This is a genomic window from Nocardioides sp. (genome assembly GCF_050246775.1).
Classification (GTDB): domain Bacteria; phylum Actinomycetota; class Actinomycetes; order Propionibacteriales; family Nocardioidaceae; genus Nocardioides.
Window position 1 is genome coordinate 283,035 of record NZ_JBFWVK010000003.1, and the last position, 115,343, is coordinate 398,377.

General features: G+C 69.0%; 98 protein-coding genes, 1 tRNA gene and 1 other RNA gene (2 of these 100 cut by a window edge). 44 read left to right on the forward strand and 56 right to left on the reverse strand.

Translation table 11 applies throughout. The features are described from left to right. Window positions 1–107 carry the 5' end (the start) of a hypothetical protein gene (locus tag AB7I40_RS16330; RefSeq protein ID WP_428347003.1) on the reverse strand. Its footprint begins 280 nt before the window's first position, so the window shows 107 of its 387 coding nt (coding positions 1–107); its start codon is at window positions 105–107; its stop codon lies off the left edge, out of view. Window positions 108–147: 40 nt separating this feature from the next. After that, the gene (locus AB7I40_RS16335) at window positions 148–609 is read right to left on the reverse strand and encodes a carboxymuconolactone decarboxylase family protein (RefSeq protein WP_428347002.1); all 462 of its coding nucleotides are present in this window, start codon (window positions 607–609) and stop codon (window positions 148–150) included. Window positions 610–872: 263 nt separating this feature from the next. Between AB7I40_RS16335 and AB7I40_RS16340 the strand changes: the two genes are divergently transcribed. The 7 genes from AB7I40_RS16340 to AB7I40_RS16370 all read left to right on the forward strand — a co-directional run bounded on the left by AB7I40_RS16340 (window position 873) and on the right by AB7I40_RS16370 (window position 6,366). Continuing rightward, a complete protein-coding gene (locus AB7I40_RS16340; RefSeq protein ID WP_428347001.1) occupies window positions 873–1,562 on the forward strand; it encodes a GntR family transcriptional regulator in 690 nt (229 codons plus the stop codon). 154 nt (window positions 1,563–1,716) lie between these two features. Next, window positions 1,717–2,604 carry an SDR family NAD(P)-dependent oxidoreductase gene (locus tag AB7I40_RS16345; RefSeq protein ID WP_428347000.1) on the forward strand — a complete coding sequence of 296 codons (888 nt, stop codon included), beginning with the start codon at window positions 1,717–1,719 and terminating at the stop codon, window positions 2,602–2,604. After that, entirely contained in the window at window positions 2,601–3,515 is a 915-nt protein-coding gene (locus AB7I40_RS16350; RefSeq protein ID WP_428346999.1) for an NAD(P)-dependent oxidoreductase, read from the forward strand. Before AB7I40_RS16345 ends, AB7I40_RS16350 begins: the two co-directional genes overlap by 4 nt. Then, entirely contained in the window at window positions 3,512–3,931 is a 420-nt protein-coding gene (locus tag AB7I40_RS16355; RefSeq protein WP_428346998.1) for a cupin domain-containing protein, read from the forward strand. The genes AB7I40_RS16350 and AB7I40_RS16355 overlap by 4 nt, the downstream gene beginning before the upstream one ends. Beyond that, window positions 3,924–4,865, forward strand: a complete 942-nt coding sequence (locus tag AB7I40_RS16360) for an NAD(P)-dependent oxidoreductase (protein WP_428346997.1) — start codon at window positions 3,924–3,926, stop codon at window positions 4,863–4,865. Before AB7I40_RS16355 ends, AB7I40_RS16360 begins: the two co-directional genes overlap by 8 nt. Next, the gene (locus AB7I40_RS16365; protein WP_428346996.1) at window positions 4,862–5,596 is read left to right on the forward strand and encodes a carboxymuconolactone decarboxylase family protein; all 735 of its coding nucleotides are present in this window, start codon (window positions 4,862–4,864) and stop codon (window positions 5,594–5,596) included. Before AB7I40_RS16360 ends, AB7I40_RS16365 begins: the two co-directional genes overlap by 4 nt. After that, window positions 5,593–6,366 (forward strand): carboxymuconolactone decarboxylase family protein, encoded by a 774-nt coding sequence (locus AB7I40_RS16370; RefSeq protein ID WP_428346995.1) that lies wholly within the window; start codon window positions 5,593–5,595, stop codon window positions 6,364–6,366. The genes AB7I40_RS16365 and AB7I40_RS16370 overlap by 4 nt, the downstream gene beginning before the upstream one ends. A 534-nt stretch (window positions 6,367–6,900) precedes the next feature. On the opposite strand, the gene AB7I40_RS16375 is transcribed toward AB7I40_RS16370, so the two are convergent. The 6 genes from AB7I40_RS16375 to AB7I40_RS16400 form a co-directional block, all read right to left on the reverse strand. Beyond that, the gene (locus tag AB7I40_RS16375) at window positions 6,901–7,245 is read right to left on the reverse strand and encodes a cupin domain-containing protein (RefSeq protein WP_428346994.1); all 345 of its coding nucleotides are present in this window, start codon (window positions 7,243–7,245) and stop codon (window positions 6,901–6,903) included. Window positions 7,246–7,373: 128 nt separating this feature from the next. Beyond that, window positions 7,374–8,102 (reverse strand): respiratory nitrate reductase subunit gamma, encoded by a 729-nt coding sequence (gene narI, locus AB7I40_RS16380; RefSeq protein WP_428346993.1) that lies wholly within the window; start codon window positions 8,100–8,102, stop codon window positions 7,374–7,376. Further along, on the reverse strand, window positions 8,099–8,806 hold the full coding sequence (gene narJ / locus AB7I40_RS16385; protein WP_428346992.1) for a nitrate reductase molybdenum cofactor assembly chaperone: 708 nt from the start codon (window positions 8,804–8,806) through the stop codon (window positions 8,099–8,101). Before narJ ends, narI begins: the two co-directional genes overlap by 4 nt. Beyond that, a complete protein-coding gene (gene narH, locus AB7I40_RS16390) occupies window positions 8,803–10,473 on the reverse strand; it encodes a nitrate reductase subunit beta (RefSeq protein ID WP_428346991.1) in 1,671 nt (556 codons plus the stop codon). Before narH ends, narJ begins: the two co-directional genes overlap by 4 nt. 1 nt (window position 10,474) lies before the next feature. Next, a complete protein-coding gene (locus AB7I40_RS16395) occupies window positions 10,475–14,158 on the reverse strand; it encodes a nitrate reductase subunit alpha (protein ID WP_428346990.1) in 3,684 nt (1,227 codons plus the stop codon). After that, a complete protein-coding gene (locus AB7I40_RS16400) occupies window positions 14,043–14,900 on the reverse strand; it encodes a helix-turn-helix transcriptional regulator (RefSeq protein WP_428346989.1) in 858 nt (285 codons plus the stop codon). Before AB7I40_RS16400 ends, AB7I40_RS16395 begins: the two co-directional genes overlap by 116 nt. A 162-nt stretch (window positions 14,901–15,062) precedes the next feature. On the opposite strand from AB7I40_RS16400, the gene AB7I40_RS16405 reads away from it, so the two are divergent. The 11 genes from AB7I40_RS16405 (at window position 15,063) to AB7I40_RS16455 (ending at window position 31,167) form a co-directional block, all read left to right on the forward strand. Next, window positions 15,063–16,448 (forward strand): MFS transporter, encoded by a 1,386-nt coding sequence (locus AB7I40_RS16405; protein WP_428346988.1) that lies wholly within the window; start codon window positions 15,063–15,065, stop codon window positions 16,446–16,448. After that, window positions 16,445–17,839, forward strand: coding sequence for an MFS transporter (locus tag AB7I40_RS16410; protein ID WP_428346987.1), 1,395 nt, complete (start codon window positions 16,445–16,447; stop codon window positions 17,837–17,839). The genes AB7I40_RS16405 and AB7I40_RS16410 overlap by 4 nt, the downstream gene beginning before the upstream one ends. Window positions 17,840–18,595: 756 nt before the next feature. Then, window positions 18,596–18,919, forward strand: a complete 324-nt coding sequence (locus tag AB7I40_RS16415) for a DUF6092 family protein (protein ID WP_428346986.1) — start codon at window positions 18,596–18,598, stop codon at window positions 18,917–18,919. After that, the gene (locus AB7I40_RS16420; RefSeq protein ID WP_428346985.1) at window positions 18,916–19,422 is read left to right on the forward strand and encodes a nitroreductase family protein; all 507 of its coding nucleotides are present in this window, start codon (window positions 18,916–18,918) and stop codon (window positions 19,420–19,422) included. Before AB7I40_RS16415 ends, AB7I40_RS16420 begins: the two co-directional genes overlap by 4 nt. Before the next feature lie 28 nt (window positions 19,423–19,450). Then, window positions 19,451–20,272 (forward strand): alpha/beta fold hydrolase, encoded by an 822-nt coding sequence (locus AB7I40_RS16425; RefSeq protein WP_428346984.1) that lies wholly within the window; start codon window positions 19,451–19,453, stop codon window positions 20,270–20,272. Between the two features lie 81 nt (window positions 20,273–20,353). Continuing rightward, complete coding sequence (locus AB7I40_RS16430; RefSeq protein WP_428346983.1) at window positions 20,354–20,899, forward strand: DUF1269 domain-containing protein; 546 nt, start codon at window positions 20,354–20,356, stop codon at window positions 20,897–20,899. Window positions 20,900–20,938: 39 nt separating this feature from the next. Continuing rightward, entirely contained in the window at window positions 20,939–23,761 is a 2,823-nt protein-coding gene (locus tag AB7I40_RS16435) for an AfsR/SARP family transcriptional regulator (protein ID WP_428346982.1), read from the forward strand. 165 nt (window positions 23,762–23,926) lie between these two features. Then, window positions 23,927–25,360, forward strand: a complete 1,434-nt coding sequence (locus AB7I40_RS16440; RefSeq protein ID WP_428346981.1) for a discoidin domain-containing protein — start codon at window positions 23,927–23,929, stop codon at window positions 25,358–25,360. Window positions 25,361–25,559: 199 nt separating this feature from the next. Then, window positions 25,560–26,582 (forward strand): hypothetical protein, encoded by a 1,023-nt coding sequence (locus AB7I40_RS16445; protein ID WP_428346980.1) that lies wholly within the window; start codon window positions 25,560–25,562, stop codon window positions 26,580–26,582. Window positions 26,583–26,928: 346 nt separating this feature from the next. Next, complete coding sequence (locus AB7I40_RS16450) at window positions 26,929–29,709, forward strand: discoidin domain-containing protein (RefSeq protein WP_428346979.1); 2,781 nt, start codon at window positions 26,929–26,931, stop codon at window positions 29,707–29,709. A 69-nt stretch (window positions 29,710–29,778) separates the two neighbouring features. Further along, a complete protein-coding gene (locus AB7I40_RS16455; protein WP_428346978.1) occupies window positions 29,779–31,167 on the forward strand; it encodes an FAD-binding oxidoreductase in 1,389 nt (462 codons plus the stop codon). 42 nt (window positions 31,168–31,209) lie between these two features. On the opposite strand, the gene AB7I40_RS16460 is transcribed toward AB7I40_RS16455, so the two are convergent. The 8 genes from AB7I40_RS16460 to AB7I40_RS16495 form a co-directional block, all read right to left on the reverse strand. Next, on the reverse strand, window positions 31,210–32,862 hold the full coding sequence (locus AB7I40_RS16460) for an NAD-dependent malic enzyme (protein WP_428346977.1): 1,653 nt from the start codon (window positions 32,860–32,862) through the stop codon (window positions 31,210–31,212). After that, window positions 32,859–34,607, reverse strand: a complete 1,749-nt coding sequence (locus tag AB7I40_RS16465; protein ID WP_428346976.1) for a CocE/NonD family hydrolase — start codon at window positions 34,605–34,607, stop codon at window positions 32,859–32,861. The genes AB7I40_RS16460 and AB7I40_RS16465 overlap by 4 nt, the downstream gene beginning before the upstream one ends. A gap of 9 nt (window positions 34,608–34,616) precedes the next feature. After that, window positions 34,617–35,033 carry a nuclear transport factor 2 family protein gene (locus AB7I40_RS16470; protein ID WP_428346975.1) on the reverse strand — a complete coding sequence of 139 codons (417 nt, stop codon included), beginning with the start codon at window positions 35,031–35,033 and terminating at the stop codon, window positions 34,617–34,619. A gap of 90 nt (window positions 35,034–35,123) precedes the next feature. Beyond that, complete coding sequence (locus AB7I40_RS16475; protein ID WP_428346974.1) at window positions 35,124–36,650, reverse strand: MFS transporter; 1,527 nt, start codon at window positions 36,648–36,650, stop codon at window positions 35,124–35,126. A 50-nt stretch (window positions 36,651–36,700) separates the two neighbouring features. Continuing rightward, a complete protein-coding gene (locus AB7I40_RS16480) occupies window positions 36,701–38,254 on the reverse strand; it encodes a peptide MFS transporter (protein ID WP_428346973.1) in 1,554 nt (517 codons plus the stop codon). Window positions 38,255–38,602: 348 nt separating this feature from the next. Then, on the reverse strand, window positions 38,603–39,370 hold the full coding sequence (locus tag AB7I40_RS16485) for a PrsW family intramembrane metalloprotease (protein ID WP_428346972.1): 768 nt from the start codon (window positions 39,368–39,370) through the stop codon (window positions 38,603–38,605). A 53-nt stretch (window positions 39,371–39,423) separates the two neighbouring features. Beyond that, the gene (locus AB7I40_RS16490; RefSeq protein WP_428346971.1) at window positions 39,424–40,134 is read right to left on the reverse strand and encodes a hypothetical protein; all 711 of its coding nucleotides are present in this window, start codon (window positions 40,132–40,134) and stop codon (window positions 39,424–39,426) included. A gap of 152 nt (window positions 40,135–40,286) precedes the next feature. Further along, window positions 40,287–40,895: a hypothetical protein gene (locus AB7I40_RS16495; RefSeq protein WP_428346970.1), complete on the reverse strand. Its 609-nt coding sequence runs from the start codon at window positions 40,893–40,895 to the stop codon at window positions 40,287–40,289. A 203-nt stretch (window positions 40,896–41,098) separates the two neighbouring features. Here AB7I40_RS16495 and AB7I40_RS16500 point away from each other — a divergent pair, with 203 nt between their 5' ends. From AB7I40_RS16500 to AB7I40_RS16520, 5 genes are all read left to right on the forward strand, one after another. Beyond that, on the forward strand, window positions 41,099–42,589 hold the full coding sequence (locus AB7I40_RS16500) for a discoidin domain-containing protein (protein ID WP_428346969.1): 1,491 nt from the start codon (window positions 41,099–41,101) through the stop codon (window positions 42,587–42,589). Next, window positions 42,586–43,197, forward strand: a complete 612-nt coding sequence (locus AB7I40_RS16505; RefSeq protein ID WP_428346968.1) for a hypothetical protein — start codon at window positions 42,586–42,588, stop codon at window positions 43,195–43,197. The genes AB7I40_RS16500 and AB7I40_RS16505 overlap by 4 nt, the downstream gene beginning before the upstream one ends. A 74-nt stretch (window positions 43,198–43,271) precedes the next feature. Next, the gene (locus AB7I40_RS16510; protein WP_428346967.1) at window positions 43,272–46,034 is read left to right on the forward strand and encodes a LuxR C-terminal-related transcriptional regulator; all 2,763 of its coding nucleotides are present in this window, start codon (window positions 43,272–43,274) and stop codon (window positions 46,032–46,034) included. A gap of 518 nt (window positions 46,035–46,552) precedes the next feature. Then, window positions 46,553–47,119 carry a hypothetical protein gene (locus tag AB7I40_RS16515; RefSeq protein WP_428346966.1) on the forward strand — a complete coding sequence of 189 codons (567 nt, stop codon included), beginning with the start codon at window positions 46,553–46,555 and terminating at the stop codon, window positions 47,117–47,119. A gap of 233 nt (window positions 47,120–47,352) precedes the next feature. Beyond that, entirely contained in the window at window positions 47,353–48,426 is a 1,074-nt protein-coding gene (locus tag AB7I40_RS16520) for a hypothetical protein (protein ID WP_428346965.1), read from the forward strand. Between the two features lie 103 nt (window positions 48,427–48,529). Here the strand turns inward: AB7I40_RS16520 and AB7I40_RS16525 are convergent, their stop codons facing one another. The 4 genes from AB7I40_RS16525 to AB7I40_RS16540 all read right to left on the reverse strand — a co-directional run bounded on the left by AB7I40_RS16525 (window position 48,530) and on the right by AB7I40_RS16540 (window position 52,965). Next, entirely contained in the window at window positions 48,530–49,153 is a 624-nt protein-coding gene (locus AB7I40_RS16525; RefSeq protein WP_428346964.1) for an NADPH-dependent FMN reductase, read from the reverse strand. A gap of 282 nt (window positions 49,154–49,435) precedes the next feature. Beyond that, window positions 49,436–50,305, reverse strand: a complete 870-nt coding sequence (locus AB7I40_RS16530) for an MEDS domain-containing protein (protein WP_428346963.1) — start codon at window positions 50,303–50,305, stop codon at window positions 49,436–49,438. A gap of 84 nt (window positions 50,306–50,389) precedes the next feature. After that, window positions 50,390–51,028, reverse strand: a complete 639-nt coding sequence (locus tag AB7I40_RS16535) for a response regulator (RefSeq protein WP_428346962.1) — start codon at window positions 51,026–51,028, stop codon at window positions 50,390–50,392. Next, window positions 51,019–52,965: a sensor histidine kinase gene (locus AB7I40_RS16540; RefSeq protein WP_428346961.1), complete on the reverse strand. Its 1,947-nt coding sequence runs from the start codon at window positions 52,963–52,965 to the stop codon at window positions 51,019–51,021. The genes AB7I40_RS16535 and AB7I40_RS16540 overlap by 10 nt, the downstream gene beginning before the upstream one ends. A 133-nt stretch (window positions 52,966–53,098) precedes the next feature. Here AB7I40_RS16540 and AB7I40_RS16545 point away from each other — a divergent pair, with 133 nt between their 5' ends. Together AB7I40_RS16545 and AB7I40_RS16550 are read left to right on the forward strand one after the other, a co-directional pair. Beyond that, window positions 53,099–53,728 carry a hypothetical protein gene (locus AB7I40_RS16545; protein WP_428346960.1) on the forward strand — a complete coding sequence of 210 codons (630 nt, stop codon included), beginning with the start codon at window positions 53,099–53,101 and terminating at the stop codon, window positions 53,726–53,728. Window positions 53,729–54,094: 366 nt separating this feature from the next. Further along, window positions 54,095–55,114, forward strand: coding sequence for an AraC family transcriptional regulator (locus AB7I40_RS16550; RefSeq protein WP_428346959.1), 1,020 nt, complete (start codon window positions 54,095–54,097; stop codon window positions 55,112–55,114). Between the two features lie 12 nt (window positions 55,115–55,126). Here the strand turns inward: AB7I40_RS16550 and AB7I40_RS16555 are convergent, their stop codons facing one another. From AB7I40_RS16555 to AB7I40_RS16595, 9 genes are all read right to left on the reverse strand, one after another. Then, the gene (locus tag AB7I40_RS16555) at window positions 55,127–56,788 is read right to left on the reverse strand and encodes an FAD-dependent oxidoreductase (protein ID WP_428346958.1); all 1,662 of its coding nucleotides are present in this window, start codon (window positions 56,786–56,788) and stop codon (window positions 55,127–55,129) included. Beyond that, window positions 56,772–57,050 carry a UBP-type zinc finger domain-containing protein gene (locus AB7I40_RS16560; protein ID WP_428346957.1) on the reverse strand — a complete coding sequence of 93 codons (279 nt, stop codon included), beginning with the start codon at window positions 57,048–57,050 and terminating at the stop codon, window positions 56,772–56,774. Before AB7I40_RS16560 ends, AB7I40_RS16555 begins: the two co-directional genes overlap by 17 nt. Then, window positions 57,047–57,487, reverse strand: a complete 441-nt coding sequence (gene trxC, locus AB7I40_RS16565) for a thioredoxin TrxC (RefSeq protein ID WP_428346956.1) — start codon at window positions 57,485–57,487, stop codon at window positions 57,047–57,049. The genes AB7I40_RS16560 and trxC overlap by 4 nt, the downstream gene beginning before the upstream one ends. An 8-nt stretch (window positions 57,488–57,495) precedes the next feature. Further along, entirely contained in the window at window positions 57,496–60,132 is a 2,637-nt protein-coding gene (clpB, locus tag AB7I40_RS16570) for an ATP-dependent chaperone ClpB (RefSeq protein ID WP_428346955.1), read from the reverse strand. Then, on the reverse strand, window positions 60,123–60,443 hold the full coding sequence (locus AB7I40_RS16575; RefSeq protein WP_428346954.1) for a chaperone modulator CbpM: 321 nt from the start codon (window positions 60,441–60,443) through the stop codon (window positions 60,123–60,125). The genes clpB and AB7I40_RS16575 overlap by 10 nt, the downstream gene beginning before the upstream one ends. Further along, window positions 60,440–61,417 carry a DnaJ C-terminal domain-containing protein gene (locus AB7I40_RS16580; RefSeq protein WP_428346953.1) on the reverse strand — a complete coding sequence of 326 codons (978 nt, stop codon included), beginning with the start codon at window positions 61,415–61,417 and terminating at the stop codon, window positions 60,440–60,442. Before AB7I40_RS16580 ends, AB7I40_RS16575 begins: the two co-directional genes overlap by 4 nt. Then, window positions 61,417–61,944, reverse strand: a complete 528-nt coding sequence (locus tag AB7I40_RS16585; RefSeq protein WP_428346952.1) for a nucleotide exchange factor GrpE — start codon at window positions 61,942–61,944, stop codon at window positions 61,417–61,419. The genes AB7I40_RS16580 and AB7I40_RS16585 overlap by 1 nt, the downstream gene beginning before the upstream one ends. A gap of 5 nt (window positions 61,945–61,949) precedes the next feature. Continuing rightward, window positions 61,950–63,842: a molecular chaperone DnaK gene (gene dnaK, locus AB7I40_RS16590; protein WP_428346951.1), complete on the reverse strand. Its 1,893-nt coding sequence runs from the start codon at window positions 63,840–63,842 to the stop codon at window positions 61,950–61,952. 104 nt (window positions 63,843–63,946) lie between these two features. After that, window positions 63,947–64,822, reverse strand: coding sequence for an MEDS domain-containing protein (locus AB7I40_RS16595; RefSeq protein ID WP_428346949.1), 876 nt, complete (start codon window positions 64,820–64,822; stop codon window positions 63,947–63,949). Window positions 64,823–65,288: 466 nt separating this feature from the next. Here AB7I40_RS16595 and AB7I40_RS16600 point away from each other — a divergent pair, with 466 nt between their 5' ends. Then, window positions 65,289–66,011, forward strand: a complete 723-nt coding sequence (locus AB7I40_RS16600; RefSeq protein WP_428346948.1) for a hypothetical protein — start codon at window positions 65,289–65,291, stop codon at window positions 66,009–66,011. On the opposite strand, the gene AB7I40_RS16605 is transcribed toward AB7I40_RS16600, so the two are convergent. The 7 genes from AB7I40_RS16605 to AB7I40_RS16635 form a co-directional block, all read right to left on the reverse strand. Next, entirely contained in the window at window positions 66,004–66,786 is a 783-nt protein-coding gene (locus AB7I40_RS16605; protein WP_428346946.1) for an isocitrate lyase/PEP mutase family protein, read from the reverse strand. The genes AB7I40_RS16600 and AB7I40_RS16605 overlap by 8 nt on opposite strands. A 22-nt stretch (window positions 66,787–66,808) precedes the next feature. Then, window positions 66,809–67,606, reverse strand: a complete 798-nt coding sequence (locus AB7I40_RS16610; RefSeq protein WP_428346945.1) for a hypothetical protein — start codon at window positions 67,604–67,606, stop codon at window positions 66,809–66,811. An 87-nt stretch (window positions 67,607–67,693) separates the two neighbouring features. Then, window positions 67,694–68,473: a LamG domain-containing protein gene (locus AB7I40_RS16615; protein WP_428346944.1), complete on the reverse strand. Its 780-nt coding sequence runs from the start codon at window positions 68,471–68,473 to the stop codon at window positions 67,694–67,696. A gap of 50 nt (window positions 68,474–68,523) precedes the next feature. Further along, the gene (locus AB7I40_RS16620; RefSeq protein WP_428346943.1) at window positions 68,524–71,505 is read right to left on the reverse strand and encodes a bifunctional [glutamine synthetase] adenylyltransferase/[glutamine synthetase]-adenylyl-L-tyrosine phosphorylase; all 2,982 of its coding nucleotides are present in this window, start codon (window positions 71,503–71,505) and stop codon (window positions 68,524–68,526) included. 7 nt (window positions 71,506–71,512) lie between these two features. Beyond that, entirely contained in the window at window positions 71,513–72,238 is a 726-nt protein-coding gene (locus AB7I40_RS16625; protein ID WP_428346942.1) for a type 1 glutamine amidotransferase, read from the reverse strand. A 1-nt stretch (window position 72,239) separates the two neighbouring features. Continuing rightward, window positions 72,240–73,577: a glutamine synthetase family protein gene (locus tag AB7I40_RS16630; RefSeq protein WP_428346941.1), complete on the reverse strand. Its 1,338-nt coding sequence runs from the start codon at window positions 73,575–73,577 to the stop codon at window positions 72,240–72,242. 28 nt (window positions 73,578–73,605) lie between these two features. Then, window positions 73,606–74,049 carry a hypothetical protein gene (locus AB7I40_RS16635; RefSeq protein WP_428346940.1) on the reverse strand — a complete coding sequence of 148 codons (444 nt, stop codon included), beginning with the start codon at window positions 74,047–74,049 and terminating at the stop codon, window positions 73,606–73,608. Window positions 74,050–74,161: 112 nt separating this feature from the next. Here AB7I40_RS16635 and AB7I40_RS16640 point away from each other — a divergent pair, with 112 nt between their 5' ends. Both AB7I40_RS16640 and AB7I40_RS16645 read left to right on the forward strand, forming a co-directional pair. After that, entirely contained in the window at window positions 74,162–74,848 is a 687-nt protein-coding gene (locus AB7I40_RS16640; RefSeq protein WP_428346939.1) for a response regulator transcription factor, read from the forward strand. 1 nt (window position 74,849) lies between these two features. Next, window positions 74,850–76,160, forward strand: coding sequence for a sensor histidine kinase (locus tag AB7I40_RS16645; RefSeq protein WP_428346938.1), 1,311 nt, complete (start codon window positions 74,850–74,852; stop codon window positions 76,158–76,160). Here the strand turns inward: AB7I40_RS16645 and AB7I40_RS16650 are convergent. Further along, window positions 76,157–76,546 carry a hypothetical protein gene (locus AB7I40_RS16650; RefSeq protein ID WP_428346936.1) on the reverse strand — a complete coding sequence of 130 codons (390 nt, stop codon included), beginning with the start codon at window positions 76,544–76,546 and terminating at the stop codon, window positions 76,157–76,159. The two genes, AB7I40_RS16645 and AB7I40_RS16650, sit on opposite strands and share 4 nt — an antisense overlap. A gap of 131 nt (window positions 76,547–76,677) precedes the next feature. Here AB7I40_RS16650 and AB7I40_RS16655 point away from each other — a divergent pair, with 131 nt between their 5' ends. Further along, complete coding sequence (locus tag AB7I40_RS16655; protein WP_428346935.1) at window positions 76,678–76,998, forward strand: antibiotic biosynthesis monooxygenase family protein; 321 nt, start codon at window positions 76,678–76,680, stop codon at window positions 76,996–76,998. 2 nt (window positions 76,999–77,000) lie between these two features. Here AB7I40_RS16655 and AB7I40_RS16660 read toward each other — a convergent pair whose 3' ends face one another. The 5 genes from AB7I40_RS16660 to AB7I40_RS16680 all read right to left on the reverse strand — a co-directional run bounded on the left by AB7I40_RS16660 (window position 77,001) and on the right by AB7I40_RS16680 (window position 82,977). Next, complete coding sequence (locus AB7I40_RS16660; protein ID WP_428346934.1) at window positions 77,001–79,043, reverse strand: NAD(+) synthase; 2,043 nt, start codon at window positions 79,041–79,043, stop codon at window positions 77,001–77,003. 151 nt (window positions 79,044–79,194) lie between these two features. Further along, window positions 79,195–81,327 (reverse strand): DEAD/DEAH box helicase, encoded by a 2,133-nt coding sequence (locus AB7I40_RS16665; RefSeq protein ID WP_428346933.1) that lies wholly within the window; start codon window positions 81,325–81,327, stop codon window positions 79,195–79,197. A gap of 235 nt (window positions 81,328–81,562) precedes the next feature. Further along, window positions 81,563–82,057, reverse strand: coding sequence for an NUDIX hydrolase (locus tag AB7I40_RS16670; RefSeq protein ID WP_428346932.1), 495 nt, complete (start codon window positions 82,055–82,057; stop codon window positions 81,563–81,565). Next, window positions 82,054–82,422 (reverse strand): cupin domain-containing protein, encoded by a 369-nt coding sequence (locus tag AB7I40_RS16675; RefSeq protein ID WP_428346931.1) that lies wholly within the window; start codon window positions 82,420–82,422, stop codon window positions 82,054–82,056. Before AB7I40_RS16675 ends, AB7I40_RS16670 begins: the two co-directional genes overlap by 4 nt. 39 nt (window positions 82,423–82,461) lie before the next feature. Next, entirely contained in the window at window positions 82,462–82,977 is a 516-nt protein-coding gene (locus tag AB7I40_RS16680) for a winged helix-turn-helix domain-containing protein (protein WP_428346930.1), read from the reverse strand. Window positions 82,978–83,285: 308 nt separating this feature from the next. On the opposite strand from AB7I40_RS16680, the gene AB7I40_RS16685 reads away from it, so the two are divergent. The 4 genes from AB7I40_RS16685 to AB7I40_RS16700 all read left to right on the forward strand — a co-directional run bounded on the left by AB7I40_RS16685 (window position 83,286) and on the right by AB7I40_RS16700 (window position 90,525). Continuing rightward, the gene (locus AB7I40_RS16685) at window positions 83,286–87,668 is read left to right on the forward strand and encodes a S8 family serine peptidase (RefSeq protein ID WP_428346929.1); all 4,383 of its coding nucleotides are present in this window, start codon (window positions 83,286–83,288) and stop codon (window positions 87,666–87,668) included. 97 nt (window positions 87,669–87,765) lie between these two features. Next, window positions 87,766–88,638, forward strand: a complete 873-nt coding sequence (panB, locus tag AB7I40_RS16690; protein WP_428346928.1) for a 3-methyl-2-oxobutanoate hydroxymethyltransferase — start codon at window positions 87,766–87,768, stop codon at window positions 88,636–88,638. 27 nt (window positions 88,639–88,665) lie between these two features. Then, on the forward strand, window positions 88,666–89,844 hold the full coding sequence (locus AB7I40_RS16695) for a PQQ-dependent sugar dehydrogenase (protein WP_428346927.1): 1,179 nt from the start codon (window positions 88,666–88,668) through the stop codon (window positions 89,842–89,844). Window positions 89,845–90,000: 156 nt separating this feature from the next. Beyond that, entirely contained in the window at window positions 90,001–90,525 is a 525-nt protein-coding gene (locus AB7I40_RS16700) for an AMIN-like domain-containing (lipo)protein (RefSeq protein WP_428346926.1), read from the forward strand. Between the two features lie 20 nt (window positions 90,526–90,545). Here the strand turns inward: AB7I40_RS16700 and AB7I40_RS16705 are convergent, their stop codons facing one another. After that, on the reverse strand, window positions 90,546–90,734 hold the full coding sequence (locus AB7I40_RS16705) for a hypothetical protein (RefSeq protein WP_428346925.1): 189 nt from the start codon (window positions 90,732–90,734) through the stop codon (window positions 90,546–90,548). A gap of 24 nt (window positions 90,735–90,758) precedes the next feature. Between AB7I40_RS16705 and map the strand changes: the two genes are divergently transcribed. From map to rnpB, 5 genes are all read left to right on the forward strand, one after another. Beyond that, a complete protein-coding gene (gene map, locus AB7I40_RS16710) occupies window positions 90,759–91,607 on the forward strand; it encodes a type I methionyl aminopeptidase (RefSeq protein WP_428346924.1) in 849 nt (282 codons plus the stop codon). 67 nt (window positions 91,608–91,674) lie between these two features. Continuing rightward, on the forward strand, window positions 91,675–93,252 hold the full coding sequence (locus tag AB7I40_RS16715) for a circularly permuted type 2 ATP-grasp protein (RefSeq protein WP_428347026.1): 1,578 nt from the start codon (window positions 91,675–91,677) through the stop codon (window positions 93,250–93,252). After that, window positions 93,246–94,175 (forward strand): alpha-E domain-containing protein, encoded by a 930-nt coding sequence (locus tag AB7I40_RS16720; RefSeq protein ID WP_428346923.1) that lies wholly within the window; start codon window positions 93,246–93,248, stop codon window positions 94,173–94,175. Before AB7I40_RS16715 ends, AB7I40_RS16720 begins: the two co-directional genes overlap by 7 nt. Further along, the gene (locus AB7I40_RS16725; RefSeq protein WP_428346922.1) at window positions 94,172–95,038 is read left to right on the forward strand and encodes a transglutaminase family protein; all 867 of its coding nucleotides are present in this window, start codon (window positions 94,172–94,174) and stop codon (window positions 95,036–95,038) included. Before AB7I40_RS16720 ends, AB7I40_RS16725 begins: the two co-directional genes overlap by 4 nt. A gap of 28 nt (window positions 95,039–95,066) precedes the next feature. Beyond that, window positions 95,067–95,475, forward strand: an RNA gene (gene rnpB / locus AB7I40_RS16730) — RNase P RNA component class A. A 63-nt stretch (window positions 95,476–95,538) separates the two neighbouring features. Here rnpB and AB7I40_RS16735 read toward each other — a convergent pair. Both AB7I40_RS16735 and AB7I40_RS16740 read right to left on the reverse strand, forming a co-directional pair. Next, a complete protein-coding gene (locus tag AB7I40_RS16735; RefSeq protein WP_428346921.1) occupies window positions 95,539–97,098 on the reverse strand; it encodes a peroxidase family protein in 1,560 nt (519 codons plus the stop codon). 46 nt (window positions 97,099–97,144) lie between these two features. After that, window positions 97,145–98,611, reverse strand: coding sequence for an RNB domain-containing ribonuclease (locus AB7I40_RS16740; RefSeq protein ID WP_428346920.1), 1,467 nt, complete (start codon window positions 98,609–98,611; stop codon window positions 97,145–97,147). Between the two features lie 59 nt (window positions 98,612–98,670). Here AB7I40_RS16740 and AB7I40_RS16745 point away from each other — a divergent pair, with 59 nt between their 5' ends. Next, window positions 98,671–99,444: a YaaA family protein gene (locus AB7I40_RS16745; protein ID WP_428346919.1), complete on the forward strand. Its 774-nt coding sequence runs from the start codon at window positions 98,671–98,673 to the stop codon at window positions 99,442–99,444. On the opposite strand, the gene AB7I40_RS16750 is transcribed toward AB7I40_RS16745, so the two are convergent. From AB7I40_RS16750 to AB7I40_RS16765, 4 genes are read right to left on the reverse strand one after another with little or no spacing between them, the layout of a single operon-like run. After that, entirely contained in the window at window positions 99,441–100,589 is a 1,149-nt protein-coding gene (locus AB7I40_RS16750) for a bifunctional RNase H/acid phosphatase (protein WP_428346918.1), read from the reverse strand. The two genes, AB7I40_RS16745 and AB7I40_RS16750, sit on opposite strands and share 4 nt — an antisense overlap. Beyond that, window positions 100,586–101,296 (reverse strand): zinc ribbon domain-containing protein, encoded by a 711-nt coding sequence (locus AB7I40_RS16755; protein WP_428346917.1) that lies wholly within the window; start codon window positions 101,294–101,296, stop codon window positions 100,586–100,588. The genes AB7I40_RS16750 and AB7I40_RS16755 overlap by 4 nt, the downstream gene beginning before the upstream one ends. A 57-nt stretch (window positions 101,297–101,353) precedes the next feature. Next, entirely contained in the window at window positions 101,354–102,472 is a 1,119-nt protein-coding gene (locus AB7I40_RS16760) for a Nif3-like dinuclear metal center hexameric protein (protein ID WP_428346916.1), read from the reverse strand. Between the two features lie 21 nt (window positions 102,473–102,493). Then, entirely contained in the window at window positions 102,494–104,026 is a 1,533-nt protein-coding gene (locus tag AB7I40_RS16765; protein WP_428346915.1) for an AMP-binding protein, read from the reverse strand. A 175-nt stretch (window positions 104,027–104,201) separates the two neighbouring features. Here AB7I40_RS16765 and AB7I40_RS16770 point away from each other — a divergent pair, with 175 nt between their 5' ends. From AB7I40_RS16770 to AB7I40_RS16780, 3 genes are all read left to right on the forward strand, one after another. Beyond that, window positions 104,202–104,582 (forward strand): hypothetical protein, encoded by a 381-nt coding sequence (locus tag AB7I40_RS16770; RefSeq protein ID WP_428346914.1) that lies wholly within the window; start codon window positions 104,202–104,204, stop codon window positions 104,580–104,582. Window positions 104,583–104,646: 64 nt separating this feature from the next. Then, window positions 104,647–106,032, forward strand: a complete 1,386-nt coding sequence (locus AB7I40_RS16775; protein WP_428346913.1) for an ATP-binding protein — start codon at window positions 104,647–104,649, stop codon at window positions 106,030–106,032. Beyond that, window positions 106,017–106,691, forward strand: a complete 675-nt coding sequence (locus AB7I40_RS16780) for a response regulator transcription factor (RefSeq protein WP_428346912.1) — start codon at window positions 106,017–106,019, stop codon at window positions 106,689–106,691. Before AB7I40_RS16775 ends, AB7I40_RS16780 begins: the two co-directional genes overlap by 16 nt. Here AB7I40_RS16780 and AB7I40_RS16785 read toward each other — a convergent pair. The 6 genes from AB7I40_RS16785 to AB7I40_RS16810 form a co-directional block, all read right to left on the reverse strand. Next, window positions 106,675–107,556 carry a serine/threonine-protein kinase gene (locus AB7I40_RS16785; RefSeq protein WP_428346911.1) on the reverse strand — a complete coding sequence of 294 codons (882 nt, stop codon included), beginning with the start codon at window positions 107,554–107,556 and terminating at the stop codon, window positions 106,675–106,677. The two genes, AB7I40_RS16780 and AB7I40_RS16785, sit on opposite strands and share 17 nt — an antisense overlap. A 25-nt stretch (window positions 107,557–107,581) precedes the next feature. After that, window positions 107,582–107,965, reverse strand: a complete 384-nt coding sequence (locus tag AB7I40_RS16790; RefSeq protein WP_428346910.1) for a hypothetical protein — start codon at window positions 107,963–107,965, stop codon at window positions 107,582–107,584. A 120-nt stretch (window positions 107,966–108,085) separates the two neighbouring features. Then, a tRNA-Val gene (locus AB7I40_RS16795) sits at window positions 108,086–108,160 on the reverse strand. Between the two features lie 183 nt (window positions 108,161–108,343). Beyond that, window positions 108,344–108,847, reverse strand: a complete 504-nt coding sequence (locus AB7I40_RS16800; RefSeq protein WP_428346909.1) for a peroxiredoxin — start codon at window positions 108,845–108,847, stop codon at window positions 108,344–108,346. Between the two features lie 18 nt (window positions 108,848–108,865). Continuing rightward, a complete protein-coding gene (locus tag AB7I40_RS16805; protein ID WP_428346908.1) occupies window positions 108,866–110,368 on the reverse strand; it encodes an AMP-binding protein in 1,503 nt (500 codons plus the stop codon). 107 nt (window positions 110,369–110,475) lie between these two features. Beyond that, the gene (locus AB7I40_RS16810; protein WP_428346907.1) at window positions 110,476–110,919 is read right to left on the reverse strand and encodes a DUF3052 domain-containing protein; all 444 of its coding nucleotides are present in this window, start codon (window positions 110,917–110,919) and stop codon (window positions 110,476–110,478) included. 169 nt (window positions 110,920–111,088) lie between these two features. On the opposite strand from AB7I40_RS16810, the gene aceE reads away from it, so the two are divergent. After that, entirely contained in the window at window positions 111,089–113,869 is a 2,781-nt protein-coding gene (gene aceE / locus AB7I40_RS16815) for a pyruvate dehydrogenase (acetyl-transferring), homodimeric type (RefSeq protein ID WP_428346906.1), read from the forward strand. Between the two features lies 1 nt (window position 113,870). Here the strand turns inward: aceE and AB7I40_RS16820 are convergent, their stop codons facing one another. Then, window positions 113,871–114,842: an alpha/beta fold hydrolase gene (locus AB7I40_RS16820; protein WP_428346905.1), complete on the reverse strand. Its 972-nt coding sequence runs from the start codon at window positions 114,840–114,842 to the stop codon at window positions 113,871–113,873. Between the two features lie 157 nt (window positions 114,843–114,999). Between AB7I40_RS16820 and AB7I40_RS16825 the strand changes: the two genes are divergently transcribed. Further along, on the forward strand, window positions 115,000–115,343 hold the 5' portion of the coding sequence (locus tag AB7I40_RS16825; protein WP_428346904.1) for a PucR family transcriptional regulator. 814 nt of this gene lie beyond the right edge of the window; only the first 344 of its 1,158 coding nucleotides appear in the window; the start codon lies at window positions 115,000–115,002; the stop codon falls past the right edge of the window.

Here is a 115,343-nt window from a genome sequence, read left to right on the forward strand (position 1 = left end):
TCCTCACCGACTCCGATCATCAGCTCGATGGTCCAGCGACGTGCTGCGTGCCTGAACTGGCTGTCGGCGTTCACCGCCTCCAGCACCTGAACTGTGCGCATGTTCATGGACACCGAGTCGCCTCCTTTGCCGATACGGTTGTGAGGATCACGCGAGTCGACCACCTTCGGGATGCTGATCCGACGACCCCGTCCCCGTCGGCTCGCCGTTCGCGATCTCGTTCTTGTGCTCGCCCACCGCCTTCTCGGCGATGCGGAACGACTCCAGCGCCGCGGGTACGCCGACGTACACCGCCGACTGCATGAGCGCCTCTTGGATCTCGGGCACCGTCACTCCGTTGCGGAGTGCTCCGCGCACATGCACGGCGAGCTCGTGCGGCCGGTTGAGCGCGGTGAGCATCACCAGGTTGAGCAGGCTCCGGGTCCGCAGGTCGAGCCCGTCGCGACTCCACACCACACCCCAGCAGTACTCGGTCACCATGTCCTGGATCGGTCGGCCGAAGTCGCTGACATTGTCGAGTGAGCGACTCACGTGCGCCTCTCCGAGCACCTTGCGCCGCATCGTCAGGCCTAGCTCGTAGGTGTCTCGACGAGTCTGATCGGGCGTCACGTCAGTGCCCCCCAGCTGTCGTGCGGTGGGACAGGGCGATGACCTGCATAGCGCCTCCGTGTCAGGGATCCTCGACCGGGTGAGGTCCGGTGCGGATACGAACGTACGGTCATATCATCGTACAATCAGGCAACCGTCAACCCCTCTTTCATTCCCATGAAGGCGAGGCGAACGCCGCCAAGCGCGCGTTGCGTATACTGACGTACCGTCGGTCCGTCATACACGGACCTGACAGCGACTCACACGACGAGGGAATGGTGGCCATGACGGAAGCGCCGTCGCTGGGAGATTCGTGGCCCTCGGCCATCACAGGTCGCGTCGCGGCGCCGCTGCGCGAGCAGGTGGTCACCAGCCTGCGTCGAGCCATCCTCGACAACCACCTGAAGCCAGGACAGCGACTGGTGGAGCGTGAGCTCATCGAGCGCCTGGGGGTGTCCCGCACCACGGTGCGGGAAGCACTGCGGCAGCTGACGTCCGAGGGCCTGGTCACGGTCCTGCCCCAGCGAGGTGCCATCGTCACGATGCCCGACGCCGAGGTGGCCGGGGACCTTTACGAGGTGCGCGCATCCCTCGAGTCACTCGTGGTGCGCAAGTTCGTGGCCAAGGCATCCGACGCGCAGGTCCGGCGGCTCGGGGCCGCGGTCGATGCGTTCGCGGAGGTCGTTGACGAACCGGATGTGCTCCACGTCCTGACGGTCAAGGACCAGTTCTACTCCGTCCTCATCGAGGGTGCCGGGAGCTCGGTCCTACAACAGCTCCTCGAGACGATCCAGGCGCGTGTGCAGCTGCTGAGGATGACCTCCCTCACCCAGCCCGGGCGTCCGCAACAGGCGGTCGCCGAGCTGCGGAGACTCCTGGCGGCGATCGAGGCCCGCGACGCAGACGCTGCGGCGCAGGCGTGCGTGGAGCACGTCCGGATCGCGGCTGTGCACGGCTCCGCCGTCCACCAGTGATCTGACCCGACACCTCCGCGGGGTGCCCGAGCACTGCGGCGACCCTTCTTGGGCAAGCAGATAGACAGACGGTATGTTCGTCATACAGAATCCTCATGCGCCGAGACGGTGGCCGATCCTGGCTTGATCGCGCGGCGCAGGAGCAGGAGGACGAGTGACAGGCTTGGTGTCCGGGCGCGTCGCCATCGTGACTGGCGCGGCTCACGGTCTCGGTGCGGCCTCCGCCCGACGTCTCGCTGAAGAGGGCGCGTCCGTGGTGGTCGTCGACGTCGACGGCCCCGGGGCACGCACGTTGGCAGCCTCGCTGCCCACCCCCTCGATCGGGGTCGAGGCGGACGTCTCGGTCGAGACCGAGGTCGAGGCCTACCTCGAGGCCGCCCTCACAGCCTTCGGGCGAGTCGACCTCCACCACCTCAACGCAGGGATCTTCGGCACCTTCGACAGGTTGCCAGACATCAGCCTCGAGGACTTCCGTCGCGTCCTGGACGTCAACGTGACCGGCCAGTTCCTGGGACTGCGTGCCGCGTTCAAGCAGTACGAACGCCAAGACTCAGGCGGGGCCATCGTGCTCACCGCCTCGATCGCCAGCCTGATGGGCAGCGCCGATCTCCTGCCCTATCAGACGTCCAAGCACGCCACGCTCGGCCTGCTCCACGGCGCCGCGATGTATGGCGGGCCCATCGGTGTGCGCGTCAACGCGATCGCCCCCGGGATCGTGCCCACGAATCTCTTCGGCTCCGCCGCCGACACGGTCGGGGGCAAGAACGACATGGAGCAACGAGCATCGACCACGCCGCTCCGCAGGGCCGGCACGCCGCAGGAGATCGCCGACGTGGCGCTCTACCTGCTCTCGGACCTGTCGTCGTACGTCACCGGGCAGGCGCTGTCGGCCGACGGCGGCGCGAGCATCGTCAACACCGTCCGACCCTCCGGTGGGGCGGGGGCGTGGGAGACCGGGTCCGTCGACCAGGTCACCTACGGAGTGACCACGGAGTCGTCGCCCGGCACCACCAACGAGTCCCGCACAGAGAGGTCCCTATGAAGCCCGTCGGATTCATCGGCTTGGGAAATATGGGAGGCAGGATGACTGCATGCCTGACCCGGTCCGGCGCGAGCGTGGTCGGCTTCGACACCAGGCTGGAGCTCGCTGCCGCCCTGGGTGCCGAGCCCGCTGCCATGCCGCGAGAGGTCGCCGAGCGCGCGGACATCGTCCTCATGTCCCTGCCCGACAGCACGGTGGTGGAGGCCGTGATGAACGGAGACGCGGGTGTCCTCGCCGGTTGCCGCGCCGGCCAGGTCGTGGTGGACCTGAGCACGGCAGACCCGGCGTCCACGCGGCGGCTGCACGGGCTGCTGGCAGATCGGGGGGTCGACTACCTCGACGCCGGTATCAGCGGCGGCGCTGCCGCGGCCGAGAAGGGGGCTCTCACGCTCATGGTCGGTGGCACGGTGTCGGCGCTCGACGCGGTCCGGCCCACCCTCGAGGCGTTCTCCTCCAAGATCTTCCACGTCGGCGAGAGCGGCTCCGGCCACGCCACCAAGCTCCTCAACAACTTCCTGAACGCCGTGTCTCTCGCGGCGACGGCGGAGGTCATGGTCGCGGCCAAGAAGGCCGGACTCGACCTGGCAACCGTCCTGGAGGTCCTCAATGCGAGCTCCGGCGTCAACTTCGCGACGCTCAACCGCTTCCCCCGCATCATCGAGGGCGACTATCTCGAAGGCGGCCTCACCAACACGCTCATGATGAAGGACGTCACTCTGTACGCCGGCTACGTCAGCCAGCTCGGCGTCGCGAGTCTCAACTCAGCAGGCCCGCTGGCCTCGTTCGGCCTCGCGCGGGGCCTCGGCTACGCCGACCGAATCAGCAACACCGTGGTAGACGCGATCGGCGACATCTCTGGCGGGGTCCGCGTGGCAGACCAGTCGACCACCGAGGACGAGGAGCAGTCGTGATCCACATCCCGCCGTGTCAGCAGCCTGGACCGATCTCCAAGACCGGTTCTCAATTCACCGGCCAGGCCTTCCCGTATCTCACGCTGCCGGCAACCGACGGGGTGACCATCAACACCGTGTCATTCACGCCTGGCGCGAGGACGTACTGGCACAGCCACGACCAGGGGCAGATCCTGCAGGTCGTGGCAGGCCGTGGGTGCGTGCAGTCCGAGGGAGGTGACTGCCACGAGCTCCGCGTCGGGGACACCGTGTGGACCCCACCTGGGGAGCGGCACTGGCACGGTGCCGCCCCGGACTCCTACCTCACTCATGTCGCGATCTCCCTCGGCACCACGCACTGGGCCGAGGAGCTCGACGAGCTCGGCTACCAGGCGGCCGTCGACGCGCTTCGCGACGCCGGGGTGCTCGATGCCTGACCCGCAGGCCGCCGAGAGCCCCAAGCCTCGCTCCATCGGTTTCGTAGGGCTCGGGAACATGGGCATCCCCATGGCACGACGCCTCGCTGCTGCCGGCTACGCCGTGCACGGGTACGACGTGTCGAGCGACGCCCGTCGGCGAGCGAGCGATGCCGGCGTGGCGGTCGTCTCCTCCCTGGGCGAGGCAGCGGCGTCGGACCTGGTGATCCTGATGCTCCCCAGCTCCGCGATCGTGAGTCTGGTCCTGGACGACGCCGAGTTCATCGCCTCGATCCGGCCCGGGACGCTGGTCGTGGACATGGGATCGAGCGAGCCCGGCGCGACCCGGACCGCATCCGACCAGTTGGCGCGGCGTTCGGGACGCCTCCTGGATGCGCCTGTCTCCGGGGGCGTCGGCGGAGCTGAAGCCGGCCGGCTCACCATCATGGTCGGCGGATCAGCCGACGACCTGAATGAGGCCCGGCCCCTGCTCGAGTGCCTGGGGAGGACCGTCCACGCCGGGCCGATCGGAGCCGGCGATGCGGTGAAGGCCCTCAACAACCTGCTCTCCGCTGCGCATCTGTGGGTCACCTCGGAGGCGATGCTGGTCGGGCAGCGCTTCGGGATCGAGCCCCAGGTGCTCCTCGACGTCTTCAACTCCTCCAGCGGTCGGAGCGGCTCGACAGAGAACAAGTGGCCGAACTTCATCCTTCCCGGCACCTTCGACTCCGGTTTCGCGCTGCAGCTCATGCTGAAGGACATGCGGATAGCGACGCAGCTGGCCCGTGATTGCGGTGTGCCGAGTCGGCTGGGTGAGGCAGCGGTCAGCCTGTGGAGCGAGGCGTCCTCCAGCCTCGATGCTGGCGCCGACCACACCGAGGTCGCGCTCTATCTCCAGGAGGCTGCCGGGCCGCCTGCGGACCAGGCAGACCACCAGGCAGGAGGGTCGACATGACGACGGCGAGCGACCGGTGCCGGGGAGGGGCCTGGGACGTCGTGCGCGAGCTGCACCCGGAGTTCCTCGACGCCTACGTCAAGATGGCCGAGGTGCCCGAGCGCTCAGGTCACCTTGATCCCAAGGTCCGAGCATTCGTCGCGCTCGCCATCGACGCCAACGTGACGCACCTCGACCCGGACGGCATGCGCTCCCGGCTGCGAGAGGCCCGCGCCGCCGGCGCCTCGCCGGAAGAGATCCTCGAAGTCCTCGAGTGCTCTGCCACCGTGAGCGTCCATGCGATGAACGTCGGCGTCGAGGTGCTCCTCGACGTTCTTCAGGAGCGCGGGGAGCGGACCGGCGCAGCGCCGTTGACGTCGTACCAAGATGAGCTGAAGTCCAACTTCGCCACGAGACGTGGCTACTGGAACCCCACGTGGGACGACATCCTTAAGGTCGCCCCCGAGATGTTCGAGGCCTACACCGCCTTCTCCTCGGTGCCGTGGACGACAGGGCACCTGAGCCCCCTGGTCAAGGAACTGATCTACATCGCATTCGACACGTCGGTCACCCATCTCTACCGCGTCGGTCTCAAGCTGCACATCGAGAACGCCCTAGGCTACGGCGCCAGCGCCGAACAGGTCCTCGAGGTGATGGAGCTGGCCACTCTCATCGGGATGAAGTCGGTGCTGGTTGGGGCTCCGCTGCTCCAGGCCGAGCTGAGCGCCGAAGCCGGATCGCCGACCTCGTGAGCAACCAACGGTCCGAGCCCGCCGAGGTGCAGGCCGAGTTCGCAGCCGCCGGGCTGGAGTGGAGCGAGACCTGGGATGCGGTCGTGCGGCTCGATCCTGGGTTCGCCCGCGCTTACTGCCGCATGCATGCCGTGCCATGGAAGAAGGCCCACCTCAGCACCAAGTTCAAACGGCTGGTCGAGCTGACGGTGAATGCCGCTGCCACCCACCTGCATCTTCCGGAGCTGCAGCCCGCCGTACGGCGTGCACTGGATGCCGGCGCGACTCCTCAGGAGATCCTCGAGGTTCTCGAGCTGAGTGCCACCGTCGGCATCCACGCGATGAACGTCGGGGTCCCTCTCTTGGTCGAGGTCCTCGAGGAGCGGGGGCGAGCCGGCCCGGAGCCACTCGGTGCAGACCAGGAGCGCCTCAAGGAGCGGTTCGTGCGGGAGCGCGGCTACTGGCACGAGTTCTGGGACGAGATGCTCGAGCTGGATCCCGAGATGTTCGAGGCATACACGCAGTTCTCGACCGTGCCTTGGCGCACCGGCACGCTCAGTCCCGCCGAGAAGGAGCTGATCTATGTCTCCTACGACATAGCGGCGACCCACCTCTATGTGAAGGGGACCAAGCTTCACATCCGCAACGCCCTCGAGCACGGAGCCACCGTGGGCCAAGTGCTGGAAGTGATGGAGATCGCGAGCATGATCGGGATCCAGGGGATCACCAGCACCATGCCGGTGCTCATCGACGAGCTGCGTCTGCGCGGTACGGAGCTCGACGACCTCTGACCGCAAGGATCGACTTCGAATTCAGTTCCCTTAACCCCTCATCGAACTCGCGATGCTCAACCTCGGCGGCCGCCGACCAGCACTCCCCGACCGGAGATGACCCACGGAAGGCTAACGAGAACCCATGGTGAAACTGTCCTCGGCGAACGCGGAAGGGCGGTTGCCGGACTATTGGGGACGGCCGCCGAGCTCGACCAGTTCGGGACAGTAGCCCGGAGCGGGTGTCAGGCCAGCGTTCGTTACAAGCGTGGTACAAATGGTCGAACATCCTCGACGTTTGCGCAGGTCAGCATGGGTCAGTCAGTCAGTACTACGACATATAGTCACTTGTGCACGTAAAGCTCGAACTCACCGGTTCGAGAACGAGGGCTCCGGCACTGCCGGAGCCCTCGTTGCGTCTCTCGAGTTTTCGACGTCGCAGAGGGCGACCCGCGCAAGCTGTCCTCGCGAGCCACCGGACACCTCGCGAGGCGCGTCGTAGCTCGTCGCCGTGTCGATCTGTATCGGGTGAACCATGACTTGCTCCGGATCCACTCAGGTTCCCGGCACTCCGTGCAGGGCTACGGTCAGCAGGACCGCTGCATCCTCGACGGCCTCCAGGTCGTGCCGGGAGGGCGGAATCACGAGGTGGTCGCCCGCGCTTGCTTCCCACGTGTCTTCACCTGCGTGAAGCGTGACCGACCCACGAAGTACCTGCAGCGTGGCCTCTCCAGGACTTTGGTGCTCGCCGAGGCGGCGCCCAGCGACGAGCGCAATCAGGGTCTGGCGCAACGCGTGGCCTTGCCCCCCGTACACGGTGTGCGCACTGCGACCGGCGCTGTGCTGGTGCGCGGCAGACAGGTGTTCATCAGCGAGAGCGGACAGGGAGGTGCTGTTCATGTGGATCTCCATCTTGGGTTCGCAGGGACTGCTCTTGCTCGTGCAGCGACGTCGGCGTCGGCGTCGGCGTCTTGCGAAGCCGAAGAACGCCGTCGCTGACGTCCACGCTTGACGGTTTCTGCCTCGGCTCAGGAGCCCACGCGGTCCCAGCCGCGACGCGTGCGCCGGCTACCGAGCTGGTCGTCGCGTGACCGGTAGACGATGTAGGGGCGGGTGAGGTAGCCGATGGGGGCGGAGAAGACGTGCACGAGCCGGGTGAAGGGCCAGAGGGCGAAGAGGCCAAACGCGACGAGGGCGTGCAGCTGGAAGCCGATGGGTGCGTCGCCCATGAGGTCGGGCTGGGGCTGGAAGGCGAGGAACGAGCGGTACCAGACAGAGACGCCCTCGCGGTAGTTGTACTCGCCGCCGAGGGAGAAGATCGATCCGGCGATGGTGTTCCACATTCCGAGCACGATGGCGGCGCCGAGGAAGGCGTACATGACCTTGTCCATGGGAGTTGTCGCGCTGAAGACCGGGCCGACCGTGCGGCGTCGGTAGATCAGGATGGTCATTCCGACCAGGGCCATGACGCCCGCGACTAGTCCGCCGGCGACGGCGACGAGGTGGTAGAGGTGGTCGTCGATGCCCACGGCCTCGGTCCACGACCGTGGCACGAGCAGTCCGATGACATGGCCCCCGACGACGCCGAGCATCCCGAAGTGGAACAGCGGGGAGCCCAGACGCAATAGTCGGTCCTCGTAGAGCTGGGAGGAGCGGGTGGTCCATCCGAACTTGTCGTAGCGGTAGCGCCAGGCATGTCCGACCACGAACGTGGCCAGGCAGAGGTAGGGCACGATGACCCAGAGGAAGGTGTTCACCGTGGGGCTCCTACGGGGATGGTCGATCCGGAGATGAGCGCGGGACCGGCGAGCGAACTGATGGCGGGGTCGGCGCCGTAACCGCCGAGACCGACCTGCTCCGCTGGTGGGCCTTGGGCAATGAGACGGCGTACGGCGTCCACCTCGTCGCCGGCGAGCTCTGGGAGCGTGTCGAGGACTGCGCGCACCGCGCCGTGCCAGGGCGAGCCGACGGTGCCGTCATGATTGCGCCATCCGGCTAGGGCGATGCGCAGCATTTCGAGGCCGGCGCGGTGGTCGATGAGCAGCTTCCTTGCGGCGTCAACGTCGATGGTCGCGCCGAATTGGAGCACGGCGCACAGGTGGTCCGGGAGCTCGCCGCTGCTTTCGTCCCACTCGGCGCCTGCGTCGCGATAGGCCTGCTTGAACTGCACGAGCGCAACACCGCGGCGACGCGTATCACCGTAGGCGTAGTAGGTGAGGTAGAGCGCGCACTTGCGGGCGTGGTCGAAGGTCTCGACGTACTCCTGCTGCACGGTGCGCAGCTCGTGCGAGCGCAGGTGGGCCACCAGGTCGGCCACGGCTTCGTTGCCGGGCACGAGCGAGGTGATGGCGTCGAGGCTGCCGATCAGTTCGCTCGTGGGGTAGTCCAGCAGTGCGGAGCAGGCCGCCCAGGTCTCGCGTGAGCCCGCAGTTGTGTGCTTGCGTGCGAACGGGCGCTTCACTGCGAGTCGCCGTCGTCCGGCGTGCGGGGCGGGAACATCCCTTGGGGTGTGCCGCGGCCATCCCAGTTGAGCAGGTTGACGCGTCCCGCCTTGGAGCCTCCGCCCGCGAGCTCGTCGCTGGTCTCGGCGGTCTGCCGGTCCTGGAGCATCCGGAAGTTCTCGACCGCGACCGGTGTCGGGTAGCCCGAGCCTTCCCCGAACAGGTCCTGCTGGCCGCCGCCGTAGTCGCTGACCGCGCACTCCGTGGCGAGCTCCTCGAGGGCGTGTGCCTGCTCCGCATGCGCTGGGGGGATCACGTAGCGCTCGGCGTACTTGGCGATGGCGAGCAGCCGGAACATGTCGTACATCTGCTCCCCCGTCATCCCGACTGCTGCGGGGATGGACTCGTCGGGGTCGCGACCGAGGTTGATGTCACGCATGTAGGAGCGCATCGCGGCTAGCTTGCGCAACACCCGGTCAACCGGCACGGTGTCGCCGGCCGTGAACAGGTTGGCGAGGTACTCGACGGGGATGCGGAGCGCCTCGATCGCGGCGAAGAGGTTCCCGCGGTCCTCCGCGTCCACGCCGGTCTCGCGCACCACGTCGACGACAGGAGAGAGGGGCGGGATGTACCAGACCATCGGCATCGTGCGGTACTCCGGGTGCAGCGGCAGGGCCACCTCGAACTTATTGATCAGCGCCCATACCGGTGACTTCTTCGCGGCCTCGATCCAGTCAGCGGGGATGTCTGCTGCCAGCGCGGCTTGCTGCACCTCGGGGTTCTCGGGGTCGAGGAAGCAGCCGCGTTGCGCCTCGTACAACGCGTGCTCATCCTCGATGGAGGCGGCCTCGAGGACCTTGTCGGCGTCGTAGAGCACGAGCCCGATGTAGCGCAGCCGGCCGACGCAGGTCTCCGAGCACACCGTGGGGATGCCGACCTCGATGCGCGGGTAGCAGAAGGTGCACTTCTCGGCCTTGCCGGTCTTGTGGTTGAAGTAGATCTTCTTGTAGGGGCAGCCGGACACGCACATCCGCCAGCCACGGCAGCGGTCCTGGTCGACGAGCACGATGCCGTCCTCGGCGCGCTTGTAGATCGCGCCCGAGGGGCAGGACGCCGCACAGGAGGGGTTCAGGCAGTGCTCGCAGATGCGGGGAAGGTAGAACATGAAGGTCTGCTCGAACTCCAGCTTGACCTTGTCCTCGATGCCCTTGAGCATCACGTCCCTGGCGGCGTGCTCCTGGGATCCTCCGAGGTCGTCGTCCCAGTTAGCCGACCACTTCACGTCCATGTCCTTGCCCGTCAGCAGCGACTTGGGCCGCGCCACAGGGAAGGTGTCTGTCTGCGGGGAGTTGAGCAGGGTCTCGTAGTCGTAGGTCCAGGGTTCGTAGTAGTCGTGGATTGAGGGCAGCTTGGGGTTGGAGAAGATGGTCGCGAGCTTCTTCCACCGTCCTCCCGCCCTCAGGGCGAGCCGGCCGTTGGCCTTGCGGATCCAGCCTCCTTGCCAGACGTCCTGGTCCTCGTACGTGCGGGGGTAGCCGAGGCCGGGACGGGTCTCCACGTTGTTGAACCAGACGTACTCGGTCCCGGAGCGGTTGGTCCATGCCTGCTTGCAGGTCACCGAGCAGGTGTGGCACCCGATGCACTTGTCGAGGTTCATCACCATGGCCATCTGCGCCATCACCCGCATGTCAGTACTCCACCTTCGTCGTCCGCTTGCGGATCATCGTGACTTCGTCTCGGTTGTTGCCGATCGGGCCGATGTAGTTGAAGAAGTAGGCGAGCTGGGCGTAGCCGCCGACGATGTGGTTGGGCTTGAGCAGAATCCGAGTGAGGCTGTTGTGGATGCCGCCGCGCTTGCGGTCGCGTTCGGTGAGAGGGACGTCGATGAGCCGGTCCTGGGCGTGGTGCATGTAGACGGTGCCCTCCGGCATCCGATGGCTGACGATCGCCCGTGCGGCCACGACTCCGTTGCGGTTGACCATCTCGATCCAGTCGTTGTCCTTGATGCCGATCTTCGCCGCGTCGCGGTCGGAGACCCAGACTGACTGGCCGCCCCGCGAGAGCGAGAGCATGAAGAGGTTGTCCTGGTACTCGGAGTGGATGGACCACTTGTTGTGCGGGGTCAGGTAGCGGACCGATACTCCGAGCTCGTTCTGCTCGCCGAGGGGTGTCTCCCCGAACAGCGTGGTCATGTTCAGCGGGGGTCGGTAGACCGGCAGCATCTCCCCCATTCCGATGAACCAGTCGTGGTCGACGTAGAACTGCTGACGGCCGGTGAGGGTGTGGAACGGTTTGAGCCGCTCGATGTTGATCGTGAACGGCGAGTAGCGACGTCCGCCCGATTCGGAGCCGGACCACTCGGGCGAGGTGATCACCGGCACCGGAGCCACCTGGGTGTCGGCGAAGGTGATCTGCTTGCCTTCGTGCTCGCTGGCCAGGTCGTGCAGCTGGGTCCCGGTGCGCTTCTCGAGGAATTTGAAGCCCTGGGTGGCGAGGTGCCCGTTGGAGACGCCGGCGAGGTGCAGGATCGCGTCGGCCATCTGGACGTCGGTCTCGAGATTGGGTTGGCCGTCACCGGCGCCCCCGTGGACGACCCCGTTGCGCTCGCGCAGGATGTCGACCTCGCGCTTGACGTCGTAGGCCACGCCCTTGGTGAGCATGCCGACCTTCTCCAGCAGCGGGCCGATGGAGGTCATCTTCTCGTAGATCGCGGTGTAGTCGCGCTCGGCGACCACGATCACCGGCATTGTCTTGCCGGGGATTGGCTCACACTCGCCGAGGCGCCAGTCCTTCACGACGCCGTGCTCGGCGGCCATGGCCTCGGGGGTGTCGTGCCACAGCGGTTTGGCGATGACGTCCTTGCGGGTGCCGAGGTGGTCGACGGCGAGCTCGCTGAAACGCTTGGCGATCACCTTCCAGGCGTCCCAGTCCGACTTGGTCTGCCATGGCGGGGCGATGGCGGGGTTGAAGGAGTGCACGAAGGGGTGCATGTCGGTGGTGGACAGGTCGTGCTTCTCGTACCAAGTGGCGGCTGGCAGGATGACGTCGCTGAAGATGGTGCTGCTGGTCATCCGGAAGTCGATCGTCATCAGCAGGTCGAGCTTGCCCTCGGGCGCCTTGTCGGCCCAGGTCACGGTGCTGGGCCGGTGCTCGGGCCCGGCCTCTTGTGCCGTGGCGGCACTGTCGGTGCCGAGCAGGTGGCGTAGGAAGTACTCGTTGCCCTTGGCGGAGCTGCCGAAGAGGTTGGAACGCCACAGCGACAGGATTCGCGGGTGGTTGTCCTCCGCCTCGGGGTCCTCAACAGCGAACTTGAGCCTGCCCTCCTTGAGCTCGGAGGCGACGTAGTCGGGCGCTGCCATGCCTGACGCCTCGGCGTCGTCGGCGAGCTGGAGCGAGCTCCGGTCGAAAGTGGGGTAGCTGGGGCTCCACCCCAGCCGGACCGACTGCGCCAGGAGGTCCATCACGGTCTTGCCAGCGAAGATGCCGGTCCCGGAGTCCAGGTCGTCGGCGCTGAACGTGTCGTAGCGGTACTGCGACGAGTTCACGTACCAGTAGGCGGTCTGGTTCATGTGCCGCGGCGGGCGCTGCCAGTCCAGTGCGAACGCCAGGTGCTGGAACCCCATGATCGGGCGGATCTTCTCCTGCCCGACGTAGTGCGCCCAGCCGCCGCCGTTGCGGCCCTGGGTGCCGGTGATCGTGGTGAGCAGCAGGATCGCGCGGTAGATCTGGTCGGAGTGGAACCAGTGGTTGACGCCGGCGCCGAGCAGGATCATCCCGCGTCCTTCGGTGTCGATCGCGTTCTGGGCCCACTCCCGGGCAAGTCGTGTGACTTGCGCGGCAGGCACGCCGGTGTGCTGCTCCTGCCAAGCTGGGGTGGCCGGGACTGTGGCGTCGTCAAACGACTCGGGCCATACCCCCGGCAGACCGTCGCGGCGAACGCCGTACTGGGCGAGCAGCAGATCGAGGACCGTGGTGACCAGCCGGTCACCGACCCGCACGACCGGTACACCTCGGCGCTCGTAGGCAACTTTCCCGTCGGCCGCGTCGAAGCGCGGTAGCTCGATCTCGGCGGTCTCGGCGGTGGCGCCGTCCGGGGTCCGGTAGAGGGTCAGTGCCGGGTCGATGTCAGCGAGATCGAGGTTCCACTTGCCGAGACCCTCGTCGCCAAAGCGATGTCCGATCGAACCGCGCGGGATGCGCACCCGTCCGCTGGTGTCGATCATGGCCGGCTTCCACATCTGGTTCTCGGTGCCACCGTCCGGGTGGTCGATGTCGCCGGCGACGAGGTACTTGCTGGGGCGGTAGCACCCATCGGCCGTGGGTTCCAACGTGACCAGGTAGGGCAGGTCGGTGAACTGCTTGTTGTAGCCCTCGAAGAACGAGGGCAGGGAGTCGACGAAGTACTCCTTCAGGATCACGTGGCCCATAGCCATGGCGAGCGCGCCATCGGTGCCGGGTGCGGGGCTGACCCACTCATCGGCGAACTTGACGTTCTCGGCGTAGTCGGGGGCGACCGCGACGACCTTCTGGCCGCGATAGCGGGCCTCGGTCATCCAGTGAGCGTCGGGGGTGCGTGTCATCGGGACATTCGAGCCCCACATGAACAGGTAGCCGGCGTCCCACCAGTCTCCGGACTCCGGGACGTCGGTCTGGTCCCCGAACATCTGGGGCGAGGCGTTAGGCAGGTCGGCGTACCAGTCGTAGAAGGACAGCATGGGGGCGCCGATGAGCTCCAGGAAGCGAGAACCCGAGGCGTATGAGACCGGTGACATCGCTGGGATGGGGCTGAAGCCCGCGATCCGATCGGGACCCCAGCGTTTGACTGTGTAGACGTGGGCGGCGGCGATGATTTCCGCGACCTCTTCCCAGCTGGCCCGGACGAGTCCACCCTTGCCTCGGGCCTGCTTGTAGGCCCTCGACTGGTCCTCGTCCTGGACGATGGAGCCCCAGGCGACGACCGGGTCGCCGTAGGTCTGCTTGGCGGCCCGGTACATGTCGAGCAGCACACCGCGGACGTAGGGGTAGCGGACCCGGGTGGGGCTGTAGGTGTACCAAGAGAACGCCGCGCCGCGGGGGCAGCCGCGGGGCTCGTACTCGGGTCGGTCCGGGCCGGCGCTGGGATAGTCGGTCTGCTGCGCCTCCCAGGTGATGATCCCGTCCTTGACGTAGACCTTCCATGAGCATGACCCGGTGCAGTTCACTCCATGCGTGGAGCGCACCACCTTGTCGTGGCTCCACCGGTCGCGGTAGAAGACGTCACCCTCGCGGCCGCCCTTCTTGTGCAGGCTGCGCTGGTCGTCGCTGACCTCCGTCTTGGTGAAGAACCGGCGACCCGAGATCAGGGCCTGTTGGATCGGGCTGTCGAGACTCATCCAGCGACTCCTCGTGGTGTTTGTCGAACGGTTGGTGGGTCTTGATCTGGACGTCACACTGGTTCGGTCGGGCGAACGGCGTCACAGACACGGCGACGTCGTCCTCTCCCAGCTGATGGAGAGCTCCGCGCACGAGCCCCTCGTGGATTCCGCAGACCACCGCAGGGTTGTCACGCGCCAGGTCGATGAAGGGGCAGTCGGTCAAGGTGATGAGACACGTTCGCCCGCCCTCGGTCGTGGTCAGCTCCGGGAGATAGCCCCAGTCCTGGAGCACGTCGACGAGCGGGCCGAGCTTGCTCAGCCAAGATCCTGGAGACGCCGCCGGGCTCGTAGCGGTCAAGATCAGGTGGTGCCGCGCCCAGCGTTCACCGGCTTCTTCGGGAGTAGCGCCGGTATTAAAGGACTCGGTCATCAGCTGCAGCAGCCGCACCAGATAGGTCGTCCGGTCGTCCTCAGGCTCGTCGTCAGCGACTGCGTAGACCTTGCGGGGTCGACCGACCCCGAACATGGTGGTGAGGTGTGACCGGATGATCCCGGCCGCCTCGAGCCGGTCAGTATGGAATCGCACCGTCGTGGGATGTAGTCCCAGCGCGTCAGCAAGCTGACCCGCGGTCATCCCGCCTACGTCGACCTCGCCCTCGCCGATGCCGTGACACCGCAGGGCATCGACGATGGCGCGCCTCGGCGCTGATGCGAGCAGATCGGCGCCGGTTCTGGCGCTGGAGGTCTGCTCGGAGTTCACATCCTCACAATCATCTGGATTCGACGGATCGGCAATAGGCCCAAAGCCCCTCATTGAAAGGACCACCGGACGTGGCTCAAGCCACGCGGGGGTGAGGAAATGCAGGAGTACACCAACTTCGCCGCTGGGAACTCCCCGCGCGGCAGTCCGAGAGGAGCGCGCATGGCCTCCCTGAGTCAGGCTGACAAGGCCGACGCCCTGCCAGTCCGCCAAGACGAAGGACGGCCCACCGCCGACCGCGGCGCGACCCGGGTACTACTGCTGTCCACCACTGGCTTCACCCTGATGTTCGCGGTGTGGCTGATGTTCGGCATCCTCGGCAAGCCCATCAGCGCTGAGTTCGGCCTCTCAGAGGTCCAGCTCTCCTGGATCATCGCGGCTGCGGTCCTCAACGGTTCGTTGTGGCGGCTGCCCGCCGGGATGATCACCGATCGCATCGGCGGTCGGAAAGTGATGACATTCCTGCTCCTCGGATCCGCCGTGCCGGCGTACCTGGTCTCGAAGGCCGATTCCTACGTCATGCTCCTGGTGCTCGCCTTCTTTGTCGGCTTCGCCGGCAACTCATTCAGCTCCGGAATCGCCTGGAACTCAGCCTGGCAGCCGCGCCAGCGACAGGGCTTCGCGCTCGGGGTCTTCGGTGCCGGCAACGTCGGGGCATCGGTCACCAAGTTCGTCGGCCCACCCCTGATCGCGGGCACAACCGTCGGGGCCACCTACCTCGGCATCTTCCCGGGAGGATGGCGCTTCGTGCCTGTCCTGTACGCCGTGCTCCTGGTGCTGATGGCCGCCGCGACGTGGTTCCTGGCCCCCCGCACGGATCGGACCCCGCGTGCTTCCCAGCCAATCGCCCAACAACTCGCGCCCCTCAAGCAGATCCGCGTGTGGCGATTCGCGCTGTACTACGTTGCCTTCTTCGGCGCCTACGTTGCACTCGCAGCCTGGCTGCCCACGTACTACATGGACAACTTCGACGTCTCCCTGCAGACCGCGGCGTACCTGACCGCGACATACATCTTCCCGGCGTCCCTGCTCCGTCCCTACGGCGGTTGGCTCTCAGACCGGTTCGGCGCCCGGCGGGTCATGTACTGGTCCCTGGGGACAATGCTGGTCATCACCGCACTGCTGATGATGCCCAACGGCCACCTCGTGATCGACCACGCCGACGGCGGGCAGACCGAGCACCTCGCCTACTCGATCAGCCTGGTCCCCTTCGCGGCGCTGGTCTTCCTCCTGGGCTGCGCCATGGGCGTGGGCAAGGCAGCGGTCTTCAAGCACATCCCGGAGTACTTCCCCGACAACGTCGGAGCGGTCGGCGGGCTCGTCGGGATGCTCGGTGGCCTCGGCGGCTTCTTCCTGCCACCCCTCTTCGCGTACACCAAGGTCTGGTCCGGCTTCCCGTCCAGCACCTTCTTCGTCCTGTTCGTCCTGACCGTCATCTGCCTCCTGTGGATGCACTGGACGGTCATCCACATGTTGCAGACGGAGTCGCCCGAACTGGCGCGACACATCGAGCGGCCCAGCGAGGCCCGTGAGGAGACCTTCGTATGAGTTCCACGACATCAACTAAGTCCGGAGAGTGGCTGGAGTCCTGGGACCCAGAGAACGAGGCCACCTGGGACTCCAAGCTCGCTTGGCGGACCCTGTGGATCACCACGTTCTGCCTCACCCTGGCGTTCGTCGCCTGGTTCCTGCCCAGCGCCATCATCCCGAAGCTCAACGCCCTCGGCTACACCTTCAGCGACTCCCAGCTCTACTGGATGGCCGCCATGCCCGGCCTGTCGGCCGGACTGTTCCGACTGGGATGGATGACGCTGCCGCCGATCCTCGGCACCCGCAAGATGGTCACGTTCACGAGCCTTCTACTCATCGCGTCAACCCTTGGTTGGGGGGTGCGCGTCCAGTCCCCCACCGCGCCCTACTGGGAGCTCATGGTCCTGGCGCTCCTCGCGGGAATCGGCGGGGGCGCCTTTTCCGGCTTCATGCCCAGCACGTCGTACTTCTTCCCGAAGAGCAAGCAGGGCACTGCATTGGGGCTGCAGGCCGGACTCGGAAACTTCGGCGTCTCGCTGGTCCAGCTGCTCACGCCCTACCTGATCGCGGTCTCCTTCTTCGCGTTCCTCGGCGGCAGCCAGGAACTCACTGTCGCAGGGAAGCCTCCGGAGGAGGTCTGGTACCAGAACGCCGCGTTCGTGTGGATCCCCCTGATGGTGATCGGTGCTGTGCTCGCGTGGACGATGCTCAAGTCTGTGCCGATCAAGGCCAACTTCAGGCAGCAGTTCGACATCTTCAACAACACCGACACCTGGCTGATGACGCTGCTCTACATCATGACCTTCGGCACCTTCTCCGGCCTGGCCGCGCAGTTCGGGCTCCTCATGTCGAACCTCTACGGCTCCGGCAATGACGACATCGTCAGCGGTGCCGGCGCCACCGCGACCCTCCTGATCGATGGCTATTCCGTGCCCGACCCGGTCAAATTCGTTTTCCTCGGCCCGCTCATCGGTGCCGGCGCCCGCGTCGCCTTCGCACCGCTGACCGACCGAATGGGCGGAGCCATCTGGACGCTGATCTCCGGCGTCGGCCTGATCGCCTCCATCGCCTATACGATCCCGGCACTCACCCCGGACCTGAGCTCAGCCGCGAGCCTCAACGCCGACTTCGACCAGTTCCTGTGGGGCATGCTCGCGGTGTTCCTGTTCGCCGGCATCGGCAACGCCTCGACCTTCAAGCAAATGCCCATGATCTTCGAGCGGCGACAGGCAGGCGGGGTGATCGGCTGGACAGCCGCGATCGCGGCCTTCGGCCCGTTCTTCTTCGGAGTCGGCATTACCACGATCGGCGCCACCGCCTTCTTCTCTGTAGGCATCGCGTGGGCCGCGATGTGCGTGGCCATCACGTGGGTCCGCTACGCCCGCAAGGGCGCGCCTAGACCAAGCTAGAACCTGCTCGCACCCGGTCGGCGCTGCCACAGGATCTACTACGTCGACGATCGTGCCCCGGTGGAAGGCCCCTCGATTCACCCGCTGCGACGCCAGCCGAACGCGTCTAGAGAGTGGCTAGTTTCTAGACGAATCTAGTCGCGCTGAGCCGGCCGACGACGCTCTCAGCACGAGGTAGCCTGTTACACATCCGGTACAAACGGCCGGCCATTCTCGACGTTTGCGCAGGTCAGCATGGGTCAGTCAGTCAGTACTACGACATCTGATCGTCCTCGCTGATCGAGCTTGTCGAGATCCGGCCCCTGACCTGCGGAAACGTGGGATCGGGGGCCGGTTTCGTGTGGCTTGGGGCCCGGACTCCGCAGGGATTCCGCCGGAGACACGGGCGCCGGGCCGAGCTCGGTTCATTCATCCCGACTGCGCCCTCTTCGCGTTAGCATGCCGCCCACTTCTGAGCCGTTCGCCAGAAGCGGTTGGAGAACGCCGCAGCCCGCGCGGGTGGCCAGCTATCCCCAAACGGCCACGCTGCCTTCCCCCGAAACCGACTCTCCACCTGGCTCTGTCACCTTGACCTGCCCTACCGACTCCTCTTGTGTTCGCGCGGCCCTCTGCTTCTTCACGACTGGTCCCTTCCTCGACGGTGTCAGCACGCCCCCGCGGCGTCGGTGTCACCGTGTTGGTCCGGCCGCAAAATCCCCTCCAACGAGGTGAGGCGGGGCCTTGGCTGCGGCCGGAGTCGTCTGCCAGGCTGCTCGCATGAGCGCCGAGACCTCAGACTCCGTCCTTTCGAAGGGGTCCGCCCTCGAGGTCCTCGCGTTCCTGGTCACCGCAGCCCGGACCCAGACCGAGGAGGCGGCCGAGTACGGGCCGATGCGGCTACTGATGGCCGCGCGCCTGCTGGCCGAGCGCATGGCCGACGGCGTCCAGGACGACGACACCCTCGCTCCGCTGGTCGCCGAGGTCGCGGCTCTCGAACCGGTGCGGACTCCGACGAGAGACCGGGAGGCTTACCTCGCCACGCTCGACGCACTCTGCCTGCGCGTCGCCGACGCTCTGGTGGCACAGGCGGGGCGAGCATGAGCCGGGGCGTCGAGAACCCTGTGTACGACGCCCTCCGCGCTCGGCGCGTCACCCGGCGGATGAGCGAGGTGCCCGTCGACCCCGCGGCACTCGACCTCGTGGTGCAGGCGAGCCGGTGGGCGCCGAACGCCGGGAACCGGCGCCTCCAACCAGTCCTGGCCGTGACCGACCGCGTGACGATCAGGTTGCTCAAGGCGGTCTCGCCCGGCATGGTTCCGACGCCGCAGGCAGTCGTCGTGATCAGTGTCGACACCGCTCGGGCGGAGGAGTTCGGATTCCCCCGGGGCCATCGCGGTCTCTACATCGACGTCGGCACCACTGCCGCCACCCTCCTCCTCGCGGCGTACAGCGTGGGACTCGGCGCCTGCCCGGTGACGTCGTTCAGCCGGGCGGCGGTCGCGCGCATCCTGACGCTGCCCGACGGGACGTCTCCGGAGATGCTCGTCTGCCTCGGACATCCCACCGAGGAGCAGCCGGCCACCATGTCTGCGTTGCAGTCCTGACCGAGACCGACAGAGGAGAGCACCCGAGATGTCGCTGGTCACCACGTCGGACGGTCCCGTCGAGCTGCTGGAGTCGGGCCGAGGCACGCCTGTCCTCATCCTGCACGGCACCCCGGGAGGGTCGGACCAGGCACTGGCAGCGGCTCACGTCCTCGGCCTCACTGCCACCGCTCGCGTCCTCGCCCCGTCCCGGCCGGGCTACCTCGGTACCCCGTTGTCGACCGGGCGCACCCCAGCCGAGCAGGCCGACGCCATGGTCGCCGTGCTCGACGAGCTCGGGGTCGAGTCTGCGGCAGTGCTCGGCGCGTCTGGCGGCGGCATGGCAGCCGTCGCGCTCGCGGCCCGTCACCCAGCACGTGTCAGAGGCCTCGTGTTGTGGTCGGCTGTCACGGCACCGATGCGGATTCCGGTCGGGCCGCTGCTGCACGGCCCCCTCGCCTGGGAGTCGACCGGCGCGGCGATGGTGCGGCTGGTCCGGCGGTTCCCCAGGCTGCTGGTGGGACGGGCGACCCACGACCCGCGGTCGGTGGAGGCCGCGATGGCGATCGCCGAGACGGTGTTCCCCATCGGTCCACGCCGCGACGGCCTCTCCAACGACAGCCGTCAGGCGCGCGCCTTCGACCCGCGACTCGCCGCCCGGATCACGGCGCCCACGCTCATCGTCCACGGGACCAAGGACCGCAACGTCGCCTACACCCAGGCGACTCGGGCCGCTCAATCGATCCCGCACGCGGAACTGTTCACCGTGCACGGGGCCAACCACTGGACGACCATGGCCGACCAGGACGCCCAGGACGCACTGCACAGGTTCCTCGCCACCGTCGCCGCCGCGGAGCCGCACGACAGGTGACGCTGCTCCGTCCCTCGACGTTGGAGGCTCCTTGGAGCCTCTTCGGGCACGGTCTTCCTCGTGCAACAGGAGGAGGCAGCCATGACCAGTTCGACCGGCCCGGGAGACGACGCCGAGACCACGCTCAGCGTCTGGACCTATCCGTACGCCGATGGTGCTCGTCGCCTCGAGCAACGACTCTCCGACGGCTCCGCTGGGGATGTCGTCGTGTTGGACGGCGCGCTCGTGACATGGCTGCCCGGGCGAGCCACGCCACAGGTCCGTGAGCTCCAGGGGGCCGCACGCACCCGCAGCCTCGGGGTCGGCTTCTGGGGTCTCCTGTTCGGGATCGTGACGGCGGGCCCCGACCTGGCGGCCCTCCGGGGTGACCTGCACGCCACCCTCGACAGCACCCTCTCGGGGGTCGGGATCGGCCGTGAGGTTCTCTCCGACCTGAGGCGTGGCCTGCGACCAGGGTGCTCCGCAGTGGCCGTCATCTGCGCCGAGCCGGTTCTCGTCGAGATCGAGAGCGTCAGCACGCTCCAGCCGAGGGGCTCCCGCCCGCACGAGACCGGTCCCGTGCGCACCACACGGCAACCGTTGACCACGGACCAGGAGGCGGCCCTGCGCCGAGTCTTCTCGGCGTGACCGACTCCGCCGAAGCGTCGGTTGCGCTTTACTAGGCGCATGCGGATACGCGACCTGGGTCTGCTCATGGTCGAGGTCGACGGGGCCGAGCAGCCCCTGCCCGGTCGCCGACCGCAGGCGATCCTCGCCAGACTGCTCCTCGACGTCAACCACCGGGTCTCGGCAGCGGAGATCATCGACGCCGTCTGGGGTGACGACACCACGGATCGGACCTCGACCCTGGAGTCGCACATCTGGCGTCTGCGGCGCGTGCTCGAGCCCGGCCGCGCCGCCCACCAACCGGCACAGGTCCTGGTCACCGACACCGAGGGCTACCGACTTCTGGCGCGCACGGAGGACGTGGACTCACTCCTCGTCGAGCGCCAGGCCGGCGAGATCCGGGAGTTGGTTGCCGCCGGGGATCCCGACCGCATCCTGCAGCGCTGTGACGAGGCCCTCGCGCTGTGGCGAGGGCGTCCCTTCGAGCCCCTGTCGGACGAGCTGTGGGCTGCACCGGCCGTGGCCCGCCTGGTTGAGGTCCGCTCCGGTATCGCAGCGAGCCGGATCGATGCGCTCCTCGACCTGGGGCAGCACCAGCAGGTCATCGCCGACCTCGAGCCCCTGCTGGCCGAGGCCCCGCTGCACGAGCGTTTCTGGGCGCAGCGGATGTTGGCGCTGCACCGGGCGGGACGTACCGACCAGGCTTTGGAGGCGTACCGACGGGTTCGCCGGCTTCTCGACGACGAGTTGGGCCTCGAGCCCGGCGTCGAGCTCGAGCAGATGCAGCGACGCATCCTGGAGCAGGACCCGGACCTCGTGGCCGTGCCGGCAGCCGCCCCACGGGGCGCCGCGCCTGTCCCACGCGTCTCGCTTCCCCCTCGCGGCACACTGCTCGTAGGCCGCGCCGGCGACGTCGGACAGATCGGACGCCTCGTCGCGCGCAGCCGCCTCGTCAGCATCACCGGGGTCGCGGGCTGCGGGAAGACCCGGCTCGCCGTCGAGGTCGCCCACGCGATGACGTCGGCCTTCCCCGACGGCGTCTGCTTCGTCGACCTCGCCACCATCGATGACAGCGCCCAGGTCACGGAACTCGTCGCCTCGACCCTGCGGATCGCACCGACGGTCGTCGGCACCGCCCGCGACACCACCGTCGAGTACCTCAAGCGCCGCCAGGTCCTCCTCGTCCTCGACAACTGCGAGCACGTCCTGTCCGGTGTGGCCGAGCTCGTCGACGAGCTATCCGACTCCGACGCCGAGTGCTCGGCCCTGCTCACCAGCCGCGAGGCCGTCGGCTTTCCCGGGGAGGTGATCTGGACCCTCGGACCGCTGCCCGTGGAGGCCACCTCACCCGAGGAGCAGTCCCCCGCCGCCGAACTGCTGTTGGCCCGGCTGGCTGAGGTCGTGCCGTCGCTCGAGGTCGACGACACCATCCGCGCTCAGGCCGACGAGATCTGTGCCGCTGTCGATGGTCTACCGCTCGCCATCGAGCTCGCCGCCGCTCGGGTGCGCACCGACGGGATCGGCGCGGTCGTCGCGCAGGTCGCGCTGGACCCGGCCCGGCTGCGGCGGCTCGGGCAGGCTCGTGGTGGCCACCACCACAGCCTCGGCGAGGCCATCGACTGGAGCTACCGACTGCTGTCCGAGGACGAACGGCTCCTCCACCGTCGGTTGTCGGTGCTGCCCGGTCCGTTCACAGCAGACGTTGCCGCGGCCCTGACGGCGCGCTCCGGCGACTCCGGTTCACCAGGGCCGGACGCCGACGCGGTCCAGGACCTGCTGGCATTCCTGGCGCACCGTTCACTGCTCGCGACGGTCCCGTCGGCGACCGTCGCCGGTGGGCCTCGCTACCGGCAACTGGCCACGGTGCGGGCGCACGCCAGGAGGGCGCTGGTGGTCGACGGCGAGGCCGCGGATGCCGCCGGCGCGCTGGACACCTGGGTGCGGGACCTCATCGCCCGTCGACCGCGGACCTTCGGCGTCGACCGGAGCGGATGGTACGACCTTGTCGACGACAACTACGATGCCGTCCGCGGGTCACTGCACCATCTCCTCATCGAGGACCCGCACCCGTCCGGCGTCGCCGTCGTCACGGGCCTGACCGGCTATTGGTACCTCAGGCGCCGTCTGATCGAGGGTCTCAGCTGGCTCGAGGCGGCGAGTGCAGTCCGAGCTGCGGACCCGGTCGACGCCGCCGAGGTGCAGTGCGCGCTGGCGGTCCGGCTCGTCCTCCAAGGACGACTCGACCTGGCGCTCGCCCACGTCGAGAAGGCGCAGGCCGGGCTGGCGCTCCCGGTGCCCGCCGAGCGGCTCGTCAATCTCGCCTGGGCGCTCGCCGGGCTCGCCTACGCCCTGCTGACCGGCTCCGAGCGCGACCTGGTCCATGCGCTCAACGTCGAGGTGCGCGGTGTCGCGGAGGCGACCGGGGACGCCGACCTGGCGCTCGTCGCCGACGCACTGTCGGCCACGGCCACGTTCCCCCCCGATACCGGTGAGATCCAGGCCGTCTACGCCAGCGCCGTCGAGGGCGACAACACCTTCGCCGCGCTGATCTGCACTTCGTTCTTCAGCCTGTACGCCCTGTTCGTCTCCGACCACGACCTCGGTCGGCTGTGGGTCGAACGTGGCCGTGAGCTGCACCAGCAGATCGGCGGCCGCGCGTTCAGTGGCTTCGACGAGAACCGCGCCGACTTCGCCGCCATGGCAGGTGACTACGCAGCTGCCGCAACGCTGTACGGCGCATCGAGCTCAGCGGCGTACCGCGACGGCACCGTGTGGCCACGGCAGGGCCCGAGCCGTGAACTCCTGCAGCGCACCGAGAAGGCGCTGACCCGCGAGGAGTTCCTCGAGGCGTGGCGGGCCGGCGAGGAGTCCCTCGAAGCGTAGCCCTGCGCGGCTCACCGGCGCCTGTCGACGACTGGGCCGAGGAGCCGAACTCGACCTGGCCGAAACTAGGGAGTTTGCCTGGGGCGGGCGCGGAGGTTCCTCGACACGATGGAGGAGCAGTGGCCGAACGGCGGCCGCGCTCCACGTCTCGAAAGGACTCCACCCATGTCACGCCCTACCCCCCGCGCTGGTGCCCGGGGTTCGTCCCGATCGGTCTCCAGCCCGCACAGGTTCGCCCGCGCCTTCTCCCTCACCGGTGCAGCACTGGCCCTCGGCGCCCTCACGGTGCTCTCGCTCCCCGACCCGGCCCGGGCCGCGGAAGGCTCCCCGCTCCGCGTGGTCGAGGAGAACGTCTCCTACACCGTGCCCGGCGCCTCACTGAGCTTCGCCGCACCTTCGTGGGCGACACACGCCACGATCACCATCGCCGGCGCCGCCGGTGCCTCCACCTGTGCAGCGGGTGGCCGCGGCACCGAGGTGACGGCCACGACCGAGGTCCAGGGCGGTGAGACCTTCTCGATCTCCCTGGGCGAGAACGGGAAGAAGGCCACGGGCAACGCTCGGCTCGGTTGGGGAGGCGGCCATGAGTATGTCGCCGCGGGTGGCTGGGGTCCGGCCGCGATGCACGGAGGGTCAGCGACCTGGCGGGACGTCGAAGGAGCGACCGACTGGGGCGTCGTGGCCGGCGGGGGCGGAGGCTCCGAGCTCCGCCTCGACGGCAAGACCGCCGCGCTGGTGGGCGGAGGGGGCGGCGCCGGGACCTGTACCGACGGCACAGGCGGCGCCGGTGGGTCAGCGTGGGCCGGGCACCCGGGCGCCTCGGTCGGCAAGCTGGACGGGGGGAAGGGCGGCGGGTTCGCGACCTCGACCCACCGTGCGGGCGACCCGGCGGTCAACGCGGGCGGCGGTGGCGGCGGCTCCAATGGCGGCGGCTACGGCTCGGCCGGCGAGGCGTCGCCGAACGGTGCGGTCGCCGGTGCGGGCGGCGGTGGCGCGGGAGGCAGCTGGGTCGCTCCCGAACTGCGCTGGGACACCACCAGATCCGCCGACGCTTCGAAGACCGGCTCCTACGCCACGATCGTCTTCGCCAACCGCGACCTGCACGCCACCGGCAACCTCGCCACCGACCGACCGGTCAACGCGAGCAGCTCACTCGAGCACGACAGCTTCTCCTCCACCCTGCTCACCGACGGCTTCACCAAGTCCATGACCGGCCACAACGCCTTCTCCACCACCGACCCACGACCGACCCCCGGCGACGGCACGACCGTCCAGGAGTGGGTCGAGGTCGACCTCGGCCAGGCCCAGTCCATCAGCTCACTACGGCTCTACCCACGCACGACCGCACCCGACGACACCACCGAGGTCACCGGCGCGGGCTTCCCCGAGGCCTTCACCATCGACGTCAGCACCGACGGCAAGACCTGGAAGCGCGTCGGCACCTACACCGGCCAAACCGGCGTCACCCAGGCACGCACCTATGCCGTCACCCCCACGGAGGCACGGTGGGTGCGACTCAACGCCACCACGCTCGGCCCCGTCGCCGCCGGCGACCACGGCCACCGTCTCCAGCTCGCCGAACTCGAGATCTACCGATGAGACGCCGACCGACCCGCACGTTGGAGCGGCGTTGGAGCCGCCCCTGACACGGTCACCTCACGACGTCGAGCTCCGACGTCCCCGGCGACGAGATGACGCCGGCACACGCGACGAAAGGTGCAGTGCGATGTCTAGTTCGACAGGTCCGCAGGTGACGAGAGGCGACACCCACCGAGGACGGCAGGGAGGGCGAGGCCGGATGGACCTCCGGGCACTGGTCGTCGTGGTGGCGGGGGCGGCGATCGCCCTGAGTGCGTGTGGGTCGTCTGACTCCGGGAAGGACCCGGCCGACCTGGCCGCACCCGTCAACGACTCGTCGTGCACCCAGAACAACAGCAAGCAGGCTCCGGTCCAGTACACCTACACCGGCGCGGTGCAGAGCGTGACGGTGCCGGACGGGGTGTGTGGGGTCATCATCACCGCGATCGGCGGCGGAGGCGGTTTCGGCTATGAGGACGACACGTTGGGTGGGAATCCGACCCATGGTGCTTCCGGGGCGGCGATCACCAACGCGTTGACGCAGGTGTCACCGGGCGACACGCTGCTCGTCTCGGTCGGCGGGGGCGGCCAGGAGTCCCAGACCTCGCGTCCCGGAGGTGCCGGTGGTTGGGGCGGCATCGGCGGCACCGGGGGTGTGGGCGGCACTGGGAGCAAGGGCACCGTGGGCGGCTTCTACGCCTATGGCGGAGGAGCCGGTGGCGGCGGCGCGACCGTCGTCCAGACCCAGCACGGGAGCGGCGACCCCCAGATCGTGGTCGTGGCCGGCGGTGCCGGCGGCGGCAGCACCGGGGGCGCCCAGGACGAGGTGGGATTCAACGGCAACACCCAGGGCGGCAACGCCGGCACCCACGGCCCCACCTCGAACGGCACGTTCATGATCTGGCAAGGAGACCGAGGGTCGAACGGCACGGGCACTGGCGGGGGCGGCGGCGGCCTGCCCGGTGTCCCCACCGACCCGCCCGCTGGTGGCAGAGGTGGCGACGCCGAGTGCTGGTCCTGCGGCGCAGGTGGCGGCGGCGGCGGCGGGTACCAGGGCGGGTACGGAGGCAACGGCTCCGACAGCACCAAGATGTCGAACAGTGGCGGAGGCGGTGGCGCCGGCTCGACGGCGGTCCTGACGTCGGCCTGGGTCAACGGCTTCACCACGGTGAATCACGCCACCGACGCCCAGGGTGGCAAGAACGGCTACGTGACCATCACCTTCCTCCTGGCCAGCAGCTGAGCCGCTGCGAACGTCCACCGGTCGGCCAGCAGGACGAGGCGGGACACGCTCCTGCCAGGTCACTCCGGCTAAGACAGCAAACGGCCTCTGGCCCCGCATCCCCGCGGGGCCAGAGGCCGTTTTTGCTACTGACGACCGGACGCCTTTCTCATGGGCGACAGCACCTCAGGCGCCGCGGAGTTCCTCCGCGCGTGGCGGGCCGGCGAGGAGTCCTCCGAGGCGCAGCCCCGGTCGGCTCACAGGCGCGCTCCCGATCGTTGGAGCAGCGTTGGAGGCTGCCCTGGCACCGTCGCCGTACGACGTCGAACCGCGACGTCCCAGACGACAGAGAGTGGCAGGTGCGACCGTGTACACAGACGTGAAGCGCGATGTGAAGGGCGCCCCAGGGCGCCGACGCTGGGCTGGGTCCGTGACGGCCGCCCTGGTCCTGGTCGGTGCGGCCGTCGTCGCGCCTGCTGGGACGGCGCAAGCCGACCCCGGCATCGGGACCAACCTTGGACAGTTCAACGCCACCGCGGACCCATACGTGCAGGACGCGCTGCCGCCCGCCGGGACCCAGTTCGCCCGGATCGTGGCCCAGGGCGGAGCAGGCGGGGGCGGCTTCGGCGCGACCGGAGCAAGCACGCCTCCCGGGCTGGGGATGAACACCACCGGCTACCTCCCGATCTCCGGCGACTCGCCACTGGAGGTGGCCGTCGGTCAGCAGGGCCAGTTCACGCCCGCCAACAACTCCATCGGCGGCTGGGGCAACGGCATGGACGGCGGCAACGGCGAGATGAGCACCTGCACCCCGCAGCCGGACTACATGACCTACAGCGGTGGCGGCGGAGGAGCCACCTCCGTCAAGTACGACGACACGCTCGTCCTCGTGGCCGGCGGTGGTGGCGGTGGCGGCGGAGGCAACGTGGGGTGCTCCGCCGGGGCGAACAACGCAGGGAAGGGTGGCGACGCCGGGCCGACTGCGCAGGACGGGGAGCGTGGCGTCGCCCAAGACCAGGATCCCACCATCGTGCTCGGCGGCAAGGCGGGCGCCGCTCCGACGGGGGCAGGCGTGTCCGCCGATCCGACCAAGGACGGCAACGGCCCGGGAGGTGCCGGCGGCGGTGGGGTTCTCGGCGGCGGGGCAGGAGGGGGGTCCCCGAGCATCGAAGCCGGGCTGAAGGGGGGTGGCGGCGGCGGGGCCGGCACCTCGATGACCGCGTCCATGGCAGGGGTGATCAACGCGGCCGGGCGCGATCCGGTCGACGGTTTCGTGTCGATCACGTGGTACTCCGACGTGTCCCTCGCGTTCACCGACGCCCCGTCGACGGTCCCGGCCGGCGTCGCGACCGCGCTCGCGGTGACGCTGACCGATCCCGACGGCAACCAGGCCGATGTCGCCGACGGCGCCACCATCTCCACCGGCGACCCGAGCGACACGGTCGCAGACGGGGCCATCACCTTCGGCAAGGCCGGTCCGCGCACCGTGACGGCGACCTTCGGCACGGAGTCCACGACCACGAACCTGGTCGTCGACCCGGGTGCCGCGGCCGGGATCCAGATCGGTCTGCCCGCGTATGCCTACGCCGGCGACACGATCACTCCCACCGCGACCCTCGTCGACTCGCAGGGCAACGACATCGGCCCGGCCTCGGCGCCGGTGTTCTCCTCCGACAGCAGCGGCGACACGGTGAACACCAACGGCTCCATCACCCTGCAGCCAGGCGTCGCACGCACCGCGACGATCTCGGCCCAGTCGGTGCAGGGAACCGACGTCCTCCGCGGCGAGGTCCAGCTGCTCGTCACCACCGACTACGCGTACAAGACGACGGTCACGGCCAGCAGCTCACTCGAGGCGTTCGGGTTCGGCGCGCAGCAGCTCACCGACGGCGACACCTCGAGCTCGGCGAACCACCACGGTTTCACCACCGACCCGCCCGTCTCCACCCAAGCCTCCGACGCGTGGGTCGCGGTCGACCTCGGCACCAGCCGCACGATCGGCGGCGTCGTGGTCTCGCCCCGGACGGCGGTGGCACCCGAACCGGCGAACGGTACCGACGGTGCGGGCTTCCCGCAGGACTTCACCATCGACGTCTCCGGCGACGGCACCACGTGGACCACGGTCGCGACCTACACCGGCCAGACCGGCATGTCCGGTCCCCACACCTACCGGTTCGCGCAGGCCGCGACCGGGCGCTACCTGCGGCTGAACGCCACGCTGCTCGGCCCGTTCGCCGAGGGTGACGACGGCTTCCGGCTCCAGCTCGCCGGCCTCCAGGTGTATGCCGACCCGGCAATCCCGGCCCCGCATTCGCTCGACGTCTCCGTCAGCAGTGGCGGGAGCGGTGTGTTCGTCCATGGTCTCGACGCCTACGGCGCCCCGACCGGGCAGAACCTCAACTGCGACGTCACGGTGACGAGCAGCGACCCGAGCGACGAGATCCTCCCCCCGGTCCAGGGGTGCTCGAACGCCTTCGGGTACGTCGCCGGCTCCGACGGCCCGCGGACCCTGACCGCGACACTCGACGCGGACCCGTCGGTCACTGGCTCGGTCGCGTACGACTCCGGCATCTACGCGGTGCAGCTGCACGTGGCTGCTGACCCGATGGAGTACGGCAAGAAGTCCGTGGTGCACGTGGCCGGCGAGGCCCGGAGCGTGCCCCAGGGCAAGGTCGAGGTCCGCGAGGGCTCGAAGCTGCTCGCGTCCAGCCAACTGGTCGGCGGCAAGATCGACGTCGCCCTGGACGGCAAGGCCCTCAAGCCGGGCCGTCACCACCTGACGGTGCACTACATCGCGAGCGACACGCACCGACCGACGACCGCGCGGCTGTCCGTCGTCGTCGCCAAGGCCACCACGAACCTGCGGGCGCGGGTGACCACTCCGCGGCTGACCGTCGGATCGACGAGGGCTCACCTCCGGGTCAGGGCGACCTCGCTCGTGGGAGCGCCGACCGGACGGGTGCGGGCGGTGGTCGCGGGCCATGTCGTCGGCAGCGGCATCCTGTCGAAGGGGCGGGTCGTCCTCACCCTCGACCGGTTCGCCCGGGTCGGGAGGCAGACGGTCACGGTCCGCTACCTCGGGACCAGCACGCACGGCCCGGCGGTCGTGCGGATCCCGGTCGTCGTCCACGCCACGGCGAAGCACTGATCGATCTCTGACGGCCCGGTCCTCGCGACCGGGCCGTCAGGTGTCACACCTACTCCGAGGAGCACCCCTATGCACGACATGAACGCGGATCCGGCGGCCACGGCCGAACCGTCGACAACCGAACTCGCCGCCCTGACGACGGGCCACGTGTGGCTGCCGACCGACGCCGGGCGTGCGGGCTACGACCGGGAACGAGCGGGCTTCAACACCGCACTGGACCACCAGCCCGCGGTCCTGCTAGCCGCGACGACCCCGGCCGACATCACCGAGGGAGTCCGGTTCGCGGCTGATCACCGCCTCCCCGTTGACGTGCAGGCCACAGGTCACGGTGCACATCAGTCCGTCCACGGGGGTCTCCTGATCACCACCCGTGGCCTGACCGGGGTCGAGGTCGACCCCGTGCAGCGGGTCGCGCGGATCTCCGCCGGGGCCACCGCAGCTGACGTGCTGGCGGCGACCTGCCCCCTCGGCCTGACCGCGCCGGTCGGTGCCTCCCCCGGAGTCGGCTACGTCTCCTACAGCCTCGGGGGTGGCATCGGGCCGGTCGGCCGAACTCTCGGGTTCGGTGCGGACCACGTGCGACGGCTCGATGTCATCACGGCCGACGGCGTCGAACGCACCGTCACCGCCGACCAGGACCCCGACCTGTTCTGGGCCCTGCGCGGTGGCGGGGGCAACCTGGCCGTTGTGACCGGCATCGAGGTCGACCTCGCGCCCGTCGCCGACATCTACGGCGGAGCCCTCTTCTTCGCGGGTGAGGACGCACCGGAGGTGCTGGAGGCCTTCAGCCGCTGCACCGACTCCGCCCCCAGCGAACTCAACCTCTCGGTCGCGTTCCTCACCTATCCCGACCTTCCGGCGCTCCCGGAAGCGATCCGCGGCAGATCCTGCTGCCACGTCCGAATCGCCTACGTGGGCTCCACCGAGGCCGCCCGACCGCATGTGGTGCACCTCGACCGGCTGGCGCCGCTCCTCGACACCCGCCGCCGGCTTCCGATGAGCGAGATCGGGACCATCCATGCCGACCCGACCGGTCCGACGCGCGTGAACAGCAACAGCCTGACGCTCGGCGACAGCTTCTCCCCCGAGCACGTCGCGCCGTTCGTGGCGCCCGATGTGCCGTACGTCCTCGAGCTGCGTCATCTCGGCGGAACCCTGGCGCGCGAGCCCGAGACCCCGAACGCGGTCGGCCACCGCACCGCCAGCTTCAACCTGTTCACCTCGGCATACCCAGACGTCGACCCGGTTACCAGCGCCCGTGCCCAACAACGCGTCGTCGATGCTCTGCTGCCGGTCAGCGACGGCGGCCCGCTGCGGACGTTCCTCCCACCCGGCCTGCACGACGCGACGACCTGCTACTCCCCCGGCATGGCGGCGGAGCTGGCCCGCCTCAAGTCGGTCTGGGATCCCGCCGACACCTTCGGCTACGCCCCCGCGATCACGCCTCCGGCTTCCTGAAGGCTCCCGCCGGCCGAGAGAGCGCTGCGGTCGGCTCCGTCCTCAGCGGGTCGGCGCCTGGTAGGCGGGGTGCCAGCGCACCTCGTCGATCCGAGTTCGGAGCTCCTCCCTGCTGCGCCGGGGCGCCAGGCCCTCGGCCACGGCCCGCTCGGCGACGGCGAGCGCGATCTCCGGCGCGATCGCTGCCAACCGATCGACAGGTGGCAGGAGGCCTCCGCCGGAAACCCTGGCGGCGTCCCCGGCGATGTCGGCGAGTGCGCCGGCGGCCGCGACGAACATGGTGTCGCTGACTCGGCTCGCTCGCGCGGCCACGACACCCAGACCCATCGCAGGGAAGATGAACGCGTTGTTGCATTGCGAGATCGGGACGGTGCTGTGCTCGAAGCCGACGGGCGGGTACGGGGACCCGGTGGCGACCAGGGCCCGGCCCTCGGTCCAGGCCATCAGGTCGTGGGGATCGGCTTCGGACCGACTCGACGGGTTCGACAGCGGCAGGATCACCGGCCGCTCCACGTGGCCGGCCATCGCTCGCACGATCGGCTCGGTGAAGGCACCGCCAGCTGTCGACAGTCCGATGAGGACGGTGGGCCGGAACCCCTCCACCACCGAGGCCAGGTCCGCCCGGCGTCCCGACGTCGGCTGCCACTCCTGAGCATCGGCTGCGGAGCGGGCGAATCGCCGCTGGGTGGGGCTCAGGTCGGTACGGCCGGAGTGGAGCAACCCGTCGACATCGACCAGGGCGATCCGCGCGGCGGCTTGCTCTGGACTCAGACCGTCCTCCTCCATGGCGGCGTGCAGGTAGCCGGCCACCCCGATCGCAGCCGACCCAGCCCCCAGGAGAGTGACCCGCTGGTCGCCGATGCCGGTCCCGGTGGCTCGGCACGCGCTCAGGACCGTGGCGAGGACGACGGCGGCCGTCCCCTGGATGTCGTCGTTGAAGGTGAGCATCCGGTCGCGGAACGCAGCGAGGATCGGCTGGGCGTGGTCGATGGCGAAGTCCTCCCACTGCAGCAGGACTCCGGGCAGTTCGGCCTGCACGGCCCTGACGACGTCGTCGATGAACCGGTGGTAGTCCTCACCCGTGATCCGCCGGTGGCGCCATCCGAGATAGGCGGGATCGGCAAGACGTGCCTCGTCGTTCGTGCCGACGTCGAGCACGATCGGGAGCGTGCGAGCAGGGTCGATGCCACCGACGGCGGTGTAGAGGGAGAGCTTCCCGATCGGGATGCCCATGCCCCCGATCCCCTGGTCCCCGATGCCGAGGATGCGCTCGCCGTCGGTCACGACGACCACGTCGACGTCGGCGCGCGGGCGGTTGCCCAGCGCTTCGCGCAGCCGGTCGCGGGCGGGATAGGACAGGAACAGACCGCGCGTGCGTTGGTAGGTGTGGCTGAACTCCCGGCATGCGTCCGCGACGGTGGGCGTGTAGATGATGGGCAGCATCTCGGCGAGGTGGTCGGCGACCAGCCGGTAGAAGAGCACCTCGTTGCGGTCTTGCAGGCCGCGCAGCATCAGGTGCTGGTCCAGGGCGGACGCCCGGCTGCGGAACGCGTGGTACTCGCGCTCGACCTGTTGGTCGAGGGTCTCCACAGCCTCGGGGAGCACGCCGACCAGACCGAGTGCCGCTCTCTCCTCGGGTGTGAACGCGGTCCCCTTGTTGCGCAAGGGGTCGGACAGCACCGGATGATCGGTCATGGTGTCGGCCCTTCATCGATCGGGAGCAGCAACCTCGAGGACGAGTGGATCGAGTTGAGGCTGCTCGTGCCGACGGGTGCGTGCCGGAACCCCATGATGGCCGGGGTGGCGGGATCGTGGTCGTCGCCGGTGATCACGAGCCGGAGTCGGTTGCCGGCTGAGAACCGGCGTGCGGTCGACACGAGCGGGATGCGGTAGATGGTCATCCTGCCGGTGACGACGGCGGCGGCGCGACGACAGGGCAGCTCGGGAGCGCCGGGGCGACTGCGCTCGGGGTCGACCTCACGGAGGCTGGCGCGTAGCCAGCCGGCGGTGACGTCGACCGTGGCGCCGTCCGGGGCGACGTCCTGCAGCGTGATGATCCAGGCCGTGTCGATCGCGGTGGCGGTGGCACGGAGCTCCACCTCGATCTCGCCGACGACGTCGAGGTCGTGCTCGAGCGGGACGCTCGTCCACTCAAGCTGGGCGGTCTCGCCGACGCTGCCGGTGGAGCGCCCCAGACCCTCCCCGAGCACCAGGAACGACCGCTCTCCGGGGGGTCCGGCGTCCTCGCCGAGCTCGCCATCAGCCCGCAGTGCAAGGGCCCGATGCGCGACGGTCTGCGGGGGCCAGACGTCGCTGGCCCGCCATTCCTCCGCTCCCGGCAGCCAGTACCGGATGGCCGGCCCGTCCAGGATGCCCGTGTCGTGCCCCTTCAGCCAGTGGTCGTACCACGCGAGTGCCTCGACGTGGAGGCTCTCCCACGGCCAGGTGAGACCGAACTCGCCGAGCATGCCCACCCGTGTCACGGGAGCGCCAGTCAGGTCGCGAAACGCCGCGAAGGTCGACGGGAGGTGCAACGGCACGTTGTCCCAGTCGCAGCCCAGGTACGTCGGCACCTCCACCCGATCGAGAAGCGGGCGCAGGTCGCGTTCGTCCCACCAGGCGTCACGCAGCGGGTGCTCCACGGCCATCGCCTGCCACAGGTCGTCCCACGGGTGCGGGTCGTGATGGAGCTTGAGCGCCGCGTGGAGGACGGCCACCGACGACTCGCCGTTCATGGTCGCGAACCTGTGATGCAGGGGCTTCGTGTGCAGGACGGCTCGGGCCGCCTCCAGGAGGTCGCTGCGCCAGAACCGATCGCTCCGACCCGAGGTGAGTCCGACCATCGCCAGGAACGGGGTCACGAAGCCGGAGCTGAAGAGCCCGTGGTGGACCGCCGCCTCGTAGAGGTCCGTGGTCACCGCGACCGGGAAGATCGCGCGCAGGTGCGGCGGCCGCTCGACGGCCGCCTCGAGCTGGGCCATCGCGAAGTAGCTGATCCCGATCATCCCGACGTTCCCGTCGCACCAGGGCTGCTCGGCCGCCCACTCGACGAGGTCATAGAGGTCCCGGCGTTCTTGGGCGTCGAAGAAGCCGAATGTCCCGCCCGACCCACCGGTCCCGCGCAGGTTCGCGATGACGTGGACGTAGCCTCGGGGCACCCAGAAGTCGGTCGCACCGGCCTCGATGAAGCCCATCGGGGCGCCGAGGTTCTGGATCTGACGTGGGTACGGCGACGCAGCGATCAGAGCCGGAAACCGGCCGTCGCCGGCCGGTCGGTGGACGTCGGCCATCAGCTCGACGCCGTCGCGCACGGTGATGGCGACGTCCTCGTCACACCGCACGCCATGGATCGGCGCCGACAGGTTGCGGTAGTCCCGACCCGTGGTCTGTGGTCCGTTCAGCTGCCGCTGGCCGGGATCGATGCCTGCTGCTTTCGCCATCGCCTCAGGTCACCTCGGCTGCGCCGCGGAGTCGAACAGGGCGTCGACCGTGCTGGTGTCGTAGTAGCCGATGACCTCGGTGACGAGTTCGTCCTCGACGTGGATGATCCAGCAGTAGCGCATGTTGTAGTCGATGCCGTTCTTGCCGCGGCCACCCGTCGAGCTGAACTCGACGACCCCCCAGTCACCTTCGCCGATGATCCGCTCAACCGTGGGCCGTGGCCACGACTCGAGCCGCTCGTCGAGGCGGCGGTAGATGCCGTCCGTGTAGGCCTGCAGGCCGCGGTACGTGCCCGAGATGGGACAGGTCCCCGTCGCGGTCCACACCAGGTTCTCCGAGAGCGCCCCGAGGAACACCTCGGTCGTCCAGCCGGACTCGGCCAACCGGTCGAACCAGCTGCGCAGGAACGTGCTTGTGTCATTCATCTTCTCGTTCTCCTATCTGTTGTGCCCCGGAGGTGAGGTCGAGCTGGGATCAGCGCGGAATATCCGGGGTGGCTTGTTGGGGGATCTCGATCAGGCGCGGCTTATCTCCGGAGAGTCGTGGCGCGGCAGCAGGACCGCGACCGCCACGGCCGCGACGACAGCAACGGCTGCTGCGACGTGGAGGGCGAGGTGGACGCCGTCGACGAACGCCAGGTCCGCGCTGTCGGCCACGGGGCCGCCGAGGTGTGCGGCGGCTGCGAAGGAGTCGAGGACTCGGCTGGCCTCCCCCGCCGGCAATGAGCCGACGTCGAGGTGGGTCCGGTAGGTGGCGGCCACGATGCTGCCGAGCACCGCGATGCCCAGTGCGCCGCCGACCTCGCGGGCGAGGTCGTTCATGGCGGAGGCCACCCCCTGCTGGGCCCGGGGCAGAGCGGCCGTGATCGCGCTGGTTGCCGGTGTCATCGCCGCACCCATCCCCGCACCGAGCACGAGCAGCCCGACGGCGAGGACCCAGTAGTCGGTCTCGCGACCGACCTGGGCGATGACCACGAAGGCGACCGCGATCAGGAGTAGGCCGGCCACGCACACCCGGCGTGCGCTGAACCTGTCGGCGAGCCGAGGCGCCAGTCGGGAGGTCGGCATCATCGCGACCGCCATCGGCAGCATGCTCACCGCCGCGATCAGGGCGGAGTCACGGCGCACGATCTGCAGGTACTGGAGGATGAGGAAGATGAACCCGTAGAAGCCGAAGAACTGCACGAAGATCGACAGTGTCCCGGCGCTCAGCCGCCGCCGACGGAAGATCCGCGGGTCGAGCATCGGCCGCTGCCGGTGGAGCTCGACGACCACGAAGAGAACCAGCACCGCCAGCCCGAGGGCGATGCCGCCGAGGGTGGGCATGCTGATCCACCCGGCGGTCGGGGCCTCGATGATCGAGTACACCAGCACCACCAGCCCGGCGATGGACAGGCACGCGCCCGCGATGTCCAGGCGGGGGGCATCGGGGTCGGCCGACTCGGGCACGATCCGGACCGTGCCGACCAGGGCGGCGACGGCCAGGACGATGTTGACCGCGAACACCGATCGCCAGGAGAAGAACTCGAGCAGCGTGCCGGAGACCAGGACGCCGACGACCGCGGCCGCGCCGGCGACGCCGGCCCAGATGCTCACCGCCTTCACCCGTTGCGCCGACGGGAACGTCCCCGTGATGGTGGACAGCGTCGCCGGCATGATCAGAGCCGCGCCGAGACCGATGACGGCGCGCAGCGCGATCAACGTGTGCGCTGAGGACGCCGTCATCGCAGCGATCGAACCGATGGCGAAGATGCTCAGGCCGACGAGCAGCATCCGGCGACGTCCGAAGCGGTCGCCCAGCGCGCCACCGGGAAGCAGCAGCGCGGCGAACACGAGCGAGTACGCGTCGATGATCCACGACAGCTGGGTCTGCGTGGCATGGGTGGACCGCGCGATGTCCGGGATCGCCACGTTGAGGGACGACATGGCGGCGGTCACGGCGCCGAGCGCGACGCAGACGACCGCGGTGACCGCGCCGTGGCGGACAGGCCGGTCCGTCACCGGCGCGCTGTCGAGATTGGTCGAGGTGGAGATGAAGGACATGGTGTGCTCCTGGGGGATCGACGGGTCGGCCACAGCCTCGCGCCGCCACCTCACACGCGGCTCCAACTGCCCGCTTCGACGTTGGATCGACCGACGGACGGCTCGTCGGCCACGGTCTGCTGGTCGACGGCATGCAGAGCGGCGGCGAGCCGTCTGGACGCAGCGAGCAGCATCAGGCCGACGAGCATGCAGGTGATGCCGACCGCGGCGAAGTAGGTGACCTGGTGGGCGGTGGTGTACCAGCCGGCGAGCTCGCTCGCGCCGGAGGTTCCGAGCGCGATCGAGAGGTAGAACAACGCGACCAGCTGGGAGGAGTACGCGCGCGGCGCGGCCGCGGCGGCGAGTGAGAGTCCGATGGGGGCCAGGCACAGCTCCGCAACGCTGAACAGTGCCAGGATGCCGATGACGGGCAGCAGCGGCACGCTGTTCGGGGCCGTGGTGGCCAGCGGGATGAACAGCAGGAACGCGGCGCCCATGACGATGTTGCTGAACCCGAGCTTCGCCGGCTCCGACGGCTGCCGCGACCCCAGCCGGCTCCACACGACCGCGAACACACCGGACAGGATGACGATGAAGACGGGGTTGATGGTCTGCACCCAGGTGACGGGCATCTCCCACCCGAGCAGGTGCCGGTTCAGCTGCTGGTCGGCGTAGACGGTGAGAACGGTGAACTGCTGCTGGGAGAGCGCCCAGAACGCCGCGCTGGCCAGGAACATCGGGATGAACGCACGGACCCGCCGGCGCTCGACCACGGTGACCTGCGGGCTGCGGAGCATGACGGTGAACATCGCGACGGTCGCGGCCACGACGGCCCCCAGGACGACCTCGTTCACACGCGCCGAGGTCAAGACACCCGTCGCGACGAGGGCTCCGGCCCCGGCCACGAACGCGACGCCGCCGACGGCCAGGACCCCGCGGAACCGAGTCGTCAGCGGGTGCGGTGGCCGGGCGAACTGCGCGGCGAAGCAGTGACGTCCGGCGACGTACTGGACCAGCCCGCACGCCATGCCGGCTGCGGCGGCCGCGAACGCCGCCCGGAACCCCCAGCTCACCTGCAGCAGACCGGTCAGCACCGGCCCGAGGAGTGACCCGACGTTCACGCCGAGGTAGAACAGCGCGAAGCCGGAGTCGCGTCGGGCCTCGTCCTCGCCGTAGACCCGGCCGAGGATGGCGGTGGTGTTGGCCTTCAACCCGCCGCTGCCGAGCGCGACCGCACTCAGGCCGACCGCGACACCGGTGGCACCGGGGAGGACGGCGAGGCTGGCGTGGCCGAGCATGATGAGCACCGCGCTGCCGAACAGCACCCGTTCGGCGCCGGCGACCCGGTCGGCAAGCCAGCCGCCGGCGATCGTGGACAGGTACACCGTGCTGCCGTAGGCGCCGACGATGCCGATCGCCGTGGCCTGGGTCAGGCCGAGCCCGCCCTGGGCGGCCGAGTGGAACAGGTAGAGCAGCAGGACACCCTGCATGCCGTAGAAGGAGAACCGCTCCCAGCTCTCGACCCCGACCAGCGTCCAGAGCGTTCGCCGGCGCGGGTCCGGGCGGCGTTGCCGACCCTCGCGAGCCCCATCAGCCCGAGACGGTCGGGGCCCGGTGATCGTCATGATGTGGACCGTCCGTTCGCCTCGAAGTAGGCAACCGTCGAGACTGCGCCGACGGCGAGGAGGAGACGACGTCGGGCGGCGATCTCACGCTCTCGCCGAAGCCGTCGCACCCGGAGCTGCCGACGGCGAGGGCCTTCGAGCACAACCCTCGTCCCGTCATTGATGGGCTCGCGAGCAATCCCGGGCGTATCGACGCGCCCCACGCTGACCTCTGTCATCTCGGCGTACCCCTTGCATCCGTTGCGGCCCGGCGCGCGGCGCGCACCAGCACTGACTCAGCGATCGTGCCGAGGTGTCCTCCAAGTCCGCTCCAACTCCTCACCACCGACTGCCCCGCACCACGGGTAATCACAGGGCACGCAAACGGTGCGCCACCGCTGTCAGCGAGCCGAGACCGATGCCGCCGATCACCAGGTAGGCCGGCGTCGTCCCGATGCTGTCCCAGGCCGTATGCAGGGCGACCGCGGCGCCGAAGGCGAGCACCAGCCGGACAACTGCGGTGTGCGACCAGTGTTCGACGATCGCAAGGCCGAAGGCGGCGGCCACCAGACCGGTCCAGGCCATGTGTGCTGCCGGGCTGAGGGTTCCTCGCAGTGCGAGCACACCATCGACCGTTGAGAGGTCGCCCTTGCTGGCGACCAGGGCGACATAGGCGAAGCCCATGGTCTCCAGCACGGCGAACCCGGCTCCACTGGCCACGCCGAGCAACAGCCCGTCAGCAGGGAGGCTGTAGCGACGGACGCCCAGGAGCACCGCCGCCGGGACGATCAGCTTCGCCGTCTCCTCGATCACGGCCACACCGAGCATCGAGAACAGTCCCAGGTCGCGCACGGTGTCGTACTCCAGCACGCTGGCGATCACGACGCCCACCACACCACCGGTGGCCGCCACCAGGGCGAGCACGCCCCCCGGGACGTCGAACGCCACCGGCCGTCCGTAGATGAACACGACGAAGGCTGTCGGGACGACGGCGGCCCCGACGAAGAGCAGGGCCGGCACGAGGTGCGGATTGTCAGTCGCGCTCAGGTCCCGGCGCAGCAGTTCGAAGAGTCCGAGTCCGACCGCGAGGACCGCGAGCCAGCTCCAGCGAGGAAGCGCTGTGCGAGTGCCCTCCATCGTTCTCCACCTCCTGCCTCGACGGACGGTGTTGGGGTTGGCTGACAACTGGCTCACGCCTTGCAGTACGACAGCAGGCTCGTGGGAAGTCCGGCGGACGCGGTGCCGCAGACGCTGTCGGCGGTCATGGCCTGCCAGGCGCTGCCGTCGCTCTTCAGGAAGAAGACCGTGTTGCCGGGGGCGACTCGGGCCGCGGCCCACTCGGTGTCGCCGACCTGGGCGCAGTCGTAGCTCTTCATCTCAGCACCTCCGGGAAGAGCGGCCAGGATCGCCTTCGAGCTGCAGGTGGTCCCGGCGGGCGACGCCGATGGTGACGAGGACGGAGTCGCGCAGTACGACAGCAGGCTCGTGGGAAGTCCGGCGGACGCGGTGCCGCAGACGCTGTCGGCGGTCATGGCCTGCCAGGCGCTGCCGTCGCTCTTCAGGAAGAAGACGGTGTTGCCGGGGGCGACTCGGGCCGCCGCCCACTCGGTGACGCCGACCTGGGCGCAGTCGTAGCTCTTCATCTCAGCACCCCCGGGAAGGGCGGCAAGGATCGCGGTCGAGGTGCAGGAGACATCTCCTGCCTGGCTCGTGGTCGACGGGCTGGGCTGTGCACCCGACGAGTCGGATCCCGATGAGGAGGCTGAGCAGGCCGAGATTCCGAGTGCGAGCGCCGCAACGGCCACGAAGGTCATGGCGGCGTTGGTCCGCTTCGCCATGAGGGCCGCGGTCGTCGCGAAGACCAACAGGGTCAAAGACGTGAGCAGGGTGACGTTCAACATGAGGGGTGGCTCCTGATCTGGGTTGGGTGTCACATCGGATGGTGTGACGACCACGCGCACGACTTGCTGCCGCTCGGCGCGGCCCGGGTTCGTGGTCTGGTGTTGGGTCGGGGCTGGCAGACGCCCGTGAGGGTTCCTGTGGCCCGAGACCCTCAAGAGAGGGTCAGGTTGAAGTGCGTGTGCAGCTGGCCGGCCTGACCGGAGGACGTGATCGTGTACCGCGAGTCGATGGACCCGCTCCAGTACTGGCCGCTCTCGTGGTACTGCGGCTCGCCGTCGAACACGTTGGGGTTGAAGGTCGGTGCGGTGCCGTTGGCGGTGCCGGAGAACGGGAAGTAGTCCCCCCAGGTGGTCGAGTAGACGACGTTGAGGTTGAAGATTTCGAGGTCGGCGCTCGCGTAGGCGTTGACCACCTCGCACTGGCCGGGCTCGAGGGTCTGAGCGGGCCGCTGGTGCCAGTGACCGGTGCTCGGGCCACTGAGGTCGCTCTCGAAGTTCAGCGTGAACGGGGTGTTGTTCGTGATCACCATGTCCACGCTGGTCCAGCCGTGGGTGTAGCTGCTCGAGCACGCACCGTCCATCGCCGTGGCGACCTTCGAGTCTCGCTGCAGGGCCGGGCTCGCAGCTTTCGTCGGCGTGGACGAGACGGTCGTGCTGCCGATGTCCTGTGGGTCGCTCGCGCCCGAGCAGCCGGCGAAGAGGAGAGCGACGGCAGCGAGGCTGCCGAGGCCACACGCGATGCGGGCAGTCTTGATGGTCATGTCAGATCCTTTGTCGTCTGTTTGTGTCCCTGATGACGACGAAGATCGCGTGACGTCCTCCACGATTGCTCCAACGCTGATCCAACCGGTCGGAGGGGTGGGACTAGGGAGTTTGCCTGGGGCGGGCGCGGAGGTTCCTCGACACGATGGAGGAGCAGTGGCCGAACGGCGGCCGCGCTCCAGGTCTCGAAAGGACTCCACACATGTCACGCCCCACCCGCCGCCCTGGTGCCCTGGGTTCGTCCCCATCGGTCTCCAGCTCGCCCAGGGTTGCCCGGGCCTTCTCCCTCACCGGTGCAGCACTGGCCCTCGGCGCCCTCACGGTGCTCTCGCTCCCCGACCCGGCCCGGGCAGCGGAAGGCTCCCCGCTCCGCGTGGTCGAGGAGAACGTCTCCTACACCGTGCCCGGCGCCTCACTGAGCTTCGCCGCACCTTCGTGGGCGACACACGCCACGATCACCATCGCCGGCGCCGCCGGTGCCTCCACCTGTGCAGCGGGTGGCCGCGGCACCGAGGTGACGGCCACGACCGAGGTCCAGGGCGGTGAGACCTTCTCGATCTCCCTGGGCGAGAACGGAAAGCACGCCAGAGGAAACGCGAGGGCCGGCAGCGGTGTGACCTCCGTCCCCGACAACGACGAGACCTCGGAGGCGGACGGCGAAATCAGCGCGAACGGCAAGGACGCAGTTGCCCCTGGCGGCTGGGGTCCGGCCAACATGCACGGGGGCTCGGCGACTTGGCGGGACCAGGCTGGCACCCCCAGCTACGCCGTGGTCGCCGGCGGGGGCGGAGGCTCGGAGCTCCGCCTCGACGGCAAGACCGCCGTGCTCGCGGGTGGGGGCGGTGGCGCCGGACTCTGCGCCGACGGAGCTGGCGGCGCCGGCGGGTCGACGTGGACCGGGTTCGACGGCTCCCGGGTCGGCATCCTGGACGGGGGGAAGGGCGGCGGGTTCGCGACCTCGACCCACCGTGCGGGCGATCCAGCGGTCAACGCGGGCGGCGGTGGCGGCGGCTCCAACGGCGGCGGCTACGGCTCCTCGGGACAGTCCTCGCCGTTGAACGAGTACGCCGGTGCCGGTGGCGGTGGCGCGGGAGGCAGCTGGGTCGCTCCCGAACTGCGCTGGGACACCACCACGTCCGCCGACGCCTCGAAGACCGGCTCCTACGCCACGATCGTCTTCGCCAACCGCGACCTGCACGCCACCGGCAACCTCGCCACCGACCGACCGGTCAACGCGAGCAGCTCACTCGAGCACGACAGCTTCTCCTCCACCCTGCTCACCGACGGCTTCACCAAGTCCATGACCGGCCACAACGCCTTCTCCACCACCGACCCACGACCGACCCCCGGCAACGGCGCCACCGTCCAGGAATGGGTCGAGATCGACCTCGGCCAGACCCAGTCCATCAGCTCACTACGGCTCTACCCACGCACGACCGCACCCGACGACACCACCGACGTCACCGGCGCGGGCTTCCCCGAGGCCTTCACCATCGACGTCAGCACCGACGGCAAGACCTGGAAGCGCGTGGGGTCCTACGCCGGCCAGACCGGCGTCACCCAGGCACGCACCTACGCCGTCACCCCGACCGACGCACGGTGGGTGCGACTCAACGCCACCACACTCGGCCCCGTCGCCGCCGGCGACCACGGCCACCGTCTCCAGCTCGCCGAACTCGAGATCTACCGATGAGACGCCGGTCGATCGGAACGGCCGTGGCGGGGTTCGCGGTCGTCCTCGCCACCCTGCTGGGGACACAGTCCCCTGCCGCGGCCGACGCCCCGGACGATCTCGTGGCGCTCGGTGAGATGGTGAGGCCCGCACCGGTCGGCACCCAGTGCTACGACCGGGTGCTGCCGGACGGAGCCGGCGTCACCTGCTGGGCCATCGACCCGGGAGTCCAGGTGCGGGTCTACCTCGACCTCGAGCTGGCGCTCGACGTCGCAAGCCCCTGGACCTCGGAGACCGGCGTCTTCCACACGATCACCACCGCCGCCACCGTGCGGGACTACCGCATCGAGTTCCGAGCCGACCCCACGGGGGCCGGCAGCGACTGCTCGGCATGGATCGTCAAGACGAAGGACCGCTCGGCCGGCTACGACGAGCACGCCGTGCGGGCCACCTGCTCGCAGATCGCCCGAGCAGTGAAGGTCCGCGGCGGCGCGGACTACACCGCCCAGTCGGACACCCACACCGCGTGGTTCACCACGCCGGGCGTCGAGCACCAGTCACCGGGACAGACCCGCACCGTCCCGGCAATGCCGGTGGCGTTCCTGGAGTACGCACTCACCGACTACTGACGACGGAGCACTGCGGTTCGCGTCCCGGCTAGCATGAGCGGCCAGGACGCGAACCGCGGTGATGAGGTGGGCTGGTGCCGGACGAGACGCCAGCCGCCGCACCGCCACCGAGCCGGACGTTCGTCGGGCGGCAGGATGCGCTCGCCCGACTACAGCAAACCGCCGAGGCCGCCCGCGCCGGCCGCGCGCAGACCGTGGTCGTCCACGGCCGAGAGGGGATCGGCAAGACCGCCCTCGTGAATCGCCTGGCCACGGACCTGACCGACTTCGCCGTGGTGCGGGTGGGCGGAGCGACGACGCGGACGCTGATGCCGTTCGGGCTCGCCGAGCGGCTTCTGGTCGGCCTGACCGGTGACTCCGCCGAGCAGCTCGGGACTTACAGCCCCGCCGCCGTCGGGGCGCGCATCATCGAGGCGATCGGCGATGTCAGGGACCCGAGGCCGCTCCTGATCCACCTCGACGACCTACAGCTGTGCGACCGCGAGTCGATGGAGGCCATCCTGTTCGCGCAGCGAAGGCTCCTGGCCGAGCCGGTGGTCTCCGTCTTCTCCGGACGGGCCGACGGGGCGGCCTGGGCGCCGGCCACCAGCTCGACGTGGCCGCCGGACACGCAGTTCATCCCACTCGCGGGCCTCAGCCCCGGCGAGATCGACGACCTGGTCCGCTCGCTCGGCCTGAACGAGCCGTGGACCACGTCCGGCAGCCTCGCCGAAGCGACGGGAGGCAACCCGCTCCACCTGCAGGCACTGCTGGCCGCCTCACCGCCCGCTCGGGCGCGGCACCTGCTCGGCGACGGCGGGTCGCCGACGCCGTTGCACCGATTGCTCGCGGAGCGCATCACGAGTTACGGCCCCGCAGCCTGGCGCATCGCCTCGACCCTGGCAGTCGCGGATGCGCCGCTCCCGCTCGACGCGATTCGGCGCGCCACCGACGTTCCCGAAGCCGACACCCCGATCGCCGCCCTGCGGCGGGACGAGATCATCGGGCCGCCCGCCGCGTCGCTCGAGGGTGTCTGGTTCAGCAGCCACGCGTACGGCGCCGCGGTGGCCGAGTCACTCGATCCCGCCGACCGCAACCGATGCCACCGGCAGCTCGCACTCGTCACGACGGGGTTCGAGCAGCTCCGGCATCGGGTCTCCGCGTCCGAGGACTACGACGACGAGCTGGCCGACGACCTCGTCGCGGCTGCGCTGGCCGAGTCATCCGCCGGGAGGTTGGAGACGGCAGCGCGCTGCCGATTGTGGGCATCGCAGCTCACCAGCCGAGCCGACGCCAGAGCCCAGCTCGCCTGCGAGGCGATCCGCTCCTTCGTGGTCGCCGCCGACGAGAGCCACGCCCTGGCCCTCGCGCCCGTGCTGTCCCGGCTCCCCGACACGGCGGCCACGATGGAGACCCGGGCAGCACTGTCGTTCGCCCAGGGCCGACTGGTCACCGCCCGCGACCAGCTGCTCCTCGCTGTCGACCGGGCCGACTCCGAAGGCGCCGTCGAGACCGGCATCCGGGTGCGACTCGGCCTGGCGTATGTCGACTGCGTACTCGCCCGGGGTAGCGAGGCCGCGGACGCGTCGCGCCATGTGCTCGAGCACCTCAACGAGCTCACCCGGCCGACGGCGCTGGCGTTCCTTGCTCTTGCTCGCGCCCTGGAGAACGGCCCGCGCGCCGGCCTCGACCAGCTCGCCCACCTCCCCGGCAACACCGCCGAGGTGGCGCCCCACGAGGTCACCGCGCTGGTCGTCCGAGGCCAGCTGCGCGCGTTGAGCGGCGACCTCGACGGCGCGATGGCCGACTTGGCGGCCGGTGTCCGGCGACGCGGCCCCGCCATCGGACGAGTGCTCGGTCTCGGTGCCTACGTCCACCTGACGTGGGCCCAGTACTTCGCCGGATCGTGGGAGGCCGCCCACCGCACGCTCGACGTCGTACGCGAGACCTCGTCAGACGGTGCACGACAGTTCGACCGGCCGATCCTGCACTCCCTGTCCGCGATCCTCGCGGCGGGCGCCGGCGACGATGCCGCGGCCCGCGAGGACGTGGATCGAGCACAGCACCTGGCGGCCGCTGCGGACTTCGACGGCCCGATGCTCCATGTGCGCCTGGCTCGCGCCGCCATCGCACAGGCGCTGGGCCGGCCGGCCGAGGTGATCGAGCACCTGGCCGGACTCCGCCCACCGCGCATCGAGCCGGACCGCCTCCGTCTGAACGCCGTGCTCTGGCTGCCTGCGCTGGTCGACGCCCGCGTCGCCGTCGGCGACCCGGACTCGGCGGCGGCCGACCTCGCCGACCTGACGGAGCTGATGGGAGCCGCAGCGGACCGGGCAGGCGAAGGCGGTCTAGCGGTACCGCTCGCGTGGGCGCGTGGACGCGTCCTCGAGGGGCGCGGCGAGAACGACGCCGCGCTGGCGGCTCTTGAGTTCGGCCTGTCGGTCGACTGCGCGCAGGGCGAGCCGGCGTGGTACCGAGCTCACGCCCGAGCCGCCCGCGGTCGACTGCTGCTAGCCATGGGCCAGGCGGCCGACGGGGCTGCTGACCTCGGACAGGCCCAGCGCTCTTTTCGGGCCATGGGGGCCTCGGCCTTCGCCGACCGGTGCGGGGACGAGCTGGCACGCACGCAGCCGTCGAGCCACACCATCCCCGACTGGCTGGGCGAGCTGACGCCACGCGAGCGTGAGACGGCCGAGCTCGTCGCCCGCGGCTGGACGAACAGGGAGATCGCCGAGCAGCAGTTCGTCTCACCCAAGACCGTCGAGTACCACCTGCGCAACACCTACATCAAGCTCGCCATCACCTCCCGGCGCGAGCTGAGGGACATGCTTCAGGCGCGCTCACCGTTGGGTGCGTAGCCAGCTTGAGACGGCTTGTCACCTCGTCGACGTAGGTGACGGCGTCCGCGTGCCGGGGCCTGCCTGTCAACGCCACCGGGAAGCTCGGCGCTCGGGCCCTCCAGACGTCATTCTCCGCGAAGTGCCGCATGGAGCTGGTCGGTGAGCAGCCTGGCGAGGGCCGCTGGATCGGCGAATGCCGACATGTGAGCCCACTCCGGCTCCACGTGGAAGTGCGCAGATCGAGACGGGCAGTCTCGTCGTGCCTGCGCGACTGCCGGCAGATCTGCGGCAATCTCGTCGGTTTTGAACCAGCGAGCGCCCGATCCGACCTCCACGCCGTGCGTCGTCAGAGGTGACACCTACGAAAGGTGACACCCGCCGCCAGACTGTCCGACCTGATGGCCGACGTCCGCCGCAGGTCCCTCGACTGTCGATGACGGGGTCGCTGCCTTTTGGAGGGCCGTTGGAGCGGACTACTGGATGGTTTCGCCACGACGCCGGATCCGGCGTGCCGAAACCACGGAAGGAATCCAGTCATGGACGAGCGTATGGACCAGCCAGTGGGTCGCCCTAGGGGCGGCCGCGAACTCCTGACCCTCACCGCCGGTCGGCGCAGCGGCTTGGCGCTGAAGCGGCTGGTGCTCATCTTCGGCGCGACCTACCTCGGCCTGGTCTGCCTGACAAACATCGTGAACCTCGTCAACGTCGTGGCGGGGACGCACTCGAGGTTCCTCAACTCCCAGAACGCCTCGTACATCGCCTCCGTGGTGAAGGTCTATGCGGTACCCGGCTGGTTCGACAACCTGGCTGTGCTCGGCGCCGCCCTTGTCGAAGGCCTCGGCGCCTGGCTCTTCATCCGGGCACTGCGGCGCTTCCGCGGGGACGGGAGCGGCTTGACCGAGGCGTACCAGGCCCTGGCGTGGAACATCGCGGTCTGGTTCGCCTTCATCGTCGGAACGGAGTTCTTCGTCGCCTACCCGTCCGAGAGCCCCTTCCGCGAGCTCCTGGGACTGGGCTTCCTCATGGCGCTGCTGATCACACTGGTCCCTGATGCCCCGTCCGGGAGCTCGCGGCCCGGCCTCCCCGAGGTTAGCGAAGGATGATCCCACCGGCTTGGAGCCATCCGTGGGTGCCTCTGGTGCGCCACCGCCTAGGTCCTCCCGCATCGTGCTGCGTAAGGAGTCAGCTGGTCCTCGGCGCTTGGGACGGGACCGCTGTGACGCGCCCAAGCGCCTCACAACGGACCGTGTCTCTTGCTTTCACCGGCGCGGTGATCCGACACTCGCACCATGACGTATGAAGGTCGAGATCATCAGCGCTGCCCGGCCGCCTCCCCATGAACACCGACGAGGTGGCGATCGGACTCATCTCGGCCCCAGGTTCGGCCACTGAGCTTGCATCGATCCTCGCCGGCGACCTGCTCGCCGAGCTCAGTTTGCACCTGCCCACGATCCAGTGGCGGGTGTCCACCGTGGTCGACGCCCTGGTGTCTCCACCTTCCGACGACGCCACCCTGGTCGCGGCGGGACGGGACCGGCTCTTGAAGGAAGGATGGGATCTGGTCGTCTGTCTCACCGATCTGCCCCTGAAGGCTCATCGGAAACCGGTGGTGGCTCACGCGAGTCCTCTGCACGGCGTGGCTGTCGTGTGTGTCCCGGCGCTCGGCGCCATCGGACTGCGCAGACGCACCCGTGACACGGTCGTCGGGCTCGTGCGCACCTTGCTGGGGGACACAGCGGACCACGCCCTCCCCGGCCGTATCCCTGGGCTCCGACGCCGCGCCACCGAGCTCGGAAGGAGCCACGAGCCAGAGAGGGACGGCAGCGTGATGTTCACCGCGAGAGTCCTCAGCGGGAACCTACGACTGCTGATCGGAATGATCCGAGCCAACCAGCCGTGGAGGCTTGCGAACGGACTCTCGAGGGCTCTGACCGCCGCTCTGGCAACGGGGGTGTTCGCCCTCGTCACCCCGGACATCTGGCAGCTGAGCGCCGCGCTCGGTTGGATCCGACTCTCGGCGATCGCGATGGGAAGTGTCGTGGGGATCACGGTCGCGCTCATCGCCGGGGCCGGTCTGTGGGAGCACGCGTCGCATCCGGTCGCTCGCAAGCAGGTAACGCTCTTCAATCTGGCGACCGCGGCAACGGTCGTTCTGGGGGTCCTCTTCCTCTACGCCGCACTGCTGCTGCTCGCAGTCGTGATCTCACCGGTTCTGGTGCCTGCACAACTGCTCGAGGAGGGCACCGGGCACGCTGTGCGAGTTGGCGACTACCTGAGGCTGGCGTGGCTCACCAGCTCCCTCGCAACACTGGGTGGCGCGCTCGGGGCGGGTCTGGAGAGCGACGACGTGGTCCGGGCCGCCGCTTACACGTACCGCCAGGAATCGCGTCAGAGCATGCCGAACGCGTGACCAGCGCTCGTCGGTGTCGTCCTCAACGGTCGTGGCGCGCGAGCCACCACGAAACGCCGACACCTCCTTGTCCCCGGAGTGGGCTCGATCCGCCGGTCGCTTCCTAGCGGCCGTCATCACTGCCAGATGGCCCGCCTTGCGCGTCGTTGCTCGGCTCCTGTTGGCGTGGCAGGACGGTGAGGACCATGCCGATGTAGGTGCGGAACTCGGCCATGAAGGCGCGGAGGAACTCCTGGGTGGAGTCGTTGGTGACCTCGCCGTCGTTGTGGAAGACATCTGGGGAGTACTGGATGTAGGCCTCGGGTGAGGTCATCTGGCGGGCGTTGCAGAAGCTGAGCACACCGCGCAGACTCTGTTGCCCCATGGCAGTCCCGATCTGTCCGACGGAGGCTCCGATCACCGCGGCCGGGATGTGGTCGAAGGAGTTCTGTCCCCATGGTCGGGACGCCCAGTCGATCGCGTTCTTCAACGCTCCGGGGATGGAACGGTTGTACTCGGGGGTGACGAAGAGTATTGCGTCGACGGCAGCGATCGAAGCCTTGAGCGCTCGGGCTTCCGGCGGGTAGTCATCGTCGAAGTCCGGGCTGTACAGCGGCAGGTTGCCGATGGGAATCTCGCTGAACTCCAAGTCGTCTGGGGCGACCCGGATGAGGGCCTTGGACAGGATGCGGTTGATGGACGTCGACGACAGGCTTCCGACGAAGTAGCCGACCTTGTGGGTGGTCATTTGTTCCTCCTGGTTTCGTGCTTTCCACTGCGTACGTCACCCCCTGCGAAGACGTCATCGTGGCTGGTCTCAAGCCCCTGCGCGTCCATCTCCTCCGGGTGGGACACGCCCCGCCGGAACGCGAGGGTAAGGCGACCACCGAGGGCGTCGTCCCACGTCGACGCCGACTGCTCTGCCCATGACCACTCCATTCGCCGCAAGCACCTGTTCCGCCATGCTCTCGGGCGGGCAGGCCACCTGCATCCCGTGAACGGGTGCACTTGACTGGCCGGATCGCCTTGGCTAGCCCATGTGCAGGCGGTGCTGCATGGCCAGCACGGTCAGCTCGACTCGGGAGTGGATGCCGAGCTTGGTGTAGATGTGCTTCAGGTGCGCATCGACGGTGTGCGGTGAGAGGAACAACTGCTGGGCGATGTCCTTGTTGATCAACCCCCTGGCGACGAACCCAGCGATGCGCAGCTCGCTCGGGGTGAGCGAAGGCCACGGATCCGGCCCGGGCTCGCCCGCAGATGCAGCACCCAAGGGGCGCCTGTCCCTGTGGTGCGTCACCTCAGCGTCGTACTCAGCTCGGGTCGTGAAGTGCGGGTTGTCGAGAACCGTCCGATCCAGGAGCACGACGGGATGGGTCTTGAGCACGGCAACGAGCATGTCGAGCCCGAAGCGCTGCAGGTCGTACATGCACATGAAGACCGCTGGCTTCCGGTCCACGATGTCGTTGAGGGCCGCCTCGTACACGAAGAAGTCATCGGCCCCATGAGGCTGCAACTGCACCCCGGGCCACGGCATCTCCCCGGTTGCCCGCAGAAGTCCGGAGCCCCCCGCGACCACCGCCTCGAGGATGTCGGAGAGCACCGAGGTCATGTGCTCGACCGAGAACTTCCCGGACTCCAGGTAGACCTCTGAAGCCGGGCGCACGTCGAACCGATCCGTCGTTGGGTCCGCGACGCCGGCCTCGCCGACCGCCCGGGCACGCACGACGCCGGGCTCGACGCCGTCGATGTAGCACAGGCAGGTGTCCCCGTGCCGAAGGCCCTCACGAAGGAACGGGAAGAGGAGGTCGTCCCGCTCCGCGGAGCCGGAGTAGAGAGCGCACAGGTGCGTTCCTGGCGCAAACTGGTCCACGCCCGGGATGCCCATCTCGATGACAGTCATAGTTGGCCCCTTGGTCATGCCGACGGTACGCCCAATGGTCGGTGAAAGCACGGGCAGCCAGGACGGCAGGTCAAGAGGCGGCGATCAGCCAGGAGCCCGTAGGTGCGTGAGCACAGCAAGCACGCGCCGATGGGCCTCATCGGTCTCGGGGATCTCGAGCTTGCCCAACAGGTGCCCGACGTGCGCCTCCACGGTGCGTGAGCTCAGGACCAGTCGAGCCGCGATGCCGGCGTTGTTGAGACCCTCGGCCATCAGCGCCAAGACCTCGCGCTCCCTCTCCGTCAGCCTGCCCACCGGGTCGGCGCGTGCGGCCATCAGAGCCGCGATGACCTTCGGGTCGAGTGCGGACCCTCCCGAGGCGACCCGTTGTGCGGTCTCCATGAACTCCGTGACGTCGAGCACCCGGTCCTTGAGGAGGTAGCCGAACCCCGGCAGGGCCATCAGGTCCGTGGCCTGTGCGGTCTCCACGTGCTGCGAGAGCAGTAGCACTCCCAGATCCGGCCAGGTGGCCTTGATCAGTCTCGCCGCCGTCGCCCCCTCGTCGGTGAAGGTCGGCGGCATCCTGATGTCAAGGACGACGAGGTCGGGCCGCCGCTCCTCGACGAGGGAGACCACGCGGTCCGCCGAGCCCTCCGACGCCACCACCTCGTGTCCCAGATCCGCGAAGAGGCGGACCAGGCCCTCGCGCAGCAACGCCTGGTCCTCCACGACGATCACGCGCACGGCAGCCGCACCTCCAGACGTGTTCCGCGTCCCAGGGAGGACTGCACGCTGAGCTCCCCCCGGTGGGCCCGCGCCCGATCCGCCATGCCGAGCAGGCCGGAGCCGCGCGACGCGTCGGCACCTCCCTGCCCGTCGTCGCTCACGGCGACGACCAGTGCCCCGCGCTCACGTGCGACGCTGACGTGGATTGCCGAGGCACCGGCGTGCTTGACCGCGTTCGTCACTCCTTCGCAGGCGATGAAGTACGCCGCACTCTCCAACTCGGCGGGGAACCGGTCGTCACCCGCCGAGACGTCGACCGGCACCGGTGTGCGGTCGGCGAGCTCGCGCAGGGCACCGCCGAGCCCGTCGTCCAGCGATCCCGGACGGAGCCCGCCGGCCAGCTCACGCAGCTCGTCGATCGAGCACGCCAGCTCTGCGACCGCCGCGTCGATCACCTCCGAGACCGCTGCCTGGCTCTGATGGCGCTGGGCGTGCCGCAGCATGAGCCCGATGGAGACGAGTCGCTGCTGTGCACCGTCGTGCAGGTCCCGGGCCAGTGCACGTCGCTCCTCGTCAGCGACTGACAGGATCCGGTTCCGTGACGCCTCGAGCTCGTGCATCTGCTGGCGCAGCTGGGTCTGCAGTGCCACGATTTCGACCGCCAGGCGGCCCGCGTCCGCGACGTCGGTCACCAGCCGGGCATCCTCGTCGCGGTGGCTGATCAGCACGGTCATGTGTGCCGACGTCGGCAGCGACGTCACGGTCCGCCCCGGTCCCGGTCGCGGTCTGCCCCCGCGAGTGCCGTCGGCGCCGAGCACCTCCCCGGCCGGCAGACCGAACCCGAGCTCGAGCCGGTCATCGCGCAGGGAGCGCCGGAACACCTCCTCGATGTCGGCGCTCGAGGCGCGACCATGGCGCAGCGCATCGACATAGTCCGTCATCTCCACGAGTGCTCGGTGCCGCGACGGGCGAAAGGCACGGTCGACGGCCTGCTGCACCCGGTCGCGCAGCGGCCTGAACACCACCGCCACCACGAGCGCCGCGGTGGCGGCAGCCACCGGGGAGGTCACGAACGCCCCGACGGCGAGCACGATCCCGGCGTACGCCGCGGCCAGCACCAACGACAGGGCGACGTAGGCCACGGTGCGCGCGATCACGAGGTCGACGTCGTAGAGCTGGTGTCGCAGGATCGCGACACAGGCCGACACCGGCAGCAGCATGAGCGCGGCGGCGCTAAGGATCTGGATCGGTGCCCAGACGGTCCAGAGCGCCGCCGACAGCGGGAGGACCACCGCGACCACGACGGCCGCTGAGGCGAACCACTTGAGCTGGTCCCGCTCGACGCCGTGGGCCTGCCGGAGCCTGACCACGAGCGCCACCACGGACAGCACCAACGCCAGGCTCACCAGTCCGGCACCGAGGCCGAACAACGGCTCGGCGGGGAACCCGTCCACAGCGAAGGGGTTCACCCCGTCGGCGAACTCCGACCCGAGCCGCGGGTTGAGGGTCCAGCCCGGCAGGGCGAGCACGGCTCCGGCACCCCAGATCCATACGGCGACGCGCCACCGCCGGCTCGGGAGGTGCCCGTCGGGGAACAGCAGGAACAGGAGCACGAGCCCACCCGCCGCGAAGATCCACGCGAGCATCCCGACCAGCTCGGCGTAGTGGCTCAGCGGCCGGTCACGTCCAGCCGCCCACTGCCCGTAGGCGAGGGCGAAGTCTGCGGTCGCGGCGCTCTGCAGCGCGAAGACCACCAGCAGCCAGCCGATGCGGTGACGTGGGTAGCGACCCAGGATCAGGGCGCCGGCAGCCGCCTGAGTGACGGCGTACACGAAGTAGAGGACGGGCTCGCCCAGGCTGGTCACCCCCACCGAGAGGACGACACTGGCAAGCTCCAGGACGAACACCACCACCACGACGACGCCGGCCGCGATCCGCAGGCACCGTTCTGACATGCGTCGATCCTCCCAGCGCGGGGCCTGGAAGGGCATACGTGCTGGCACTCGGTTTGGTCGCGGGTGCGCCCGGATGCGCGGTGCCAGGCGGATCCATAACGTCGAGTCACCTCGTCACGACAGGAGGAACACCATGTCCGTCTCCGCCGACTCACCCACCATCGCTCGCGACCGCCTCGCCCGCCTCGGGCGCTGGTGCACAGCCGCGGCCCTGGTGGGGCTGCTCCAGGGCCTGGCACTGCTGGTGTGGCCCCACCAGGTCCCGGAGGACCGCTTCAGCTTTCCGTTGACGGGGGTCGGGTTCGTCATCGCCCAGGCCACGTTCTTCCTGCAGCACCTCCCCCTGGCCCTCGCCGTGCTTGCCCTGGCCGGGGCCGTGACGGCGACGCCGGCCCGTTACGGGCTGATCGCGGCGTCGGTCGGGCTGGGATTGCTCGCGGTCGTGGAGCTGGCGGCGATGAGCGGCGCGACGACCGAGGAGGACTCGGCGCTCGCGTCGGCCATCTACTCGGCGTACGGGCCCCCGGTGCTCCTGGCCGGCGCCGGCCTGACGGTCGCCGGGATCACCGTCGTACGCCGCCACGAGCTCGACGCCCGCGTGGGGTGGCTGCTCGTCGCCCTCGGCGGTTGGGTATTCGTCGGCCTGACCCCGGCGCTGTCGAGCGGCTCGTTCGTCGGCGGTCGGGTGGCCATCATCGTATGGATGCTGTTGTTCGCCGGGCTGGGCCAGGCGATGTCGAACCTGGCCAGAGCACGAGGCTGAGCCGTGTGTGCGCCCGAGAAGGATGTCGGGCTGTATCGACAGACTGGTGGCGCCTTGCCGCCTGTGGGGTGGGGAGGGGGATGCCGGGGCAAGGCGCCACGAGGGTCTTGAAGGACCCTCGAACCAAGGATGACGCGGATACACACCTGAATGATCACTGTCGGCGGGACCCTGCGCGATCCGGCCACCAGTCGGCGCTGCGCGGATCATCAGACGCTCCCAGAGCCTGGCCAGTCTGCCTAGCATGACCTCTTGTACCGGACGGCTACCCTGAGGTGCCGAGTCCGGTGTGAGTTCGACCGCCGACCTCTTCGGCACGGCGCGGGGTTTCCGGCGCCGATCTCGGGACACTGCAGGAGAAGCACCATGAACGCCGCCAACTCGAGCCTCGGGCCAGGTTGGGACCAGGACCGGCCATCCCCGCCGTCCACGATGCGACGCGCGACCGATGACCGCGACGAGGCCGAGAGGATCGTCACCGAACTCTATCTCCCGAACCGGCTCGACCTCACCAAGGGTTCGGCGCGGCTGGGCATGGAGGTGACCGGCCTGCGCCTGGGCTCACTCATCGTCGGCCGGCTGAGCTACGGGCGCCGAGTCCGTTTGAGCACCGCTGACGCCGAGAACTTCCACGTGAACATCACCTTGCGCGGCCGGGCGAACTCAAGGAGCGGGGCCTGCGAGCCGGTGATGACAGGTCCGGGCGAGGGACTGGTGTTCTCACCGGAAGCGCCCGCCTCGATGTCCTGGTCGGCCGACTGTGAGCAGCTGTGCCTGATGATCGCGCGGGGTCGTCTGGAGGCCGAGCTGGAGCACCTCTTGGGCCGATCCGTTCGGGATCGGCTGTCCTTCGACTTCAGCGCCGATCTGCAAAGCCCCCTGGGGCGTCGCTGGCGCACGGTGCTGAGTCTGCTCGTGGACGAACTGGACGACCCGACCGATGTCGGCCGGGATCCACGCGTGGGCCGACACGTCGAGGCGCTGGTGCTCGACGGCCTCCTGCTCGGTCAGTCACACAGCCACACCGACGCCGTGACCCGCGAGCGCCCGGTCAGGTTGGGCGGGGCGATCAAGCAGGCGGTGGAGTTGATCGAGGAGCGACCTTCAGAGCCGTGGACGACGGTCCGGCTTGCCACTGCGGTGCACATGAGCGTCCGGGCGCTGCAGGAGGGTTTCCATCGGGACCTCGCCACGTCGCCGATGAGGTACCTGCGCCAAGTCCGGCTACGCAGGGCGCACGAGGCGCTCCAAGCGGCCGACGGCCATGCCACGACGGTCCGTGCCATCGCCGTCAGCCTCGGCATCCTGCATATGGGCCGCTTCGCCGCCGCCTACCGCAACGCCTTCGGCGAAGCTCCCTCGGCCACGCTCAACCGTCCGACCTGACCGAGGTGCCCATCATCGCCGTCCGGCTGTGATGAGGTGTTCGTACACCAGACGCACGACGATCGCGCCCTCACCGACGGCCGACGCCACTCGCTTCACCGAGCCACTGCGCACGTCCCCGACCGCGAAGACGCCCGCGCTCGCGGTCTGGGACAAGGCGGTTCCCTGGAAGCCGGTGCCCGTCTGCACGAACCCCTTGTCGTCGAGCGCGATCGCGCCCTCGAGCCACCGGGTGTGGGGCACGGAGCCGATCAGCACGAACAGAGCCGTGGAGCTGAGGGGTCGGCGCTCGCCCGTCCGCAGATCGTGGACGATGACCTCCTCGAGGCCGAGGTCGCCATGTAGTTCGCAGACCTCGCAGTTGCGCCACACGTGCACCCGGGGGGCCGAAGCAATCCGGTCTGCGAGGTAGCGTGACATGTCGCGGTTCAGGTCGTCATGGCGAATCACCAGATTGACCTCGGAGGTGTTCCGGGCCAGGAACAGAGCCGCCTGCCCCGCGGAGTTCCCGCCCCCGACAACAGTGACCGGGTCGCCGCGGCAGAGCCGCGCCTCGAACTCGGTGGCAGCGTAGTAGACGCTCGGCCCCTCGAGCCGTTCCATGCCGGGGACCTCGAGGCGGCGGTACCGCACGCCGGTAGCCAGCACCACGGTGCGCGCCTCCACGTGCGTCCCGTCAGTGAGGCGCACGATGAAGTGGCCATCGATGTCGTCGAGCGACTGGGCCTCGCCAGGGATCGTGAAGGTGGCCCCGAACTTGCGGGCCTGGACGACTGCGCGATCGGCGAGCTCAGCACCGGAGATGCCGGCCGGGAACCCGAGGTAGTTCTCGATCTGGGACGAGGTCCCCGCCTGCCCTCCCGTCGCGATCGAGTCGAGCACGACCGTGGAGAGTCCTTCAGAGGCCGCCGTCAACGCAGCGGCGAGACCGGCCGGACCGGCGCCCACCACCAGGACGTCGTGCGCATCGCGGGGCGGCGCTTGCTTGCGCAGCCCGACGAGCGCGGCCAGCTCCGTGGTGCTGGGGTTGCGCAGGACGTCCTGGCCCTTCCAGATCACAACCGGCGTCTGGTCAGGTGGCACATCGAGGGCTCGCAGGGTCGCCTCCGCCTCGGAGTCGTCCTCCAGGTCATCCCAGCGGTACGGGACGCGATTTCGGCTCGCGAAGTCCCTCAGCCGGCGCGCGTCGGGCGAGAAGCGGGAGCCGATGATCCGGAGCCCGGCGCCCAGGCTGGCGTGAAGGTTGCGTCGAAGGATGAAGGCCCGCAGGATCAGGTCACCCAGCGCCTGATCCTGGGTGACCGCCTCCTTGAGCCGGTCGAAGCGGATCTCCTCGACCTCAACGTCGGTCTGGGCGATGGCGGTGACGTAGACAGCCTGACCGGTCAGCATCGACAGGTCCCCCACAAAGCGACCCGGCCCGTGGACGGCGATCACCCGCGACCTCCCCTCGCTGTCGTCCTCCTGGACAACACGAACCCTGCCCTCCAGCACCACGAACAGGCCGCAGTCGCGGTCCCCCTCGCAGAAGAGCACGGTGCCCCTGTCCAGCCGCTTCCGCTCGCCGTACCGCGAGAGCAACATGACCTGGTCGGCGGTGAGCCGAGGGTAGGCGCCGGTGGTGTCCGGGCTCTCGGGCAGGTCTGAGAAGTCCGACTCAGACGAACTGCTCATCGACATAGCACCACCTCCAGCTCTCGCCCGGTTCGATCGAGCGCACGATGACGTGGCCCGCCGTGGCGGCGTGGGCGCGCGCGTGTCGCATCGGTGAGGAGTCGCAGCAGCCGACCTGCCCGCACGTCAGGCACTGGCGCAGGTGCACCCATGGGGTGGCCAGCTGCACGCACTCCACACACACCCGCCGGGCGGGCGGTGCGACGGGCTGGATGATGGCGAGGTGCGGGTCAGCGCCGACGCGCGTCGGGTTGGCGCTCATGACGCCCTCGTCGGGAGCTTGGACTCAAGCCATGAGCGCAGCTGGTGCTCCGGCAGTGCACCGATCTGCTTGTCGACCACCTGTCCGCCGTCGAGGATGACCAGCGTCGGGATCGACTGGACCCCGAACCGCCGGCTCACCTCCGGGTTGTCGTCGGCGTTGACCTTGACCAGCTTGAGCTTGCCGGCCAGCTCCCCGGCCAACTTCTCCAGGGCCGGGCTCACCATCCGGCACGGCCCGCACCACGGAGCCCACACATCGACCAGCACGGGCAGGCTCGACTCGTCGACGACGGCGTGGAACTCGTCGTCGGTCGCGTCGACCACCCAACGCAGCGGAGTGCTGCACTTCCCGCAGCGGGGCATGCCGTTGGCGACCGCCGGAACACGGTTCTTGGCTCCGCAGTTGCTGCACGCGATCTTCGTTGACTTCTGCATGTTCGCGGTCATGCCACTGCCCGCCCCTCTGACGGGCTGCCGGCCGCGGTCATCGTGATCTCCCCGTCGACGATGTCGATCGAGATCGTGCCCCCGTCAGCCGCGTCGCCGCGCAACAGTGCCCGGCCGACCTGGGTCTCCACCTCGCGGGAGATGTATCGCCGCAGCGGGCGGGCGCCGTACGCCGGGTCGAAGCCCTGGTCCGCGATGAAACGCCGCGCCTCGGCCGTGACCTCGAGGGTGATGCGCATGTTTGCCAACCGCTCGCGGAGCTCCTCGAGCTGGAGGTCGACGATGCGCTCGATCTCGGCGAGGGTCAGCGGCTTGAACATCACGATCTCGTCGACACGGTTCAGGAACTCCGGGCGGAAGTGCGACTGCAAGGTGCGCATCACCATCGAGCGCGCCTCATCCTTGACCTCGCCTCCTGCGGTGACGCCCTCCAGCAGGTACTCCGAACCGATGTTGGAGGTCATGATCAACACGGTGTTGCGGAAGTCGACGGTCCGGCCGTGGGAGTCGGTCAGGCGACCGTCGTCGAGCACCTGGAGCAGCGTGTTGAAGACATCGACATGGGCCTTCTCGATCTCGTCCAGCAGGACCACCGAATAGGGCCTGCGCCGTACGGCCTCGGTGAGCTGACCACCCTCCTCGTAGCCGACGTAACCCGGAGGTGCGCCGACCAACCGGCTGACGGTGTGCCGCTCCTGGTACTCGCTCATGTCGATCCGGATCATGTTCTCCTCGGTGTCGAACAGCGCGGCCGCCAGCGTCTTGGCCAGCTCCGTCTTGCCGACCCCGGTGGGGCCGAGGAAGATGAATGATCCGATCGGCCGCTGCGGGTTCTTGATGCCCGAGCGGGCGCGTACGACGGCGTCGGCCACCAGCTGCACCGCCTCGTCCTGGCCGATGACACGTTCGTGGAGAACCTCGTCGAGGCGGAGCAGCTTGTCACGCTCACCTTCCTGGAGTCGCGAGACCGGGATCCCGGTCCAGCGCGACACGATGTCGGCGATCTCGTCGGCGGTGACGACCTCACGCAACAGCCGCCGCCCGCCCTGCTTTCCCGCGAGCCGGGACTCGGCCGCCTCCAGTCGCCGATCGATCTCCGGCAACTTGCCGTGTCTGAGGGAGGCTGCCCGGTTGAGGTCGTACTCGCGCTCGGCCCGCTCGCTCTCGAGGCGCACCTGTTCGAGCTCCTGGCGAAGCGACTGCACCTCGCGCAGCGCCGACCGTTCCGCCTCCCACTGCGCGCGCAGGGCATCGGCCTCGGCCCGCGCGTCGGCCAGCTCCTTGCGCAGCTCCTCGAGGCGGGCCTTGCTCGCGGCGTCCTCCTCCTGCGAGAGAGCCGCCTCCTCGATCTCCATCCGGGTCACGCGTCTGGTGAGCTCGTCGAGAGCGGCCGGCATCGAGTCGATCTCGGTGCGCAGCATCGCGCAGGCCTCGTCGACGAGGTCGATGGCCTTGTCGGGCAGGAAGCGGTCGGAGATGTAGCGGTGGCTCAGCGTCACGGCGGCCACCAGGGCTCCGTCGTGGATCTTCACGCCGTGGAAGACCTCGAGCCGCTCGCGGAGCCCACGCAGGATCGAGAGGGCGTCCTCCTCGTTGGGCTCGTCGACAAGGACCGGCTGGAAGCGGCGCTCGAGGGCTGCGTCCTTCTCGATGTGGGTGCGGTACTCATCGAGGGTGGTGGCGCCGATCATGTGGAGCTCACCGCGGGCCAGCAACGGTTTGAGCATGTTGCCAGCATCCATCGCACCCTCCCCGGCCCCGGCCCCGACGACGGTGTGCAACTCGTCGACGAACAGCAGGATGTGGCCCTCGGCACTCTGCACCTCGTTGAGCACGGCCTTCAATCGCTCCTCGAACTCGCCGCGGTACTTCGCCCCGGCGATGAGGGACCCCATGTCGAGCGCGAAGACGGTCTTGTCACGCAGGCCCTCGGGCACGTCACCGTCGGCGATCCGCTGGGCCAGTCCCTCGATGATCGCCGTCTTGCCGACCCCGGGCTCGCCGATCAGTACGGGGTTGTTCTTGCTCTTGCGTGACAGGATCTGGATGGTCCGGCGGATCTCCGAATCCCGGCCGATCACCGGCTCGAGCTTGCCCGCCGCCGCCGCCGCGACGAGGTCGCGGCCGTACTTCTCAAGGGCCTCGTAGGTCCCCTCGGGAGTCGCCGACGTCACCCGCTGGTGACCGCGCACTTCGGTCAGCGCGGCCAGGAAGGTGTCGCCGGTCAACCCCTGGGCGTGAAGGAGCCGTCCCGCCGCCGAGCCCGACCCCTCCTCCACCAGAGCGACCACGAGATGCTCGACCGAGACGTACTCGTCCTTCAGCCTGCGGGCATGGCTGTCGGCGGTGTCGAGCAGCCGCGCCAGCCGCTGGGTGATGTGCACCTGCCCGGGCGTCGCCCCCGGACCGGTCACCCGCGGTCGGCGTCCCAGCTCGACCTCCAGGTCCTCGCGCAGCCGGTCCGGATCGGCTCCCGCCCGGGCCAGCAGTGGCGCGACCAGACCGTCGCCCTGGTCGAGCAGCGCCAGCAACAGGTGCTCCCCGTCCACCTCGACATGTCCGAAGCGCAGCGCTTTGGTCTGGGCCTCATGCAGAGCCTCCTGCGACTTCTGGGTCAGCCTGTTCAGGTCCATGGAGCTCCTCCTCGTCGTGACATTCGCCGTTGCGATCTCTCCAGCTCCGCGATCCGGTCGAGCAGCTCGACCACCAGCCCCAGTGCGGAGTAGCCGAGGTTCAGGCTCATCCTGAGCCGCTGGATCCTGGCCATCTCCCTCACCTGGGAGGGCTCGAACCACAAGCGCCCCTGTGCGTCGCGGGTGACTTCCAGCAGCCCGAGGGCCACCAGGCGACGTACCAGGTCGGGATGTACGCCCGTGGCCTGCGCATAGCTGTCGAGGCTGAGCCGGTAGGGCCGCGCGAGGGTGAAGTGAGTGACCGCGGTCATTGCCTGCTCCTGGCCTGGAAGCTGGACATCGTCGCGAGCTCCTCGAAGCGACGCTTCTCATCGTCGGTGAGGGTCCCGGGCACGCGGATCTGCAGCTCGGCGTAGAAGTCTCCCGGCTCGCCTCGCCTGTTGGGAAGCCCGCGGCCCTTGAGCCGCAACCGGCGGTGGCTGGACGAGCCGGCCGGAACCTTCACCGTCGTGGCGCCACCGGGGGTGTCCACCGAGACCGATGCGCCGAGAGCTGCCTCCCACGGGGCGATCGGCAGGAGTGCCTGCAGGTCGCGACCCTCGACCCGGTAGCGCGGGTGCTCCGCGATCCGGACCACCAGGTAGAGGTCTCCGGCTGCCGCCGAGCCACTGCCGGGGCCGCCCTGGCCGCGAAGGCGGATCCGCTGGCCGTCGACCACGCCCGCCGGGATGGTGACGTCGAGTGTTCGAGGGCCATCGGGGCCGCTGATCGCCACGCTGCGCTCGGTGCCGTGGTAGGCCTCCTCGACCGACACCTCCACCTCGGCCTCGTGGTCGGAGCCGGTAACAGGGCCTGGTCCCCAGCCGCGGCGGCCCCGAGCGCCCCGCCCTCGGCCGCCGAACAGACCCCCGAGGAGGTCCTCGAGGTCCACGTCGTCGCCGAAGCTGCCCGCTCCGAAACCTCCTGATGGACCTGCCCCCGACGACCAGCGTGCTCGGCCGCCCGCCCCGGCGTCGGCGTAGGTCCGGGCTTGGCGCCAAGCGGCCGGGTCCGTGTCGGAAGGGACGCGTCTGAAATCATCTCCGAAAGCGTCGTAGCGGCGCCGCAGCTCGGGATCCGAGAGGACGTCGTAGGCCTCCGCGATGTCCTTGAATCGTTCCTCGGCCCCGGTGTCCTTGTTGACGTCGGGGTGGTTCTGGCGTGCCAGCCTGCGGTAGGCCCGTTGAATTTCAGACGGGTCGGCATCGCGCGAGATTCCGAGGATCTCGTAGAAGTCCTGCGCCATCAGGATGCCCTCGTAGCCACCACGACCGCGGCGGGACGCAGGATCTTGTCATCCGGCCCGTAGCCGGGACGCACGACCTGGGCCACGGTGCCAGGCACCAGCCCCTCATCGGACACGGTGCTGACCGCCTCGTGCAGGGCCGGGTCGAAGGCACGGCCGGTGTCGTCGCGACGCGGATAGCCCAGGTCGGCCAGGACGCCGACCGCCTGGGCGAGGACGGCTCGCACGCCCTCGACCACGGAGTCGGGATCGGAGGTCGCGTGCTCGAGCGCCCGCTCCAGGTTGTCCAGGACGGGCAGCCAGCTGTTGGCCACGGCCGCCCGTTCCTGCTCGCGGCTACGAACGACGTCCTGTGCGCAACGCCTGCGGAAGTTGTCCAGCTCGGCAGCCGTCCGCCGCCACGCGTCCTCCAGCTCCGCGATTCTTCGCACCTGGTGGATGCGGTCCGATGCCTCGTTCACCTCCATCTCGCTCGGCAGTGCCGCAGCCGCGGAGGACTCGGTCGTCGCTGCCTCATGGTCGGACATGGCGATCAGTGAGACGTGAACTCGGCGTCGATGACGTCGTCGTCATCGCTGTCAGACATGTCATCGGTGGCGCCGGCCGGGCCGGTCGACGATCCGCCACCACCCCGGGTCGCGGTGCTCAGCACCTGGCTCAGTTGGTGGAGCTCCCCGGTGAGAGCGCGGAGGCGGTCGATTGGTTCGTCACCCTCGACGGCCTGCCGGGCCTCCTCGACCAGCATCTCGGCACGAGCGCGGTCGTGCTGGGCGACGGACGCGCCGCCCTCTTCGAGGGCCTTGCGCACCTGATAGGCCACGGAGTCGAGCTCGTTGCGAGCGTCGACCCTTTCGCGCAAGGCGGCATCCTCACCGCGGTGGGTCTCGGCGTCGTTGATCATCCGGTCGACCTCCTCCTGACTGAGTGTGGAGGTCTCGCTGATGGTCACCTGCTGCTCGGCACCGGTGTCCTTGTCGCGCGCCGAGACATGCAGGATGCCGTTGGCATCGATGTCGAAGGTCACCTCGATCTGGGGCACCCCGCGAGGCGCAGGACGGATCTTCTCCAGCCGGAACCGGGCCAGCACGCGGTTGTCGACCGCACTCTCCCGCTCGCCCTGGAGAACCACCACGTCGACGGCGGACTGGTTGTCCTCAGCGGTGCTGAAGATCTCAGTCCTGCGAGCCGGGATGGTGGTGTTGCGCTCGATGACCTTGGTCATCACCCCGCCCATCGTCTCCAGCCCCAGCGACAGGGGCGTGACATCGAGGAGCAGCACATCCTTGACCTCACCCTTGATGATCGCCGCCTGGACAGCCGCGCCGACGGCGACGACCTCGTCCGGGTTGACGGTCATGTTGGGCTCCTTGCCACCGGTGAGACGGCGGACCAGGGCCTGCACGGCCGGGATCCGCGTCGAGCCGCCCACGAGGATGACCTCGTCGATGTCGTCGGCCGTCGCCTTCGCATCCTCCATGGCCTGCTTGACCGGGCCCAGGCAGCGCTCGACGAGGTCAGCGGTGAGCTGGTCGAAAGTCGACCTCATCAAGTTGACGTTGAGGTGTTTCGGCCCGGACGCGTCGGCCGTGACGAAAGGCAGGTTGACCGCCGTCTGGGTCACCGCCGACAACTCAACCTTGGCCTTCTCGGCAGCTTCGAACAGACGCTGCAGGGCCTGGGCATCGTCGCGGAGGTCGATGCCGTTGGACTTCTTGAACTCGTCCGCCAGGTAGTCGACGACGCGTCGGTCGAAGTCGTCTCCGCCCAGATGCGTGTCCCCAGCCGTAGATCGGACCTCGACCACCCCCTCGCCGACGCTCAAGAGGCTCACATCGAAGGTGCCGCCACCGAGGTCGAAGACCATCACGGTCTCGTTCTCGAGCCTGTCCATCCCGTAGGCGAGGGCTGCAGCCGTCGGCTCATTGATGATCCGGAGGACTTCGAGCCCGGCGATCTTCCCGGCGTCCTTGGTGGCCTGCCGCTGCGCATCGCTGAAGTGCGCCGGGACGGTGATCACCGCCTCGGTGACCCGTTCCCCGAGGAACTTCGCGGCGTCATCGGCCAGCTTGCGGAGCACCTGCGCCGATATCTCCTCAGGTGCGTACGGTTTGCCGTTGACCTGGAACCGCGCCGCGCCGTCGGGACCTGCGACCACGTCGAACGAGACGGTCGTCAGCTCGCTGCTGACCTCGTCGTACTTGCTGCCGATGAACCGCTTCGCGGAAGAGATGGTCCCCTTCGGGTTCAGGATCGCCTGACGTCGGGCCATCTGGCCGACCAGTCGCTCACCGTTCTCCAGGAAGGCGACCACGGACGGGGTCGTCCGATTTCCCTCCGCGTTGGGGATGACCTGCGGCTGGCCACCTTCCATCGCCGCGATCACCGAGTTCGTCGTACCCAGGTCGATGCCGACTGCCCTACCCATGACTACTCCATTCGCCGGAAGCACTGTCCGCCGTCCATGCTTCTCGGGGCGCGCGCGACCTGCATCCCGTGAACGGGTGCATTTGGCAGCGTGATCGCTGATGGCTAGCCGGCGGGGAGGCGATGCTGCAGGGCCAACACGGTCAACTGGACCCGCGAGTGGATATCGAGCTTGATGTAGATGTGCTTGAGGTGGGCGTCCACGGTGTGGCGGGAGACCGACAGCTCCTCGGCGATCCTGCGGTTGGTGGTCCCCCGGGAAACTCGGGAGGTGACCCGCAGCTCGGCGTCGGTGAGCAATGCCCACCCGTCGTCGGTTCCCTCGTCGCGGAACGCCTCAACCCTGACCAAGGGATACCGGGTTGGCGCGGCAACCCTGGCCGCCGGTAGGGACTCCACCGGGTCCACGTAGTGCGGGTTGTCGATCAGCGCACGATCCAGCAGAACCTTGGGGTGGGTGTGAAGTACTTCGACGAGCATGTCGGCCCCGAGCTGCTTCAGGTCGTAGAGGCACATGAAGATGGCCGGCACCTGCTCGACCAGCGGGTTGAGAGCCGACTCGAAGCGGAACAGGTCGTGGCAGCCCGGGAACCAGGGCATCACCCACGAGATCTCACCAGCGGCTCTGAGAACGTCGAAGTCGGCTGCGAGGGCCGCGTCCACGCTCTCGGAGAGGAACTGGATCATGCTCTCGATGCAGAACTCCCCCGAGCGGAGGTAGGCGTCAGATGCCCGTACGGCGTCGAGCTGCCCCAATCGCCGAGAGTACCCAGGACGGGGCGGCCCCATGGCCCGGTCCCGGACCAGACCCGGCTCGACATCGTCGAGCAGGCACAGACACTTGTCGCCGTGCCGCAACCCCTCCTCGAGGAAGGGGAACAACAGTCGGTCGCGCTCCGCTGGGCCCGAGTAGAGGGCGCAGAAGTGCGTTCCTGGGTTGACCCCTCCGGCTCCGGGGATGCCGAGGCTCAAACCGTTCATGGTGGTCACCGTTCGCGAATCCGAAGCAGTGTTTCGACACTACGCGCATTTGGTGCCGGCCGCCTGCACGCGTTCGGTAGCTACCGCGAGGTGGACGAGACGCGGGCGCGGTCACCGAGCCGGCGGTCGTGCTCGTGATCACCTCGGAGACCGCGGTGCGCAGATGATCCGCCCGCGACCTGACGCTCTGAGGTCAGTCCCGGACCGAAGAAGGACACCGTCGCCATCCCCCGATGCGACGGTGTCCTCACTGGGTGAACGCTCGACCCGTCAGGTCATGACGCCGCTGAAGAGCCAGGCGACCGTCCACAGCCTGCAAATGACGAGAAAGAACTATGGAGGGCCGACCGGCCGGCTGACAGGATTCCTCTGAACCGCCCACGGACCCGAGACCGTGGGCGGTTCTTCGCATCCCGAATCGGTGACATCAGGTATTCACAGCCACCCCACACCCCTCCTGTCGGGCATGAGCAACACTGTCGAGATCAAGGTCACCCTCGAGGAGCAACAGCTCGCCGACGCGCTGGCCGCACTGGACCTGCGCAAGGCCAGCGCGCTCACCGTCTTCTTCCTCGACGACATCGCCCCCGGGATGACCCTGCCCCTGTTGGCAGCCGGCGTCATCCTGCGAGTCCGGGTGCAGGAGGGTGGTGACGAGGGCGACGCCACAGTGAAGCTCCGGCCCTGTCGGGGCTCTCAACTCGTCGACGGGTGGCTCGCTGCCGAGCAGAGGGCTGACCTGGACCATCGCATCGAGCAGGACTGGGCCGGGGATCGCCATGTGCTGGCAGCCTCACTCCAGGCCGACCTCACCGAAGGCACCATCGGCCGGCTCCAGGTCGGAGGCCCGCCACCGGACGACCTGCTCAGCGCTGACCAGGCGGCGTACCTCGCTGCCTGCTCGGGGATCCCGCTGACGCCGGCCGGACTCACCACCCTGGGCCCGGTCGCGGCCACCCGCTGGAAGACCGTGCGTGGTCCGGGCCTGGACGAACTCGACCTGCGCGCCGAACGATGGACGGTGGCCGGGCTCGACTTCCTCGAGCTGTCCCTCAAGACCGACGAGACCACGGCGCCGCAGGCACGGCACGCCCTCGAGGCCGCGCTCGACGCCATCGGGTTGATGCCCGACGCCACGCAGGAGACCAAGACGCGTCGGGTGCTGGAGGCGTTGGCCGGCGTCAGTTGAGAGGACGCATCGACGCAGGCACTCCCCCGCCCCGGTGCACCTCTTCCACGAGCTCCTGCAAGGCGGTCAGAGCAACCCGCTGAGACATCGGTCCGTAGGAGACCCGAGCCACGCCGAGTTCCTCGAGACGGGCCAGCGAGGGCACCCCCGGCACCCCGATCACGGTCAACTTCTGAGGGCCGAAGGCGTCCACGAGGGCGCTGACCTGGGCCTCATCGAGGCGACCGGGCACGAAGACGACCGGTGCCCCGGCATCCAGGTAGGCCCGACCCCGGCGGATCGCGTCCTCGAGCACCTCGCTCGGATCCCGGTCCCCGGCCCGGACGAAAGCATCCGTGCGGGCGTTGAGCACGAAGTCGACGCCCTCGTCGGCAGCGGCCGCCATCACAGCCTCGACCTGCGCGACCGCCTCGTCGAGCGGCTTGAGCTGATCCTCGAGGTTGGCGCCCACGATGCCCACCCCGATGGCCTTGCGCACCGTCTCGGCAGCATCACCGTAGCCACCCTCGAGGTCGGCTGAGACGGGCAGCTCGGTGGACGCAGCGATCCGGCCGACTGCCTCGATCATGAGGTCGACGGGAATGTTCTCTCCGTCCTCGTAGCCATAGGAGGCTGCGATGGAGTGACTGGCGGTGGCCAGGGCCGTCGTGCCAGGGACGGCGGCGACGGCCTTGGCGCTGATCACGTCCCACACGTTGACGACGGTCAGCAGCGAGGGGTCGGCATGCAGTTCGGCGAGGCGGTGGGCACGGGCCTGCAGGGCTTCAGTTGTCATGCCGCCCAGCGTAGGCAGCCGGTCAGTCGATGCGGAAGAACGCGTTGTCGATCTTGCCGTTGAACTGGTCGGAGGCGTCCACGACCGAACCGTCGGAGGTGAGCTTGCCTCCCACGCTCAACGGGGTCGCCACCGGATAGGACAACTTCCCCACCGCTGCCAATGACGTCACTGTCGTGGCGGCCCCCAGGGTGCCGTCGCTGCGGATCGAGCGCACCGAGAAGGCGAACCGATCCGGACCGGGGACGGAGGTGCGTGAGCAGCGCAGCTGGAACCACGCCCCGGTGACCATGGCCCGACCGGACACCAGGAGCGTCGCACCGCCCGGCCCGCGGACCCGGCAGCTGGCCTGCCCGTGGTCGACCTGGATCTTGAACTGCGAGGTCTCGTTGTAGAGCCCTCGCTGGATCACGTTGTTGCCATTGTCGTAGTAGGTGCCCGCATTGGTGCCGTCGAGCCGCACATCAGCCCCGAACGAGAACGGGCGTCCGCTCGGCACCAACTCGTCGACCGGCCCCGCGTTGGTCACGGCGACCACCGCACGCGGATCATCCGCCGCGCCGCCGTACGCCGGGAAGTCAGCAGCGTTGCGAGCACCCGTGTAGGAGGGCGCGAACGAGATGCTGCCCCCGTTGGTCGCAACCACACGCTGCACGGTGCTCGCCGTGCCCGCGTTGTTGATGGTGACCGCGACGCCGGTCGGGCCGTTGAACGGCAGCCACACGTCGTCGTCGCCGGTCGCGCCAGCAGGTGAGCTGATCGATGCGAGAGCGGCGAAGGCGGCCAGCACGGCCAGTCGGCCAGCGCATCGAGCTGGCATTCGTCTCCTCATGGTGCTCCCCGGGAAAGTCGGCGAAGGGTTGAGCATAACGACCGCTGGTCGAGCTGCGGGCTGGATGAGCGCTCTTTACCCAATCGCTACGAAAACGTTGTCGAGGCTTCCGTTGAACTGGTCGGACTCCTCCTCGATCGACAGATTCCGATCCAGCTTTCCGCCCATGGAGAGCGGCGCGTCGTCCGGCAGGTCGACCGCGCCGATGGATCCCGACTCCTCGTCAGTGACGGGGTCGCCCGGATCTCCGTCGACGGGGCTGACCGTGACCCTCACGCTGTCGCCGTCGCGCGCACAGGTCACCGATTGCCACGTCCCGGTCTCGATCGGCGCAGAGGACTTCGCGGTCACTCCCCCGGCATCGCCTTCGACCCGACAGCTCGCCACGCCCTTGTCTATCTGAAGCTTGAACTGGGCACCCATCCCGAACAGTCCTCGCTGGAGCACGTTGTTGCCGTTGTCGAACTCGCTGCCCTGGTTGGGCTCGCTGAGCAGGACGTCGGCACCGAACCGGAAAGGGGCCTCGCCCGGGGACAGCGCCTCCGGGTCGTCCGCCGTCACCGCCAGGACCGCCCGCGCGCCGTCTCGATCACCGTCGAACTCCGGGAAGACCGCCGCCTGACCGGCACCGGGGTACGACGGGCCGCTGGTCACCTCGCCACCTCCAGCCGACACCTGCTCGGCAGAGACCTCGACCTTCGACCCATCTGTAGATGTGAGCGGTGAGTCGTCGAAGTCGAAGCGCACGGTGTCGGCGATCGAGTCGTCATCGTCGCCGGTGCTGGCGAACCAGAGGCCGACGCCGATGGCAAGGGCGAGCACAACTGCGCCCAGCACCCAGCTCCACCGCTTCATCGCACCTCACCCCGTCGTCTGGCCCAGATCCTAGGTGACAGGTGGTCCGCTCAGTCCCAGAACACCCGATCCACGACCGCTCGCGCGTGGCGGGTGGTCCGGAGGTAGTCGTTGAGCATCTGGTCCGACTCGCCAGCCGCATAGCCCAGCACGCTCGCTACGGCGGCGCGTTCCCGGGGGTCGCGCGGCAGTTGGTCGGCAGCCTTGCCGCGGACCAGGGCCACCGCGTTACGCGCCCGACTCACCAGGCGCCAGGCACCGGCCAGCACGGCTGCGTCGTCGGGATCCAGCAGCCCGGCCTCCTGGGCAGCCGTGAGCGCTTCGAGCGTGCGGGGCGTCTGCAGGGCCGGATGGTCGGCGGCGTGGCGCATCTGCAGCAGCTGCACGGTCCACTCGATGTCGGCGAGTCCCCCGCGACCCAGCTTGAGGTGTGTGTGGGGATCGGCTCCTCGGGGCAGCCGTTCCTCGTCCACGCGCGCTTTGATGCGGCGTACCTCGATCACGTCGGCCTCGCTGAGGCCCCCCTCGGGGAAGCGGATGGGGTCGATCAGCTCGGTGAACCGGGCCCGCAGGTCCGGGTCCCCGACGACCGCGTCCGCACGGAGCAGGGCCTGGGCCTCCCACACCTTGGACCACTTCGCGTAGTAGGCGGCGTACGAGTCGATCGAGCGCACCAGCGGCCCCTGCTTGCCCTCGGGGCGGAGATCCGCATCGACCTCCAGTGCGGGATCCGTCCCGGGTGCGATCAGCAGCTTGCGCAGCTCGTTGGCGGTCGCCTGGGCGAACGAGGCCGCAGGGTGCGACTCGACTCCCGGCAAGGGGTCGTGCACGAACATGACGTCGGCGTCACTGCCGTAGGACAGCTCGAAGCCCCCGTAGCGCCCCATGGCGATGACCGCCATCGTGGTCGGCACCTGGTCGAGCTGACGGGCTTCGAGCACGTGGCGCTGTGCCACCTCGAGCGTCGCTTGCAGGGTCGCATCGGTCAGACGCGACAGGCCGGCGCCGATGTCGGCGATGTCGGTGAGCTGCAGGAGGTCGGAGACCGAGATGCGCAGCAGCTCGCGGCGCCGGATCCCCCGAATGGCCCGCACCGCCGCGACCGGGTCGCCGTGGCGGGCCGCGGAGACCCGCATCTCCGCCACCAGCACCTCGGCGCTGAGCGGCGAGAGGTCGTCACCGAGCAGGCGGACCCCCTGGGGCTCTCGCTGCAGCAGATCCGTGGCGTAGCGCGAGGTCGCCAGGACCCTGGCGAGCCGCTCGGCGACGGCCCCCTCGTCGCGCAACTGTCGCAGGTACCAGTGGGTGTCGCCCAGGGACTCACTGATCCGACGGAACCCGAACAGGCCGGCGTCGGGATCGGGAGCGTCGGCGAACCAGCCGAGCAGCACCGGCAGCAGGGTCCGCTGGATGGCTGCCGACCGGCTGACTCCACTGGTCAGGGCCTCCAGGTGCCGCAGCGCAGCGGCGGGGTCCTGGTAGCCGAGGGCGGCCAGCCGGGCCCCTGCGGCTTCTGGCGAGAGTCGCGCCTGGTCACCCGAGATCCTGGCCACCGAGCTGAGCAGCGGACGGTAGAACAGCTTCTCGTGCAACCGTCGGACCTCGCGACGGTGGTGGAGCCACTCCCGGTCGAGTTCCTCCACCGGATGCTTCACATGCCCCAATGATCGACCCAGGCGGCGCAGGGCCTCCTCGTCCTCCGGTACGACGTGCGTCCGGCGCAGGCCGTGAAGCTGGATGCGGTGCTCGAGGGTGCGCAGGAAGGCGTAGGCATTGTGCAGTGCCTCGCCGTCCTCGCGGCCGATGTAACCGCCTCCGGTCAGAGCCGCCAGGGCGCTCAGGGTGGTCGGACTGCGCAAGGTGTCGTCCGAGCGCCCGTGGACCAGCTGCAGCAGCTGCACTGCGAACTCCACGTCCCGAAGGCCGCCAGAGCCCAGCTTGAGCTGTCGTTCGGCCTCGTGTTCTGGGATGTGCTCCAGCACCCGGCGCCGCATCGCCTGCACGTCGGCGACGAAACCCACCCGCCCGGCCGCGGCCCACACCATCGGTGCGATGCGCTCGACGTACGCCGCACCGAGGGCGAGGTCGCCGGCCACCGGACGTGCCTTCAGCAGGGCCTGGAACTCCCAGGTCTTGGCCCAACGTTCGTAGTAGCTCTCGTGGCTGGCCAGGGTGCGCACCAGGGGCCCGCGCTTGCCCTCGGGACGAAGCGCGGCGTCCACCGGCCAGATCGTCCCCTCGGCGGTGTGGTCCGAGCAGATCTGGATCAGGTGGGTGGCCAGCTGGGTGGCAGCCCGCAGTGCCACCGTCTCGTCCGCGCCCTCCTCCGGTTCGTAGACGAACACCACGTCGACGTCGCTCACGTAGTTGAGCTCGTGTCCCCCGCACTTGCCCATCGCGACGACGGCGAGGCGCGTCTGGTCGGCCTTGTCGCCGACCCGTGCCCGCGCCAAGGCCAGGGCCGCGTCCAGGGTGCCGGCGGCAAGATCGGCGAGCTCGGCAGCCACGTCGTCCACGCCGACGTGGTGGGCCAGATCGCGAGCAGCCAGGCGCATGAGCACTCGGCGGTACTCCACCCGCAGGGCGTTGCAGGCCTCGAGGTCAGGCAGCCTCGCGGTGGGCCGGGCGTCGGACGGGTCGGCGCCCACGGCGCGGATCAGTCCTTCGCGCAGGGCGTAGGCGGCCGGTCGGGTGGAGCCCAGGTGGGGATCGGTGAGCTCGGTCCACTGCTCGGGGTGCCGGTGCAGGTGATGGGCCAGGGCGGTGCTGGCGCCGAGCACGCTGAGCAGCCGCATCGCGGTGCCTTCGTCATCGGCGACCGCCCTCAGCATGGCCTCGCGGTCCGGCACGCGCTCGGCCAGCTCCAGCAACCCCCACAGGGAGGCATCGGGGTCGGCAGTGCGTCCGAAGATCGCCTCGAGGGGCTGGGCCGCAGCACCCAGCTGGGCCAGCCCGGCCACGGTGGCCTCGATGTCCTGGAAGCCGAGCCGGATCAGGTCGCTGCGCCGCGTCGTTCGCGTGGAGCGGGTCATCGCGGCGTCACCGCCCGGCTGCCAGCGCCGCGAACGACGCTGCGAGGGGCCGCCACGCGGCCCGCAGTTCCGGTTCGGCACGCCGGAGGTCGGCAGTCAGGCGGTCAGCATCGACCCCGAGCAGCTCACACTCCTCGCGCGCACTGTCGGCCCAGCTGCGGAAGATCTCGTGGTCGATCTCCGGGTGACACTGGACGCCCCACACCGTGGGGGCCAGCCGGGCGGCCTGGACGTCGCCCTGCGGGGTGGTTGCCAGCACCTCGGCCCCCTCCGGCAGCGAGGTGACCAGGTCGAGGTTCCAGTGAGCGGCCTGGGTCGCGAACCGGACCGACCCCAGCAGCGGGTCCTGCTCGGCACTCGGCGCCCAGATGACCGGCACCAGGCCGACATGGTGACCTCGAGGGTTGCGGCCGGACACACCGCCGAGCGCGACCGAGGCGAGCTGGTGGCCCAAGCACACCCCGAGAGTCGGGACTCGCGACGAGTCCGCCTGACGGACCAGCTCGCGGACCGTCGGCAACCACGGGTGGTCCTCGTCGTCGGTGGCTCCCATGGCGCCACCCAGCACCAGCAGCGCGTCGTACGCCGCGAGGTCGGTGGGCAGGTCGTCGCCGAGGTAGGGCCGGCGTACCTCCAGGTGACAGCCAGCCTCGGACAGCCACCGCCCCAGGTGCGCCGGTGGGCAGTCCGTCTCGTGCTCGATCACCAGGATCACCGGACGGTGACCGCTCATGTCACAGCACCGGCAGCATCCGGTCGCGCTCGAAGGCGCTGACCTGACCGCGGTACTCCTCCCACTCTGCGCGCTTGTTGCGCAGGAAGAAGTCGAAGACGTGCTCCCCGAGAGTCTCGGCCAGGAGCTCGGAGTCCTCCGCGATCGCGATGGCGTCGTGCAGGCTCTTGGGCAGGGGCTGGATGCCGAGGCTCTTGCGCTCGCGCTCGGTGAGCGTCCAGACGTCGTCCTCGGCCTCGCGGGGCAGCTCGTAGCCCTCCTCGATGCCCTTCATCCCCGCGGCCAGCGTGACCGCGAAGGCCAGGTACGGGTTGCAGGCCGAGTCGATGGTGCGCAGCTCGATCCGCGTGGACTGGCCCTTGTTGGGCTTGTACATCGGGACCCGGACCATGGCTGAGCGGTTGTTGTGTCCCCAGCAGATGTACGACGGGGCCTCGCCGCCGAACATCATCCGCTTGTAGGAGTTGACCCACTGGTTGGTCACACAGCTGATCTCGGAGGCGTGCCGCAGGATGCCGGCGATGAACTGGCGACCGGTCCGGGAGAGCTGGTACTCCGCGCCGGCCTCGAAGAACGCGTTGTTGTCGCCTTCGAACAGCGACACGTGGGTGTGCATGCCCGAGCCCGGGTGCGTGGTGAACGGCTTGGGCATGAAGGTGGCCCAGATGCCCTGGCTGAGGGCCACCTCCCGGATCACCGTGCGGAAGGTCATGATGTTGTCGGCGGTGCTCAGGGCATCCGCGTAGCGCAGGTCGATCTCCTGCTGCCCCGGTCCGCCCTCGTGGTGGCTGAACTCCACCGAGATGCCCATGGCCTCGAGCATCGTGATGGCCTCGCGCCGGAAGTCGGCCCCCATCGATTGGGCCGTGTGGTCGAAGTAGCCGCTGCGGTCGACCGGCACCGGCTCCACGCCGGCCTGCGGGGTGTCCTTGAACAGGTAGAACTCGACCTCGGGGTGGGTGTAGAAGGTGAACCCCTTCTCGGCCGCCGTGCTCAGCGTGCGCTTGAGCACGTAGCGCGGATCGGCGTAGGACGGGCTGCCGTCAGGCATGACGATGTCGCAGAACATCCGGGCAGTCGACGGGCCCTCACCGCGCCACGGCAGGATCTGGAACGTGGCCGGGTCGGGCTTGGCGAGCATGTCGGACTCATAGACCCGGGCGAACCCCTCGATCGCTGAACCGTCGAACCCGATGCCCTCCTCGAAGGCTCCCTCGAGCTCGGCGGGAGCCACGGCCACCGATTTCAGGAACCCGAGCACATCGGTGAACCACAAGCGTACGAACCGGACATCGCGCTCTTCGAGAGCGCGGAGAACGAAGTCTTCCTGCTTACCCATGGCGCCAACTATGGCGCATGCTGGCGGGCTAGTCGTTGTCAGGCAGGGTGTTGCGTTCGATCTCGGCCACGGTCGGCTGGCCGCGGTTGCAGAACACCTCCAGGTCCACCGAGCGGGCCGCCTTGCTGAACACGGCGTCCACGTCGTCGTCGGGTCCCGTCTCATAGCTGACGACCCGCCACCCGGGGGCCGGCCTGGCCTCGAACCCGATCGCGTAGACCCCGCGGCAGCCGACTTCGAAGGAGCCCCACTCCCCCGAGATGGCGTCTCGACGCAACGGGGAATCGGGGTCGGGGACGCTGGTCTGCTCGTTGAGCTGGTCGGTCCGGATCGACTCGTTGCCCGCCGACGTACCAAGCGGGCCACGGCCACGGATGCTGGCCCCCACCGTGGTCACGGCAGCCACGCCCACGGCAACGGCCACTGCGACGGCGAGCAGCCACAACACGGGGTATCCGATACGTCTGCTCACCGCCCCAGTGTGGCGCCCGCAGTGCTGCGGCGAGGCTAGAGCCGGGTTAAGGCGAGGATAAGGAAGCCACTGGTGGGGCCCGAGGGCTGGGTCGAGCCGCTACGGTCACCACGTGGCCCAGGTGTTGATCATCGAGGACGACGACCGGATCCGGCCGTTGTTGATGCGCAGCCTGCGCGAGCGGGGGTACGCCGTCTCCTCCGCCCCCACCGGCATGGCCGGCCTGTCCATGGCCGTCGACCATCGACCCGACCTGGTGATCCTCGACCTGGGACTGCCCGACGTCGACGGCACCCAGGTGCTGTCGATGCTGCGGGCGGTGAGTGACGTGCCGGTGATCATCGCGAGCGCCCGCGACGACGACCCGTCGCTGGTCAAGGCGTTGGATGCCGGCGCCGACGACTACGTGGTCAAGCCCTACACGACCGCGCAGCTCGAGGCACGGATCCGCGCCGTGATGCGTCGGGCGGACTCCTCGAAGTCGCCACGTCGGAGCCTGGTGGTCGGCGGTCTGGAGATCGACGTGGCGGCCCGGCGCACGACACTGGACGGCGTCGAACTCGACCTGAGCCCGCGGGAGTTCGACCTGCTGGTGCACCTGGCCGAGCGGGCCGGCGACGTGGTCACCAAGCGCGAACTGCTCACCGACGTCTGGCACCAGGCGTGGGGCGGTTCCGACAAGACCGTCGACGTCCACCTGTCCTGGTTGCGCCGAAAGCTGGGTGAGTCCGCCTCCCAGCCGCGCTACCTGATCACCGTGCGCGGAGTCGGGGTCCGGCTGGCCGCGCCGGACCCGTGACATGAGACGCAGCCTGATCCTGACCGTCGCCGCCACCGTCAGCATGGTGTTGCTGGCGATGCTGATCCCGATGGCGGTGCTGGTGCAGAGCTACGCCCTGGAGGACCGGCTCTCACAGGCCGCGCTCGAGGTCCAGGCCACCGAGACCGTGGTCGCCGGGCAGGACAAGGGCGCAGTCGCGGTGTACATCGACCGGATCAACAGCGACTCCGACAGCACCGTCACCACGGTGCTCTACCCCGACGGCACCGGCATCGGCCCCAACCCCGGCGAGGACGACCGGGTCCGGGAGGCTCGGCGCACCGGCCAGGCACGAGTCGACGACACCGACACCGGTGCCCAGATCCTCGTCCCGGTCTCGCTGGGCGGCAGCAGCACCCTGCCCTCGCTCACCCGGGTGGTCCGCGTCGACGTGCTGGAGCCGGGGCTCGGTTCGGGCGTGTTCCGAGCATGGGTGATCCTGGCCCTGCTGGGGGTGGCGCTTTTGGCCGGCTCGCTGGTCCTGGCCGACCGACTCGGCAGGTCCTTCGTCCAACCGATCCGAGCACTGGCCGCCGCTGCCCAACGGCTCGGGGATCGCTCGCGCCCCGCAACGGTGACGGTGGCGGGGCCGGCCGAGGTCAGGGAGCTCGGGGTCGCCCTCAACCGGCTGGTGGGCCGCATCGAGGTCCTGCTGGAACGCGAACGCGAGAGCGTCTCGAACCTCTCCCACCGACTCCGCACCCCCGTCACGGCACTCCGGCTGCGGATCGACGGACTGTCCGATCCCGCCGAACGCGACCGGCTGTCCTCGGACCTCGACGAGCTCGAGGGCATGGTCGACCACGTGGTCCGCGAGGCCAGGCGTTCGGAGCGGGAGGGATTGGTGGCCGACACCGATGCGGCCGCCGTACTCGCCGAACGGGTGCGCTTCTGGGCGCCGCTGGCCGAGGACCAGGGCCGCCGGTTCGACCTGCACCTCGAGGTCCCCGGCGCGACCCGGGTCGCGGTGCGCGCCAGCGAGCAGGACCTGGTCGCCGTGCTCGATGTGCTGCTCGACAACGTGTTCACCTACACCCAGGAAGGGGTCGCGGTCAGGGTCTCGCTGATCTCGGCGCCGGGCGGCGGCCTCGAACTGATCGTGGAGGACGCCGGTCCCGGCTACCCCGGCGACCTCGACGTGGCGTCCCGCGGCACCAGCGGTGCCGGCTCGACCGGCCTGGGGCTCTCCATCGTCGACAAGACGGCCACCGAGTCCGGTGGCCGTCTTGTCCTGGGGCGTTCAGAGCTGGGCGGGGCGAGGGCGAGCGTCCTGCTCGGCCCACCCACCTAGCGCGTGGTGATCACGGTGGTGCACGCTGCTGCGCCGCCGACCCGCTTGACGGTCAGGCGGAACTTGTCGGCACCGGGGCTGTTGGCGCGGAAGCGCTCCACGTCGAGGTCACCCTCGCGGTCGGTGGTCCGGATCTTGTTGTAGAACACCTTGCCGTCGTGACGCAGCACCACGCGCCACTGGCTGCCCGCAGCTGCGTTGTCGAGGTCGGCGTCGACCTCGAAGCCGCCGTTCTCACGGTCGACGTTCAGCTCGTAGCGGGCGTTGCCGCAGACGCCGCCCTTCTCCATGTCGGCATTGGCCGGCGAGGCGAACACGAAGGCAGTGGGGACGGCCACGGCACCGACGAGGGCGGCGGCGGTGGCGGTGCGCTGGATCTTGTTCATGGGGTTTCTCCTGATGTCGGGGGCTTCTCGTGCTGACATCCCTGACTGTGTCGCGAGGCTCGCTAACGACGAACCAGCGTGTTGCTAAGGCGAGGCAAAGGCGGTGACCGGCCGCCTGAGAGCATCGGGACATGACGATCATCAAGATCAACGCCATCACCGTGCCCGCCGACTCCGGAGACGAGCTCGCGCGCCGCTTCGCTGCACGCGCCGGAGCCGTCGACGGCCAGGACGGCTTCGAGGGCTTCGAGCTCCTGCAACCGGCCGACGACCGGCTGACCTGGTTGGTGGTCACCCGCTGGCGCGACGAGGAGTCGTTCCAGGCCTGGGCGAGCTCACCGGCGTTCGGGCAAGGACATCGGCCACCAGCAGCCGGGGAAGCAGCTCCCGCACCGGTCAGCATGTCCAGCGAGCTGTGGTCCTACACGGTCGCCGGCGGAAGCGCCGGCTGACCTCACGCCTGGGGCACCCGCTCCTCGATCTCAGCCAGCCAGGCCGCGGGGCTCGCATCCGAGGGCATCCGCCAGTCCCCGCGAGGCGACATGGTGCCCCCGGCACTGACCTTGGGTCCGTTGGGCAGCGCCGATCGCTTGAACTGGCTGGCGAAGAAGCGCGTCACGAACACCGTCAGCCAGCGCCTGATCGCCGCCACGTCGTACGCCGTACGCCGCTCCTCGGGGAAGCCGGGCGGCCACTGGCCCGCGCTCGCGTCGCGCCAGGCATGCCAGGCCAGGAAGGCGATCCTGCTCGGCCGTGAGCCACGGCGCAGCACGTGGAACAGCGTGAAGTCCTGCAGGGCGTAGGGGCCCACCGAGTCCTCCGTCGCCTGTGGCTTCTTGCCCTCCTCGGTGGGGATGAGCTCGGGAGTGATCTCCTGGGCCAGGATCTCGGTCAGGATGACGTTGGCCTCGGTCCCGAAGATCTCCTCCGAGATCACCCACCGGATCAGGTGCTGGATCAGGGTCTTGGGCACACCGGTGTTCACCGCGTAGTGCGACATCTGGTCCCCGACCCCGTAGGTGCACCAACCCAGTGCCAACTCGCTGAGGTCACCGGTGCCCAGCACGATGCCGCCGCGATGGTTGGCCAGTCGGAACAGGTAGTCGGTGCGCAGGCCCGCCTGCACGTTCTCGAAGGTCACGTCGTAGGTCGCCGTGCCGTCGGCGTAGGGGTGGTCGAGGTCCTTGAGCATCTGCTCGGCGGCGGGCTTGATGTCGAGCTCCTCGAAGGTGACCCCGAGCGCCTGGGACAGTCGGGTCGCGTAGGACTTCGTGGAATCGCTGGTGGCGAAGCCGGGCATCGTGAAGGCGTGGATGTCACTGCGCGGGCGGCCGAGCCGGTCCATCGCGCGAGCCGCGACGATCAGGGCGTGGGTGGAGTCGAGTCCACCACTGACCCCGATCACGACCTTGGGGTGCCCGATCGCGGCGAGGCGCTGCTCGAGCCCGGAGACCTGGATGCTGTAGGCCTCGTAGCAGTCGAGCGCGAGGCGCTCGGCATCGTCAGGCACGAACGGGAAGCGGTCGACCTTGCGTCGCAGCCCGATGTCGCCGGTGGGCGGGTCAAGGGTGAAGCTGACGGTCCGGAACTCCTGGACGCGGGCGTCGTGGGTGCGGCGGTTGTCGTCGAAGCTGCCTTGGCGCAGCCGCTCCTGGCGCAGCCGGTCGAGGTCGACGTCGGCGATGCTGTGTCGGGCACCCTCGGGGAACCGTTCGGACTCCTCCAACAGGTCTCCACACTCGTAGACCAGGGTCTGCCCGTCCCAGCTCAGGTCAGTGGTGGACTCGCCCTGGCCGGCGGCGGCATACAGATACGCCGCGTTGCAGCGGGCACTGGCACTGCGCACCAGCATCCGGCGGTCCTCGGCCCTGGCCACCGTGATGGGGCTGCCGCTCAAGTTCGCCAGGACGGTGGCGCCGGCCAGTGCCGCCTCGGCACTGGGCGGGATCGGCACCCACATGTCTTCACAGACCTCGACGTGCAGCACCAGTCCGCGGACGTCGCTGGCACGGAAGATCAGGTCGGGGCCGAAGGGTGCCGTCTGGTCGCCGACCTGGATGCTCGCGCCGCGCCTGTCGTCGCCGGGCGCGAAGTGTCGCCGCTCGTAGAACTCACGATAGTTGGGCAGGTAGGACTTGGGGCTGACCCCGAGGATGCTGCCGCGGTGGATGACCACAGCGCAGTTGAGCACGCGCGTGCCGTGCACCAGCGGAGCACCGACGACGATGACCGGCAGCAGTTCGCGACTGGCCAAGGTCAGCTTGAGCAGGGCGTCCTCGACCCCCTCCAGCAGGACGTCCTGGAGGAGCAGGTCGTCGATCGCGTAGCCGCTGAGAGCCAGTTCCGGGAAGACGGCGACCGCCACACCTTGGTCGTGACAGGCCCGGACCTCCTCCAGGATCGCGACGAGGTTGCGGGCCGGGTCGGCGATGGCCACGGGCGTCGTACAAGCCGCGACGCGGGCGAAACCCTGGGCGTATGCCGAATAGAAGTCCACGACCCGAGTCTAGGGCTCCTCGCGGTTGGCCCCGTCACTCACATCAGCCCCAGGAATCCCCGGATGTCCGGTGATTCAGTCGGTTGTCAGCCTGTGCAGAGGCTGACAACCGCGGCTTCCCCCGGCCGACCGGGGATTCCTACGGGGATTCCTACAGGGACTCCGACAGCGCCTCGGTCAGCAGCGCCACCAGGGCCTCGAGCTGGATGTCGGCCGACGAGGACACCTCGACATCGGACCCGTCGAGCGCGCGTGCGGCCAGGCCGGCCTTGCTGTCGATCAGCTCGGCGATCTTGGTGTCGATCGTCTGGGCAGCGATGATCCGCCAAGCGGTGACCGGTTCGGCCTGACCGATGCGATGCACGCGGTCGATCGCCTGGGTCTGCTCGGCGTCGGTCCACGACAGCTCCGCGAGTACGACGTTGGAGGCCACCTGCAGGTTCAGCCCCACCCCGGCGGCGCTCAACGAACACACGACGATCGCGACGTCGGGGTCGTTGATGAACGCGTCGATGTTCTTCTGACGCGCCTTCGGCGTCTGCTCGCCGCGGATCGAGGAGTAGCGGATCCCGCGTTTGGCGAACGTGTCCTGCGCCACGTCCATGACGTCGACGTGCTTGGCGAAGAACACCACCTTGCCGACGTTGCGGGAGAGCTGGGCGGCATAGTCGGCCGCCAGACCCGCCTTGGCCTGCCCGATGCGCCGCATCATGCTGAAGACGTTCTCCCCCGACTGGGCCGTGGTCGTGTCCTCGCGCTCCCAGGTCGCCACCCTGCGCACCAGCTCGTGATCGATGCCCTCGACGACGATCCCCGAGGTCCGGGTCGCCAAGGCGCTCTCGTAGCGGGCGACCAACCGACGGGCCAGCTCCTGCTCGGCCTCGCGGATCGAGCGACCGACGGCGTCGTCGAGCTCGACGGGCAGGTCGGCGATCCGCCGGGCCGGGATGTCGGCGGCGACGTCGACCTTGCGGCGCCGGACGATCCCCTGCTCGATCACCCGGGTGCGCGCCGCCGGGTAGAAACCAGGGTCCACCGGGGTGAGTCCGATCTCCTCCAACGAGGCCATCAGCGACGCGGTCGGCTTCTTGTCGTCGATCCAGCCGAGGAACTGCCAGATGGCGCGGAAGTCCTCGATGTCGTTGATGAGCGGAGTGCCGGTGAGCGCCATCAGCAGTGGTCTCGAGACCCGCGCCCGGATCCGCTCCGAGAGCTGGATCGCGTGCTGTGAGCGCTGCGAGGTCTTGTTCTTGATGAAGTGCGCCTCGTCGACCACCATGCCGCGGAACCCGAAGTCACCGAGCCAGCCGACGTGCCGGTCCAGGACCTCGTAGTTGACCACCACGATGTCGGCGAAACCGTCGATGGTCTCGCCGTCGCCATGGATGACGGTGACCGGGTGGTTGGGGGTCCACAGGGCGGCCTCCCGGGCCCAGTTGGTCTTGACCACGTTGGGTACGACGACCAGCAGCGGGTAGGCGTTGGCCGCCTGCGCGGCGAGCAGTGCCTGGGCGGTCTTGCCGAGTCCGGGCTCGTCGGCCAGCAGGAAGGTGCGGTGTCCCTTGGCGGCGGCCGCGATCACCTGCGCCTGGTGGGGCATGAGCTCCAGCCCGGCCGGCGCCTGGAGCGAGGCAGGCTCGGGCAGGTGCATGCACGACGACGCGCCGCCGTACTCGAAGGCCCGGAAGAGCGGCCCGAGCAACTCCCAGGTGGCCAGGTGATGCTGGCGAGGGGCGCGCGGCTCCACGTTGACGAAGTCAGGCACCTGGAAGGGGTTGGCGAGTTGCCGGGAGATGACCGACTGGGGCACGACGCGCCGTTCGGCGGCGGCGGGAGCGGCGTCCTCAGGTGGGGCAACGACGACCTCTTCGGGCGGTGGTTCCATCCCACCGGCAAGCAACATGTCGCGTTTCAGCGTGCGGGCTGCATCGGAGATCACCGCGTCCTCGGCGAGCAGGACCAGCAGCGAGGTGTCCCGGGCGGCGGTCTTGGCCAGGATCGTCGCGACGCCGTCGAGTCGTTTGAGCTGCTCGCCGCGCTGGGACTCGGTGATCGTCTCGTCGGCCTTGACCCGGGCGCGCTCCTCACGCACCAGCAGCGCGACGACCTGGAACTTGGTGCGCGACGAGGGCTTGACCGGCCCGCGTTCGGCATCGGCCTCGACACCGCGCACCGCACGGGCGAGCACCGGGATCACGCCGTCGTTGCCGAAGGCACGCGCACCGCGGTGGGCTCGCGGAGCAGTCCGGGTCTCCCCGGACTGGCGTTGGCCTCGTCGAGCCAAGAGTTCCTCCTCTGGAACGCGCCCGGCACGTTGGCCAGAGCGATACGACAACGACGCCCGGAGCGCTAGGCCACCGGACGACACCACGACGTGACGTCGGCCGAACTGGGTCATCCACCCTCGACACCACCGGGTCCAACCAATCTGCGCTCACACATGCGCAGTGAACCAGGACGCCAGAATTTCGCTCCACGCAAGGCGCTGCGAAGGTCGGCGTTGTCACCATCGTAGCGTGTCAACGCTTGAGAGCGTGCTGCGCGATCCACAGATCCAGATCTGCGGAGTCCGGCAGCTCCTCCTTGAGGTCCCACCACCGCAGTCCCCCGACCTCGTCGGTGGGCACGAAGGCGTTGACGTCAGCCCTGGCGCCGAGGCTGACACGGTAGATCGCGGCATGCTCGACCCGGTCGTCGGGCACCAGCCGGAAGGTCACGACGGCGACGAAGTCGAGCTCCGGGACCGCGAGACCGCTCTTCGTGGCGAACGCCCGCTCCGCTGCGCGCCGCGGGGGCTCATCCACGTGTCGCTCACCGCCGGGGAGTTCCCAGTGCAGCCGCCACGAGTTGTGCACGAGCAGCACCTCCGCGCCGTACTCGGCCACGACGACGGCCATTCGCAGGGAGCCCTTGGCCTCGAGCGGCGCGAGCTCCCGCTCGGCGCAGCGACGAAACGCCAGCAACTGGTTGCCCTCGGCGTCCATCGCCAGCGAGGCTCCCGGCGGGGTGATCATCGAGGGGCATCCACGTTGACCGTGGGGATGGCCCCGCCCGCTCGGGCGATGACGGCGACCGACGGTACGTCGCCGGGGTTGCTCTCGCGGTGCACCGTGTACGCCGGCACGTGGACGAAGTCGCCGGCCCCTGCGTCGAGGGGGCCGTCACCACCCTCGAACTCCAGGCGCAACACCCCGGAGACGACGTAGAGGCTGGTCTCGTTCGCATCGTGGTGATGCCACCCGGACACCGCACCCGGAGCGGTCTCGACCCGACCAGCCCACAGCATCGGGACCTCGAAGGCACGGGTACGCACCATGCCCGGGGTCGGATCAGCGGGGATCAGGTCGGCCTCGGCGAAGACGCGGACAGGGTGAACCATCCCCCCAGCCTGCCACGTCGGCGTGCCTGCGGTCTCGTGTCAGGCAGTTCTGTCCTGCGCCCGGACCCCCCGTTGTCGCGGCAGCGACAGCGGTGTGGTCGTCGGGCGCCACTCGGTCAGCCGGAGCCCGACTCCTCGCACCGCGTGGATCTGCCAGGGACAGCCGAGGTCCCGTAGCTTTCGGCGCAGCCGCTTCACCACCGACTGCAGGTCGGTACGGCCCCCGAGATGGTCATTGCCCCAGACCTCACGGTGCAGTCGGGTGAACGTCCAGGTCCGGCCGGCTTCGATCAGCAGGCACTGGAGCAGATCGTGCTCGAGTGGGGACAGCGGCACCGCGCGCTCGCGCCAGTGAGCCGTGCGACGGTCGGAGTCGATCGTGAGACCGGTGGGCCCCATCGACACCGGACGGCTCGGGGACCGCGCAGGGTCCACCGTGGGAGCGAGCGCCCCGAGCAATGCCAGCGCCTCCTCGCGACTCGACACCAGCACCAGTGGCAGGCCCAAGGCGGCCAGCTTCATCCGATCCTCCGGCGAGGCGGCGATCGCGATCATCAGGGTCGGCGATGGCGCCTCATGGCGCGTCTGAGGACCCTCTCCAGTCAGAACCTCTCCCCGAGCGAGAGACATGGCCGCTTCCTTTCAGCTCATGGGCTCTCAATTTGCTTGGACAGGTAAAGGAAGTCAAGGAGTACGGCGCCAGGTGCTCGGTCGGCCCCCCTGTCCAGAGCAGCCAACCGCGTTGCCAAGCAATCGCCCAGAACGCCCACGTATTGACCGCGAATCATCGTTGTCGCCGTCGTGCCCCATCCCTAGCGTCAGGGACAGCAGGGGCACGGTGCCCTTGACGGAGGGATCTCACCATGATGTCGAAGCGACGCCCCCTGCTCGCACGGGTCCTGGCACTCGTCCTGATCGTGGTTGCCCTGGCCCTGGGTGCTGTCTCCCCCTCCGCCGGGGGCGCACCGGGTTCGACAGCGGATGCCTCGGCCAAGATCAAGCCGAAGTTGAGCCGTCAGCTCAGCGACAAGGGCGCTGCCAGCTTCTGGGTGCGATTCGCCCAACCCGATCTCTCGCGTGCGGCTGCCATCAAGGACCGCGACCAACGCGGGCAGGCGGTCTACGACACGTTGACGAAGGCTGCGCTGGACAGCCAGGAGGCCACCCGCGCCCTGCTCGACGAGGAAGGGGTGAGCTATCAGTCGTTCTGGGCCACCAATGCCATCCGGGTCGATGCCGGAGACTCCGACCTGGTGGACCGGATCGCTGCCCAGCCCGCCGTCCGGGGGGTCTACGCGACCTTCGACTACCGACTCGAGAAGCCCATCCCCGGCCGCAAGCAGCTGGCGCCGAACTCCGTCGAGTGGGGCGTGTCCGACATCCATGCCGACGACGTGTGGAGCCAGTACGGGGTCAAGGGTGAAGGCATCGTCGTGGGCAGCATCGACTCCGGCGTCCAGTACGACCACCCCGCCCTGGTCGGTCACTACCGCGGGAACAACGGTGACGGCACGTTCGAGCACAACTACAACTGGTTCGACGCCGACGGCTCCTGCGACGGCGCACCGTGCGACAACGACGGGCACGGCACCCACACGATGGGGACCATGATCGGTGACGACGGGGGCAGCAACCAGATCGGTGTTGCGCCGGGAGCGACCTGGATCTCGGCCAACGGATGCTGCCCCTCCGATGCAGCCCTGATCGCCTCTGGGCAGTGGATGCTGGCCCCCACCGACCTGGCCGGCGAGTCACCCGACGTCAGCAAGCGCCCCGACATCATCAACAACTCCTGGGGCACGACCCAACCCACCAACGACCCGTTCATGGAGGACATCGAGCTCGCGTGGGCCGCCTCCGGGATCTTCGGAAGCTGGTCGAACGGCAACAGTGGACCCGACTGCCAGACCAGTGGATCCCCCGGCAGCCGGACCATCAACTACTCGGTCGGCGCCTACGACGTCAACGACCAGATCGCCGACTTCTCGGCCCGCGGTGACGGCCAGGACGGCACCATCAAACCCAACATCTCCGCTCCCGGGGTCGACGTGCGTTCGAGCTTCCCCGACGACACCTACGAGACCATCAGTGGCACCTCCATGGCCTCACCACACCTCGCAGGCACGGTGGCCTTGCTCTGGTCCGCCGCCCCGGCGCTCGTCGGCGACATCGAGGGCACCCGGGCCCTGCTCGACAGCACCGCGATCGACTCCGACGACACGAGCTGCGGCGGCACCGCTGAGGACAACAACGTGTTCGGGGAGGGCCGTCTCGACGCGCTGGCCCTGCTGAACGCCGCACCCATCGGTGACACCGGCACGCTGGCCGGCACCGTGACCGACGCCGCCACCGGTGCACCCCTCGCGGGCGCCCAGGTGAGCCTCACCGGACCCGCCAACCGGACCCTGACCACCGGCGCTGACGGCAGCTACTCGGTGCGGCTCGTGGTCGGCGACTACTCCGCCACCGTCTCGGCGTTCGGCTACGTCGCGGCGACCTCGACCTTCACGGTGGCCACCGACGAGACCACCGACGGCGATGTCGCGCTCGACGCCGCCCCGACAGTGACGCTGAGCGGCACCGTCACCGACGGCTCCGCCCATGGGTGGCCGCTCTACGCCCGCATCGACATCGACGGCCCGGCCCCCGATGTGTGGACCGATCCGCTGACAGGTGAGTACAGCGTCACGCTGCCCAGCGACGCGACGTACACGCTGACGCCGCACGTCGACTACCCGGGCTATGAGCAGATCAGCCAGGACGTCACCTTGAGCGGCGGCGACGCCACTCAGGACCTGGCCGTCCCGGTCGACGACTCCACGTGCACGGCCCCTGGCTACCGGTTCAACGCCGCCGGTGAGACCGAGGACTTCAACGGCGACGGTCTGCCTTCGGGCTGGAGCGTCGAGGACAACGCCGGCAACGGCGAGGTGTGGGCCTTCGACGACCCAGGTGAGCGGGGCAACCTGACCGGCGGGGACGGAGGGTTCGCCGTGGTCGACTCCGACTTCTACGGCCCCGACGGAGTGCAGGACACCTCACTGGTCTCACCGGTGATCGACATGAGCTCCATGCCAGCTCCCGTGATCACCTTCCGGCAGGACTACAACAACCTGGGCGACACCGCCGACGTCGACCTGAGCATCGACGGCGGCACCACCTGGGAGACGGTGCTCAACCAGACCACCGACGTCCGCGGCCCACGTGAGGACAGCATCCAGCTGCCCTCTGCGGCCGGCCAGTCCGCAGTCCAGCTGCGCTTCCACTACTACGACGCCGCCTACGCCTGGTGGTGGGAGGTCGACGACGTCTTCATCGGCAACCGCACCTGCGACGCCATCCCCGGCGGACTGGTCCTGGGCAACATCATCGACGCCCGCCGCAACCAGGGCATCGTGGGGGCCACCGTGACGAGCGTGGACGAACCCACGGACAGTGCGCGGACAGTCGCCACCCCCGACGACGATGCGCTCGCCGACGGCTACTACTGGATGTTCTCCTCGCTGACCGGTCAGCACCGGTTCACCGCGTCGGCACGCAACTACCAGTCACGCACCAAGCAGGTGACCGTGCGTGCCGACGACACCGTCCGGGCGAACTTCCGGCTCGGTTCGGGGCACCTCACCGTGTCGCCGACCTCCGTGTCGAGCACGATGACTCTCGGCACGCGCACCAAGACCCGGACGTTCACCGTCACCAATGACGGCACTGCACCGGTGCAGGCCGAGTTCACCGAGCGCAAGGGCGGCTTCGTGCTGCTCGGTGCCGACGGGCGGCGTACGACGCGGGCCGCCATCAAGCGGATGGACGGTGCTCCGCTCCAGCGGCTCGAGGTGCGGGCCTCCTACGCCGCGCACCCGGACAAGGCGACCACCGCCTCGCCCGGAGCGCAGGCCGTGGGGCCCCACGACGCACCCTGGACCGACATCGCCGACTACCCCACTGAGGTGATGGACAACGGGGTCGTCTACCTCGACGGCGTCGTCTACTCGGTCGGCGGCGGGGACGGGAACGCCAGCTCGGCGTCGGTGTACGCCTACGACCCCGCCACCTTGACCTGGACGGAGAAGGCCAGCCTGCCCGAGGCGCGCAACGCGATGGCCGTCGGCGAGGTCGACGGGCAACTCGTGGCCACGGGAGGGTGGGGTGAGTCCGACACCACCACCTCGACGTGGCTCTACGACGCTGCCGCCGACAGCTGGACGCCGGCCGCCGACGCACCTGTCGCCCTCTCAGCCTCGGGCCACGCAGTCGCGGGTGGTGAGTTCTACACCGTCGGCGGTTGCACGACCGGTGACTGTGTCCCGATGTCCAACTCGGTCTCGTCCTACGACCCGAGCAGCGACACCTGGACGACCCGCGCCGACTATCCGGGCAACGTGGCCTTCGCGTCCTGCGGGGGGATCGACGGCCAGATCTACTGCACCGGCGGCACCGACGAGAACGACGGCACAGCTGCCAGCTATGTCTACGACCCCGGCGCAGACTCGTGGTCGCCGATCGCCGACGCTCCTGCCGACTCGTGGGCCGCCGGGTCCGCGGTGGCCAACGCGACCCTGGTCGTGACCGGCGGCATCCAGGGCGGGGACGTCACCAACCGGAGCTTCGCCTTCGACCCTGCTGCCGGCACCTGGTCCGACCTTCCGAACTCCAACTCGGTGGTCTACCGCGGTGGTGCAGCCTGTGGCTTCTACAAGATCGGAGGCGACACCGGAGGGTTCACCCCCACCGCCGCCAGCGAGGTCCTGCCCGGCTTCGAGGACTGCGCCACGACCGCGGCTGACGTCGACTGGCTCTCGGTCAGTCCATCGGCGGCCACGCTGGCTCCGGGTGAGTCGGTCCGGGTCTCGGTCACCATGGACTCCCACGTCTCCCAGCCCGGCACCTACACCGCCGGGGTCGCCATCGCCGAAGACACACCGACGTCGGTGGATCCGGTCGCAGTGACCATGACGATCACCCCACCGAAGGCATGGGGAAAGCTGGTCGGGACCGTGAGTGGCAAGGCGTGCACGGGCACCGTCGCAGCGCTGCCCGGGGCCACCCTGCAGGTGGACTCGTGGGCCGGTTCGTGGACCTTCCTGACCGATGGGGACGGTGGCTACGCCTACTGGTTCAACGCCGGGGCCAACCCGCTGCAGCTGATCGCCGCGAAGGACGGCTACGCACCACAGACCAGGAGGGTTCGGCTGACGAAGGGACAGACCGTGACGGCCGACTTCACCCTCAACAGGTCGAGATGCTGAGGGTGACGGGCACCACAGCGCCACAGGCGGGCAACGGCACTAACCTGTGAGGTGATTCAGGGGACTCCAGCAGGGAGCCTCGAGATGAAGGAGCTCGATGATGAGCACCCAGCCCACGCCTGAGGAGACCGCCCCCTACGGCAGCGGCCCGGCCGCCTCCTCCGCGCCGGTGACGCACAAGCGGATCCGGACCCATCACCTGCGCGAGATGAAGCAGCGCGGTGAGAAGTTCACGATGTTGACCGCCTACGAGCAGTACGCCGCCCAGACGTTCGACGAGGCCGGCATCGAGGTGCTGCTGGTCGGCGACAGCGCTTCCAACAACGTCTACGCCAACGAGACGTCGTTGCCGGTCACCGTCGACGAACTGATTCCCCTGGTGCGAGCGGTGACCCGCTCGGTGACCCGGGCCCTGGTGGTTGCCGACCTGCCGTTCGGGTCCTACCAGGCCTCACCGGAGCAGGCCTACCTCACGTCCGTGCGCTTCATGAAGGAAGCCAACGCGCACTGCGTCAAGCTCGAGGGGGGGCTGGCCATGGTGCCCCAGGTGCGCAAGCTGACCGAGGGTGGCATCCCGGTCATGGCACACATCGGTTTCACCCCCCAGTCCGAGCACAACCTGGGCGGCTACCGCGTCCAGGGTCGCGGAGAGGCCGCCCAACAGGTCGTCGACGAGGCGCGCGCAATGGAGGCGGCGGGTGCCTTCGCGGTCGTCATGGAGATGGTGCCCGGGGAGGTCGCCGCCGAGGTCACCAAAGCTGTCACGATCCCCACGATCGGGATCGGCGCAGGGGTGGACTGCGACGGCCAGGTGCTGGTCTGGCAGGACGCCTTCGGACTGCGGACCGGCCGGATGGCGAAGTTCGTCAAGCAGTACGCCGACGTGCACGGCGTACTCCTCGATGCTGCCAGGGCCTACGCAGCAGACGTGAAGGACGGCACCTTCCCGGGGCCCGAGCACACCTTCTGAGTCGGTGATGCGCGTAACGTGACGCGTATGCGGACTCCGATGATCGCCGTTCTCGCCCTTGCGCTGTGTGGACTCGGGGGTGGTGCGGTTGCCGCCGACCAGCCCACAGGGCAGCCCACAGATCGCGCCCAGCACGCGGCCCAACAACGGCTGGCCGTGCCGGACCTGGTCGTGCGGCGCGCGGTGACGGGGCTGGCCATCCCGTGGGACGTCAAACCCATCGGGAAGGGCCGACTGCTGCTCACCCAACGCGACCTGGGGCGACTGGTCGTCAGCAAGGGCGGGGTCAAGCACCGCGTCGCGCTGTCCAACCGCAACATCTGGGTCTCCGGCGAGACGGGTCTGATGTCCCTCGCGGTGGCTGCGGACTTCGCCACCAGTCGGCGCTTCTACACCTGCCAGGGTGGCAACACCCCCGGTGGCGGGCACGACGTCCGGGTCGTCGCCTGGCGGATGAACGCCGCCACCACTCGCGCCACCCTGCAGAAGATCCTGCTCAAGGGTCTGCCCACCAGCAGTGGACGCCATGGTGGGTGCCGACTGCTCCTGCTCAAGGGCGGTGCCCTCCTGGTGGGCACCGGCGACGCCGCCACGGGCACCAATCCCCAGAACCTGCGCTCCCTGGGCGGCAAGACGCTGCGGCTGGACCCGCTGACCGGCGCCCCCTCCCCCTCGAACCCGTGGGCCGACGCACCCAGCCGCAACCGTCGCTACGTCTACACCTACGGACACCGCAATGTGCAGGGTCTGGCGCAGCGGGCCGACGGCACCCTGTGGTCGGTCGAGCACGGCAGCTTCCGCGACGACGAGGTGAACCGGCTTTTCAGAGGCGCGAACTACGGTTGGAACCCGGTGCCGGGCTACGACGAGTCGGTGCCCATGACCGACTTCTCCCTTCCCGGCCGTCAGGTGGGCGCTCGCTGGCGCTCCGGCGATCCGACCCTGGCGACGTCGGGGGCGGCGTGGGTGCACGGCTCCCAGTGGGGTGCCCTCAACGGCACCTTGGCCGTGGCGGCGCTCAAGGCCGGTGAGCTGCTGTTCATGAGGTTCGACGCCAGCGGTCACCTGGTCCGGGTCCGGACTCCGGCCGCCCTCCAGGCCTACGGGCGACTGCGCTCGGTCACCTCCACGAGCAACGGCGACCTGCTGGTGACCACCAGCAACGGCACCGACGACGTCGTACTCCGGGTGCGCCCGGCTCGTTGAGTCCGGCTAGCGGCTGCTTGAGTCGTGGCGCGCGGCCCTACGAGTCGGGCCTTGTGGCCCTCGTCGGCGTACTCCGCGCGGGTCGACGATCTCTTCAGAGGACAACCGGACGTGGTTCCTACGCGTCACTCATGCATCCCTGAAAGGACTTCGACAATGAAGCGACTCATCGCACTGGCAGCGGCTCTGCTCGCCATGCTCGGCACTGCCCTCGTCGTCACCCCGACCACCGCTGACGCCACGACCCTGCCTGCCTGGCGGAACACGGCCATCACCTGGACCAACCCGCTCGCCCGCGATCCACGCGTGGTCGACCTGACGTACGCCACGCACCCCGGGTACGACAGGGTCGTGATCCACCTCCGTGGCGCGATCGCCTCCGGGCACATCAACTACGCCCGCAGGTTCTTCTACGACGGATCCGGCGCTCCGGTCCCGATCCACGGACGGTCCGGCCTGCGCATCGACCTGAGCCCAGCGCGCGCCCACACCCTCACCGGGGTGAACCTCTACCGGGGACCCCGGATCGCACGCCCCCACTTCGACACCCTCAAGGCTCTGGCGTTCATCGGCGATTTCGAGGGCCACGTGTCGTTCGGGCTCGCGCTGACCCACCGCGCCGACTATCGGGTGTTCTGGCTGCACAACCCCCAGCGCCTGGTGATCGACGTTCGGCACTGACACCGACCACGCGAGGAGGGTCAGTCTTCGAGCTTGTCGTCGTTCCAGGCCGGGTCGTTGTCCCACTCCTCGTTGCGTTCCTCGACCTTGTCGAGCGCGCGAGCAGCCTCGGCCGAGGTCGCGTAGGGACCCAGACGGTCCTGGTTGCGGCAACCGTCCTCCCCCTCGACCGCGTGGTGGGTCAGGCAGAACCAGTACTGATCGCTCATGAAGGTGAAACTACACTCGGCCCCATGTCCGCAGTAGCCCCAGGCGTGATCTCGCCGCGCCGTCCGGTGCCCCCGCACATCGCTCGTCCCGAGTACGTCGACAAGCCGGGCCCGGCCAAGTTCACCGGCTCGGAGGTCAAGGACGCCGAGACGATCGCGAAGATGCGGGTGGCCGGCAGGCTCGCGGCCCAGGCCCGTGAGTTGGTCGGCGCCTCCGTGGTTCCCGGCATCACCACCGACGAGCTGGACCGGATCGGTCACGAGTTCCTCTGCGACCACGGCGCCTACCCCTCGACCCTGGGCTACAAGGGCTTTCCCAAGTCGCTGTGCTCGAGCGTCAACGAGGTGATCTGCCACGGCATCCCCGACAGTCGGGTCGTCGAGGACGGCGACATCGTCAACATCGACATCACCGCCTTCCTCGACGGGGTGCACGGCGACACCAACGCGACCTTCTACGCCGGCGACGTCGACCCGGAGACGAAGGCCCTGGTCGAACACACCCGCGAAGCCCTCAACCGAGGCATCAAGGCCGTCCGGCCAGGACGCAGGATCAACGTGATCGGGCGTGTCATCGAGTCCTACGCCAAGCGCTTCGGCTACGGCGTGGTCCGGGAGTTCACCGGTCATGGCATCGGCACCAGCTTCCACAGTGGGCTCGTGGTGCCGCACTACGACGAGTCCTACTACGACGACCTGATCGAGGTCGGGATGACTTTCACGATCGAACCGATGCTCAACCTCGGCACCCACGAGTGGACCATGTGGGACGACGAGTGGACGGTGGTCACCAAGGACCTCAGACGCAGCGCGCAGTTCGAGCACACCCTGCTCGTCACGCCACAGGGGGCAGAAGTTTTGACCAATCCCTGACAGGGTTGGTCACGTGTCGGAAACAACCCCGCAACCTGGCCTTCGTAACCTCACCCACGTGGATGCGATGTTCCAGGGGTACGGCGCGGCGCGCGGCACGGCGTACGACGAGATGTTCGAGGACGACGCACTCCGCCCGCCCTACCAGCGGATGCGCGCCTCCCTGCACGAGATGACACCGACCGACATCCGCAGTCGGGTCGACGCTCTGGCCAGCTCCTACCTCGACCAGGGCGTCACCTTCGACATCGCCGGCGAGGAGCGGGCGTTCCCGCTCGACATCCTGCCCCGGGTGATCGAGCACGACACCTGGTCGACGATCGAGTCCGGGGTGCAGCAGCGGGTGCGTGCCCTCGAGGCCTTCCTGGCCGACGTGTACGACGCCGGCGAGGTCTATCGCGACGGTGTGATCCCGCGCAGTGTCGTGACCACCTCCTCGCACTTCCACCGTCAGGCCGCTGGTGTGCAGCCGCCCAACGGGGTCCGGGTCCACGTCTCGGGCATCGACCTGATCCGTGACGACGAGGGCGAGTTCCGGGTCCTGGAGGACAACGTCCGGGTGCCGTCGGGGGTCTCCTACGTGATGACCAACCGACGCGCGATCGCCTCGGCGCTTCCTGAGATGTTCGCCCAGCACCGGATCCGTCCGGTGGCCTCCTATCCACAGAAGCTGCTGGCGGCCCTGCGGGCGGCCGCACCGGCAGCGGTTCCGGACCCCACGGTGGTCGTCCTGACCCCCGGGGTGTTCAACGGCGCCTACTTCGAGCACGCGCTCCTGGCGCGCACCATGGGCGTCGAGCTCGTCGAGGGTCGCGACCTGGTGTGTCGACGCGGCCGGGTGATGATGCGGACCACGCATGGTCTCGAGCAGGTGCACGTGATCTATCGCCGGGTCGACGACGAGTTCCTCGACCCGGTGCACTTCCGCGGTGACTCGCTCCTGGGCTGCCCCGGTCTGGTGGATGCGGCGCGTGCCGGCAACGTCACGCTGGCCAACGCGATCGGCAACGGCATCGCGGACGACAAGCTGGTCTACACCTACATGCCCGACATCATCCGCTACTACCTCTCCGAGGAGCCGGTGCTCAAGAACGTCGACACGTGGCGCCTGGGCGACGACGACGCCCGTGCCGAGGTGTTGGACCGCCTCGACGAGCTGGTGCTCAAGCCGGTCGACGGTTCGGGCGGGAAGGGCATCGTCATCGGGCCCAAGGCGACGGCGGCCGAGCTGGACCAGCTCCGCAAGCAGGTGCTGGCCGACCCGCGAGCCTGGATCGCGCAGCCCGTCGTACAGCTCTCGACGGTGCCGACGTACGTCGAGGGCAAGATGGGTCCGCGCCACGTCGACCTTCGGCCATTCGCGGTGAACGACGGCAGCAAGGTGTGGGTGTTGCCCGGCGGGCTGACCCGGGTGGCGCTCGCCGAGGGTGAGCTGATCGTGAACTCCTCGCGCGGCGGAGGGTCCAAGGACACCTGGGTGCTGGCCGGCAACGGGCCGAAGCCCGAACCGGCCGAGCAGCCACGCCTGCAGGTGTCCCTCACCCCGCAGAGCACGGGTCCGGCCATGACCGAGCTGACCCAGCACTCCGAGGAACAGCAGCAGCAACAACGCCTCCTCGCCGACCCCGCGGACCTCTCGTGCTGAGCCGGATCGCGGAGTCGCTGTTCTGGATCGGCCGGTACGTCGAGCGCGCCGAGGACACCGCTCGGATTCTCGACGTCACCACCCAGCTGATCCTGGAGGAGGGACGCACCGAGGAGGAGACGACCTGCCGCACGCTGCTCTCGATCATGGGGGTCGACGCACCGGCCGGGGCTCGGGTCGACACGGCCCTGGTGATGGAGCAGCTGGCCTACGACACGAACTCCCCGGTCTCCATCGCGGCGGCGCTGGGTGCCGCGCGCGAGAGCGCCCGCCGGGCACGGGAGACGCTGTCGGTGCCGATGTGGGAGGCCCTCAACACGACCTACCGGGCGATCCCGACGGGACACTTCCGGGCCCTGCGTCCGCCGGCCACCTTCCACTGGGTGCGCGACCGGGCCTCGCTGATCAACGGCCACGCGAGCGCGACGATGACCCGGGACGAGGGGTGGCAGTTCTTCGTGCTGGGTCGTTCGATCGAGCGGGCCGACATGACCGCACGCCTGGTCGCCACCGCGTCGCTGGCCACCGGATCAGGCACGTCGTGGATCACCACATTGCGCGCCTGCGGTGCCTACGACGCCTTCCTCAGGACCTACAAGGGGTTGGAGACCGAGCGTGGCGCGGCGGAGTTCCTGCTTCTCGACAGGCTGTTCCCGCGCTCGGTGGTGCATTCGCTCAACCGGGCCGACATGTGCCTTGAGGCTCTCGAGAACGGACAGCGGGCCGGCTTCCAGAACGACGCCCAGCGGTTGCTGGGTCGCACCCGCGCCGAGTTGGAGTACCGCTCCCTCAGCGACGTGGTGGCCGACCTGCCCACCGAGATGGAACGCCTGCAGCGCACCTGTGCGGAGGCCACGGATTCGATCAGCCGGCGATTCTTCGCCGGCTCCGAGGCGACGACCTGGCACGGGGTGCGCTCATGACGATGCGGTTGAAGGTCGTCCACACGACCACGTTCGAGTACGACGGCACCGCCAACGCGTCGTACAACCAAGCCCGGCTGACACCGCGTACGACGCCGGAGCAGATCGTGCTGCACACCAGGCTCGACGTGTCTCCAGCCCCGTGGACGCACAGCTATCGTGACTACTTCGGCACCCAGGTGACGACGTTCGAGGTGTTCGACCCCCACGAGTCGCTGACGGTCTCCGCGACGTCCACGGTCCAGACCAACCGGTCCCCCGCGCCGGGGCCGCAGCTGTCCTGGGCGGACCTGGCCTCACCCGAGGTGGTCGATGCCCGCACGGAGTACCTGCTGACCGGTCCGATGGTCGCTCCGCCCGCGGATCTCGCGCAGCGCGCGCGTGAGCTGGCCGCTGATGCGGCCTCGCCTGGTGAGGCAGCCAAGGCGATGTGCGCGCTCGTGCATGACGAGGTCGACTACATCACCGGCTCGACCTCGGTGCAGAGCCACGCGGCCGATGCGTGGGTGCAGCGCGGCGGGGTCTGCCAGGACATGGCTCACCTTGTCATCGGCGGGCTGCGCACGATGGGCATCCCGGCACGCTATGTGTCCGGCTACCTGCACCCGGCCTCGGTGCCGGTGGTCGGTGAGTCGGTGGCCGGTGAGTCCCATGCGTGGGTGCAGTGGTGGGACGACGGGTGGCAGGCCTGGGACATCGCCAACGACGTCGAGCCACTGGATCGTCACGTCGTGATCGCGGCTGGCCGCGACTACACGGACGTCAAGCCACTGAGCGGCATCTTCACCGGCGGGGGCACCTCGGACATGACCGTCGACGTCCAGGTCACCTGCCTCTACTCCTCGGCCCTCGAGCCGTCCTGAGGGCTCTGCACTAGTCTGTGCGTGCGGATGAGCTGGCCGGGCGGCCGCGGCCGACACCTTCGGGTGCAGGTCGAGGAAGGTCCGGGCTCCACAGGGCACGGTGGTGGGCAACACCCACCCGGGGCAACTCGCGGGACAGTGCCACAGAAAACAGACCGCCGGTCCTGTTTCGGCAGGGTCCGGTAAGGGTGAAACGGTGGTGTAAGAGACCACCAGCACAGCGGGTGACCGTTGTGGCTAGGTAAACCCCACCAGGAGCAAGATCAAGAAGTCGTTCCTCCGGGAGCGATGCGCACACGTTCGAGGGCGGCCCGCCCGAGTGTGCGGGTAGATCGCACGAGGCGGCCGGCGACGGTCGTCCCAGATGGATGGTCGCCAACCGGGTGCTCGCAAGGCCACCCGGCGAACAGAACCCGGCCTATGAGCCAGCTCATCCGCCCACCTGTCGCAGTTGTACGCCGATTCCCCGCCGACCTGTCGCAGATGTACGTCCAGGTCGGTCAGTCGCCGAGCGGTGCCAACAGGTTCTCTTTGTTCGCGAACGCGAACACCAACAGGTCGGTCATGGTGAACCGGCCCAGGACGGTGCCGAGCGTCGGGCTGAAGGTCGACTCCCGGATGATCGAGAACCGACTCCCTTCCATCGCGCGGTGGAACGTCTCGGCGACGATCCTGGCACCGACCCCGGTGAGGTGGCCTCCGTTGAGCTCGGCCTCGCGCAGCACGTAGAACCACAACGGGGTGTGGGCCACGAAGACGTCGCGTTCGGCTGCGGTCAGGTCTCCCAGCGAGGCCCCGTCGAGCCCGTTGCGGATCTGAGCAGGCGTGAGCTTGGTCAGCGCCACGCCCTTGCTGATCATGAAGTCGGCCATCTGCTGACCGCTCGCCAGGTTGAGCATCGTGGCACGCGTCAGGTTCCGGAAGGCCAGGTTGGCCTCGATGGTGCCGAAGTCGGCGTCGGTGCCTCCGAAGGAGCCCGGTGGCAGCGCGGCGAGCGGATCGACGAGCACCGTGTCGAGACGACGGGCGAAGTTGAACTGACGTGGCGGCGGCTTCAGGTCGTCGCGCTGGATCTCGTGGAACCGGTAGAGCCGACGCCAGTCGGCGATCCAGTTGCTGGGCAGGGTGTCGTTGCCGCCCAGGTCCCCACTGGTGCCGGAGAACGCGAACAGCAGGTCGAGCGAGCCCTGTCCCGAGGGGAAGCGGGCATTCCAGTTGTAGGCCTCGCGCACCATCGAGTGGCCGAGCCGGAAAGCGGCCACGGAGAACTCCACCGGCATGGTGGGCATCGACAGCGGATCCGCCCCGACCTCGAACACCTTGCGTCCGTTGGTGAAGACGTCATCGACCACCGCAGGGTCGCAGATCCGCGGCAGGTAGTCGGTTCGCAACATCCATTGGTAATGCAGCACCACCCGCTTGCGGGCCCGCCGGAACCGATCCGCAGGTGGCACGGTGGCTCGCTGGCGGTCAACCACCCGGTTGTGGAAACGGATCATGGCCGCATGGGTCTGGGCGACCGCCAGGTTCTCGTCGTTGCGCCGATCAGGGATGTTGGCCCGCCTCCGGGCCCGCACCCCTCCGGTGCCCACGCGGGGTACGTCGAAGCCACGCTTGGCCAGGTCGCTCCCGGAACGGGTGGTGGTCCCCACCTTGAGCCGCACACCGTCCTCGTAGAAGCGCGCGGACTCCGCATCGAGCGGCCCGGCGCCGTACAGGTTGTCGAGGTCGAGGGTGGGTGAGCGTCCCTGCAGCAGATCGGCCGGAGAGACGTCGTCACCCAGGGCCACGTCGGTGAAGTCGAACGTGAGGTCGTGGTCGACGAACTGGCCCAGGTAGGTGAAACCCGAGGGGATGTTGCCGTTGACGTTGGCACCACTGGTCATCGCCCGCGCCATCTTCACGCGCAGCCCGCGCGGCAGCTTGCGGCCCTTGGGACCCATCCGGGAGAACCGGAACGGGATCGCGGCGGCGGCTTCACGTGCAGTGCCGGGCGGATCGCCAACGAAGCCCTCCCCCTCGATGTGGAAGATGTCGCGTCCGTGCCGATCTGACGTCATGTCGGGCTCCCTGTTCGTGAGACTGCCTCACACCCTCTGACGCACTCTACGGCGCGACGGTTGCCTGCGCACCCAGGCTGAAGGCCACTTGCCGCGCGTTGACATCGGCCTTCGTCAGCGTGACGGTCACGGCGTCCCCCAACGGCAATGGCCGGTCGGAGGTCACGACCGCCTCGATCGCCGGCGACGGGATCGAGACGTCACCTCGTCGCTCGTCACGATCGTCCACCTCGACGACCACCCCGGCGAACTCCTCACCGACCCGGTGCTGCAGGACGGCGGCCTCGACCAGGCTGAGGATCGCGTTCTCGTACTGACTGGCGCGCCGAGCCGAGTCCCGCATCGTCTCGGGCAGCGTGTCGAGCTCGTCGAGCACCCACTGCGGCACGGGTTGCCCGGCGCAGATCGCCAGGCAGATCTCGCCCGCGTAGCGGTCCGCCAGACGTCGCAGGGGCGCGGTGACGTGCGCGTACTCGGCCGCGATGGCGGCCTGTCGCGCCTGCGGTGGCACCGCGCCGTCGAACCCGACGTACGCCGCGCCTCGCAGGACACGCGTGCTCGCGACCACCATCGCGGCATCGCGGGACTGGGTCGGGTCGAGGGAGCGGATGAACTCCGGGTAGGGCTGGTCGGCCGGCCAGTCGATCTGGAGGGAGCGGGCCGTGCGGTGCAGGCGCTTCAGGTCCCGCGGATCGGCCGGCGGCAACGTGCGCAGGAAACCGACGCCCGCCTGCATCATGAGAGTCGCGGCGCCGATGCCGACCAACAACGAGATCTGGGCGTTCCACTGCTCCACCGCATGCTGTTCTCGGAACTCCAGCTGCCACCTGTCACCGGCGATGTCGATCTCCTGCTCGGGCAGTGGCAGCGACACGCCGCCGCGCTCGGCCTCCTTGGCCAGGCGAAGCTGACCGATCTCCTTCAGCAGGGTGAAGACCTCCGGGGCCGTCCCGTCGTCGATGGCCTGCTGCACCCCGTCGTAGGACAACTTCTCGCGACTCTTCACCAGAGCCCGCTGGACCTGGATGCTGGTGCCCTCGCCGGTCGCGTCGACCGCGACCTCCCAGAGCAGGGCCGGGCGCACCTGACCGGCCAGGAGGGAGCCGGCGTCTTCGGAGATCACCTTCGGGTGCAGGGGGATCTTGGAGTCGGCGCCGTAGAGGGTCTCGCCGCGTCGGTGCGCCTCGAGGTCGACCGGGTCCCCGGCCGTCACGAACGCAGCCACATCGGCGATCGCGTAGTAGACGGTATAGCCGTCCCCGGCGCGTTCGATGTGCATCGCCTGGTCGAGGTCCATGGCACTGGCCGGGTCGATGGTGACGAACGGCAGATCCGTCCGGTCCAGGCTCGGGAGCCGCGGACGCGCGGCGGCCTGCGCAGCAGCCGCCTCGACCTCGTCGGGGAAATCGCTGGTGACGTGGAGTTCAGCCTGGATCCTGGCGATGCCGTCGCGCAGCGTGTGGGCGGCAACCCCCTCGTCGCGGCTGTGCAGACTGAGGACTCGGGTGGGCATGACCTGCACCATAGTCGCCCGCCCACGGCCTCCGGATGCCTGTTGCCTAGTCTGTGCGGGTGCTGATCCTGCTGCCCCCGTCCGAGGGCAAGTCCGGCCCTCGTCGTGGCCGCCCCATGAACCTGGCGACCTTGTCCTCCCCGTCCCTCACCACCGCGCGCAGCCAGGTGCTGGAGGCGCTCCTGCAGGTCAGCGGCTCACCGGACGGCGCGCGAGTGCTCGGCCTCACCCCCGGTCAGGCCGAGGAGATCGTCCGCAACCTGGACCTCCGAGACAGCCCCTCGGCGCGAGCCGACAGCGTCTACACCGGCGTGCTCTACGACGCCCTCGGCTTCGAGACCCTCACTGCGCCCGCCCGCCGACGTGCCACCACCAGGGTGGGGATCGTCTCCTCCCTGTTCGGTCTGGTGCGACCCGGTGACCGGATCGCGCCGTACCGACTCTCGGGCGACGTCAGCCTGCCCGGCCTCGGCCCGGTCGCGGGAGTGTGGCGAGAGCACCTCGGGCCGGCCGTCGAGGAGGCCCTCGGCAGCGGGCTCCTGGTCGACTTCCGCTCCACGATGTACGCCGCGTTCTGGCGTCCGCCGCCCGCCATGTCGCGACGGGTCGCCACGGTGCGGGTGCTGCACGAGGTGGACGGCCAGCGCAAGGTGGTCAGTCACTTCAACAAGGCCACGAAGGGCCGGATCGTGCGCGCGGTGCTCGAGGACGGTGCCAACCCGCGCACCCCGAGCGCCCTCGCAGCCCTGCTCCGTGATCTGGGATGGCGCGTCGAGGACGGGACCGCCGGCCCCAAGGGCACCCAGCTCGACGTCATCGTCGACTCCGTCTAGAGCAGCCCCGAGGGTCGGGCGTTGAACAACCGCATCGAGCTCCGCGGCTCCTCCCACGGCCCACCGTCGTAGTAGGACAGCACCGTCACCGAGGCCGGGGTGAGCTCCATGCGGTAGACCGCGTCGAGCGGAGCCTTCACCGCATGTGCCACGAGGGTCTTGATGGGGGTGACGTGGCTGACCACCACGACCGTGCGACCGGGGTACGCCTCGAGCAGTCGCTCCAGCCCGGCGAGCACCCGCGTCTCGACCGTCCGGAACGACTCCCCTCCCCCCGGCGCGACCTCGAGGGAGCCCAGCCAGGCGTCGAGGTCGGCTTGGTGCCGGTCGGCGACCTCCGCGAACGTCATGCCGTCCCAGGAGCCGAACTCCATCTCGGCGAAACCCGGCTCGGTGAGCACCGGCAGCCCCAGGACGGCGCCGACGATCTCGGCTGACTCCAGGGTGCGGCGCACCGGGGAGGAGATGACCGCGTCGACGGAGTCGCTGATCTGCGAGAGCCAGTCGGCGGTGGCCCTGACCTGGGCGCGACCCTCGTCGCTCAGACCGGGATTGGCGCTGGCCAGTCCACCGGAGAAGCGCTTCTCGACGGTGTGTGGCGTCACCCCGTGGCGCACGAGGACCACGGTGGTCGGCGGCGAGGTGTCGGGTGACCAGCCACGGCGGGGCTGCACAGCCGGCCCGGCCTCCTCGATCTCCTCGATGAGGGACTCGTCGGGCGTGCTCACGCCGGACCGAACGCCGTCCAGCGCCTCGTTGGCCAGCCGGTCGGCATGGCTGTTCTGCTCCCGTGGGACCCAGGTGTACGTCGTCCCGGCCGGGGCGAGGCTGGCGGCCCGGGCTGCCAGGGGCTTCATGTCCGGATGCTTGATCTTCCAGCGACCCGACATCTGCTCGACGACCAGCTTGGAGTCCATCCGGACCTCGACCTCGGCTTCCGGCGCGAACTCGCGCGCGAGCTCGAGCCCGGCGATCAGTCCGGAGTACTCCGCCACGTTGTTGGTCGCGACCCCGATGGTGGCACCGTCCTCGGCGATCACCTGGCCGGTGGCCGCATCCTTGAGCACTGCGCCGTACGCCGAGGGACCGGGGTTGCCTCGCGAGCCGCCGTCGGCCTCGATGACGACCGATTGCCGACCGCTCACAGACCCGACTCTGTGGTGCGCACCAGGATGCGGGAGCACTCCTCGCAGCGGATCACCTCGTCGGCAGCTGCCTTGGCGATTACGGAGAGCTCGGAGGCGTTGATGGCCATCTGGCAGCCCCCACACTGCCTGGCGCGCAGCGGAGCGGCCCCGACGATGCTCTGGCCACGGATGCGCTCGTAGAGCGCCATCAGGTCCTCAGGCATCCCGTTGACCGCCTCGGCGCGCCGGGTCATGACCGAGCGGAGCTCGCCGTCGACCTCAGTGGCCCTCTCGTCGCGAGCAGCGGTGAGCGTGACCAGTCGCTCGTCGGTCGCCCTGAGCTGGAACGTCACGGCGTCGAGCGTCTTCTGCGCCTCCTCCAGCTTCTCCATCACCTCGAGCTCGGTGTCCTCGAGGCTCGCGATCCGGCGCTCGAGCGAGACCAGCTCGTGCTGCATCCGCTCCAGATCCTTGGGGTTGGTGATCTGGCCGGCATCGATCCTGGACTGGTCGCGCAGGCGGCGCGCCTTGACCTGCTCCACGTCGGCATCGGCCTTGGACTGCTCGCCAGTGAGGTCGTCGACGAGGATCCTGGCGTCGCGGGCCTGGTCGTCGAGCGTGCCGCGGTCAGCGGCGAGGGCGTTGATCTCCACCGTTTCGGGCAGGGACGCCAGCTGGTGACGCAGCTGATCGATCCGGCTGTCGAGATCGGCGACGTCGAGCAACTTCAGTTGGGCGGACGGTTCGGCTTTCAGCGGGTGCTCCTCAGGTGGTGCGGCCGGTCAGATGCGCATTGTCCACGGGTCCGTGGGCAGCGTGCTCACGCGGGTCTCCACCGTATCCCCCAGCGCAGCAGTGATGCGCGCCTGCACCGCCGGCAACCACAGCCACTCCCCTGCCCAGTGCGCCACGTCGAGCAGCGCGGGGCCGGCCTTCTCGAGGAACTCCCCGGCCGGGTGATGACGCAGGTCGGAAGTCACATACGCATCGATGTCGGTGCCCGCCAGGTCATCGAGCAGGAAGTCCCCCGCGCCGCCACAAACAGCCACACGGCGTACCAGTCGCTCGGGGTCACCCGCCACCCGCACGCCGTGCGCTGTCGCTGGGAGCACCCGGGCGACCATTGCGGCGAAGTCGGCGAGCGTGGTCTCGGTGATCTGGCCGACACGTCCGGTGCCGACAGGTGCGGAACCCGGGTCGGCCAGCTCGACGACGTCGTAGGCAGGTTCCTCATAGGGGTGGACCGCCAGCAGCGCGCGGACCACCTGCGCTCGCAACGATCGCGGCAGCACCGCTTCGATGCGGCTCTCCGAGACGATCTCGGGCTCGCCCACCTGGCCGATCGTGGGATTGGCACCGGGCAGCGGCCGGAACCGGCCGAGACCGGTCGAGGTGTAGCTGCCCTGGTCGTAGTCGCCGATCGCTCCGGCACCGGCGTGGGCGAGCGCTCCGCGGATGGCCGGAGCGTCGTCGTGCGGCACGTGCACCACGATCTTGTCGCGCGGGGTTGCCTCTGCCGCCCGGATCGGCGACAGGTCCGTCAGCCCCAGGGCCAGCGCCAGCGACTCCGAGACACCGCCCTCGGCCTGGTCGGCGTTGGTGTGCGCCGTCAACAGGGCGCAACCGCCGGCGACCAGGGTCGCCAGGGTGCGGCCCTTCGGCGTCGCTGTGGTGAAGCCGTGCACCGGTCGCAGGAACAACGGGTGGTGCACCACCAGCAGGTCAGCCCCCCAGGACACCGCCTCCTGAGCCACCTCCTCGGTGGGGTCGACGGCGAACATCACCCGGCGCACCTGCGCTTGCTGGTCGCCGTACACCAGGCCGACGGCATCCCAGGCTTCGGCGGTGGCCGGTGGATACCAGGAGTGGAGCAGGTCGACGACCTCGGACAGCGTGGGCATGGCAGGAGCCTAGGGCGCCACCTAGTTGACCTGCCGCTCGCGCCCCTCCCAGTACGGCGCCCGCAGCTTGAACTTCTGCAGCTTCCCCGTCGCGGTGCGGGCCAACTCGTCGCGGAACTCGATCGAGGTCGGTGCCTTGTAGCCGGCGGCCTTGTCCTTGCACCAGGCCTTCAGCTCGGCCTCGGTGACGCTGGCGCCGGGAGCGAGTACGACGAGCGCCTTGATGGTCTCGCCCCACTTCTCGTCGGGCACCCCGATGACCGCGACCTCGGACACGGCCGGATGGGAGAACAGCACGTCCTCGACCTCGATCGAGGACACGTTCTCGCCGCCGGTGATGATCACGTCCTTCTTGCGATCGCTCAACGCGAGGTAGCCGTCGTCGCCGACCGTCCCACCGTCGCCGGTGTGGAACCAACCGTCGGCCAGGGCCCGGGCGGACTCCTCCGGCTGCTCCCAGTAGCCCTCGAGGACCACATTGGAACGCGCGAGGACCTCGCCGTCCGGGGCGGTCTTCAAGGTGACGCCGATCGCGGGCGCCCCCTGACGGACCAGCTTGGCGGCGCGTTCCTCGACTGACAGCGCGTCCCACTCCGAGCGGGTTCGGTTGATCGTGAGCAGCGGCGAGGTCTCGGTGAGCCCGTAGATCTGGATAAACTCCCAGCCCAGCTCCTCCTCGACCCGCGCGACGGTCCGGGTCGGCGGTGGTGCACCGGCCACGATGATCCTGACCTTGTCCCGCCCGGGGATCGGACCGTCCCAGGTCGAGGCGGCGTCGAGCACGGCGGCCACGACCGCCGGGGCGGCGCACATGAACGTGACCCCGTGCTTCTCGACGCGGCGCAGGATCTCGGCTCCGTCGATCTTGCGGATCACCACCTGGGTGACTCCCATGCCGGCCGTGGCGAAGGGCATGCCCCAGCCGTTGGCGTGGAACATCGGAAGGGTGTGCAGATACACGTCGCGATCGGAGATGCCGACGTGCAGCGCGAAGGTGACGGCGTTGGTCCAGATATTGCGGTGCGTGATCTGCACGCCTTTGGGCCGAGCCGTCGTGCCGGAGGTGTAGTTGATGCAGGCCGTTGCGTTCTCGTCCGGGGTCCATTGCCTGGGCGTGGTGCCGGGAGCCGCGAAGAGCTCGTCGTCGTCGCCGATCACGAAGCGGAACTCCGCCGGCACCTCTGCCAGGGACTGCTCGAGCTCGGGATCGATGATCAGCACCCGGGCACCGGAGTGCTCGACGATGTAGCGGACCTCGTCGGGTCGCAACCGGAAGTTCACGGGCACCAGCACACGTCCGTAGCCGGCGACCCCGAAGAAGGAGGTCAGCAGCCGCGCGGAGTTCTGCGAGACGACTGCGACCCGGTCACCGAAGCCGATGCCCAGCTCGTCGAGCCGCGCCGCCTGCCTGGCCGCCAGCGCCTTGATCTCGGAGTAGGTCAGCGAACCCAGGGACGGCGCGGGCTGGTCCGGCTCGTCGACAACCCCCACCCGGTCGCCGTACACCTGCGCGGCACGGTTGATGAAGTCGGAAACGCTGAACGGCACGAGCATGTGGCCTCCCTCACAACGACGGTTGAGGTCACCATAGCCAGACACGCCGTCGGCGGAACCTCCCCGAACGGAGGGTGCGACGAGCGGGCGGTCGCTGCGCCCAACGGGCACCACATGAGAGTGTTCTCATCTTCGCCTCATGCGAGTCCCACGATCACGGGCCAGGCTTCACCTCGTGAGCACCCTCTGGAAGCCCTTGCTGGGCATCTGCCTGGCGCTGCCGATGGCGGCGTACGTGCTGGGGTCCCTGATCGATTCCCGTCCGGGCCAGCCCACTCCCCGCGAGACCATCGTGATCCAGGATGCGCCGCCGCAACCTCCTGGAACGGCTGACCCGCCCAACTCGCGGGGCGTGGACGAGCCGTCGGGCGATGAGGGGTTGGACGACAACGGGGTGCGCGTGGTCACGCCCCAGCCCGCCCCCGTCGGTCGCGACGACGACGACCGGACAGTTGTCAGGGGCCGCGAAGATGTGGGGGACGATGACCGCGACAACGACGGGGACGACAACGGGGACGACGACGATGACGACGAGGGACCGGACGGGGAGGACTGAACCACCATCTGGTTCCCCACCACGGCGGCTTCCTCCGGTCTCGGTCCGCACCCGGCTGACCGCCGTGATCGCGATCCTGACGTTCGCCGCGATGAGCGGAGCGGGGGTGCTGGTGTACACGCTCGAGTCCGCCCGGATCGACCGGGACGTAAGTGAGCAGATCGATCAGGAGATCGCAGAGTTCCGTCAGCTCCAGGGCGGACGGGACCCCCAGACCGGCGAGCGCTTCGACGACGTGGGCCGGTTGCTCACCCTGTTCCTTGCCCGCAACGTGCCCGACGACGACGAGCTCCTGGTCGGCTACACCGAAGGCGAACGGACCCAGCGCACCCGCAACCGCTACGGAGAGCAGATCCTCACCAGCTCCGACTACGAGCAGATCGTGGACGACCTGAGCACCAACGGCGGCACGCGCATCCTTGCGTCTGCCGAGTTCGGCGAGGTGTGGATCAGCGTCGTCCCCCTCGCCTACGAGTCGAGTCTCGCCACCGAGGGGGCGTTGGTCATCGTGAACTTCCTGGAGGACGAACACGCCGAGCTCAGGCGGACCATGCAGACCTACGCGATCGTGGCGCTGCTGGGGCTGGGGCTGATCCTGGTGATCGCCGCATCCCAGTCCGCCCGGCTCCTCGCCCCGCTGCGAGCGGTCCGTGAGACCGCCGAGGAGATCAGCGCGACCGACCTGTCCCGACGGATTCCCGAGCGCGGGAACGACGACATCACCGCGCTGACCCGCACCGTCAACGGCATGCTCGCCCGGCTCGAGTCCGGCTTCGAGAGCCAACGGGAGTTCCTGGACGATGCTGGTCACGAGCTGAGGACCCCCCTGACCGTGCTGCGGGGCCACCTCGAGCTCCTCGACCACGGCAACCCAGATGACTTCGCAGAGACCAAGGCCCTGCTGATCGACGAGCTGGATCGGATGGCACGTCTGGTGGGTGACCTCACGCTCCTCGCCAAGTCCCGCCGCCCCGACTTCCTGACGATGGAGCCGGTGAGCCTGGAGTCGCTCACCGAGACCATGCTCGCCAAGGCGCGAGTCCTGGGAGATCGGGTGTGGCTGGCGGACGGCACCGGGGACGCCAGTCTGGTCATCGACGAGCAGCGCATCACCCAGGCGGTCCTTCAGCTCGCCGACAACGCGGTGAAGCACACCCGGTCCGGAGACATCATCGCGGTGGGATCGTCGTCCGGGGCCGGAGAGGCTCGTATCTGGGTCCGCGACAGCGGACCGGGAGTCCCTGCCGCCGATCGCGAACACATCTTCGAACGCTTCGGCAGGAGCACAGTGCGCAGCGGCGACGAGGGCTTCGGCCTCGGGCTCTCGATCGTGCGCGCCATCGCCGAGGCACACGGTGGCAGGGTGGGAGTCGAGGAGGTCGCCGGCACCGGCGCCCTCTTCGTGATCACCCTGCCGAGCGACAAGGAGCAGCCGTGGCGCGCATCCTGATCGTCGAGGACGAGGCCCGCATCGCAGCCTTCGTCTCCAAGGGCCTGCGGGCCGAGGGACACCACACCACCATCGCAGTCGATGGGAAGCAAGGGCTGGACGAGGCCCTGAGCGGGGGGCACGACCTCGTGGTGCTCGACATCGGCCTTCCAAGGATCGACGGGTTCGAGGTCCTGGCGCGGTTGCGCGATCAAGGCAGCCGACTGCCGGTGATCGTGCTCACCGCTAGGGACTCGGTGACCGACACCGTCTCGGCGCTCGAGGGTGGAGCGGACGACTACATGCCGAAGCCGTTTCGGTTCGCCGAGCTCCTGGCCCGGGTGCGCCTCAGGTTGCGGACCACCGAGGCCGGCGGTCGGCAGGCCGAGGACGCGCTCGAGGCGGGCGGCATCCGGCTCGACCTGCGCACCCGCCGGGCTGCTGTCGCCGGCCGAGTGGTCGACCTCTCGGCCCGGGAGTTCACCTTGGCGGAGATCTTCATGCTCAACCCCGGGCAGGTGCTGTCACGCGAACAGCTGCTCGACCACGTGTGGGGCTTCGACTTCGACCCCGGATCCAACGTCGTCGACGTGTACGTCGGCTACCTGCGCCGCAAGTTCGGCGCGAAGAGCATCCAGACGGTCCGCGGGATGGGCTACCGGTTCAACCCCGGACCTTGAAGCCGGCCAGCCTGCCCCGGGGTTGCGCCTCCAGGACCGGCTCGAGCGCATCCGAGATCTCGCGCGGCACCGGTCGTGACGCCGGGTGCGGGTCGAGACTGGCCAGCACGATCTTGGACACGGCGCCCGGAACGCGGGGTGGCAGGTCGTGGGGTCGCGTGCCCAGTTGGGGAAAGCGCTCTCGCACGTCCTCGGCGTCCGGGTCACCCTCGTCGAAAGGCTTGTATCCCGCTATCGCCTCGAAGAGCGCGGCTCCCAGCCCCCAGACATCGCTGGCCGGTTCGGGCGTCCCGGTGGTGGGCGGGTCGCACTGCTCCGGCGCCATGTAGGCGTCGGTCCCGATCGGATACTTGAGGGCGGCCGCACGGTCGACGGTCCGGGCCACCGAGAGGTCGATCAGGCGGGCCGGGGCGCCCATGATGATGTTGCTGGGCTTGATGTCGAGGTGCGCGTAGCCGACGCGGCGCAGGTAGTGGAGCACGGAGGCCACATCGATGGCCAGTGGCAGGTACTGGGCCTCCTGCAGCGGCCCATAGCGTCGGATGAGGCTCGAGAGCCGTGGTCCGTCGAGATGCTCGAGTACGACGTGTGGGCGCGGGCCCTCCAGTTCGTGTCGGAGGGCCCGCACCACCACGGGGTGGTTGACGGCATGCAGGGCGGCGACCTCGCGTCGCAGACCGCGCGCGCTCGATTCGTCGTCCACCTGTGTCGGACGGAGGACCTTGACCACGACCGGCGCGTAGGTGACGTCGTCGAAGGCCAGATAGGCCTCGTAGGCGGAACCCCCGCCCAGGAGCTTGACGGCAGTCAGGTCGGCAGTGATCGGGTCTCCCTCGCGGAGGCCCCAGGTGTCCTTCTCGCTCATCTCGTCAACCAGTCCGCTCGTCGCGTCAGCGCCGGCCGCCGCGCGTGTCGTTGCGCGAACGGTCGTTCGTCTTGTTGGCAGACCAGTCCCGCTTCTGCGGTCCCTTGCCGTCCTTGGTCCAGTCACGTGTCTTGTCCCCGCGGCTCTTGTCGCGGTCGCGGCTGACCGCGGTGAAGTTGCTGCGCGTGTGGTCGCCCGTGTCTCGGCTCTTGCCGGTTCGCGACCGGGAGTTGTCGTTCGTGTCGTCGTCATCATCATCGGCGACGAGGACCAGTGAGGGCGTGTCCTCCTCCCGCTTCACGAACTCGTCCTTCGGCTGGGCCGAGGTCTGGGTGGTCTGCAGCGAGAGCAGCCCGAGGCTGGTGAGTCCGGCGACACCGAGCACGGCGGTCGAGATGAGCTTCTTCATGGTGACTTCCTCCTGCTGAGTGGGTGTGGAAGCAACCATCGCGAGAGGAGGTGAGAACACCATGAGGCGGTGATGAGACGGCTCTCACCAGCGCCAGGGACTCAGGCGGGCTGGGGGAACTGGTGGGCGCAGAGGGGATCGAACCCCCGACATCTTCCTTGTAAGGGAAGCGCTCTACCGCTGAGCTATACGCCCCTGCTTCGGGCGGGTGATCGCGATCGAAGCGCGCTCAGACTACGCGAGCCGGGTCCGGGCACAAAAAAAGCTGCGACCGCTGGCGTCTCGGGTCACCAGCGGTCGCAACGAGATAAGCATGCACCGTCGATGCGCGTTTGTCCTGCGGATTTCGCAACTTTGAGGAAAATTATCAACGGATGTCTAGGCCAGTTGCCGCAACTGCAGCAGATGTTCTCCTAAATCGCGTCCTTCGGGCATGGCGTTGTGCACCGCCCAGCGAACGTTGCCGTCCTTGTCCACGATGTACGACGAGCGGCGCGGGCACCCGCGCTCCTCGTCGAAGACGCCGTAGGCCCGCGCGACGGCGCCGTGGGGCCAGAAGTCGGACAGCAGCGGGAAGTTCAAGCCGTCCTGGTCCGCGAAGGCCCGCAGGGCGTACGTCGGGTCACAGGACAGCGCCAGAACCTCGGTGTCGAAGGTGAGGAACTCATCGAGCCGATCACGAATGCCGGACATCTCACCGGTGCAGACGCCGGAGAACGCGAAGGGGTAGAAGAACAGCGCCACCGCTTTGCGTCCGCGGAAGGACGAGAGCGACACGTCCTGGCCGAACTGGTCGCGCAGGGTGAAGTCGGGAGCGGGGTCACCGAGGTGCAGGTCGTTCACGGCGGTCATCTTCGCACCCACGTCCGACAGTGCCGACATCGGCGACCCGAACTCGGCTCACGCCAGATCGCGTTTGAGCACCTTGCCCGTGGCATTGCGCGGGAGCTCCTGCACGAACACGAAGTCACGTGGCACCTTGAACCCGGCCAGGTGGTTGCGGACCCAGTCCCGCAGCTCCGACTCAGGCACCGGACGACTGAGCACCACGAAGGCGCGCAGCCGCTGCCCGTAGTCAGGGTCCGCGACACCGATCGCTGCCGCCTCGACCACCGCCGGGTGTCGTGCCAGGCAGTCCTCGATCTCCTGAGGGAACACGTTCTCCCCGCCGGAGACGATCATCTCGTCGTCGCGACCCTCGACGTACAGGCGGCCGGCCGCATCGAACCGGCCCACGTCGCCGGTGGACATGAGGCCGTCGACGACCTCCTTGCCGCCTCCGCCCGTGTAGCCGTCGAAGAGCAGGCCGTTGCCCACGAAGATCCGACCGGGTCGTCCCTGCGCGACCTCGAACCCGTCGGGTCCCAGGATGCGGACCACGGTGCCGAATGGTGGCCGCCCCGCAGAGTTGGGCGCTTCCCGGAGGTCCGTCGGTGTCGCGATCGAGGCATAGGCGACCTCGGTGGAGCCGTAGACGTTGTAGAGCGTGTCGCCGAACCGGTCCATCCAACGCAGCGCCAGGTCACCGGGCAGGGCCGATCCCGAGGTCGCCACCGCACGCACCCGCGAGAGGTCGTACGCCGACAGCCTCGCTGCGGGCAGGAGCAGGATGCGCTGCATCATCACCGGGATCACCACCAGCGACTGGCACTCGAAGTCCTGGACGGTCTCCAGGCAGGTCTCGGGGTCGAAGCGTCGGGTCAGGACCACGGTCGAACCGAGAAGCATGGCGAAGGCCAGGTGGGCGAACCCCCACGTGTGGAACAGCGGGGCGGCGATGTGGGTGGTCCAGCCCTCGCGCAACGGCAGCCGCGAGAGCATCGAGACGGCTGCCCCGATGCCTGCTTCGCTGCGTGCGGCCCCCTTCGGGTCCCCGGTGGTGCCCGAGGTCAGGATCACGGCACGCGAGTGCCGGGCCGGCGCCTCGAGGTCGTCGTCGACCGCACCGGCCATCCAGGCCTCCAGGGTCGCCTCGCTCACCTTCCCTGGAGTCGGTTCGTCACTCCAGGCAACGACCCGCTGCGCGATCCGCGCATCGGCGAGGAGGTCGGCGAACTCCGCGTCGTACACGACCAGGGCAGGGCGTTCCCGTTCCAGGACCGCGCGCAACTGTGGCCCGGCGAAAGCCGTGTTGAGGTAGAGGGTGTCGGCTCCGAGCTTGGCCGCGGCCAGGGTGGCGTCGACGAAGCCGCGATGGTTGCGGCACAGGATCGCCACCGCGTCCCCCTCGCGGATGCCACGATCACGCATCGCCCGCGCCAGGGCGTTGCTGCGCCGATGCACCTGGGCATAGGTGAGCGTGCCGAGCTCGTCGATGATCCCGGGCCGGTCGGGGTAGCGCAGCGCCACGGTGCGGAAGCCACCCGCGACGCCCATCCCCCAGTCGTTGAGAGTCAGCGCCACCCGGACCAGCGTGCGTGGCGAGAACGGCCGCACGATGCCTGAGGACGCCAGGATGCGTGCGGATCTGACGCCGGACAGTGTTGCCGAGGCAACCCGCCGTGGCGTGATCAATGTGTCGGTTTGGGGGTGACCAGCCTCGTGGCTGCCCAGTCCTTGCTGACCGCGGCGGTCGTGGTCTGGGACAGGCCCGCGATCGGTGCGGCCTCGGCGACATCGGCGGCGTCCACCGAGTTGGGTCGACCGACCTTGGGGGTCAACAGCCAGATCGGCCCTCCCCCGACGAGATCGGTGAGGGAGTCGACCAGGCCGTCGACCAGGTCGCCGTCCTCCCGACGCCACCAGAGCACCACGGCGTCGACCACGTTGCCGTGGTCGCCATCCACCATGTCGGCGTCGATGCAGTCTTCGATCGCGATCCGCAGATCGTCGTCAGTGTCGTTGTCCCAGCCGAGTTCCTGGATCACCATGCCCGGCTTGAAACCGAGCTTGGTGCCGACATCGTTCGTCGTTCCTTCGGTCTGGGCGGACCCGCCACCCGCGGTCGAACTCACTGACTCCTCCATCTTGTGCGTAGCTTCTGTGGTGAGTAGTCCACCCGAGTTGCGCCCTGCGCGCAACCCTGGCCCCACAGGACCGCGGGCTGGACGGTGGCGGACCGCCGCAGGATCGCATACTGATGGGTAGATTTCGCCGGACTCGGACACATGCAACGATGGACGGGTGAACGATGCCGCACCCGCCTCGCGCCAGTCCGCAACAACCCCGACGACCCGCACGGTCATCCACGAAGGTCTGCCCACCCAGCTGCCCGACATCGACCCCGACGAGACCAACGAATGGTTGGACTCGTTCGACTCGTTGATCGACGACCGGGGTCGTGAACGAGCGCGCTACGTGATGCTGCGCCTGCTCGAGCGTGCTCGCGAGATGCAGGTGGGCGTCCCGGCTCTGCGCAGCACCGACTACATCAACACGATCCCTCCGGAGCGTGAACCGTGGTTCCCCGGCGACGAGGAGATCGAGCGCCGGATCCGCGCGATCATCCGTTGGAACGCCGCCGTGATGGTGTCCAGCGCCAACCGCAAGGGCCTCGAGGTCGGCGGTCACATTGCGACGTACCAATCCTCGGCGAGCCTCTACGAGGTCGGCTTCAACCACTTCTTCAAGGGCAAGGACGCCCCGGGAGGTGGCGACCAGATCTACATCCAGGGCCACGGCTCACCGGGCGTCTACGCCCGAGCGTTCCTCGAGGGCCGACTGAGCGAGGAGCAGCTCTACCGGTTCCGCCAGGAGGTCCAGCACGGCGTCGGCAAGGGGTTGCCCTCCTACCCCCACCCGCGCCTGATGCCCGAGTTCTGGGAGTTCCCGACGGTGTCGATGGGCCTCACGGCCCTGAACTCCATCTACCAGGCGCGGTTCAACCGCTACCTGCACAACCGCGGCATCAAGGACACCAGCAACCAGCACGTCTGGGCGTTCCTCGGCGACGGCGAGATGGGTGAGCCCGAGTCGCTCGGCGCCATCGGTGTGGCCGCCCGAGAGGAGCTCGACAACCTGACCTTCGTGGTCAACTGCAACCTGCAGCAGCTCGACGGCCCGGTGCGTGGCAACGGCAAGATCATCCAGGAGCTCGAGTCCACCTTCCGCGGTGCCGGCTGGAACGTCATCAAGGTGGTCTGGGGTCGCGAGTGGGACGCCCTGCTGGCCCGTGACGTCGACGGCGCCCTGGTCAACAAGATGAACACCACCAACGACGGCACGTTCCAGACCTTCTCGACCGAGGACGGCGCCTACATCCGCGACAAGTTCTTCGGCGGCGACCCGCGACTGCGCGCGATGGTCGAGCACATGTCCGACGACCAGATCCGCAAGCTGCCGCGCGGTGGTCACGACTACCGCAAGGTGTACGCCGCCTTCGACGCCGCCACCAAGCATGTCGGCCAGCCCACGGTGATCCTGGCCAAGACGATCAAGGGCTGGACGATCGAGAACCTGGAGGGCAAGAACGCCACCCACCAGATGAAGAAGCTGACCCAGGACGACCTCAAGAAGTTCCGCGACCGGCTCTACCTGCCGATCAGTGACCGGGACCTGGAGATCGCCTACGAGGAGACCGGCGGTGCGCCGTTCTTCCACCCGGGCGCCAAGGCTCCGGAGATCGAATACATGATGGAGCGCCGCAACGCCCTCGGTGGCTCCGTGCCGCGCCGGGTGAACCGCTCCACCACGCTCAAGCTGCCCGGTGACGCGATGTACGCCGAGCTCAAGAAGGGCTCGGGCAAGAACAAGATCGCCACCACGATGGCTGTGGTGCGGCTGATGCGCGACTGGGTCAAGGACCCCGAGATCGGCCAGCGCATCGTCCCGATCGCTCCGGACGAGTACCGCACCTTCGGCATGGACGCGATGTTCCCGAGCGCGAAGGTCTACAACCACGCCGGCCAGCAGTACGAGGCCGTCGACCGCAACATGCTGCTCGCCTACAAGGAGTCGGCGCAGGGTCAGATGCTCCACGAGGGCATCTCCGAGGCCGGCGCGATGGCGTCCGCGACCGCGGCCGGCTCGTCGTACACCACGCACGGCGAGCACATGATCCCCTTCTACATCTTCTACTCGATGTTCGGTTTCCAGCGCACCGGCGACTCGATCTGGGCCATGGCCGACCAGTTGGCGCGAGGCTTCCTGATCGGCGCCACGGCCGGACGCACCACGCTCACCGGCGAGGGGCTGCAGCACGCAGACGGTCACTCCCCGCTGCTCGCGACCACCAACCCCGCGATCGTGCACTACGACCCGGCCTTCGCCTACGAGGTCAGTCACATCATGCAGTCGGGCCTCGAGCGCATGTACGGCCCCGACTCCGAGGACGTCATCTTCTACATCACCGTCTACAACGAGCCGGTCTCCCAGCCGGCCGAGCCTGAGGACGTCGATGTCGAGGGCATCCTCAAGGGGATCACCAAGGTGTCGGTCTCTGAGCAGTCCGGCCCCCGGGTGCAGCTGCTCGCCTCGGGCGTCGGCTACCCGTGGATCAAGGAGGCCGCCGACATCCTCGCCAGCGAGTGGGGGGTGGCGGCCGACACCTGGTCGGTGACGTCGTGGAACGAGCTGGCCCGCGACGCGGTCTCCGCGGAGGACTGGAACCTGTTGCACCCCTCGGAGCCCAAGCGGACCGCCTACGTCACCGACAAGCTGTCCGGCGCCGAGGGCCCCGTCGTCGCGGTCTCGGACTACATGGCTGCGGTCCCGCTGCAGATCGCACGCTGGGTGCCCGGTGACTACCGGGTGCTCGGGGCCGACGGCTTCGGCTTCGCCGACACCCGTCCGGCTGCTCGGCGCTTCTTCAACATCGACGCCCAGTCGGTGGTGGTGCAGGCACTCCAGGCACTCGCCGACCACGGCGAGATCGCACCCGAGAAGGTCCAGGAAGCCTTCGACAAGTACCGCATCGACGATCCGACCGCTGTTGCCAACGTGCAGCAGGAGGGTGGCGCGGCCTGAGTCAGGCCTCGTGCAGCGCCCTGAGGGGCGGGATCGGGGCTTGGCCGGCTTCGGCTTGGGCGACGACATGCGGCGCCCCGGCCTTCAGCATCGCGCGGAACCGCACCCGGCTGTAGACGGCTGGGTCGGTGGTGGCCATGAAGTCGTCGATCATGGCGACGAACTGCTCCGGGTGGTCCTTGTGCGGGAAGTGCCCGGAGTCGGCCACCATCTCCGTGCGCAGTCCTGGTGCCAGGGTTGCGGCGTTGTCGAGGTGAGCAGCGGGGATGACGGTGTCCTGGTCACCCCAGATGAGCAACAGAGGCATGGCCTCGGTGAGGTAGGCGCGGTCCGACATGGTGACGATCTGACCGCGCCAGTCCACGACCGACTTGACCACGTGACTGATCGCTGCGCGTGAGCGCGGGTCCCGGAAGGTCTCCACGATCTCGGCCATCTCATCGAGATCGCGCGTGTGCGGCAGTCCCGAGCGCGACATCAGTCGCATGGCAGCGGTCGTCACGTGTCGGATCACGGGAAGCGTCACCACGCCCATGGCCTGGTAGAAGCCCGGTGTGGTGATGGCTTTGATGGCCGGAGTGACCTCGGGACCGAGGCCGCCGGACGACACCAGGATCACGCGCTGGGTGCGCTCGGGGAACTGGTAGCCGAACTGCATCGCCACGCCGCCGCCGAAGCTGTGGCCGACCACGGTCACCTTGTCGATGCCGAGCACCGTGATGAGGTCTCGCATGCCGTTGGCATAGCCCCCGACGCTGTAGTCGGCACGCGGCTTGTCCGAGCTGCCGTGACCCAGCAGATCAGGGGCGATGACCGTGTAGGACTCGGAGAGTCGCTCGATGACCGGGTCCCAGGTGGTGTGGTCGCAGCCCAGACCGTGCAACAGCAGGAGGACGGGACCACTCCCGGCCTTGACGAAGGCGCGCCGGTGGCCGTGCAACGTCACGTACTGCACGTCGTAGGGAGAACCCACGCCACACCTCCGCTGCCCGGACTCCGCCAGATTTCAGGGCGCAATCATTCACCCTGACTCAGAATTCAATCAGACGACGTGTGCTGGACACCCAGCGGGCCGTGACGTTTCACGAGCCGAGGACACGTCAATTGTGAGGAAGTTCTAAACTCGGTCTGTGTCGTCACGCGCCCAGGTCACCGCTCAACTCCAGCGGTCCGTCGGAGCGCTGAGCACGGACGCCATGAGTCGGATGGAGACCGACCTGACGTGGTTCGGCGACCTGAGCGCCGAGGACCGATCCTGGGTGGGGCTGATCGTCCAGGCCGGCATCAAGGGCTTCGTCAGCTGGTACCGCGAAGCCGGCGACAACGAACCCAGCGCCGGACTCGCCGCCGACGTCTTCGGTGCCGCTCCCCGGGCCCTCACCGGGGTGATCAACCTCCAGCAGACCGTCGACCTCGTGCGCCTCAGCATCGACGTGGTGGAGCAGAACATCGACGCGTTCGTGGACCCGGAGGA

Excerpts from the sequence above, each read along its gene's own strand:
- AB7I40_RS16340 (WP_428347001.1), top strand. The coding sequence starts at position 873 with ATGACGGAAGCGCCGTCGCTGGGAGATTCGTGGCCCTCGGCCATCACA.
- AB7I40_RS16350 (WP_428346999.1), top strand. The coding sequence starts at position 2,601 with ATGAAGCCCGTCGGATTCATCGGCTTGGGAAATATGGGAGGCAGGATG.
- AB7I40_RS16360 (WP_428346997.1), top strand. The coding sequence starts at position 3,924 with ATGCCTGACCCGCAGGCCGCCGAGAGCCCCAAGCCTCGCTCCATCGGT.
- AB7I40_RS16365 (WP_428346996.1), top strand. The coding sequence starts at position 4,862 with ATGACGACGGCGAGCGACCGGTGCCGGGGAGGGGCCTGGGACGTCGTG.
- AB7I40_RS16375 (WP_428346994.1), bottom strand. The coding sequence starts at position 7,245 with ATGAACAGCACCTCCCTGTCCGCTCTCGCTGATGAACACCTGTCTGCC.
- narH (WP_428346991.1), bottom strand. The coding sequence starts at position 10,473 with ATGCGGGTGATGGCGCAGATGGCCATGGTGATGAACCTCGACAAGTGC.
- AB7I40_RS16395 (WP_428346990.1), bottom strand. The coding sequence starts at position 14,158 with ATGAGTCTCGACAGCCCGATCCAACAGGCCCTGATCTCGGGTCGCCGG.
- AB7I40_RS16405 (WP_428346988.1), top strand. The coding sequence starts at position 15,063 with ATGGCCTCCCTGAGTCAGGCTGACAAGGCCGACGCCCTGCCAGTCCGC.
- AB7I40_RS16410 (WP_428346987.1), top strand. The coding sequence starts at position 16,445 with ATGAGTTCCACGACATCAACTAAGTCCGGAGAGTGGCTGGAGTCCTGG.
- AB7I40_RS16415 (WP_428346986.1), top strand. The coding sequence starts at position 18,596 with ATGAGCGCCGAGACCTCAGACTCCGTCCTTTCGAAGGGGTCCGCCCTC.
- AB7I40_RS16420 (WP_428346985.1), top strand. The coding sequence starts at position 18,916 with ATGAGCCGGGGCGTCGAGAACCCTGTGTACGACGCCCTCCGCGCTCGG.
- AB7I40_RS16425 (WP_428346984.1), top strand. The coding sequence starts at position 19,451 with ATGTCGCTGGTCACCACGTCGGACGGTCCCGTCGAGCTGCTGGAGTCG.
- AB7I40_RS16430 (WP_428346983.1), top strand. The coding sequence starts at position 20,354 with ATGACCAGTTCGACCGGCCCGGGAGACGACGCCGAGACCACGCTCAGC.
- AB7I40_RS16435 (WP_428346982.1), top strand. The coding sequence starts at position 20,939 with ATGCGGATACGCGACCTGGGTCTGCTCATGGTCGAGGTCGACGGGGCC.
- AB7I40_RS16440 (WP_428346981.1), top strand. The coding sequence starts at position 23,927 with ATGTCACGCCCTACCCCCCGCGCTGGTGCCCGGGGTTCGTCCCGATCG.
- AB7I40_RS16445 (WP_428346980.1), top strand. The coding sequence starts at position 25,560 with ATGGACCTCCGGGCACTGGTCGTCGTGGTGGCGGGGGCGGCGATCGCC.
- AB7I40_RS16455 (WP_428346978.1), top strand. The coding sequence starts at position 29,779 with ATGCACGACATGAACGCGGATCCGGCGGCCACGGCCGAACCGTCGACA.
- AB7I40_RS16460 (WP_428346977.1), bottom strand. The coding sequence starts at position 32,862 with ATGACCGATCATCCGGTGCTGTCCGACCCCTTGCGCAACAAGGGGACC.
- AB7I40_RS16465 (WP_428346976.1), bottom strand. The coding sequence starts at position 34,607 with ATGGCGAAAGCAGCAGGCATCGATCCCGGCCAGCGGCAGCTGAACGGA.
- AB7I40_RS16470 (WP_428346975.1), bottom strand. The coding sequence starts at position 35,033 with ATGAATGACACAAGCACGTTCCTGCGCAGCTGGTTCGACCGGTTGGCC.
- AB7I40_RS16475 (WP_428346974.1), bottom strand. The coding sequence starts at position 36,650 with ATGTCCTTCATCTCCACCTCGACCAATCTCGACAGCGCGCCGGTGACG.
- AB7I40_RS16480 (WP_428346973.1), bottom strand. The coding sequence starts at position 38,254 with ATGACGATCACCGGGCCCCGACCGTCTCGGGCTGATGGGGCTCGCGAG.
- AB7I40_RS16485 (WP_428346972.1), bottom strand. The coding sequence starts at position 39,370 with ATGGAGGGCACTCGCACAGCGCTTCCTCGCTGGAGCTGGCTCGCGGTC.
- AB7I40_RS16490 (WP_428346971.1), bottom strand. The coding sequence starts at position 40,134 with ATGTTGAACGTCACCCTGCTCACGTCTTTGACCCTGTTGGTCTTCGCG.
- AB7I40_RS16495 (WP_428346970.1), bottom strand. The coding sequence starts at position 40,895 with ATGACCATCAAGACTGCCCGCATCGCGTGTGGCCTCGGCAGCCTCGCT.
- AB7I40_RS16500 (WP_428346969.1), top strand. The coding sequence starts at position 41,099 with ATGTCACGCCCCACCCGCCGCCCTGGTGCCCTGGGTTCGTCCCCATCG.
- AB7I40_RS16505 (WP_428346968.1), top strand. The coding sequence starts at position 42,586 with ATGAGACGCCGGTCGATCGGAACGGCCGTGGCGGGGTTCGCGGTCGTC.
- AB7I40_RS16515 (WP_428346966.1), top strand. The coding sequence starts at position 46,553 with ATGGACGAGCGTATGGACCAGCCAGTGGGTCGCCCTAGGGGCGGCCGC.
- AB7I40_RS16520 (WP_428346965.1), top strand. The coding sequence starts at position 47,353 with ATGAACACCGACGAGGTGGCGATCGGACTCATCTCGGCCCCAGGTTCG.
- AB7I40_RS16525 (WP_428346964.1), bottom strand. The coding sequence starts at position 49,153 with ATGACCACCCACAAGGTCGGCTACTTCGTCGGAAGCCTGTCGTCGACG.
- AB7I40_RS16530 (WP_428346963.1), bottom strand. The coding sequence starts at position 50,305 with ATGACTGTCATCGAGATGGGCATCCCGGGCGTGGACCAGTTTGCGCCA.
- AB7I40_RS16540 (WP_428346961.1), bottom strand. The coding sequence starts at position 52,965 with ATGTCAGAACGGTGCCTGCGGATCGCGGCCGGCGTCGTCGTGGTGGTG.
- AB7I40_RS16545 (WP_428346960.1), top strand. The coding sequence starts at position 53,099 with ATGTCCGTCTCCGCCGACTCACCCACCATCGCTCGCGACCGCCTCGCC.
- AB7I40_RS16550 (WP_428346959.1), top strand. The coding sequence starts at position 54,095 with ATGAACGCCGCCAACTCGAGCCTCGGGCCAGGTTGGGACCAGGACCGG.
- AB7I40_RS16555 (WP_428346958.1), bottom strand. The coding sequence starts at position 56,788 with ATGAGCAGTTCGTCTGAGTCGGACTTCTCAGACCTGCCCGAGAGCCCG.
- AB7I40_RS16560 (WP_428346957.1), bottom strand. The coding sequence starts at position 57,050 with ATGAGCGCCAACCCGACGCGCGTCGGCGCTGACCCGCACCTCGCCATC.
- trxC (WP_428346956.1), bottom strand. The coding sequence starts at position 57,487 with ATGCAGAAGTCAACGAAGATCGCGTGCAGCAACTGCGGAGCCAAGAAC.
- clpB (WP_428346955.1), bottom strand. The coding sequence starts at position 60,132 with ATGGACCTGAACAGGCTGACCCAGAAGTCGCAGGAGGCTCTGCATGAG.
- AB7I40_RS16575 (WP_428346954.1), bottom strand. The coding sequence starts at position 60,443 with ATGACCGCGGTCACTCACTTCACCCTCGCGCGGCCCTACCGGCTCAGC.
- AB7I40_RS16580 (WP_428346953.1), bottom strand. The coding sequence starts at position 61,417 with ATGGCGCAGGACTTCTACGAGATCCTCGGAATCTCGCGCGATGCCGAC.
- AB7I40_RS16585 (WP_428346952.1), bottom strand. The coding sequence starts at position 61,944 with ATGTCCGACCATGAGGCAGCGACGACCGAGTCCTCCGCGGCTGCGGCA.
- dnaK (WP_428346951.1), bottom strand. The coding sequence starts at position 63,842 with ATGGGTAGGGCAGTCGGCATCGACCTGGGTACGACGAACTCGGTGATC.
- AB7I40_RS16595 (WP_428346949.1), bottom strand. The coding sequence starts at position 64,822 with ATGAACGGTTTGAGCCTCGGCATCCCCGGAGCCGGAGGGGTCAACCCA.
- AB7I40_RS16600 (WP_428346948.1), top strand. The coding sequence starts at position 65,289 with ATGAGCAACACTGTCGAGATCAAGGTCACCCTCGAGGAGCAACAGCTC.
- AB7I40_RS16605 (WP_428346946.1), bottom strand. The coding sequence starts at position 66,786 with ATGACAACTGAAGCCCTGCAGGCCCGTGCCCACCGCCTCGCCGAACTG.
- AB7I40_RS16610 (WP_428346945.1), bottom strand. The coding sequence starts at position 67,606 with ATGCCAGCTCGATGCGCTGGCCGACTGGCCGTGCTGGCCGCCTTCGCC.
- AB7I40_RS16615 (WP_428346944.1), bottom strand. The coding sequence starts at position 68,473 with ATGAAGCGGTGGAGCTGGGTGCTGGGCGCAGTTGTGCTCGCCCTTGCC.
- AB7I40_RS16620 (WP_428346943.1), bottom strand. The coding sequence starts at position 71,505 with ATGACCCGCTCCACGCGAACGACGCGGCGCAGCGACCTGATCCGGCTC.
- AB7I40_RS16625 (WP_428346942.1), bottom strand. The coding sequence starts at position 72,238 with ATGAGCGGTCACCGTCCGGTGATCCTGGTGATCGAGCACGAGACGGAC.
- AB7I40_RS16630 (WP_428346941.1), bottom strand. The coding sequence starts at position 73,577 with ATGGGTAAGCAGGAAGACTTCGTTCTCCGCGCTCTCGAAGAGCGCGAT.
- AB7I40_RS16645 (WP_428346938.1), top strand. The coding sequence starts at position 74,850 with ATGAGACGCAGCCTGATCCTGACCGTCGCCGCCACCGTCAGCATGGTG.
- AB7I40_RS16650 (WP_428346936.1), bottom strand. The coding sequence starts at position 76,546 with ATGAACAAGATCCAGCGCACCGCCACCGCCGCCGCCCTCGTCGGTGCC.
- AB7I40_RS16655 (WP_428346935.1), top strand. The coding sequence starts at position 76,678 with ATGACGATCATCAAGATCAACGCCATCACCGTGCCCGCCGACTCCGGA.
- AB7I40_RS16670 (WP_428346932.1), bottom strand. The coding sequence starts at position 82,057 with ATGATCACCCCGCCGGGAGCCTCGCTGGCGATGGACGCCGAGGGCAAC.
- AB7I40_RS16675 (WP_428346931.1), bottom strand. The coding sequence starts at position 82,422 with ATGGTTCACCCTGTCCGCGTCTTCGCCGAGGCCGACCTGATCCCCGCT.
- AB7I40_RS16680 (WP_428346930.1), bottom strand. The coding sequence starts at position 82,977 with ATGATCGCGATCGCCGCCTCGCCGGAGGATCGGATGAAGCTGGCCGCC.
- AB7I40_RS16685 (WP_428346929.1), top strand. The coding sequence starts at position 83,286 with ATGATGTCGAAGCGACGCCCCCTGCTCGCACGGGTCCTGGCACTCGTC.
- panB (WP_428346928.1), top strand. The coding sequence starts at position 87,766 with ATGATGAGCACCCAGCCCACGCCTGAGGAGACCGCCCCCTACGGCAGC.
- AB7I40_RS16695 (WP_428346927.1), top strand. The coding sequence starts at position 88,666 with ATGCGGACTCCGATGATCGCCGTTCTCGCCCTTGCGCTGTGTGGACTC.
- AB7I40_RS16700 (WP_428346926.1), top strand. The coding sequence starts at position 90,001 with ATGAAGCGACTCATCGCACTGGCAGCGGCTCTGCTCGCCATGCTCGGC.
- AB7I40_RS16705 (WP_428346925.1), bottom strand. The coding sequence starts at position 90,734 with ATGAGCGATCAGTACTGGTTCTGCCTGACCCACCACGCGGTCGAGGGG.
- map (WP_428346924.1), top strand. The coding sequence starts at position 90,759 with ATGTCCGCAGTAGCCCCAGGCGTGATCTCGCCGCGCCGTCCGGTGCCC.
- AB7I40_RS16715 (WP_428347026.1), top strand. The coding sequence starts at position 91,675 with ATGTTCCAGGGGTACGGCGCGGCGCGCGGCACGGCGTACGACGAGATG.
- AB7I40_RS16725 (WP_428346922.1), top strand. The coding sequence starts at position 94,172 with ATGACGATGCGGTTGAAGGTCGTCCACACGACCACGTTCGAGTACGAC.
- AB7I40_RS16735 (WP_428346921.1), bottom strand. The coding sequence starts at position 97,098 with ATGACGTCAGATCGGCACGGACGCGACATCTTCCACATCGAGGGGGAG.
- AB7I40_RS16740 (WP_428346920.1), bottom strand. The coding sequence starts at position 98,611 with ATGCCCACCCGAGTCCTCAGTCTGCACAGCCGCGACGAGGGGGTTGCC.
- AB7I40_RS16760 (WP_428346916.1), bottom strand. The coding sequence starts at position 102,472 with ATGCCCACGCTGTCCGAGGTCGTCGACCTGCTCCACTCCTGGTATCCA.
- AB7I40_RS16765 (WP_428346915.1), bottom strand. The coding sequence starts at position 104,026 with ATGCTCGTGCCGTTCAGCGTTTCCGACTTCATCAACCGTGCCGCGCAG.
- AB7I40_RS16785 (WP_428346911.1), bottom strand. The coding sequence starts at position 107,556 with ATGAGCGAGAAGGACACCTGGGGCCTCCGCGAGGGAGACCCGATCACT.
- AB7I40_RS16790 (WP_428346910.1), bottom strand. The coding sequence starts at position 107,965 with ATGAAGAAGCTCATCTCGACCGCCGTGCTCGGTGTCGCCGGACTCACC.
- AB7I40_RS16800 (WP_428346909.1), bottom strand. The coding sequence starts at position 108,847 with ATGTCGGCACTGTCGGACGTGGGTGCGAAGATGACCGCCGTGAACGAC.